The 112,231-nt window shown below is 71.0% G+C and carries 109 protein-coding genes (2 of these 109 running past the window's edge); 58 read left to right on the plus strand and 51 right to left on the minus strand.

Annotation, left to right across the window (positions count from 1 at the left end; translation table 11 throughout):
* The 7 genes from ACSHV8_RS20075 to ACSHV8_RS20105 all read left to right on the plus strand — a co-directional run.
* Nucleotides 1-230 carry the end of an ABC transporter ATP-binding protein gene (locus ACSHV8_RS20075; RefSeq protein WP_436535258.1) on the plus strand. It extends 517 nt beyond the left edge of the window, so only the last 230 of its 747 coding nucleotides appear in the window; its start codon lies beyond the left edge, outside the window; its stop codon occupies nt 228-230.
* A complete protein-coding gene (locus ACSHV8_RS20080; protein ID WP_436535259.1) occupies nt 227-925 on the plus strand; it encodes an ABC transporter ATP-binding protein in 699 nt (232 codons plus the stop codon). The genes ACSHV8_RS20075 and ACSHV8_RS20080 overlap by 4 nt, the downstream gene beginning before the upstream one ends.
* Before the next feature lies 1 nt (nt 926).
* Nucleotides 927-1,793, plus strand: coding sequence for a branched-chain amino acid ABC transporter permease (locus tag ACSHV8_RS20085; protein WP_436535260.1), 867 nt, complete (start codon nt 927-929; stop codon nt 1,791-1,793).
* Nucleotides 1,790-2,812, plus strand: coding sequence for a branched-chain amino acid ABC transporter permease (locus ACSHV8_RS20090; protein ID WP_436535261.1), 1,023 nt, complete (start codon nt 1,790-1,792; stop codon nt 2,810-2,812). Before ACSHV8_RS20085 ends, ACSHV8_RS20090 begins: the two co-directional genes overlap by 4 nt.
* Nucleotides 2,813-3,051: 239 nt before the next feature.
* Nucleotides 3,052-3,765 (plus strand): alpha/beta fold hydrolase, encoded by a 714-nt coding sequence (locus tag ACSHV8_RS20095; protein ID WP_436535262.1) that lies wholly within the window; start codon nt 3,052-3,054, stop codon nt 3,763-3,765.
* 93 nt (nt 3,766-3,858) lie between these two features.
* A complete protein-coding gene (locus ACSHV8_RS20100; RefSeq protein ID WP_436535263.1) occupies nt 3,859-4,665 on the plus strand; it encodes an alpha/beta hydrolase in 807 nt (268 codons plus the stop codon).
* Between the two features lie 136 nt (nt 4,666-4,801).
* The gene (locus tag ACSHV8_RS20105) at nt 4,802-7,234 is read left to right on the plus strand and encodes an IPT/TIG domain-containing protein (RefSeq protein ID WP_436535264.1); all 2,433 of its coding nucleotides are present in this window, start codon (nt 4,802-4,804) and stop codon (nt 7,232-7,234) included.
* A 5-nt stretch (nt 7,235-7,239) separates the two neighbouring features.
* Here the strand turns inward: ACSHV8_RS20105 and ACSHV8_RS20110 are convergent, their stop codons facing one another.
* Nucleotides 7,240-7,596: a MerR family transcriptional regulator gene (locus ACSHV8_RS20110; protein ID WP_436535265.1), complete on the minus strand. Its 357-nt coding sequence runs from the start codon at nt 7,594-7,596 to the stop codon at nt 7,240-7,242.
* A 124-nt stretch (nt 7,597-7,720) separates the two neighbouring features.
* On the opposite strand from ACSHV8_RS20110, the gene ACSHV8_RS20115 reads away from it, so the two are divergent.
* Together ACSHV8_RS20115 and ACSHV8_RS20120 are read left to right on the plus strand one after the other, a co-directional pair.
* Entirely contained in the window at nt 7,721-8,332 is a 612-nt protein-coding gene (locus ACSHV8_RS20115) for a hypothetical protein (protein ID WP_436535266.1), read from the plus strand.
* Nucleotides 8,322-9,356, plus strand: a complete 1,035-nt coding sequence (locus ACSHV8_RS20120) for a hypothetical protein (RefSeq protein ID WP_436535267.1) — start codon at nt 8,322-8,324, stop codon at nt 9,354-9,356. The genes ACSHV8_RS20115 and ACSHV8_RS20120 overlap by 11 nt, the downstream gene beginning before the upstream one ends.
* Nucleotides 9,357-9,378: 22 nt before the next feature.
* Here the strand turns inward: ACSHV8_RS20120 and ACSHV8_RS20125 are convergent, their stop codons facing one another.
* A complete protein-coding gene (locus ACSHV8_RS20125; RefSeq protein WP_436535268.1) occupies nt 9,379-10,839 on the minus strand; it encodes a GMC family oxidoreductase in 1,461 nt (486 codons plus the stop codon).
* Nucleotides 10,840-11,107: 268 nt separating this feature from the next.
* On the opposite strand from ACSHV8_RS20125, the gene ACSHV8_RS20130 reads away from it, so the two are divergent.
* From ACSHV8_RS20130 to ACSHV8_RS20155, 6 genes are all read left to right on the plus strand, one after another.
* On the plus strand, nt 11,108-11,635 hold the full coding sequence (locus ACSHV8_RS20130; RefSeq protein ID WP_436535269.1) for a sigma-70 family RNA polymerase sigma factor: 528 nt from the start codon (nt 11,108-11,110) through the stop codon (nt 11,633-11,635).
* Between the two features lie 36 nt (nt 11,636-11,671).
* Entirely contained in the window at nt 11,672-12,136 is a 465-nt protein-coding gene (locus tag ACSHV8_RS20135) for a MarR family winged helix-turn-helix transcriptional regulator (protein ID WP_436535270.1), read from the plus strand.
* A 98-nt stretch (nt 12,137-12,234) separates the two neighbouring features.
* Nucleotides 12,235-12,417, plus strand: a complete 183-nt coding sequence (locus ACSHV8_RS20140) for a hypothetical protein (protein ID WP_436535271.1) — start codon at nt 12,235-12,237, stop codon at nt 12,415-12,417.
* A gap of 16 nt (nt 12,418-12,433) precedes the next feature.
* Entirely contained in the window at nt 12,434-13,543 is a 1,110-nt protein-coding gene (locus tag ACSHV8_RS20145; protein WP_436535272.1) for an FAD-dependent monooxygenase, read from the plus strand.
* 27 nt (nt 13,544-13,570) lie between these two features.
* Nucleotides 13,571-13,801, plus strand: a complete 231-nt coding sequence (locus ACSHV8_RS20150) for a DUF7489 domain-containing protein (protein ID WP_436535273.1) — start codon at nt 13,571-13,573, stop codon at nt 13,799-13,801.
* Between the two features lie 38 nt (nt 13,802-13,839).
* Nucleotides 13,840-14,400 (plus strand): dihydrofolate reductase family protein, encoded by a 561-nt coding sequence (locus ACSHV8_RS20155; protein WP_436535274.1) that lies wholly within the window; start codon nt 13,840-13,842, stop codon nt 14,398-14,400.
* A gap of 372 nt (nt 14,401-14,772) precedes the next feature.
* On the opposite strand, the gene ACSHV8_RS20160 is transcribed toward ACSHV8_RS20155, so the two are convergent.
* From ACSHV8_RS20160 to ACSHV8_RS20175, 4 genes are all read right to left on the minus strand, one after another.
* Nucleotides 14,773-15,702 (minus strand): TIGR03619 family F420-dependent LLM class oxidoreductase, encoded by a 930-nt coding sequence (locus ACSHV8_RS20160; RefSeq protein WP_436535275.1) that lies wholly within the window; start codon nt 15,700-15,702, stop codon nt 14,773-14,775.
* Nucleotides 15,703-15,936: 234 nt separating this feature from the next.
* Complete coding sequence (locus tag ACSHV8_RS20165) at nt 15,937-16,554, minus strand: 3-oxoacid CoA-transferase subunit B (protein ID WP_436535276.1); 618 nt, start codon at nt 16,552-16,554, stop codon at nt 15,937-15,939.
* A gap of 17 nt (nt 16,555-16,571) precedes the next feature.
* Nucleotides 16,572-17,234: a 3-oxoacid CoA-transferase subunit A gene (locus ACSHV8_RS20170; protein ID WP_436535277.1), complete on the minus strand. Its 663-nt coding sequence runs from the start codon at nt 17,232-17,234 to the stop codon at nt 16,572-16,574.
* Nucleotides 17,231-18,406: a thiolase family protein gene (locus ACSHV8_RS20175; protein ID WP_436535278.1), complete on the minus strand. Its 1,176-nt coding sequence runs from the start codon at nt 18,404-18,406 to the stop codon at nt 17,231-17,233. Before ACSHV8_RS20175 ends, ACSHV8_RS20170 begins: the two co-directional genes overlap by 4 nt.
* 70 nt (nt 18,407-18,476) lie before the next feature.
* Between ACSHV8_RS20175 and ACSHV8_RS20180 the strand changes: the two genes are divergently transcribed.
* The 5 genes from ACSHV8_RS20180 to ACSHV8_RS20200 all read left to right on the plus strand — a co-directional run bounded on the left by ACSHV8_RS20180 (nt 18,477) and on the right by ACSHV8_RS20200 (nt 24,033).
* The gene (locus ACSHV8_RS20180) at nt 18,477-19,361 is read left to right on the plus strand and encodes a LysR substrate-binding domain-containing protein (protein WP_436535279.1); all 885 of its coding nucleotides are present in this window, start codon (nt 18,477-18,479) and stop codon (nt 19,359-19,361) included.
* On the plus strand, nt 19,358-20,275 hold the full coding sequence (locus ACSHV8_RS20185) for a helix-turn-helix domain-containing protein (RefSeq protein ID WP_436535280.1): 918 nt from the start codon (nt 19,358-19,360) through the stop codon (nt 20,273-20,275). The genes ACSHV8_RS20180 and ACSHV8_RS20185 overlap by 4 nt, the downstream gene beginning before the upstream one ends.
* 116 nt (nt 20,276-20,391) lie before the next feature.
* Nucleotides 20,392-22,140 (plus strand): FAD-dependent oxidoreductase, encoded by a 1,749-nt coding sequence (locus ACSHV8_RS20190; RefSeq protein WP_436535281.1) that lies wholly within the window; start codon nt 20,392-20,394, stop codon nt 22,138-22,140.
* On the plus strand, nt 22,137-23,117 hold the full coding sequence (locus ACSHV8_RS20195) for a maleylacetate reductase (protein ID WP_436535282.1): 981 nt from the start codon (nt 22,137-22,139) through the stop codon (nt 23,115-23,117). The genes ACSHV8_RS20190 and ACSHV8_RS20195 overlap by 4 nt, the downstream gene beginning before the upstream one ends.
* 40 nt (nt 23,118-23,157) lie before the next feature.
* Complete coding sequence (locus tag ACSHV8_RS20200; RefSeq protein ID WP_436535283.1) at nt 23,158-24,033, plus strand: intradiol ring-cleavage dioxygenase; 876 nt, start codon at nt 23,158-23,160, stop codon at nt 24,031-24,033.
* A 1,655-nt stretch (nt 24,034-25,688) separates the two neighbouring features.
* Here ACSHV8_RS20200 and ACSHV8_RS20205 read toward each other — a convergent pair.
* Entirely contained in the window at nt 25,689-26,933 is a 1,245-nt protein-coding gene (locus ACSHV8_RS20205) for a cytochrome c biogenesis protein/redoxin (RefSeq protein ID WP_436535284.1), read from the minus strand.
* 75 nt (nt 26,934-27,008) lie between these two features.
* On the opposite strand from ACSHV8_RS20205, the gene ACSHV8_RS20210 reads away from it, so the two are divergent.
* The 4 genes from ACSHV8_RS20210 (at nt 27,009) to ACSHV8_RS20225 (ending at nt 31,778) form a co-directional block, all read left to right on the plus strand.
* On the plus strand, nt 27,009-27,713 hold the full coding sequence (locus tag ACSHV8_RS20210) for a TetR/AcrR family transcriptional regulator (RefSeq protein ID WP_436535285.1): 705 nt from the start codon (nt 27,009-27,011) through the stop codon (nt 27,711-27,713).
* An 87-nt stretch (nt 27,714-27,800) separates the two neighbouring features.
* A complete protein-coding gene (locus tag ACSHV8_RS20215) occupies nt 27,801-28,553 on the plus strand; it encodes an AfsR/SARP family transcriptional regulator (protein ID WP_436536834.1) in 753 nt (250 codons plus the stop codon).
* Between the two features lie 59 nt (nt 28,554-28,612).
* Nucleotides 28,613-29,986 carry an FAD-binding oxidoreductase gene (locus ACSHV8_RS20220; protein WP_436535286.1) on the plus strand — a complete coding sequence of 458 codons (1,374 nt, stop codon included), beginning with the start codon at nt 28,613-28,615 and terminating at the stop codon, nt 29,984-29,986.
* 175 nt (nt 29,987-30,161) lie between these two features.
* Nucleotides 30,162-31,778 (plus strand): ABC-F family ATP-binding cassette domain-containing protein, encoded by a 1,617-nt coding sequence (locus tag ACSHV8_RS20225; protein WP_436535287.1) that lies wholly within the window; start codon nt 30,162-30,164, stop codon nt 31,776-31,778.
* On the opposite strand, the gene ACSHV8_RS20230 is transcribed toward ACSHV8_RS20225, so the two are convergent.
* A complete protein-coding gene (locus ACSHV8_RS20230) occupies nt 31,775-32,428 on the minus strand; it encodes an SMI1/KNR4 family protein (RefSeq protein WP_436535288.1) in 654 nt (217 codons plus the stop codon). The two genes, ACSHV8_RS20225 and ACSHV8_RS20230, sit on opposite strands and share 4 nt — an antisense overlap.
* A 111-nt stretch (nt 32,429-32,539) precedes the next feature.
* On the opposite strand from ACSHV8_RS20230, the gene ACSHV8_RS20235 reads away from it, so the two are divergent.
* On the plus strand, nt 32,540-33,586 hold the full coding sequence (locus tag ACSHV8_RS20235; RefSeq protein WP_436535289.1) for an alanine racemase: 1,047 nt from the start codon (nt 32,540-32,542) through the stop codon (nt 33,584-33,586).
* 240 nt (nt 33,587-33,826) lie between these two features.
* On the opposite strand, the gene ACSHV8_RS20240 is transcribed toward ACSHV8_RS20235, so the two are convergent.
* The 4 genes from ACSHV8_RS20240 to ACSHV8_RS20255 all read right to left on the minus strand — a co-directional run bounded on the left by ACSHV8_RS20240 (nt 33,827) and on the right by ACSHV8_RS20255 (nt 36,759).
* Nucleotides 33,827-34,453 (minus strand): TetR/AcrR family transcriptional regulator, encoded by a 627-nt coding sequence (locus tag ACSHV8_RS20240; protein ID WP_436535290.1) that lies wholly within the window; start codon nt 34,451-34,453, stop codon nt 33,827-33,829.
* A 179-nt stretch (nt 34,454-34,632) separates the two neighbouring features.
* On the minus strand, nt 34,633-35,607 hold the full coding sequence (locus ACSHV8_RS20245; RefSeq protein ID WP_436535291.1) for a hypothetical protein: 975 nt from the start codon (nt 35,605-35,607) through the stop codon (nt 34,633-34,635).
* Between the two features lie 447 nt (nt 35,608-36,054).
* Nucleotides 36,055-36,243 (minus strand): hypothetical protein, encoded by a 189-nt coding sequence (locus ACSHV8_RS20250; protein ID WP_436535292.1) that lies wholly within the window; start codon nt 36,241-36,243, stop codon nt 36,055-36,057.
* Between the two features lie 30 nt (nt 36,244-36,273).
* Nucleotides 36,274-36,759 (minus strand): sigma-70 family RNA polymerase sigma factor, encoded by a 486-nt coding sequence (locus ACSHV8_RS20255; RefSeq protein WP_436535293.1) that lies wholly within the window; start codon nt 36,757-36,759, stop codon nt 36,274-36,276.
* Between the two features lie 158 nt (nt 36,760-36,917).
* Here ACSHV8_RS20255 and ACSHV8_RS20260 point away from each other — a divergent pair, with 158 nt between their 5' ends.
* The gene (locus ACSHV8_RS20260; RefSeq protein WP_436535294.1) at nt 36,918-37,511 is read left to right on the plus strand and encodes an SDR family NAD(P)-dependent oxidoreductase; all 594 of its coding nucleotides are present in this window, start codon (nt 36,918-36,920) and stop codon (nt 37,509-37,511) included.
* Nucleotides 37,512-37,611: 100 nt separating this feature from the next.
* On the opposite strand, the gene ACSHV8_RS20265 is transcribed toward ACSHV8_RS20260, so the two are convergent.
* The 11 genes from ACSHV8_RS20265 to ACSHV8_RS20315 all read right to left on the minus strand — a co-directional run bounded on the left by ACSHV8_RS20265 (nt 37,612) and on the right by ACSHV8_RS20315 (nt 47,346).
* Nucleotides 37,612-38,223: a VOC family protein gene (locus ACSHV8_RS20265; protein ID WP_436535295.1), complete on the minus strand. Its 612-nt coding sequence runs from the start codon at nt 38,221-38,223 to the stop codon at nt 37,612-37,614.
* A gap of 46 nt (nt 38,224-38,269) precedes the next feature.
* Nucleotides 38,270-39,052 carry an alpha/beta hydrolase gene (locus tag ACSHV8_RS20270; RefSeq protein WP_436535296.1) on the minus strand — a complete coding sequence of 261 codons (783 nt, stop codon included), beginning with the start codon at nt 39,050-39,052 and terminating at the stop codon, nt 38,270-38,272.
* 33 nt (nt 39,053-39,085) lie between these two features.
* Nucleotides 39,086-39,862: a metallophosphoesterase family protein gene (locus ACSHV8_RS20275; protein WP_436535297.1), complete on the minus strand. Its 777-nt coding sequence runs from the start codon at nt 39,860-39,862 to the stop codon at nt 39,086-39,088.
* A 67-nt stretch (nt 39,863-39,929) separates the two neighbouring features.
* Nucleotides 39,930-41,006, minus strand: a complete 1,077-nt coding sequence (locus tag ACSHV8_RS20280) for a methyl-accepting chemotaxis protein (protein ID WP_436535298.1) — start codon at nt 41,004-41,006, stop codon at nt 39,930-39,932.
* A 136-nt stretch (nt 41,007-41,142) separates the two neighbouring features.
* On the minus strand, nt 41,143-42,729 hold the full coding sequence (locus ACSHV8_RS20285) for a cellulase family glycosylhydrolase (RefSeq protein ID WP_436535299.1): 1,587 nt from the start codon (nt 42,727-42,729) through the stop codon (nt 41,143-41,145).
* Nucleotides 42,730-43,281: 552 nt separating this feature from the next.
* A complete protein-coding gene (locus ACSHV8_RS20290; protein ID WP_436535300.1) occupies nt 43,282-43,716 on the minus strand; it encodes an acyl-CoA thioesterase in 435 nt (144 codons plus the stop codon).
* Entirely contained in the window at nt 43,713-44,327 is a 615-nt protein-coding gene (locus ACSHV8_RS20295) for a TetR/AcrR family transcriptional regulator (RefSeq protein WP_436535301.1), read from the minus strand. The genes ACSHV8_RS20290 and ACSHV8_RS20295 overlap by 4 nt, the downstream gene beginning before the upstream one ends.
* 10 nt (nt 44,328-44,337) lie before the next feature.
* The gene (locus tag ACSHV8_RS20300) at nt 44,338-45,063 is read right to left on the minus strand and encodes a glycosyltransferase (RefSeq protein WP_436535302.1); all 726 of its coding nucleotides are present in this window, start codon (nt 45,061-45,063) and stop codon (nt 44,338-44,340) included.
* Nucleotides 45,060-45,659: an SAM-dependent methyltransferase gene (locus ACSHV8_RS20305; protein ID WP_436535303.1), complete on the minus strand. Its 600-nt coding sequence runs from the start codon at nt 45,657-45,659 to the stop codon at nt 45,060-45,062. Before ACSHV8_RS20305 ends, ACSHV8_RS20300 begins: the two co-directional genes overlap by 4 nt.
* On the minus strand, nt 45,656-46,378 hold the full coding sequence (locus ACSHV8_RS20310) for a PIG-L deacetylase family protein (protein WP_436535304.1): 723 nt from the start codon (nt 46,376-46,378) through the stop codon (nt 45,656-45,658). The genes ACSHV8_RS20305 and ACSHV8_RS20310 overlap by 4 nt, the downstream gene beginning before the upstream one ends.
* A complete protein-coding gene (locus ACSHV8_RS20315) occupies nt 46,372-47,346 on the minus strand; it encodes an acyl-CoA dehydrogenase (RefSeq protein ID WP_436535305.1) in 975 nt (324 codons plus the stop codon). The genes ACSHV8_RS20310 and ACSHV8_RS20315 overlap by 7 nt, the downstream gene beginning before the upstream one ends.
* Before the next feature lie 229 nt (nt 47,347-47,575).
* Here ACSHV8_RS20315 and ACSHV8_RS20320 point away from each other — a divergent pair, with 229 nt between their 5' ends.
* On the plus strand, nt 47,576-49,084 hold the full coding sequence (locus ACSHV8_RS20320; protein ID WP_436535306.1) for a DUF1996 domain-containing protein: 1,509 nt from the start codon (nt 47,576-47,578) through the stop codon (nt 49,082-49,084).
* A 134-nt stretch (nt 49,085-49,218) separates the two neighbouring features.
* A complete protein-coding gene (locus ACSHV8_RS20325; RefSeq protein ID WP_436536836.1) occupies nt 49,219-49,776 on the plus strand; it encodes a DUF305 domain-containing protein in 558 nt (185 codons plus the stop codon).
* Between the two features lie 18 nt (nt 49,777-49,794).
* Here ACSHV8_RS20325 and ACSHV8_RS20330 read toward each other — a convergent pair whose 3' ends face one another.
* The 3 genes from ACSHV8_RS20330 to ACSHV8_RS20340 all read right to left on the minus strand — a co-directional run bounded on the left by ACSHV8_RS20330 (nt 49,795) and on the right by ACSHV8_RS20340 (nt 52,717).
* Nucleotides 49,795-51,009, minus strand: coding sequence for an MFS transporter (locus tag ACSHV8_RS20330; protein ID WP_436535307.1), 1,215 nt, complete (start codon nt 51,007-51,009; stop codon nt 49,795-49,797).
* Between the two features lie 225 nt (nt 51,010-51,234).
* A complete protein-coding gene (locus ACSHV8_RS20335; protein WP_436535308.1) occupies nt 51,235-52,245 on the minus strand; it encodes a hypothetical protein in 1,011 nt (336 codons plus the stop codon).
* A 58-nt stretch (nt 52,246-52,303) separates the two neighbouring features.
* Nucleotides 52,304-52,717: a DUF1761 domain-containing protein gene (locus ACSHV8_RS20340; RefSeq protein ID WP_436535309.1), complete on the minus strand. Its 414-nt coding sequence runs from the start codon at nt 52,715-52,717 to the stop codon at nt 52,304-52,306.
* 95 nt (nt 52,718-52,812) lie between these two features.
* On the opposite strand from ACSHV8_RS20340, the gene ACSHV8_RS20345 reads away from it, so the two are divergent.
* Nucleotides 52,813-53,733, plus strand: a complete 921-nt coding sequence (locus ACSHV8_RS20345) for a helix-turn-helix transcriptional regulator (RefSeq protein WP_436535310.1) — start codon at nt 52,813-52,815, stop codon at nt 53,731-53,733.
* A gap of 10 nt (nt 53,734-53,743) precedes the next feature.
* On the plus strand, nt 53,744-54,475 hold the full coding sequence (locus tag ACSHV8_RS20350; RefSeq protein ID WP_436535311.1) for a VOC family protein: 732 nt from the start codon (nt 53,744-53,746) through the stop codon (nt 54,473-54,475).
* Nucleotides 54,476-54,868: 393 nt separating this feature from the next.
* On the opposite strand, the gene ACSHV8_RS20355 is transcribed toward ACSHV8_RS20350, so the two are convergent.
* The 3 genes from ACSHV8_RS20355 to ACSHV8_RS20365 all read right to left on the minus strand — a co-directional run bounded on the left by ACSHV8_RS20355 (nt 54,869) and on the right by ACSHV8_RS20365 (nt 57,705).
* A complete protein-coding gene (locus ACSHV8_RS20355; protein WP_436536838.1) occupies nt 54,869-55,861 on the minus strand; it encodes an IS481 family transposase in 993 nt (330 codons plus the stop codon).
* Nucleotides 55,862-55,999: 138 nt separating this feature from the next.
* Nucleotides 56,000-56,671, minus strand: a complete 672-nt coding sequence (locus tag ACSHV8_RS20360; protein WP_436535312.1) for an NADPH-dependent F420 reductase — start codon at nt 56,669-56,671, stop codon at nt 56,000-56,002.
* Nucleotides 56,668-57,705, minus strand: coding sequence for an LLM class flavin-dependent oxidoreductase (locus tag ACSHV8_RS20365; RefSeq protein WP_436535313.1), 1,038 nt, complete (start codon nt 57,703-57,705; stop codon nt 56,668-56,670). The genes ACSHV8_RS20360 and ACSHV8_RS20365 overlap by 4 nt, the downstream gene beginning before the upstream one ends.
* A gap of 131 nt (nt 57,706-57,836) precedes the next feature.
* Here ACSHV8_RS20365 and ACSHV8_RS20370 point away from each other — a divergent pair, with 131 nt between their 5' ends.
* The 3 genes from ACSHV8_RS20370 (at nt 57,837) to ACSHV8_RS20380 (ending at nt 63,334) form a co-directional block, all read left to right on the plus strand.
* A complete protein-coding gene (locus ACSHV8_RS20370; protein ID WP_436535314.1) occupies nt 57,837-60,287 on the plus strand; it encodes a GH36-type glycosyl hydrolase domain-containing protein in 2,451 nt (816 codons plus the stop codon).
* Between the two features lie 276 nt (nt 60,288-60,563).
* Nucleotides 60,564-61,424: a hypothetical protein gene (locus ACSHV8_RS20375; protein ID WP_436535315.1), complete on the plus strand. Its 861-nt coding sequence runs from the start codon at nt 60,564-60,566 to the stop codon at nt 61,422-61,424.
* Nucleotides 61,425-62,176: 752 nt separating this feature from the next.
* A complete protein-coding gene (locus tag ACSHV8_RS20380; RefSeq protein ID WP_436535316.1) occupies nt 62,177-63,334 on the plus strand; it encodes a cation:proton antiporter in 1,158 nt (385 codons plus the stop codon).
* Between the two features lie 18 nt (nt 63,335-63,352).
* Here the strand turns inward: ACSHV8_RS20380 and ACSHV8_RS20385 are convergent, their stop codons facing one another.
* The 4 genes from ACSHV8_RS20385 to ACSHV8_RS20400 form a co-directional block, all read right to left on the minus strand.
* On the minus strand, nt 63,353-64,084 hold the full coding sequence (locus tag ACSHV8_RS20385) for a phosphotransferase enzyme family protein (RefSeq protein ID WP_436535317.1): 732 nt from the start codon (nt 64,082-64,084) through the stop codon (nt 63,353-63,355).
* A gap of 169 nt (nt 64,085-64,253) precedes the next feature.
* Nucleotides 64,254-64,478, minus strand: coding sequence for a translation initiation factor IF-1 (infA, locus tag ACSHV8_RS20390; protein ID WP_436535318.1), 225 nt, complete (start codon nt 64,476-64,478; stop codon nt 64,254-64,256).
* The gene (locus tag ACSHV8_RS20395; protein WP_436535319.1) at nt 64,478-65,284 is read right to left on the minus strand and encodes a GNAT family N-acetyltransferase; all 807 of its coding nucleotides are present in this window, start codon (nt 65,282-65,284) and stop codon (nt 64,478-64,480) included. The genes infA and ACSHV8_RS20395 overlap by 1 nt, the downstream gene beginning before the upstream one ends.
* Nucleotides 65,285-65,458: 174 nt before the next feature.
* Nucleotides 65,459-66,436, minus strand: a complete 978-nt coding sequence (locus tag ACSHV8_RS20400; protein ID WP_436535320.1) for a Gfo/Idh/MocA family protein — start codon at nt 66,434-66,436, stop codon at nt 65,459-65,461.
* 107 nt (nt 66,437-66,543) lie between these two features.
* Here ACSHV8_RS20400 and ACSHV8_RS20405 point away from each other — a divergent pair, with 107 nt between their 5' ends.
* Both ACSHV8_RS20405 and ACSHV8_RS20410 read left to right on the plus strand, forming a co-directional pair.
* Entirely contained in the window at nt 66,544-66,786 is a 243-nt protein-coding gene (locus ACSHV8_RS20405) for a hypothetical protein (protein WP_436535321.1), read from the plus strand.
* A gap of 61 nt (nt 66,787-66,847) precedes the next feature.
* Nucleotides 66,848-67,594, plus strand: a complete 747-nt coding sequence (locus tag ACSHV8_RS20410; RefSeq protein WP_436535322.1) for a hypothetical protein — start codon at nt 66,848-66,850, stop codon at nt 67,592-67,594.
* Here the strand turns inward: ACSHV8_RS20410 and ACSHV8_RS20415 are convergent.
* Nucleotides 67,584-68,396, minus strand: coding sequence for a helix-turn-helix domain-containing protein (locus ACSHV8_RS20415; RefSeq protein WP_436535323.1), 813 nt, complete (start codon nt 68,394-68,396; stop codon nt 67,584-67,586). The genes ACSHV8_RS20410 and ACSHV8_RS20415 overlap by 11 nt on opposite strands.
* A 17-nt stretch (nt 68,397-68,413) precedes the next feature.
* On the opposite strand from ACSHV8_RS20415, the gene ACSHV8_RS20420 reads away from it, so the two are divergent.
* Complete coding sequence (locus ACSHV8_RS20420; protein WP_436535324.1) at nt 68,414-68,920, plus strand: VOC family protein; 507 nt, start codon at nt 68,414-68,416, stop codon at nt 68,918-68,920.
* A 41-nt stretch (nt 68,921-68,961) separates the two neighbouring features.
* Here the strand turns inward: ACSHV8_RS20420 and ACSHV8_RS20425 are convergent, their stop codons facing one another.
* From ACSHV8_RS20425 to ACSHV8_RS20440, 4 genes are all read right to left on the minus strand, one after another.
* On the minus strand, nt 68,962-70,500 hold the full coding sequence (locus ACSHV8_RS20425; RefSeq protein ID WP_436535325.1) for a fatty acyl-CoA synthetase: 1,539 nt from the start codon (nt 70,498-70,500) through the stop codon (nt 68,962-68,964).
* Between the two features lie 42 nt (nt 70,501-70,542).
* Complete coding sequence (locus ACSHV8_RS20430; protein WP_436535326.1) at nt 70,543-71,037, minus strand: winged helix-turn-helix transcriptional regulator; 495 nt, start codon at nt 71,035-71,037, stop codon at nt 70,543-70,545.
* A gap of 57 nt (nt 71,038-71,094) precedes the next feature.
* Nucleotides 71,095-72,591, minus strand: a complete 1,497-nt coding sequence (locus tag ACSHV8_RS20435; RefSeq protein WP_436535327.1) for an MFS transporter — start codon at nt 72,589-72,591, stop codon at nt 71,095-71,097.
* Nucleotides 72,592-72,658: 67 nt separating this feature from the next.
* Complete coding sequence (locus ACSHV8_RS20440; RefSeq protein ID WP_436535328.1) at nt 72,659-73,282, minus strand: DivIVA domain-containing protein; 624 nt, start codon at nt 73,280-73,282, stop codon at nt 72,659-72,661.
* Nucleotides 73,283-73,416: 134 nt separating this feature from the next.
* Here ACSHV8_RS20440 and ACSHV8_RS20445 point away from each other — a divergent pair, with 134 nt between their 5' ends.
* Both ACSHV8_RS20445 and ACSHV8_RS20450 read left to right on the plus strand, forming a co-directional pair.
* Entirely contained in the window at nt 73,417-74,013 is a 597-nt protein-coding gene (locus ACSHV8_RS20445) for a DedA family protein (protein ID WP_436535329.1), read from the plus strand.
* Between the two features lie 306 nt (nt 74,014-74,319).
* The gene (locus tag ACSHV8_RS20450) at nt 74,320-76,308 is read left to right on the plus strand and encodes a M6 family metalloprotease domain-containing protein (RefSeq protein WP_436535330.1); all 1,989 of its coding nucleotides are present in this window, start codon (nt 74,320-74,322) and stop codon (nt 76,306-76,308) included.
* Nucleotides 76,309-76,886: 578 nt separating this feature from the next.
* Here ACSHV8_RS20450 and ACSHV8_RS20455 read toward each other — a convergent pair.
* On the minus strand, nt 76,887-78,038 hold the full coding sequence (locus ACSHV8_RS20455; RefSeq protein WP_436535331.1) for a branched-chain amino acid ABC transporter substrate-binding protein: 1,152 nt from the start codon (nt 78,036-78,038) through the stop codon (nt 76,887-76,889).
* 90 nt (nt 78,039-78,128) lie between these two features.
* Between ACSHV8_RS20455 and ACSHV8_RS20460 the strand changes: the two genes are divergently transcribed.
* The 4 genes from ACSHV8_RS20460 (at nt 78,129) to ACSHV8_RS20475 (ending at nt 83,874) form a co-directional block, all read left to right on the plus strand.
* The gene (locus ACSHV8_RS20460; protein ID WP_436535332.1) at nt 78,129-80,075 is read left to right on the plus strand and encodes a putative bifunctional diguanylate cyclase/phosphodiesterase; all 1,947 of its coding nucleotides are present in this window, start codon (nt 78,129-78,131) and stop codon (nt 80,073-80,075) included.
* A 54-nt stretch (nt 80,076-80,129) separates the two neighbouring features.
* Nucleotides 80,130-81,950: a glycoside hydrolase family 5 protein gene (locus ACSHV8_RS20465; protein WP_436535333.1), complete on the plus strand. Its 1,821-nt coding sequence runs from the start codon at nt 80,130-80,132 to the stop codon at nt 81,948-81,950.
* Between the two features lie 170 nt (nt 81,951-82,120).
* A complete protein-coding gene (locus ACSHV8_RS20470; protein WP_436535334.1) occupies nt 82,121-82,489 on the plus strand; it encodes a hypothetical protein in 369 nt (122 codons plus the stop codon).
* Between the two features lie 32 nt (nt 82,490-82,521).
* Nucleotides 82,522-83,874, plus strand: coding sequence for a sensor histidine kinase (locus ACSHV8_RS20475; RefSeq protein WP_436535335.1), 1,353 nt, complete (start codon nt 82,522-82,524; stop codon nt 83,872-83,874).
* A 102-nt stretch (nt 83,875-83,976) separates the two neighbouring features.
* Here the strand turns inward: ACSHV8_RS20475 and ACSHV8_RS20480 are convergent, their stop codons facing one another.
* On the minus strand, nt 83,977-86,748 hold the full coding sequence (locus tag ACSHV8_RS20480) for an ATP-binding protein (protein ID WP_436535336.1): 2,772 nt from the start codon (nt 86,746-86,748) through the stop codon (nt 83,977-83,979).
* 178 nt (nt 86,749-86,926) lie between these two features.
* Between ACSHV8_RS20480 and ACSHV8_RS20485 the strand changes: the two genes are divergently transcribed.
* Nucleotides 86,927-88,042 (plus strand): hypothetical protein, encoded by a 1,116-nt coding sequence (locus ACSHV8_RS20485; protein WP_436535337.1) that lies wholly within the window; start codon nt 86,927-86,929, stop codon nt 88,040-88,042.
* A gap of 28 nt (nt 88,043-88,070) precedes the next feature.
* Here ACSHV8_RS20485 and ACSHV8_RS20490 read toward each other — a convergent pair whose 3' ends face one another.
* Entirely contained in the window at nt 88,071-89,027 is a 957-nt protein-coding gene (locus tag ACSHV8_RS20490; protein WP_436535338.1) for a D-2-hydroxyacid dehydrogenase family protein, read from the minus strand.
* A 189-nt stretch (nt 89,028-89,216) separates the two neighbouring features.
* On the opposite strand from ACSHV8_RS20490, the gene ACSHV8_RS20495 reads away from it, so the two are divergent.
* From ACSHV8_RS20495 to ACSHV8_RS20535, 9 genes are all read left to right on the plus strand, one after another.
* Nucleotides 89,217-89,612 carry a hypothetical protein gene (locus ACSHV8_RS20495; protein WP_436535339.1) on the plus strand — a complete coding sequence of 132 codons (396 nt, stop codon included), beginning with the start codon at nt 89,217-89,219 and terminating at the stop codon, nt 89,610-89,612.
* 183 nt (nt 89,613-89,795) lie between these two features.
* Nucleotides 89,796-90,002 (plus strand): hypothetical protein, encoded by a 207-nt coding sequence (locus ACSHV8_RS20500; RefSeq protein ID WP_436535340.1) that lies wholly within the window; start codon nt 89,796-89,798, stop codon nt 90,000-90,002.
* Nucleotides 89,999-90,520: an RNA polymerase sigma factor gene (locus ACSHV8_RS20505; protein ID WP_436535341.1), complete on the plus strand. Its 522-nt coding sequence runs from the start codon at nt 89,999-90,001 to the stop codon at nt 90,518-90,520. The genes ACSHV8_RS20500 and ACSHV8_RS20505 overlap by 4 nt, the downstream gene beginning before the upstream one ends.
* Nucleotides 90,517-92,106, plus strand: a complete 1,590-nt coding sequence (locus ACSHV8_RS20510; RefSeq protein WP_436535342.1) for a hypothetical protein — start codon at nt 90,517-90,519, stop codon at nt 92,104-92,106. Before ACSHV8_RS20505 ends, ACSHV8_RS20510 begins: the two co-directional genes overlap by 4 nt.
* Before the next feature lie 67 nt (nt 92,107-92,173).
* Complete coding sequence (locus tag ACSHV8_RS20515; protein ID WP_436535343.1) at nt 92,174-93,706, plus strand: MFS transporter; 1,533 nt, start codon at nt 92,174-92,176, stop codon at nt 93,704-93,706.
* Entirely contained in the window at nt 93,703-94,134 is a 432-nt protein-coding gene (locus ACSHV8_RS20520; protein ID WP_436535344.1) for a MarR family winged helix-turn-helix transcriptional regulator, read from the plus strand. The genes ACSHV8_RS20515 and ACSHV8_RS20520 overlap by 4 nt, the downstream gene beginning before the upstream one ends.
* Nucleotides 94,135-94,203: 69 nt before the next feature.
* Nucleotides 94,204-94,569, plus strand: a complete 366-nt coding sequence (locus ACSHV8_RS20525; RefSeq protein ID WP_436535345.1) for a hypothetical protein — start codon at nt 94,204-94,206, stop codon at nt 94,567-94,569.
* Nucleotides 94,570-94,579: 10 nt separating this feature from the next.
* Nucleotides 94,580-95,356: a maleylpyruvate isomerase family mycothiol-dependent enzyme gene (locus ACSHV8_RS20530; RefSeq protein WP_436535346.1), complete on the plus strand. Its 777-nt coding sequence runs from the start codon at nt 94,580-94,582 to the stop codon at nt 95,354-95,356.
* A gap of 57 nt (nt 95,357-95,413) precedes the next feature.
* Nucleotides 95,414-95,626, plus strand: coding sequence for a hypothetical protein (locus tag ACSHV8_RS20535; protein ID WP_436535347.1), 213 nt, complete (start codon nt 95,414-95,416; stop codon nt 95,624-95,626).
* On the opposite strand, the gene ACSHV8_RS20540 is transcribed toward ACSHV8_RS20535, so the two are convergent.
* Nucleotides 95,627-96,691, minus strand: coding sequence for a DUF3616 domain-containing protein (locus ACSHV8_RS20540; protein ID WP_436535348.1), 1,065 nt, complete (start codon nt 96,689-96,691; stop codon nt 95,627-95,629). It abuts the gene before it with no gap.
* Nucleotides 96,692-96,749: 58 nt separating this feature from the next.
* On the minus strand, nt 96,750-98,198 hold the full coding sequence (locus ACSHV8_RS20545; protein WP_436535349.1) for an aldehyde dehydrogenase family protein: 1,449 nt from the start codon (nt 98,196-98,198) through the stop codon (nt 96,750-96,752).
* Nucleotides 98,199-98,320: 122 nt separating this feature from the next.
* Between ACSHV8_RS20545 and ACSHV8_RS20550 the strand changes: the two genes are divergently transcribed.
* Nucleotides 98,321-99,082 carry a PP2C family protein-serine/threonine phosphatase gene (locus tag ACSHV8_RS20550; RefSeq protein ID WP_436535350.1) on the plus strand — a complete coding sequence of 254 codons (762 nt, stop codon included), beginning with the start codon at nt 98,321-98,323 and terminating at the stop codon, nt 99,080-99,082.
* A gap of 139 nt (nt 99,083-99,221) precedes the next feature.
* Here the strand turns inward: ACSHV8_RS20550 and ACSHV8_RS20555 are convergent, their stop codons facing one another.
* The gene (locus ACSHV8_RS20555; RefSeq protein WP_436535351.1) at nt 99,222-100,475 is read right to left on the minus strand and encodes a hypothetical protein; all 1,254 of its coding nucleotides are present in this window, start codon (nt 100,473-100,475) and stop codon (nt 99,222-99,224) included.
* Between the two features lie 255 nt (nt 100,476-100,730).
* Between ACSHV8_RS20555 and ACSHV8_RS20560 the strand changes: the two genes are divergently transcribed.
* Nucleotides 100,731-101,222: a hypothetical protein gene (locus tag ACSHV8_RS20560; protein WP_436535352.1), complete on the plus strand. Its 492-nt coding sequence runs from the start codon at nt 100,731-100,733 to the stop codon at nt 101,220-101,222.
* Nucleotides 101,223-101,364: 142 nt separating this feature from the next.
* Here the strand turns inward: ACSHV8_RS20560 and ACSHV8_RS20565 are convergent, their stop codons facing one another.
* Nucleotides 101,365-102,135: an SDR family NAD(P)-dependent oxidoreductase gene (locus ACSHV8_RS20565; RefSeq protein ID WP_436535353.1), complete on the minus strand. Its 771-nt coding sequence runs from the start codon at nt 102,133-102,135 to the stop codon at nt 101,365-101,367.
* A gap of 211 nt (nt 102,136-102,346) precedes the next feature.
* Between ACSHV8_RS20565 and ACSHV8_RS20570 the strand changes: the two genes are divergently transcribed.
* A complete protein-coding gene (locus ACSHV8_RS20570) occupies nt 102,347-102,913 on the plus strand; it encodes a hypothetical protein (protein WP_436535354.1) in 567 nt (188 codons plus the stop codon).
* Here the strand turns inward: ACSHV8_RS20570 and ACSHV8_RS20575 are convergent.
* Entirely contained in the window at nt 102,897-103,598 is a 702-nt protein-coding gene (locus ACSHV8_RS20575; RefSeq protein ID WP_436535355.1) for a TetR/AcrR family transcriptional regulator, read from the minus strand. The two genes, ACSHV8_RS20570 and ACSHV8_RS20575, sit on opposite strands and share 17 nt — an antisense overlap.
* A 109-nt stretch (nt 103,599-103,707) precedes the next feature.
* Here ACSHV8_RS20575 and ACSHV8_RS20580 point away from each other — a divergent pair, with 109 nt between their 5' ends.
* On the plus strand, nt 103,708-104,433 hold the full coding sequence (locus ACSHV8_RS20580; protein ID WP_436535356.1) for an SDR family oxidoreductase: 726 nt from the start codon (nt 103,708-103,710) through the stop codon (nt 104,431-104,433).
* Between the two features lie 12 nt (nt 104,434-104,445).
* On the opposite strand, the gene ACSHV8_RS20585 is transcribed toward ACSHV8_RS20580, so the two are convergent.
* The 5 genes from ACSHV8_RS20585 to ACSHV8_RS20605 all read right to left on the minus strand — a co-directional run bounded on the left by ACSHV8_RS20585 (nt 104,446) and on the right by ACSHV8_RS20605 (nt 111,473).
* Nucleotides 104,446-105,882, minus strand: coding sequence for a glycoside hydrolase family 76 protein (locus ACSHV8_RS20585; RefSeq protein WP_436535357.1), 1,437 nt, complete (start codon nt 105,880-105,882; stop codon nt 104,446-104,448).
* 40 nt (nt 105,883-105,922) lie between these two features.
* Nucleotides 105,923-107,518: a GMC oxidoreductase gene (locus tag ACSHV8_RS20590; RefSeq protein WP_436535358.1), complete on the minus strand. Its 1,596-nt coding sequence runs from the start codon at nt 107,516-107,518 to the stop codon at nt 105,923-105,925.
* A 1-nt stretch (nt 107,519) separates the two neighbouring features.
* Complete coding sequence (gene kstD, locus ACSHV8_RS20595) at nt 107,520-109,271, minus strand: 3-oxosteroid 1-dehydrogenase (protein ID WP_436535359.1); 1,752 nt, start codon at nt 109,269-109,271, stop codon at nt 107,520-107,522.
* Between the two features lie 62 nt (nt 109,272-109,333).
* Nucleotides 109,334-110,389 (minus strand): LLM class F420-dependent oxidoreductase, encoded by a 1,056-nt coding sequence (locus ACSHV8_RS20600; RefSeq protein WP_436535360.1) that lies wholly within the window; start codon nt 110,387-110,389, stop codon nt 109,334-109,336.
* A 1-nt stretch (nt 110,390) separates the two neighbouring features.
* Nucleotides 110,391-111,473 (minus strand): Zn-dependent alcohol dehydrogenase, encoded by a 1,083-nt coding sequence (locus tag ACSHV8_RS20605; protein WP_436535361.1) that lies wholly within the window; start codon nt 111,471-111,473, stop codon nt 110,391-110,393.
* A 94-nt stretch (nt 111,474-111,567) separates the two neighbouring features.
* Here ACSHV8_RS20605 and ACSHV8_RS20610 point away from each other — a divergent pair, with 94 nt between their 5' ends.
* Entirely contained in the window at nt 111,568-112,173 is a 606-nt protein-coding gene (locus ACSHV8_RS20610) for a TetR/AcrR family transcriptional regulator (RefSeq protein WP_436535362.1), read from the plus strand.
* A 30-nt stretch (nt 112,174-112,203) separates the two neighbouring features.
* Nucleotides 112,204-112,231, plus strand: partial view of a glucose 1-dehydrogenase gene (locus ACSHV8_RS20615; RefSeq protein ID WP_436535363.1) — the start only. Its footprint extends 725 nt past the window's final position; only the first 28 of its 753 coding nucleotides appear in the window; the start codon lies at nt 112,204-112,206; its stop codon lies beyond the right edge, outside the window.

Here is a 112,231-nt window from a genome sequence, read left to right on the forward strand (position 1 = left end):
TGGCCGGCGTGAGCACGGAGGACGTGCCCGCGCTGGTCGAGGTGATCCGCGGGCTGACCGCGGGCACCGGGCGCAGCGTCCTCATGGTGGAACACCACATGGAAGTGGTGCTCGACCTGGCCGACCGGGTGGCCGTGCTGCACCACGGCGCGCTGCTGGCCTGCGACACCCCGGACGCGGTGATGGCCGACGCGTTCGTCCAGGAGGCGTACCTCGGGGAGGGCTTGTGAATCCGATTCTGCGGGTCGCCGATCTGTCGGTACGGCTCGGCGGCTCCCACATCCTGCAGGGCGTCACCTTCGACGTGGCTCCGACCGGGGTGACCGCGCTGCTCGGGCGCAACGGCGTCGGCAAGACGACCACGCTGCGGGCCATCCTCGGGGAGGTTCCGGCGCAGGGAACGGTCGAATACGACGGGCGGGCGGCGCTCGGGCGGGCGACCCATCGGCTCGTGCGGGACGGTCTCGCGTACGTACCGGAAGATCGTTGTGTTTTTGCGGGTTTGACCGTGGCCGAGAATCTGCGACTGGCCGAGCGGGTCCCCGACCCGGACTATGCCCTGGTCCACGAGCTGTTTCCGGAGCTGGAGCAGCGGGCCGCGCAGCGGGCCGGCACGCTGTCGGGCGGGCAGCAGCAGATGGTGGCGATCGCGCGTGTGCTCCTCAACCCGAACCGGCTGCTGCTGGTCGACGAGCCGACCAAGGGCCTGGCCCCGGCCGTGGTCACCGCGGTGGCGACCGTGCTCGGCCGGGTCGCCGAACGCGTGCCGGTGCTGCTGGTCGAGCAGAACCTGGCCGTGGTCCGCAAGCTGGCCACCGATGCCGTGGTCGTCGAGGCCGGCCGTGTCGCCTGGCGCGGATCCGCGGCCGACCTGCTCGGCGACGGCGAAGCGACCCGTTCTCTGCTCGGCGTCGGGAGGCACTGAGATGGCGACCGTGATTCTGCTGACGCTGACCGGGCTCGGCCTGGCCGCGCTCTACTTCCTGATCGCTTCCGGACTTTCGCTGGTCTTCGGACTGGCCGGGGTCCTCAACTTCGCGCACGGCCTGTTCCTGTCGGTCGGCGCCTACGCCACCTGGTGGGCCGCCCCGCACATCGGACTGCCCCTGGCCGTGGTCGTCGGCATCGCCGCCGCGGCGGCCACCGGCGCACTCGTCGAACTGGTGCTGATCCGGCCGCTGTACACCCGGCACACCGAGCAGGTGCTGGTCACTGTCGGACTCTCGCTGGCCGGGGTGGCGCTGCTGCAGTCGGTCTGGGGTGCCGACGCGCGGGTCTTCCCGCGGCCGGAACGGGCGTCGCACGTGACCGGAATCCTCGGCGCCAAGGTGCCCGACGACCGGTTCCTGCTGATCGGCGCGGCCGTGCTCGTACTCGGCGCACTGCTGGCGTTCCTGCGCTGGACCCGGTACGGCCTGATCATCCGGGCCGGCGTCGAGAACCGGGCCATGGTCCGGGCCCTCGGCATCGACGTGCGCAACGCGTTCACGCTGGTCTTCGCGATCGGCGGGGCCCTGGCCGGGCTGGCCGGGATCCTCGGCGGCATGTACTTCACGTCGGTCTCCCCCGGCCAGGGCGCCTCCCTGCTGATCTTCGCGTTCATCGTGGTGGTCATCGGCGGCCTCGGCTCGATCACCGGCTCGGCGATCGCCGCGGTCGGGGTCGGCCTGCTCCAGCAGTTCGTGAACTACTACGGCGCGGCCGGCGCCGGGGACGTCAGCGTGGTGGTGCTGCTCGCCGTCGTGCTGCTGCTGCGTCCGGCCGGCATCGCCGGGAGGGCGGTCACCGCGTGAAACGCTTCGTCCCCCTGGCCGTGCTGCTGCTCGCGGCCGTCCTGCCGTACTCCACGGTGAGCATCCCCGGGGTGTTCGAAGGGCCGCTCAACTCGCCCGGCACGCTGCAACTGCTCGCGATCTGCCTGGTCTTCGGCGCGCTCGCGCTCGGCTACGACCTGCTGTTCGGCCGGGCCGGGCTGCTGTCGTTCGGGCACGCCCTCTACATCGCGGCCGGCGCCTACGGCGTCGACATCCTGGTCAGCCACTACGAGTGGTCGCTGTGGGCGGCCGTACCGGTGACCGTCCTGGCCGCCGCGGCGCTGGCCGCCCTGCTCGGCTCGGTCGCGCTGCGCACGTCCGGGATCGCGTTCTCCATGGTCACCCTCGCGTTCGCGCAGGTCGGCTACATCCTGGTCAACCGCGACCCGGGCGGGCTGACCGGCGGCGAGGAGGGTCTGCCGATGCGCACCGGGTCCCTGCCGGACGCGCTGGTCGGCGTCACCAACACGGTCAACCTGTACTGGCTGGCCCTGGCCGCCCTGGTCATCGTCGTCCTGGTCGTGCACACCATCGACCGGGCGCCGCTCGGCCGCACCCTCATCGGCCTGCGCGACGACGAACGGCGGATCGCGGTGGTCGGCCTGTCCCCGTACCGCGTGAAACTCCTGGCCTTCGTCGTCGCCGGCGCCCTGGCCGCGGTCGGCGGCGTCGTCTACGCCCTGGTCGTCGGCGGTGCGTCCCCGCACGTCGCGTCGTCCGACTTCACCCTGGCGCTGATCGTGATGGCCGTCCTCGGCGGCGCCGGCACCCGCTGGGGCGCCCTGGCCGGCGGTGTCCTCTACGCCTACCTCGACCAGCGCCTGGCCCGCCTCGGCGGATCACTGCCCGGCCCGTTCGGCGAGCCCCTGTTCGTCCTGGGCACCCTGTTCATCCTGGCCGTCTACTTCGTGCCGGGCGGCCTCGCCGGCCTCCGCACCCGCTGGCAGCCCCTGCAGCGAGCCGTCCGCCGCCGCGATCCGGTCGGATCAACCCCGTAGAACCGCTTTTCCCGTACGCCGTCCCGGCCCCGAACTCGGCTTCCCCGCCCGAGATCGGGGCCGGGACGGCTCGCCGTCCTGTCCTCCCGGGACGGCGAGTCCGGCTGGTTCCGCGCGATCGGGCCGGGGGCCGGCCAGGGCACGGGCCCGGGGGCACCAGTGCTGCTCCCGGGGGCGGTAGGGGTCGTACTCCGGAGAAGCTCTTGGCAGAGGAAAGCCAACCGCTTCTGGAGGAAATCATGTCCGAGCCGATCGTTGTGCTGGTTCACGGGGCGTTCGCCGAGTCGGCCGGCTGGAACGGGGTCGTCGAGCGCCTCGCCGCCGAGGGGGTGACGGCGACCGCGGTGGCCAATCCGCTGCGCAGCCTGCACGGGGACGCGCAGTACCTGAGGGATGTCGTCGCGTCGCTTGGGGCGCCGGTGATCCTGGTCGGACACTCGTACGGCGGGCAGGTCATCACCGAGGCGGCGGCCGACAATCCGGCCGTGCGGGCGCTGGTCTACGTGTCGGCGTTCGCGCCGGAGGCCGGGGAGACCGCGCTCGGGCTGTCCGGGAAGTTCCCGGGGAGCACGCTCGGGGACGCCGTCGTGGCCCGGCCGTTGAGCGGTGGCGGGAACGAGTTGTCGATCGACGTGGCGAAGTTCCCGGCGCAGTTCGCGGCCGACGTCGACCCGGCGGTGGCCGCGCTGATGGCGGCCACGCAGCGGCCGGTGACCGAGCTGGCGCTGACCGCGAGCATCAGTGGCGTACCCGCCTGGCGGACGCTGCCGAGCTGGTTCGTGTGGGGTGACGCCGACAAGAACATTCCGGCCGAGGCTTTGCGATTCATGGGTGAACGGGCCGGCGGCGTCGAGCTGACCGAGGTGGCCGGGGCCGGGCATGCGCTGCCGGTCTCCGAGCCGGGCGCGGTGGCCGAGACGATCCTGCGCGCTGTCGGCGCTGTCCGGTCCTGACGCACGGGGGCACCCTCGCGGCGGGACGCGGCTGGTGCTGTTGGGTTCTGACCACGTACGTACAAAATGATGGTTTTTAAGGGGAAAAACGCAATGAACAAGATCGCTTTCACTTCGGCTGCTGTCGTGCTGGCTGTGGGTTCGATCGCGGGGCTGGGTCCGTCGATCGCCGAGGCGCACGGGGGCTCGAACCACAAGAAACCGACGGTGGTGCTGGTGCACGGCGCGTTCGCGGATTCGAGCGGCTGGAACGATGTGGTCCGCCGGCTGCAGGACGACGGCTACCCGGTCGTGGCCGTGGCGAATCCGCTGCGTGGCGTGGCTTCGGACGCCAAGTCGGTGCGTTCGGTGATCGACGATGTCGACGGTCCGGTCGTGCTGGTCGGGCACTCCTACGCCGGCAATGTGATCACCGAGGCGGCCAGTGGCGACAAGAACGTGAAGGCCCTCGTCTATGTGGCGGCGTTCCTGCCCGAGGTCGGCGAGTCGGCCGGTGAGCTGTCGGGCAAGTTCCCCGGCAGCACCCTGGCGCCGACGTTGCACCAGGTCGCGGTCCCCGGTGGCGGCACCGATCTCTACATCGACCAGGCGAAGTTTCCGCAGCAGTTCGCGGCCGACGTGCCGGTGCGCACCGCGAAGCTGCTCGCGGTGAGCCAGCGCCCGATCGACGCCGCGGCGCTGGCCGAGCCCGAGGTCGGCACCCCGGCGTGGAAGACCATCCCGAGCTACTCGATCATCCCGACCGGCGACAAGAACATTCCGGCCGCCGCACAGTACTGGATGGCCGGGCGCGCGCACGCGAAGGTGACCACCGTGAAGGGCGCGTCGCACCTGGTCCTGGCCTCGCAGCCGGCCAAGACGGCGGCCGTGATCGAGAAGGCGGCCCGCGAGAACGGCTGATCCCTTGATGTCGGACCACCGGCCCCGGCGCCAGTGGTCCGACATCGGACTAATAAAACATCTCCGATTAAGTACGACATGTCGGGGCTAGGCTCCGTGCGACGCTCACCCCTCGCCGGATCCCAGGAGGATCGACATGTCCCGTAACCAGCGAAAACGTCGTGCCGTGCTGACGATGAGCGCGGTCGGTGCCGCCGTGCTCATCGCGCCCGCCCCCGCGTTCGCCGCGACCACCGTCGGACCGATAGTGGTGCCACCCGGCGCGTCCGCCACGATCATGGATCCGCAGATCGCGTTCGCGACCAGCCCGACCGTCCAGTTCTCGACGACGGCGTGCCCGGCCAAGCTGGCCACCACGACCACCACCGCGGCCGGGCCGTGGAACGCCGGCAGCGCCACCCGCACCAACCCGAACGCGGTCACGTTCACCGTTCCGGGCTCCGGCGGTCCGACCGGCGGCCCCAACGGCGCGATCAGGCCGTTCTTCGCCTGCGCCTACGACGGCAACTCGGCCGGGGTCAGCAACCTGCAGGCCGGCGCCCCGATCTGGGTCGGCTCGGCCGCCCAGGCCGGCCCGTCCAGCGGTGTCTCGGGCGGCGGCAACCAGGTCAGCGTCGCCGCGAGCACACCCGTCCTGACCGGCATCACCGCACCGGCCGCGGTCTTCACCACCGGCACCTGCAACGCCACGCTGGGCGTGAACAACCCGCAGAACCTGGTCGCGACCGCCATCACCAAGCAGACGGCGGCCGGGTTCACCCTCACCGTGCCGTCCGGCGTCACCACGACCGGCCCGGGGGCCACGCAGTACAGCATCTGCCTGTACGACGGTTCGTCCGCCAACGGGTCGCTGCTGTCGATCGCGCCGTACACCGTCACGCTCCTGAGCGTCACGCCGTCCAGCGGCTCGTACCTGAGCAGCAACGGCGTCACGGTGACCTCGGGCAACGCGTTCCTGTCCGGGGTCACGGCGCCGTCGGTGCTGCTCGTCGGCAACGCCGGCTGCCCGGCCACCTGGTCGACCGCGCCGATCAACGGGACGGCGCCGGTGGCGATCATCGGCAACGGCGTACGCCGGCTGTCGAACACCCGGGCCGCGGTGACCCTGCCGCCGCTACCGCTGATCGGCAGTCAGCCGACCGGCTACCAGGTGTGTGTCTACGGGAACAACAACCTGCTGGGCTCGGGCACGTACACGGCCGGGATCGTCGCCATGCCGACCGCCGTGTTCCCGGCCGCGGGCCCGGCCGCCGGCGGCAACACGATCACCGTCGTCGGCACGGACTTCCCGGCCGACCCGGGCCGGATCACCGCGACGCTCGGCGGCGTGCCGCTGACCAACATCCAGTCGCTGAGCGACAAGGCGTTCACCGCGCAGGCCCCGGCGCATTCGGCCGAGGCCAACGTCGCGCTGGTGGTGAGCACGTCGGCCGGGACCAAAGCGCTGCCCGGGGCGTACTCGTACCTGAACCCGATCAAGGTCGGGCCGAACACCGCACCGAACAACGCGGCCTCGATCGACGTCTCCGTGCAGGGCACCGGATTCCTCGGCATCAGCTTCGGCAACGGGGGCAACACCGGCCGGGTCTTCCTGGTCGACGGCGTCTACAACGGCGCCGACGCGGGCGCCGGGGCCCGCGCCAACGGCCCGGTCGCCGAATGCGTCAACGTGCTGCCGCTCAGCGACGAGGAACTGGTCTGCACGCTGCAGCTCAACCGGCGGCTCAACGCGCAGGGCGCGGACTTCTTCAACCCGATGACCTACACCAACACGCTGACCACCGACGTCTCGGCGGTCGCGGGCAGCCGGGTCGTGGTCTCGGCCGGTGGGCGTTTCAACGCCAACGACGTCGGTCAGCCGATCCTGCAGAGCGGCAACGGCAACATCCCGGCCGGCAGCATCGTCACCTCGGTGCTCAGCCCGGCCAAGGCGGTCATCTCGGCGCCCGCGGTCGCCACGTCCGGTTCGGCGTTCACCGCGACGATCGGCAACAGCACGCCGGTGCGGGCCCTCACCGGCACCCTGACGACAGCCACCGGGAGCAGCACGGTCGGCCTGACCAGCGGCGCGTTCACCCGGGCGGACGTGGGCCGGCAGTTCTTCGGCACGACCGGCATCCCGAACGGCACCACGATCACGTCGGTGACCCCGGGCGGCGCCAGCGCCACCCTGTCGGCGCCGGCCACCGCCGGAACCGCCGGGACCATCGCCAACGTGTCGATCTCGGAAGGACAAACCAGCATTTCCGGTACGGCGTTGGCCGCCACCGACAGCGGCGCCGTCGTGCTGCCGAACGCGGTCGGTGTCCCGGCCGGGGCGACGCTCGGCGCGATCACGCCGGGCACCAGCGCGACCCTCTCGGTCGCGGCGACCGCCACCGCGGCCGGTGTGACCGTGCCCGTGCAGCGGCCGGTGACCGGGTCGCTCTACGCGGCGGCGCCGGTCGCCGAGGGCGCGTACAACCTGGTCGTGGTCAGCAACGGCGCACCCGATGCGGCCAACAACGACCCGGACTACTTCCAGACGGACGTGACCAGCAGCTCCACGTTCACGGTGGCCGCGTTCTGACTTTCCTACCGGCCCGTTCCGGCCTCGATCAACCGGTCGAGGACGGAACGGGCCGCCACCAGCTTCTCGATCGAACCGGTGATCCGGGCCCGTTCGCCGACCAGGCCGTCGATCAGTTCCGGGCAGGTCGGCGCGATCGTGGTCGCCTCGTCCGGCACGCACGGCAGGATCTCGGCGATGACCGTCGTACCGAGGCCGGCCGAGAGCAGCAACCGGATGTGCCCGACGGTGTGGACGGCCGTCTCCTCGTACTCCCGATAGCCGCCGCCGCTGCGCCCGGGCCGGAGCAGTTTCTGCTCCTCGTAGTACCGCAGCGCCCGCGGTGACACCCCGGTCCGGCGGGCGAGCTCACTGATCCGCACGGATCGGAGTCGACCACGGCTTGACCTTCACGTCAACGTCAACCCCTAGCGTCGGCGGCATGTCCGATGTCGTGGCCGAAGCTATGAGGTCGTCTCGACGCTCCTGCCCGCGCGGACCTCGACCGTGCTGGTGAACCTGACCAGCGGGCCCGCCGCCGAGGCCCGGGCGATGGCGGCCCGCGACCTGCCCTATCTGGACGGCGCGATCCTCTCCCCCGCCCCGGCCGTCGGCACCGCGACCGCGGCGATCCTCGTCGGTGGTGATCGGTCGCTGTTCGACCGGGTCGGCCCGGTTCTGCGGGTTCTCGCGCCGACCACGGTCTTCGTCGGCGACGATCCGGGGGCGGCCGCCGCCTACGAGACGGCCCTGCTCGGCCTGTTCGCGATGTCGGTCGGCGGCCTCGTCCACGCGTTCGCCCTGGCCGCGGCCGAGGGCATCGCGCCCGGGAGCTTCGCGCCGCTCGCCAAGCCGATCGCCGGCCTGCTCACCGAGCAGATCGACCGGTTCGCGGGCCAGCTGGCCGAAGGCCGTTTTCCCGCCTCGATCTCCAGCATCGCGTCGATGTCGTCGACGCTGGGCCACCTGGTCTCGTCCGCCGACTCGCACAAGCTGGACTCGGCGGCGCTGCGGGCGTTGAGGTCGATCGCGGACCGTGCCGTCGACGCCGGTGACGGCGACCGCGGCTATGCGGCGCTCACCCGTTCACTGGGGATACCGTCACCCGGTGCAGATTGACGGAGCCGCCGTTCCCGAGGCGATCGGCGAGCGGATCGACCAGGCCGTGGTGCTTCGCCACAACACCGGCAACGCCGCCACCGGTGGCGTCTGGAAAGCCACCGGGCCCGGCGGGTCCGCCGTCTACAAACTGGCCCGGCCGCCCTCGTCCGGCGAGCCGGGGAACGCCTGGAAACGCGAGTACCTGGCCTACGAGAGCGGTCTGGCCGGGCAGGCTTACGCCGGGACCGGCATCGTGGCGCCACGCCTGCTCGCGGTCGACGAACGCGACGACGGCCAGATCGGACTGTGGCTCGCATGGGCCGACGGCGAACCGGCCACCGGCTGGCCGGTCGAGCGCTATCTGGCGTTCGCCGCGCAACTCGGTGCCGGGCAGGCCCGCTGGGCCGGGCGGATCCCGGACCAGCGGTGGCTGTCGAGAGGATGGCTCCGGCACTATCTCGACAGCCGCCCGGTCCCGACCGTCATGGACTGGGAACATCCGACCGCGCGGCGGTGGCCGGAAACGGTCCGGCGACAGCTCGAAGAACTGTGGCGGCGCCGCGGCGAGGTGCTCGACGCCGCCGAACGCACCGAACGCACCCTGTGTCACCTCGACGTGTGGCCGGCCAACCTGATCGGCCGGGGCGCCGAGACGGTGCTGCTGGACTGGAGTTTCGTCGGCGCGGGTGGGATCGGCGAGGACGTGAGCAACCTCGTCTTCGACACGTTCGCCGACGGCCTGGTCGACGCGAACATGCTGCCCGACCTGGCCGAAGGGCTCGTCGAGGCGTACACGACGGGCCTGCGCGCCGGCGGCTGGACCGGCACCGCGGACGACGTACGGACCGCCGTGGCGGCGACCGGTGCCGCGAAATACTGCTGGTTCGCCCCGACCCTGATCTCCCGGGTCACCCGGAACCGCCCGGTCGGCAGCCCGGACTACGGCCAGGACACCGGCTCCGAGGCGATGTTCACCCGGTTGACCGGGCTGATGACCGTTCTCGGACAGTGGTCCGAGACCACGCTGGCTTCCTGCCCGTAGCCGGGAGGGCCGGAACTCCGGTTCAGAGGAGTTCGGCGGCGCGCTCCGCTATCGCGTACACCGTCGCGTTGGTGTTGCCGGCCGGGATGGCCGGCATGACCGAGCCGTCGGCGACCCACACCCCGTCGATGCCGCGCAGCCGCAGCGACGTGTCGACCACGTCGCCGATCGCCAGCGTGCCGACCGGGTGGCAGTAGGAGGCGACCGCCCGCCGGGCATAACCCCGAAGATCAAGATCAGGATTTCCCGGTACGGCCTCAGCCCCGCGCCACGGCCCGAGCGCGGCGGACTCACCGATACGCCGGGCCAGTTCGAGCCCGGCCACCATCGCGTCGAGGTCGCGCGGGTCCCCGTAGTAGTTCGGGTCGAGCAGCGGCGCCGCCCCGGGCGTGGCACTGGCCAGCCGCACGGTTCCCCGGCTGTGCGGGGCCATCACGGAGACCCCGATCGTGTACCCGAATCCCGGCTCGGGTCCGGTGAACCCGTTCACCGGCCGGGCCAGGTCCACGAAGATCAGCTGCAGGTCCGGCCCGGGCCGGTCGTCCCGGCTGCGGACGAGCCCGATGACCTCGCCGTGGTTGTTGCGCGGCGCCGGCACGGGTTGCGCCGACCGGTAGACGATGTTGGCGACCGGGTGATCCTGCAGGCCGGACCCGACGCCGGGCGCGTCGAGCACCACCTCGATGCCGTGTTCGCGCAGGTGGGCCTGGGGTCCGATCCCGGACAGCATGAGCAGTTGGGCCGAGCCGATCGCCCCGGCCGCGACCACCACCCGGTCGGCCCACACCTTGGCGAGCCGTTGACCGACGCTGTACTCGACCCCGACGACGCGACCGTTCTCGATCACCAGCCGGTGCGCCAGGGCATCGGTCACGACCGTCAGGCCGGTCCGCTGCCGGACCGGTCGCAGGTAGGCGTCGGCCGCGCTCTGCCGGTGCCCGTCGACGATGTTGAGGTCGACCGGCCCGAAGCCCTCGTCCAGCCCGCCGCTGATGTCGGCGGCCCGCTTCTGCCCGGTTTCGATCGCCGCGTCGAGCGCCGCCGCCAGCACCGGGTTCAGCGGATCGGCCGGGGCGACCGTCAGCGGCCCGCCGACGCCGCGTTCCCGGCCCAGGGCATTCTCACTGCGCTTGAAGTACGGCAGCAGGTCGTCGTACCGCCAGCCCACCGGCCACGCGTCGTAGCTGCTGCGGTGCCCGCGCGTGAACAGCATCGCGTTGATCGACGAGCCGCCGCCCAGCCCACGCCCACGCGGCAGCGGGGTCACCGCCCCGGCCGGCCCCTGCGGGACGGTCAGGTCACCCCAGTTCGCCGTGCTGCGGACCAGTCCGGGCCAGGCCGGCGGCACGGCCATCTCCGGCAGCGGATCGCCGCTGCCGGCTTCCAGCAGCAGGACCCGGACGTCCGCCCGTTCGGTCAGGCGGCCCGCGAGAACACTTCCCGCGGTGCCGCCACCCACGACGATCACGTCGTAGCCACTCATCTCGGCCTCCCAGTGTTATCACCGATAGCTTCATGACTGGTGACGGCGGCAACGCCCGACAGTTCGCCGAAAGCGATGTCGCCTGGGTCACCCATTGCCGACGCAAGCATTCTGTTGTGTAAGAAATCGGACGGCATCGGCAGGGAACACGGCATTTAGGAATACATTCCCCATCTTGCTGATCAGCCGATCTTCGGATTCCGTCACCGTTCCGGCACGCGGCGCACTCCATTCGAAATCCACAACCGGCTTTCTAGTGTTCCCCAGCGTGATTCTCGAATGTCCGACCACGCGGGCCGAGGCCGAGCGGCGCCTCTCGGCCCTGCACGCCGAATACTCCCGCCCCCTGTTGAGCTATCTGATCGGGCTCACCGGCGGCGAACGGCCGGCCGCCGAGGACCTGCTGCAGGAAACCATGATCCGCGCCTGGAAGAGCCTGGCCGCGGTACCCGACGAGCGCGAGCATGCGCGCCGCTGGCTGTTCACCGTGGCGCGCAACGTCGCCATCGACGCGATCCGGATGCGCCGGGTCCGCCCGGCCGAGACGCCGCTGCTCGACTTCACCCGGCGGCTGATCACGGCCGACAGCACCGAGATGGTCCTCGCCGTCGACACGCTGCTCACCGCGTTCGGCGGATTGAGCCCGGCCCACCGGACGATCCTGGCCGAGTTGTACTTCCAGGGCCGGACCACGGTGGAGACCGCGAACCGGCTCGGCGTGCCGGTCGGCACGGTGAAATCCCGGGCACACTATGCGTTACACATTCTGCGCAGGGCGTTACTGGGCACCGCCTGAATGAACTAAGGCCTTCGCCCACCGTTGTGAGAAGACATGTGGGAGAGCATTCCGGGAGACGACCTGTCCGCCGACGAGAGGGCGTTCTTCGAGGCCTTTCTGTACGCGGCGACGACCGTCCAGCGTGGCGTCGACGCCGACCTGACGTATGAGCAGCAGAAGACGTTGAGCGAGTACACGACCCTGCTCCGGCTCTCCACCGCGCCCGGCCACCGGCTGCGGATCAACGAGCTCGCGGCCGCGTGCAGTCTGTCGCTGAGCCGGATGAGCCGCATCGTCGAGAAGGTGGAAAGGCTGGGCCTGGTCCAGCGCGAGCCGGCGCTCAACGACCGGCGGGGCTGGAACGCGGTGCTCACCGAGGCGGGCGCGGAAGCGGTGCGGCGAGGCGCTCCGACGTACGCGAAAAGCGCCCGTCGTCACGTCCTGGACCGCCTCGACAGCACTCAGGTGACGGCGCTGACCCCGCTGCTGCGAAGGCTCGCCGGGCTGCCCCCGCGGTAGGCCCGGGGTGCCGCCAGTGGCTCTCCCTGGCGCCCCCGCGGCGGGTCGCGTGTGACCGTGATGCACAGAGCGGCCCACCATTTCGAGGAGACCTTCCGATGCGACTCCCGCACCTGATCCTGCAGGCTTTCACCGCGCTCGGCGAATCGCTGTACCCCGGTTACTTCGCCGGCGCCGGATTCCTGTCAGCATGCGCTTACGAGGAGGCGTACGTCCGCGTCGCCTTCGCCGAGATCGTTCGGCGCGAATGGGGCGCCGAAGCACTCCCGAGTACCTCCTGAAAGGCAACATCGCACCATGCTTCGCATTCTGATCGCCGGGGCCGGAATCGCCGGTCTCGCCCTCAAACATCTGCTCGCACAACGCGGGATCGAGGCCGATCTCGTCGAACGCGATCCGGCGCCCCGAGCCGGCGGGACCGGCCTCTACCTGCCCGCCAACGCGGTCCGGGCCCTGCGTGACGTGGGCGTCGAGGCGGCGCTCATTCGCCGCGCCCAACCCGTTCACCAACAAGAGATCCGCGACGTAGGCGGGGAATTGCTCACCGAATTTCCCCTCACCGACATCTGGGGTGAGGTCGGGGCGAGCTACGCGATCCGGCGCGCCGATCTGCACGCCATCCTGCTGGATGCGGTCGGGCCGGGCCAGGTGCGATTCGGGACGCCGTTCGGGTCGACCGACGGATACGACGTGGTCGTGGGTGCGGACGGGATCGACTCGGCCGTACGCCGAAGCGAATTTCCCCTGTCCCGGAAGCACTTTCTCGGTCAGGTGTGCTGGCGTTTCCTCACGCCGTCGGACTCCGTGCCCGCCGGCACCTGGACCGCGCGACTCGGCGACCACGGCCGCACCTTCCTGACCGTGCCCGTCGGGGACGGCGAGGTGTACTGCTTCGCCGCCGTGAACAGCCGGACCGAGCAGGCCCCGGACGGCGACTGGCGGGACCTGTTCCGCGAATTCGGCGGCCCGGTCCCGGAACTGCCGGCCGACCCGCGCGACGCCCATTTCGCCCCGTTGCACGAACTGCGCGGCGACGACTGGGTCCGCGGCAACGTGGTGTTGATCGGTGACGCGGCGCACGCGTGCTCGCCGAGCATGGCTCAAGGCGGGGCGATGGCCCTGGAGGACGCGGTCGTGCTGGCGTCACTGCTGGCCGAGGCGCCGGACCGGGCCGCGGTCCCGGCCGTGCTGGAGAACTACCGGGTTCGGCGGGCGGCCCGCATCCGATTCGTGCTGGAACAGAACCATCGGCGGGATCGCGCCCGCAACCTGCCCGGGCTCGTGCGCAAGGTCGCGTTCCGGCGCTTCGGTCCCGCCATCATCAAGGGCAACCACGCCGCACTCCTGTCCCACCCTCTCTCATCCGAAAGTCGCAGGCGCGGGACCCGCCCTGAGACGGACGTATAGGGCTACCAGGACTTCTACTGTCTAAGTATGACAACGAAAGAGGATGCCTGGACCGGTACGGTCACCAAGAAGTCCCGCGCGATGCTCGACGGCTCCAACCTCTACCGGCGCCTGCAGGTCCGGCTCGACGACGGAAGCCTGCGCGAGATCAAAGTCGATCGGGACCTGTGGAAGGAGCTCGAGGTCGGCGATCTGCTCACCAAAACACCGGGCGAAAACCCGCGCCGATGTGCAGAACCGCCGGCCGGCTCCGACTGACCGCCGAGAACGCCACCCATAAACCCTGAGGACCAGCCATGCGGAAGATCATCTACTGGGTTCACACGTCGGTCGACGGCTTCGTCAACGGCCCCCACGGCGAGTTCGACTGGCCGGTCATGGGCCCGGAGCTGTCCGCCTACTCGGAATCCCTGGACGAGCGCGTCGACACCCTGCTCTTCGGCCGCCCGGTGTGGGAGATGATGGTCGGCTTCTGGCCCGAGGCCGAATCCATCTCCCCGGACCCGCACACCCAGAAGTTCGCCCCGTTCTGGCGGGCCACCCCGAAAATCGTCTTCTCCCGCACATACGCCGGCGACGACTGGACCACCCGCGTCATCCGCGACAACCTGCAAGCCGAGGTCACGGCCCTGAAATCCCAGCCCGGAGCCGACCTGCTGCTGACCGGCGGCGCCACCCTGGCCGCTGCCCTGTCCGAGCTGGGCCTGATCGACGAATACCACGTGGCCGTCCACCCGGTCGTCCTGGGCGGCGGCCTGCGGCTCTTCGGCGAACCCAAGCAGCGCCTCAACCTGAAGACCACCGGCTCCCAGCTGCTCGACACCCAGATCACCGTGACCAGCTACGTCCCGCGCTGACCCACCCCGAGGCCGCGGCCAAACGCCCCACCGGCGCCACGCCGCGGCCCACCCTCCGTGACCCGCCGCAGGCCCACACACCGCCGGTCATCCCACCGGCCGCAACCGACCCGACCCACGGCAGGCACGCCCCGCCCGACGCGCCACAGCCCAATTCGGCGACCCGGCGCGGACTCACACCGCGCGACGCGCCATAGCCCACGCCCCGTGACCTACCGCAGGCCACGCCACAGTGCCGCGCCCAGGCGCTCGCGGTCTACACCCCCGCGTTGCCGCAATCAAAGGCCCGCAACCTGCACCCCGCGACGGCCCGCTCAAGAGCCGCCGGCCCGTGGCGGCCCGCTCAAGTGTCGGCAGCCCGGGGCTGCGTGCTCAGAGGCCCGCGGCGCGCACCTCGGTGTGCAGGCTCTGCGCGGCCTCGATCAGCTCCGAGAGGCCTCGCGCCGCCGAGGTCAGCGTCACGTAGACGTGGTCGACGCCGACCGCGGCCAGCGCCGCGATGTCCTCCACGAGCTGCTTGACGCTGCCCGTGTACGGCTGCCGCCCCTCCGAAGGCACCTCCTCCAGGCTGCGGATGCCCAGCTGGAAGACGCAGCTGACCTCGGACGGATCCCGCCCACCGGCCGCGGCCTGCGCCCGGATCCCGGCGAGGATCTCCCCGACCCGCTGCGGCGGAACACCGGTCGGCAGCCAGCCGTCGCCCCGGCGGGCGATCCGCCCCAGCGCCGTCTTGTTCGACCCGGCCAGGAAGATCGGAATCCGCCGGGCCGGCTTCGGGTTCACCCGGCTCGGCGCCAGCCGGTACCGATCGTTCTCGAACGACACCGGATCCGGCCCCCACACCGCCGCGGCGTAGTCCAGGAACTCGTCGAGCGCCTTCCCCCGCTCCCCGATCGGCCGCGGTGCGGTAGCCGCGAACTCGTCGATCGACCAGCCACTGCCCAGCCCGGCAATCACCCGCCCACCGCTGGCCGCGTCCAGCGCCGCCAGGCTCCGCGCGAGCCGGAACGGCAGATGCAGCCCGGGCACGAGCACACTGGTACCGAGCTCGACCCGGCTCGTCACCGCCGCCGCCAGACTCAGCGTGACCAGTGCGTCCGTGGTGTGCGCGTAGCTTTCCGGCCACGCCAGGTCCGGCACCCCGTAGAGCCCGTGCGCCCCGCTGGTGTCCTCCGGCGCGAGGATCCGCTCATACGCCCACAGGCTGTCGAACCCGATCTCCTCGGCCGCCCGCGCGAACTCCGTCACGTCCCGCGCGAGGTCGTACCTATTGGTCTGTGGAAGATTCACGCCCAGCCGCATGGCCTGCAGCCTAACCGTCTCCAGATCCATTGAGGAGCATGAGGTTAGCCCAGCTCACACCTACCAACCACCCGGATGATCACCCATCCTCTCTTCCGCCGATCCCTCCCCGACACACCGCCCGAGCACGCCTCCGCACCCACGCCACCCCGACCCAGCACGCCTCCGCACCCACACCACCCCGACAATCCACCGCCACCCGGCACACGCCAGGCCCAGTGGCTCTACCCGGCTCTACTCGGTGGACCGCAGCAACGGCACCTTCAGCCGCGACCCGAGCTCCTCGAACGAGATCCCGAACGTCTCCCGGACCGCGACTCCGCCCGCCGTGATCACAAACGTCGCCAGGTCCGTGTAGACCCGGTTCACGCACCCCAGCCCGGTCAACGGATACGTGCACTCGGGCACCAGCTTCGGCGTCCCGTCCTTGGTGAACAGCGTCATCATCACGTACACACTCTTCGCCCCGACCGCGAGATCCATCGCCCCGCCGACGGCCGGGATCGCATCCGGTTCGCCGGTGTGCCAGTTGGCCAGATCGCCACGCGCGGAGACCTGGAACGCGCCGAGCACACACACGTCCAGATGGCCGCCGCGCATCATCGCGAACGAGTCGGCATGGTGGAAATACGCCGACCCGGGCAGCTCGGTCACCGGCACCTTGCCCGCGTTGATCAGATCCGGGTCGATTTGCTCACCGGTCGCGGCCGGACCCATGTTGAGCATCCCGTTCTCGGTGTGCAGCACGATGCCCGCGTCGGCCGGAAGGTGATCGGCCACCAGGGTCGGCTGACCGATCCCGAGGTTCACGAACGAGCCGGCCTCGATGTCCCGGGCAACCAACGCTGCCATCTCATGCTTGTTCAGGCTCATACCGCCACCACCCGGTCGACGTAGATGCTCGGGGTCACGACCACTTCGGGGTCGAGCTCACCGGTCTCGACCACCTGGCTGACCTGCACGATCACCAGCTTGCCGGCGGTCGCCATGACCGGACCGAAGTTGCGGGCCGTCTTGCGGTAGATCAGGTTGCCCATCCGATCCGACCGGTACGCCCCGATCAGCGCGACGTCGCCCTTGATCGGGTACTCCAACACGTACGTCCGCCCGTCGATCTCGCGGGTCTCCTTGCCCTCGGCCAGGGGCGTGCCGACCGCGGTCGGGCAGTAGAACGCCCCGATCCCGGCGCCGGCCGCCCGCATCCGCTCGGCCAGGTTGCCCTGCGGGACGACCTCGAGCTCGATCTTGCCGGCCCGGTAGAGCCCGTCGAACACCCAGGAATCCGACTGCCGCGGGAACGAGCAGATCATCTTCCGCACCCGGCCCTTGGCCAGCAGCGCGGCCAGGCCGGTGTCCCCGTTGCCGGCGTTGTTGGACACCACCGTGAGGTCGGTGGCGCCCTGCTCGATCAGCGCGTCGATGAGCTGCACGGGCATCCCGGCCAGCCCGAACCCGCCGATCAGGACGGTCGAGCCGTCCTCGATCCCGGCGACGGCCTCGGCCGTACTGTCGCAGATCTTGACGGCGCTCATGCCACGTTCTCCAACACGACGGCGAGCGCCTGACCGACGCCGATGCAGATGGCGGCGACACCGTAGCGGCCGCCGGACTCGGTGAGCCGCGCGGCGAGCGTGCCCAGGATCCGGCCGCCGGACGCGCCGAGCGGGTGCCCGATGGCGATCGCGCCGCCCTTGGCGTTGACGATCTCCGGGTCGATGCCCCACGCATCCACGCAGGCCAGCGACTGGACCGCGAACGCCTCGTTCAGCTCGACGGCGGAGACGTCGGCCCAGGTGATGCCGGCCCGGGCCAGGGCCCGGTCGGCCGCCTCGACCGGCGCGTAGCCGAACATCACCGGGTCGACCGCGGCGACCCCTCGGCCGGCGACGCGGGCGATCGGCGCTGATCCGATCCGGTCGGCGGCGGCCTCGGAGCCGAGCAGGACCGCCGACGCGCCGTCGTTCAGCGGCGACGCGTTCCCGGCGGTGATCGTCCCGTCGGGGCGGAACGACGGCTTCAGCTTCGCCAGTTTCTCGGCGCTGCTGCCCGGCCGGATGCCCTCGTCACGAGCGAGGTCGCCCACGGCCACCGTCAGGTCGTCGTAGAAACCGGCGTCCCAGGCCGCCGCGGCCAGGTTGTGCGAGCGGGCGGCGAACTCGTCCTGCCGCTCGCGGGAGATGCCGAACTTGTCCCCGAGCAGCTCGTTGCACTCGCCCAGGGAGATGGTCCACTCCTTGGGCATGTTCTCGTTGACCAGCCGCCAGCCCAGCGTGGTCGACACCGCAGTCATGTTGCCGGCCGGGAACGCGCGCGACGGTTTCGGCAGCACCCAGGGCGCACGGGTCATCGACTCGACGCCACCGGCCACCACGACGTCGGCGTCGCCGGACTCGATGGTGCGGGAGGCGATGATCGCGGCGTCCAGCGAGGAGCCGCAGAGCCTGTTCACGGTGTTGGCCGGCACGGAGACGGGGAGGCCGGCGAGGAGCACGGCCATGCGGCCGACGTTACGGTTGTCCTCTCCGGCCTGGTTCGCACAACCCCACACGACGTCACCGATCGCGGCCGGGTCCAGGTCGGGGGCCTTTTTCAACACGCCCTGGAGGGCGGCCGCGGCCAGATCGTCCGGACGGCTCTCGGCAAGGGCGCCGCCGAACCGCCCGAACGGGGTCCGGGCCGCGGCGTAGAGGTACGCGGAAGTCATGCCACCAACCTAGGCCGAGCACACCGATCGTGGCCAATACTGAATAACGCACGATTGATAGCCTCAATGCATGGAACTCAGGCACCTGCGTTCGTTCGCGGCGCTCGCCGAGGAGCGGCACTTCGGCCGGGCCGCGGAGCGCCTGCACCTCGCCCAACCGGCATTGTCGCAGCAGATCAAGCAGCTTGAACGGGAGTTCGGCGTCGAGCTGTTCACCCGCACCACGCGGCGGGTCGAGCTGACCGAGGCCGGTGTGCGCTTCGCCGAGCACGCGCGCGGGGTGCTCGGTTCGGTCGAGCGCGCCGCCACCGACATGTCGATGGTCGCGTCGGGGCACGCCGGTCGCGTGTCGGTCGGCTTCATCGGCACCGCCACCTATGATCTGCTGCCCCAGGCCACCCGCGAGGTGCGCCGCCTGCTCCCGGAGGTTCGCCTGGAGCTGCACGGCGAGTCGCTCAGCCCGGCTCTGCTGGACGGCTTGCTCGACGGCACGTACGACCTGGTCGTCCTGCGTCCCGACGGCGTCGCCCGCCCGGAGCTGGACGTCCGCGTGCTGCGCACCGAGCGCCTGATCGCGGTCCTGCCGGACTGGCACGATCTGGCCGACCGCGAGAGCATCGACCTGGCCGAGCTGGCCGGCGACCCGTTCGTCATGCATTTCTCCGGCCATCGCTCGTCGATGCACGAGCACGTGCTGGCCGCGTGCGCCGCCGCCGGTTTCCAGCCGTCCTCGATCATGGAGGTCGGCGAGACGGCCACACTCGTCGTCTTCGTCGCCGCCGGCCTGGGCGTCGCCCTGGTCCCCGAGGCGGTCCGCAGCCTGGATCTGGAGGGTGTCGAGTACGTACTGATAAATGATGCCCCGACGATCGATCTGGCCATCGCCACCCGAGCCGGGGAGACATCGCCGGCGGTTCGTCAGGTGGCCGACATCGTCGTACGCTGCTCGTCGTGACCCCGCCCCGGCGGCTGGTCCGGTTCAGCACGACCGGCCTGCCCACCGCCCGGCGCATCGAGCTGTGGGAGGACCACAACCGGGATGCGCTGATCGGCCTGCGCTGCCGTGTGCTCGGCGAGCAGCCGTTCGACGGCACCGAGCTGAACCTGCGGCTGGACCGGATCCAGCTGGCCCGCGTGCACGGCAATTCGCACGTCGTCGAGCGGCCGGCCGAGGTGATCCGGAAGAACCCGGCCGACGCGATCGCGGTCTACCTGGCGATCCGGGGCGAGGCCTTCTTCTATCACGACGACGGCGTGTTCACCCTGCATCCGGGGCAGGCGCTGGTCTGCGACGCGGACCGGCCGTTCATGCGCGGCTTCTCCCGCGGGCTGGAGGAGCTCGCGATCAAGGTGCCGCGGGCGACGTTTCGCGAGGTGACCGGGCTCGACGCGCTGCATGCGCCGCTGGTCTCCGAGGGCGACGTCGCGGCGCGCACGCTGGCCCGGCTGACCGATCGTGCCCTGCGCCTGGACGAGGCCGACGAGGAGACCATGCTGCACCTGCTGACCAGCCTGACCGGTCGCAGTCCGGCCGATCCGGGGCGGGTGCACCTGGCCAACGCGCGCGCCTTCATTGAGGACCATCTGACCGATTCCGGTCTGAACGCGCTGCGGGTCGCGGCCGGCATCGGGATCAGTGAGCGGCATCTGTCCAGGGCGTTCGCTTCGACAGGCAAGAGCCTTCCGCAGTACGTGTTGGGCCGCCGCCTGGAACGGGCCCGCGCGTTGCTGCTGGCGGCGCCGGGCACCAGCGTCGCCGAGGCGGCCACCCGGTGCGGCTTCGGTTCGGCCACCTACTTCTCCCAGGCGTTCCGCGCGCACTTCGGGATCACCGCCGCGGACGTACGCCGTACGTCGCCATCTTTTTGATCTTGAAGTTTCCGCCACACTTTCGGATTTCCGCCGTGTTTCTTCTTCGGGGCTTGCTCTGCCCCTGGGGCCGACCTCCACACTTGCCGGGACCGCAGGCGTGGAGGAGGCAAGCCATGGTGGTGACCACCGATGTTCTCGTCGTGGGCTCGGGCCCGGCCGGTGCGGGCGCGGCTCTGCTGCTGTCCACGCTCGGCATCCCGAACATCATGATCACGAAGTATCGCTGGACGGCGAACACACCCCGGGCGCACATCACCAACCAGCGCGCGATGGAGGTCTTCCGCGACGCCGGCATCGAGCAGCAGGTCCTGGCCGACGCGACCCCGCATCATCTGATGGGCGACACCGTCTTCTGCACCGCGATCGCCGGTGAGGAGATCGGCCGCATCCTCACCTGGGGCACGCATCCGGGCCGGCACGGGGACTATGAGCTGGCCTCGCCCTGCCTGCCGGTCGACATCCCGCAGACCTATCTGGAGCCGATCCTGGTCCGCAACGCCACCGAGCGAGGCACCCGGACCCTGTTCTCCACCGAATATCTACGCCTTAAGCAGGACGATGACGGCGTCGACGTGCTGGTCCGCGACCGGGTGACCGGTCAGGAATACACGATCCGCGCGAAATATGTGATCGGCGCCGACGGTGCGCGCTCCCAGGTGGCCGAGGATCTGGGGCTGCCGATGGAGGGCGCGATGGACATCGCCGGGTCGATGAACATCAACTTCAAAGCAGACCTTTCGGCGTACGTGGGGAAGCGCCCCTCAGTGCTGTACTGGGTGATTCAGCCGGGGTCCAACGTCGGCGGCATCGGCGCCGGCCTGGTCCGCATGGTCCGGCCGTGGGACGAATGGCTGATCGTCTGGGGCTATGACATCGCCCAGCCACCACCGGTCGTCGACGAGGCCGCCGCGGTCGCGATCGTCCGTGGCCTGCTCGGCCTGCCCGACATCGACGTGGAGATCACCGGCACCTCGTTGTGGGGCAACAACGAGATGTATGCGACCCGGCTGCACCAGGGACGGGTGTTCTGCGCCGGCGACGCCGTGCACCGGCACCCGCCGTCCAACGGTCTCGGGTCCAACACCTCGATCCAGGACTCCTACAACCTGGCCTGGAAACTCGCCGCGGTGCTGCGCGGGCAGGCCGATCCCGCCCTGCTGGAGACGTATACGACCGAGCGCGCCCCGGTCGCCGAGCAGATCGTCACCCGGGCCAACAAGTCGAGCCGCGAGTTCGTCCAGTTCTTCGAGGTCCTGGGCCTGCTCGACGCGAAGGATGAGACCGAGATGGCCGCCCGCATCGAGGAGCGGAAGGCGAACACCCCGGCGGGCGCGGCGAAACGGGCCGCCCTGGTGTCCGCGATGGAGCTCAAACACTACGAGTTCAACGCGCACGGCGTCGAGCTCGGCCAGTTCTACGAGTCGGCCGCGATCGTCCCCGACGGCTCGTCGCGCCCCGCACCGGCGCGGGATCCGGAGTTGTTCTACGAGCCCTCCACGGTCCCCGGCGCGCGGCTGCCGCACGTGTGGGTCGGCGACGCCCACGACCGCGTCTCGACCCTCGACCTGGCCCCGATGACCCGGTTCACCCTGCTCACCGGCATCGCCGGCGAGGCCTGGACAGCCGCCGCGGAGAAGGTCGCCCAGGATCTCGGCGTCCCGGTGGAGACTGTGGTGATCGGCCCCGGCCGGGCGGTCACCGATCTGTACTACGACTGGGCCCGCGTCCGCGAGGTCGAGGAGGACGGGGCGATCCTCGTCCGGCCGGACAAACACATCGGCTGGCGCTCGATGCGGCTGCCGGCCGATCCGCACCAGGCCCTGCGCGACGCGCTGGCCACGATCCTGGGACGACGAGCATGAACTTCACCCACGAGACCCTGCCGCAGCGCGTGGTCTTCGCCACCGGCCAGGCGTTCGAACGCCTGCCCGACGAGGTCGCCCGCCTCGGCGAACGACCATTGGTGATCTCCACCCGGGCCGAGGAGGTGCTGCCCGGCGCGGCCCGGTTCCGCGAGGTGGCGATGCACGTTCCGGTCGAGGTCGCGGCCCGCGCCCGGGACGCCGCGGAGAAACACGACGTGCTGGTCAGCGTCGGTGGCGGGTCGGCCACCGGGCTGGCCAAGGCGGTCGCGCTGACCACCGGCCTGCCGATCGTCGCGGTGCCGACCACGTTCGCCGGGTCCGAGGCCACCAACGTCTGGGGCCTGACCGAGAACGGTCAGAAGACCACCGGCTCGGATCCGCGCGTCCTGCCGCGGACGATCGTCTACGACGCCGCGCTGACCCGATCCCTGCCCGACGACCTGACCGTCGCCTCCGGGTTGAACGCCCTCGCGCACTGCGTCGACTCGATGTGGGCGCCACGCGCCGACCCGATCAACCAGGCGCTCGCGCTGGAGGGCATCCGGGCACTGCGGGCCGGCCTGCCCCGACACGATCTGGAGGGCCGGGAGCAGACGCTCTTCGGGGCCTACCTGGCCGGGGTGGCGTTCGCGTCGGCCGGTTCGGGGCTGCATCACAAGATCTGCCACGTGCTCGGCGGGATGTTCAACCTGCCGCACGCCCAGACCCACGCGGTGGTCCTGCCGTATGTGACGGCGCTGAACATCTCCGGGGTTCCGCCGCACATCGCCGAGGTCCTGGCCGGGCTGAGCGACCTGCGGGACGAGGTCGGCGCGCCGCGGGCGCTGCGCGACTACGGCTTCCGCGAGACCGACATCCCGGCCGCGGTCACCGCGATCCTGCCGGTCGTGCCGCCCGGCAACCCGGTGCCGGTCACCGCCGAAACCCTGACCGAACTGCTGCACCACGCGTGGGCCGGAGAGGAACCGAAATGAGCGACTTCCTACGCCACGCCCAGGCGGGAGAGGACCCGAGATGAGCGCTGAACAGCAAGCCCGTGAGGAGCAGCTGACCGAGCGGGTGGTCGCGTCGTTCGACGGCACGCCCGATCCGCGGCTGAAGGAGGTGATGCAGGCGCTGACCCGGCACCTGCACGCGTTCGTCCGCGAGGTGCGGCTGACCGAGCCGGAGTGGCAGCAGGCGATCGCGTTCCTGACCGCGACCGGGCACATCACCGACGACCGGCGGCAGGAGTTCATCCTGCTCTCCGACGTGCTCGGGGCATCCATGCAGACCGTGACGGTCAACAACGAGGCGTACCGGGACGCGACCGAGGCGACCGTGTTCGGCCCGTTCTTCGTCGAGGGCTCCCCCGAGATCCCGCACGGCGGCGACATCGCCGGCGGTGCACCCGGGCAGGCATGCTGGGTGGAGGGCGTCGTCACGGACACCGACGGCAAGCCGGTGCCGGGTGCACGGATCGAGGTGTGGGAGGCCGACGACGACGGCTTCTACGACGTGCAGTACACGGACGACCGCACCGCCGCCCGCGGTCACCTGCACAGCGGGCCGGACGGGTCGTACCGGTTCTGGGCGATCGTGCCCACCCCGTATCCGATCCCCCACGACGGCCCGGTCGGCCAGCTGCTCGAAGCCACCGGCCGCTCCCCGATGCGCGCCTCCCACCTGCACTTCATGGTCCAGGCCGAGGGCCTGCGCACCCTGGTCACCCACATCTTCGTCCGCGGCGACGCCCTGCTCGACTCGGACAGCGTCTTCGGCGTCCGCGACTCCCTGGTCAAGGACTTCGAACCCCAGTCCCCCGGCACCCCCACCCCGGACGGCCGCGACCTGGGCAACCGCCCCTGGACCCGCGTCCGCTTCGACATCGTCCTGGCCCCGCCCACCTGATCGACGGATCAGCCCGAGGCCCGAAACCTGCGGCGCGGTCAAGACGACTTGTCCGAGGGCCTGATCAGCGGGGGCCGCTTGGGGATGCCTCGCGAGGACCCCGCGACCCCGCTGGCGCAGGGTGCTCTTGCCTCGCCAGCACCAGCGCACTGCCCACGTGACAGCCGGGACGTGGGAGCCACTGCCCACGCGTCCAGCCCGGGTGCGGGGCGCACAGCCCACACGTCCAGCCCGGGTGCGGGGCGCACAGCCCACACGTCCAGCCCGGGTGCGGGGCGCACAGCCCACACGTCCAGCCCGGGTGCGGGGCGCACAGCCCACACGTCCAGCCCGGGTGGTGGACGGCGGGGGCGGGCCTCGTCGTCGGAGGAAGTGTGGTTTGGCTGATGTGTGGGCGGGCGGCGGGGAGAATCGGTGCGCGTGCGCCCTTCGACCGTGGTGATCGCTGCTGTCTACGGTGTGGCCACGGTCGTCGCGGCCGGTGGCCTCGACGTGGGTCCGGGCGGGGGCATAGGCGCGGGTCCGGGCGGGTGGACAGGCGCTGGTGCGGGCGGGTGGACAGGCGCGGGTGCGGGTGCGGGTGGGGCCGGGGTGCAGCATGGCGCCGAGGTGACGGCGCTTCTGGCGTTGGGCGTTCTTGTCGGGCTGCCGGGTCGCTCGGGGTCACGGGCCGGGCGGTGGGCGCTGCTGGGCTTCTGCCTGCTGCTGGCGGCTTCCGCGGCGATCAACCTGGTCGCCGAGCTGACGCCTGCGCCCGGGCCGCCGGCTCGGAACTCGCAGGGCTGCCCGGTCGTGTCGGAGGCGATCGCGGATTATGCGCGTGGGCAGTTGCGCTACGGGCAGCTGGCCGAGATCCTGCGGGCGCTTGCCCTGGGCTGCGCGATATGGGCCGTGTTCCGGATGCCCCGCGCACCCTGGAGATGGCTCGGGGCGGCTCTGGCCGGGCTGGTGGCGATTCCGGCGATCCGACGCGGGCTGTACCCGCTGTACTCGGCGGCCGACACAGCGGATCTGTTCACCGTGGCCGCGCCGGGAGTGTTGACCTTGGTAGCAGCGGTGGCGCTGGCCGTTGTCGCCGCGACGAGAGCCGTCGATCGTCCCGAGGTTTTGCTCGAGGAGCCGGCCGGCAACCGTCGCTTCTTCGGGCTGAAGGACATCGTGCTCGTCAGCGGGGCCGCTCTGATGATGTTCGCCGTGGATGGCGCGGTGGATACCCTCGTCACCCTGCACTGGCAGGTCGGGGGAGCCTGTTCTGGAGTTCGACGGCATCCAATTCTGTCTGTACGCCAGCACCATCTCGTCATCGCTGCCGGTTTCCGCACTCGTCATATCCGTGCAGCTCCTGGCAGCTCCAGCCATGATCGTCTGGTCGGTTCTCCCGCCGCGACGCCCGGGCGTCTAGGCCGCCCGTTTCCAAAGCCAGGGCGCGACACCAGCCGGGCGGGCACACCCCAAACAGCCGGACACGGTCCAGGACGATCGAGTCGGCCCCGGACGTCGGAGCGACCAGGGTCGTCGGAGCGGCCACGGCCGTCGGAACGGCCAGGATCGCCGGAACGGCCACGGCCGTCGGAACGGCCAGGACCCACAGTGACCGGAGCCACAACGGCGGCGGGCGAGGAGCCACGGCCCCGGCGGGCGAAGAGCCACAGCCGCTACATGGGCTGCTGGAGGAGGGACTCGATGACCCGCTCGGTCTTGTCGTAGTTGCCCTCGCCCGTGGCGATGTAGCGAACCGCCCCGCTCTTGTCGATGACGAAGACCGTCGGCCACGCCTGGACACCCCAGGCCGACCACGTCGCATACGAGTTGTCGACCGCGATCGGGTAGGTCACGCCCAGTTTCGCGGCGGCCTTCTCGACGCCGGGGATGTCGTGTTCGAACGAGTATTCCGGGGTGTGCACGCTGATCAGCTGCAGATCCGGGTGACGACCGGCCCAGTCGTGCAGGTGCGGGATCACATGCTTGCAGTTGATGCAGTCGAACGTCCAGAAGTCGACGACCGTCACTTTCCCGTCCAGGGTCGCGGGCTGGCCGCCGGGCGTGTTCAGCCACCGTGTGACCTGCTGGAACGCGGGCGCCGGGCCGCAGTCGTGGACGCCGTCGGGGGCGGTGTAGAGGGCGTCGTCGATGCAGTCCTGCAGCGGCGCCGGCGCGGTCGAACCTTTGGCCGGGCCGAGGGTGCCGAGTTTCTCGACCTCGTGCGACAGCGCGGTGGTGTAGTCCGGGATGGCCCGCTGCACGAAGCCGGCCGCGTTGAACGTGAGGGCGAGCGCCAGCCCGACGACGGCGACGCCGGAGGCGATCCGGATGGCGCGTCGGCGGCGGCGGAACGCGGTGACCCGTTCGGCCACCGCGCGTCCGGCCAGGGCGAAGACCAGCAGGCTGGCGCCGGTGCCGAGCGCGAATCCGGCCGCGAGCACGACGGTGGAGGCGCCGATCTGCCCGGTTGCGCCGGCGACGGCGATCGCGGCCAGGACCGGTCCGGCGCACGGGACGTAGACGGCGCCGAGGACCAGGCCGAGCACGAATCCGCCGTGGATCCCGCCGACCGTGCGCTGCGGGATCCACGCGAACGGGGCTTCCAGCCAGCGTTCGACCCGCGGCACGATCAGGCCGGCGCCGAGCAGGAGCAGCGCGGCCAGGCCGGCCCAGCGGATCACGGTCGGCGGCACCGGCAGCGCGGCCAGCGCCAGGGTTCCGGTCAGGGTGAACACGGTGAAGCTGGTGACCAGGCCGGCCACCACCAGGTAGGGGCGGCGGCCGGGGCCGTCGCCGTCGGGCCGCGCGCCCTGGGCGCCTCCGGACAGCAGGATCACCGGGAGGACCGGGAGGACGCACGGCGACAGGCCGGTGATGACACCGCCGACGATGCCGAGCAGAGCGAGACTGAGGTTCATGTGAGGCCCGACGCACGGCCGGCCGAGAAGTTCGGCACCTGTGAACCCGATCGCCCGGCGAACGTTGTATCCGGGGTGGAGACAACCCGGGATCGCATCATCCGCGCGGCGAGCAGGCTGCTGATCGAATCCGGACGGGACGCGGTGACGATCCGTTCGGTGAGTGCGGCGGCCGGGGTGCAGACGCCGGTCATCTACCGGCTCTTCGATGACAAGACCGCGCTGCTGGAAGCGGTCGCCGGCTTCGGGATGCGGGAGTATCTGGCCGACAAGGACGCGCTCGGTGAGACCGCCGATCCGGTCGCCGACCTGGCCCGGGCCTGGGATCTGCACGTCCGCTTCGGTCTGGCCCGGCCCGACTTCTATCTGATCGCTTTCAGTCCGGCACCGGCAGATCACCAACCCGATTCGACGGTACGGCAGGAGGCAGTGACCGGGTTGCGCCGCATGGTCGAGCGGATCGCCGCCGCCGGCCGCCTGCGCACCAGTGTCGAGCGCGCGACCCACCTGGTGCACGCGGGCGGTGTCGGTGTCGTCGTCAGCCAGCTCGCCCTGCCCCCGCACGAGCGGGACGCCGGCGTGTCGGCAACCGCCTGGAATGCCGTACGCCGGGAAATTGTCCTCCATGACCACCCGCCCACCGCAACCGAAGCCTCGGACCTGGTGAAGAGCCACGCCGGCGCTCTGCGCCAGGCGTTGGCCGGGGCGGGCGCGCTGAGCCGGGCCGAGACCGAGCTGCTGACCGAGTGGCTGATCCGGATCAGCGATCACCACGCATGAGAACGGCCAAAGTTCGTTAGAGAGGCCTATATCTCGACCGCTCCGAAAGCCGGGTCGCATCGACTACGGTGGCGCGCTGTGACGGAGATGTTGCGTTTTCAGGTGCTCGGGCCGGTGCGCGCCTGGCGCGGCGACCGGGAGCTGTGTGCCGGGCCGCGGCAGCAGCGGCAGGTGCTGGCGCTGCTGGTCGTGCGGGCCGGGCGCGACGTCGCCGTTCACGAGTTCGTCACCATGCTCTGGGGGCATCATGCGCCGGCCAGCGCGGTCAACAGCCTGCACCGGTTCATCGGTTCGCTGCGGCGCCTGCTCGAACCGGGTCTGCCGGCCCGTTCCGGCGGGTCGCTGCTGACCGGCCGCGACGGCGTGTATCGGCTGGTCGTCCCCGCGGACAGCGTCGATCTGACCGGGTTCCGGCGGCTGGCCGGGGAAGCCCGGGTCTCGATCTTCACCTCGCTGAAGGTGGATCGGTACCGGGCGGCGCTGGCGATGTCCCACGGGCGCTGCGCCGACGACGGGACCAGCGAGTTCCGGCGGTATTCGGCGTTCGCGGCGATCGACGAGGAGTACGCGGTGGTGGCCCGGGAGGCGGCCCTGGCGGCGATCGCGGCCGGCCGGGTCGATGCGATCCTGCCGGCCGTGCGCCGGGCCGCCGAGCGGCACCCGTTCGACGAGGTGCTGCAGGCCCGGATGATGCTGATGCTGGCCGCGGACGGGCGGCAGGCCGAGGCGTTCGCCCTCTACCGGCGGGTCCGCGAGTTCCTGGCGGCCGAGCTGGGCGTCGATCCGGGCACCGAGCTGCAGACCGCCTACACCGAGATCCTGAACGCGGTGCAAGCCTGATCACAAAGGTGAACCGGGCGGGCGCTGAACGCGGACCCCGGACGGACGTCACCAGTGACATGACCGACTTCACCAAGCTCGCCGGCGAGCTGGACGGCCCCCTGTTCCTGCCCGGTGACCCCGGTTACGCCGCGGAGTCCTTCACCTTCCACCTGACGCACCCGCTGACGCCGATGGCCGTGGCCGGTGCCGCCTCGACCGCCGATGTGCAAGCAGCGGTCCGCTTCGCGGCCGCGAACAACCTGCCCGTCGCCGTACGGGGTGGAGGTCACCTGCAGACCCACCGCGCGTCGGACGCCCTGCTGATCACCCTCGACCGGATGAGCGGCGTGACCGTCGACGCCGACCGGCGGACCGCGCGGGTCACCGGCGCCGCCCGGTGGCAGGCCGTGATCGACGCGTCGGCCGCCGCCGGTCTGGCCCCGCTGTCCGGTTCGTCGGTGACGGTCGGGGCGATCGGGTACGTCCTCGGCGGTGGTCAGGGCCCGATCCTGGGCCGCCTGCACGGGTACGCGTCCGACCACGTCCGCTCGTTCGACATCGTCACCGCCGACGGCGAGTCGCGGACCGTGGACGCCGGGCACGAGCCGGACCTGTTCGCCGCGCTGCGCGGTGGCAAGGGCAACTTCGGTGTGGTCACCGCCATGGAGATCGACCTGTTCCCGGTCGCCACCGTCTACGGCGGCGGCCTCTACTTCTCCGGGCACGACATCCGCGAGGTGCTGCACGCCTGGCGGGACTGGGAGGCGACGCTGCCGGACGAGGCGACGACATCGTTCGCGGTGCAGTGGCTGCCGCCGTTCGAGCAGTTGCCGCCTCCGCTGCGCGGTGCCAACGTGGTGCACGTCCGGTTCGCGTACGTCGGGTCGGCCGAGGCCGGGGCGGCCCTGGTCGCGCCGATGCGGGCGGTCGCCCCGGCGATCATCGACACAGTGGCCGAGGTGCCGTTCCCGGTCGCCGCGGTCCTGCACAACGACCCGACCGAACCGGCCCCGGCGATCCACCGCTGTGTCGGGCTCGGCTCGTTGCCCGACGCGGCCCTGGACAAGCTGATCGAGCTGACCGGCCCGGAGAGCCCGTTGCGGCTGGTCAGCGTCGAGGTCCGGGCGCTCGGCGGCGCGCTCGACGTCGCGCCGGCCGGTCCGGACTCGGTGCCCAGCCGCGGGTTGCCGTTCCACCTGATCGGCCTGCAGATCGCGCCGCCGCCGGACGTGGCCGCGCAGTCGGCCAACCTGGAGTTCCTGATCGGCTCGATGAGGCCGTGGGCGGACGTCCGGCGCATGGTCAACTTCGTCGGGCCGGAGGAGGCGCTGAACGCGGCCGAGCTGCGGGAACTCTACGGTCCGGAGCTCTACGACCGATTGCTGACCGTGAAGGCGAAGTACGACCCGACCTCGATGTTCCGCAAGAACCACACGATCCGGGCGCTCTGACGGCGCGCTAGGATCGGGATCCGGGAACGGAGAACTGCTGTGTCCATGGACGACGACGTTTCGGGGTTACTGCCCTGATGCGGCCACCGACGAGCGCGCCTGATCGCGCCGTCCGCGTGGCCCATGTCGTCGTTCCCTGACCAGCGTCTTACCTCCGTACCCTCGAAGGCTCTTCATGTCTATTATTTGCACCAATCTGTCGTTTTCGTGGCCGGATGACACCCCGGTCTTCGACGATCTGTCGGTCTCCGTCCCGGACGGGCGCACCGGGCTCGTCGCCGCCAACGGGTCGGGCAAGAGCACGCTGCTCCGGCTGATCACCGGGGAGCTGACACCGAGCGGCGGCAGCGTCGTCGTCGAGGGCGTGCTCGGGTATCTGCCGCAGCACCTGCCGTTCCTGGCCGAGCAGAGCGTGGCCGAGGTGCTCGGCGTCGAACCGATCATCGCGGCCCTGCACGCGATCGAGGCCGGGGTCGCCACCGAGGAGCATTTCACCACGATCGGCAGCGACTGGGACATCGAGGAGCGCACCGGCGCCGAGCTGGACCGGCTCGGGCTCGGCGGGATCGAGCTCGACCGGCCGCTCGGCACGCTCAGCGGCGGCCAGGTGGTCTCCCTCGGGCTCGCCGCCGAACTGCTCAAACGGCCCGACGCGCTGCTGCTCGACGAGCCGACCAACAACCTCGACGGGCCCGCCCGGGAACGGCTGACCGAGGTGCTGCGCGGCTGGTCCGGCTGTCTGCTGGTGGTCAGCCACGACCGGGCGCTGCTCGACGGGATGGACCGGATCGCCGCCCTCGACCACGGCGACCTCCGGTGGTACGGCGGAAACTTCGAGGCGTATTCGGAGGCGGTCCGGGCCGAACGCGACGTCGCCGAACGCCAGGTCCGCAACGCCGAGCAGGACCTCAAGCGGCAGAAACGGGAGATGCAGCTGGCCCGGGAGCGGGCCCAGCGGCGCGCGTCCAACGCCTCGCGCAACCTCGCCGACGCCGGGCTGGCCCGGATCGTCGCCGGCGGCCTCAAGCGGGACGCGCAGGTCTCGGCCGCCCGGTCCAACGAGGTGCACGCCAACCGGGTCGGGGACGCGCAGGCCCGCCTCGACCAGGCGTCCCGCGCGGCCCGGCCGGAGGATCGGATCGCGATCGAGTTGCCGGGCACCACGGTTCCGGCCGGCCGCACCGTCTTCCACGGGGAGAAACTGCAGATCGCGTACGGGGAAAAGTCCGTTTTTGATCCTTCCGGCGTCGACCTGGACATCCGCGGACCGGAGCGCATCGCCCTGGTCGGTCCCAACGGCGCCGGCAAGTCCACGCTCATGCGCCTGATCACCGGTGCTCAGGCGCCGGACGCGGGGACCGTGACCCGGGCCGACGGCCGCGTGGCCTACCTGTCGCAGCGGCTCGACCTGCTCGACCCGGCCCGGACGGTGCTGGAGAACCTGACGGCATGGGCGCCTGCCCTGACCGACGCGGAACGGATGAACCTGCTGGCCCGGTTCCTGTTCCGGGGGACGCGGGCGCACCTGCCGGTCCGGGTGCTCAGCGGCGGCGAACGGCTGCGGGCGACCCTGGCCTGTGTGCTGTTCGGCGAACCGGCGCCGCAGCTGTTGCTGCTGGACGAGCCGACCAACAACCTGGACCTGGACAGTGTGGGCCAGCTGGAGGCGGCGCTGGCCGCCTATCGAGGGGCGTTCGTCGTGGTCAGCCACGACGAACGGTTCCTGGCCGAGATCGGGATCACCCGTCGGCTGCGGCTGGCCGACGGTCGTCTGAGCGAGGCCGCCGGCTAGGGCTCCTCATCGGTCCATTCCAGTTCGCCGTCGTCGGTCACCTCGGCCGAGAAGACCGGGGTGTCGACGTCCCGGCCGGCGAAGCGCTGCCCCCGGCGGGAGGCGTAGTCGGCCAGCGCCGGGCGGCCGTCGACCAGGGCGGCGCGGACGTCGGCCAGCATGGCGGCGACGTTCTCCCAGCGCAGAGCGTCGTCCCAGCCGGCCTCGTGGTTCCACTCGCCGACACACCCGTGCCGCCGGCCGTCCCGGAGGTCGGCGCACAGGGTGTTGCCGAGCGTGTCCGTGCCGATCGGCAGGAACAGCGGGTGGAAGTCGGCGGCCCGCTCGTCGCCGGCCTCGTCGATCGGCGGCCCGCCGGACGGGGAGGACGCCGTGATCTCCAGCGACATCGCGCGCTGGCTCAGGGCTTCCCGGCAGCTCAGCGGGGCGAAGCCGGGTGGCAGCAGGAACGCGAGCTCCGGCTCCTCGACGCCGTCGGACTGCTGCCACCACTCCCGCAGATCGGCCGGCAGCGGGCGGCCGATCTCGGCCTCGACCTGGGCGATCAGGGCGTCGGAGGCGGGCGGGCGAATCTCGGATGCGGACGCCGGGGCATTCTGTCGCAGCCACTCGGCGATGTCGTGCCAGAGCGTCGTCACCTGACCGGGCATACCGTCATCGTGCAGGCGGCGGCTCGGTCGGCGCAGGCGAACCCGAGGTTGCGACCGTCCGCGGGTGATCTTTACTGGAGCGGTCGTCCCGCCGTACCTCAGGAGGTTGTTGTGGTTCTTGATCTGCCGACACCGTGCGTGATCGTCGACGGGGACGTGCTGGAGCGGAACCTGCGGACCATGGCCGAGGCGGCGGCCGGGCGCGGGATCGCACTGCGGCCGCACGCCAAGACGCACAAGTGCGTGCAGATCGCTCGGCGGCAGATCGAGCTCGGGGCGGCCGGGCTGACCGTGGCGACCGTGAGCGAGGCCGAGATCTTCGCCGACGCCGGGTTCGACGACCTGTTCCTGGCCTATCCGATCTGGCCGTCGCCGCAGCGGGCGGCCCGGCTGCGGGCCCTCGCGTCCCGGGTGCGGCTGCTGGTCGGCATCGACTCCGCGGAGAGCGCGCAAGCCCTGGCCCGGGCCGTTCCGGGGCTGGAGGTGCTGGTCGAGGTGGACAGCGGACATCACCGCAGCGGAGTCGCGCCCGGGGCGGCCGGCGGGCTCGCCGACGCGGCGGACAAGGCCGGATTGACAGTACGGGGGGTGTTCACGTTCCCCGGTCACGCCTACGGACCCGATCGCCAGAAGCGGGCCGCCGACGAGGAAGCGGCCGCGCTGACCGAGGCCGCCGCGGGCCTGGCGCCGGGCCTCCGCAGCGGCGGTTCGACCCCGACCGCGGCCCTGACCAGCGCGGACGTGCTGACCGAGATGCGACCCGGGGTGTACGTGTTCGGAGACGCCCAGCAGCTGGAACTCGGCACCTGCAGCTGGGACGACATCGCGCTGACCGTGCTGTCCACGGTGGTGAGCCGCTCCGGGAACCGGTTCATCCTGGACGCCGGCAGCAAGATCCTCGGCGCCGACCGGCAGGCGTGGGCGACCGGGTTCGGCCGGCTCGTCGACCATCCGGACGCGCGGATCGTCGCGCTCTCGGAGCACCACGCCACCGTCGCCCTCCCCGACGGGGTGCCGGTGCCCCGGCTCGGCGACGTTCTCCGCGTCGTCCCCAATCATGTGTGTACGACCGTGAACCTCGCCGACGAACTGGTCGTGACCTCGGCCGGGACCGAGGTGGACCGGTGGCCGGTGGCCGCCCGCAACGCGAACACGTGACCCCTGGGGTTGAACGGCCAGGGGTTCTCACCGGCGTGCCGGGGCCGGCCCGGGCGGGACCGTGTCAGGTATGGAATGGATTCTGACGAGCGCGTTCTGGCCCTTCTTCCCGGCATCGGATTACGAACTTCGGGAGGTGCCCCGGCCCGAGCCGGAAAAACGGGAGCACCCGGCTCCTCCACCCCGCGCACCGCTGGCCTCGATCCGGCCCCCGGTGGAATCCGGGCGCGGAGGCATTCGTCAGCTCGCGGTGGGTGGGAGGAGCGCGGCTGAGGCGGCGGCGATCAGCCAGTCGCGGGTGCGTTCCAGGGACCAACCGCGGTCCCGGACCAGGGCGGGCCACGAACCGGCGCCGAAATAGAACCACAGGACGTCGTGGGCGTCGTCGCGGGTCAGGCCGGCGCGCAGGGCGCCGACGGCCGACAACCGGTCGGCGATCAGGCCGACCGCCTGCTGGTAGCCCTGCAGGATCCGGTCGTGGACGGCGGCGGCCGACGGCTCGGCGCGGGCCTGCGGGAACAGTTCGACGATGGTGTCCCAGTGGCGGACGTGGTTCTGCCAGGTGCCATATCCGAGCAGGCGGATGATCTCGGCGCCGTCGGACGTGGACAGGACGGCCGAACCGGTCTCCTCGGCCGCCGGGTCCTCCATGATCGGCAGGAGCAGCGCGGCCAGGATGTCGGCCTTGCCGCCGGCGCTGCTGTAGACGGTGGGCACGGCCACCCCGGCGCCGCGGGCGATCCTCGGGACCGTGGTCTCGGCATAGCCGTCCCGGGTGAACAAGTCCCGGGCGACGGCCAGGATCTCGGCCCGGGTCGCGGCGGCGGCGTCCGCCCGCCGCGGCGAGTGATACCGGTTGACTGCCACGACAACGGATCGTAGCTTCCGCATCGAACCGCCTCCGGACCCGGCTTCATTTGCCGAACCCACCCTATTCGGAAAGCGAATGTCGACGTCGACCGAATGAATGTTCCGCGTTTTGCCGGGCACCGGAGAAATTGCTGCGCGGCGGCCGGGACGGGCGCATGGCCGTCCTTGCGCGGGGCTCAGCGCGTCGTGGTGGACTTCAGGGCGGCCAGTTCGGTGAGGGTGCCGTCGCGGCGGGCCCTGCGGATGCCCTGCTTGGCCATGACGCCGTTGACGAACGTCTGGATCGTCTTGATCGGCGGGGCGACGAAACCGGCCGAGGTGTGCGGGGCGTAGTAGGCCTCGCCGCCGCTGACCTCCAGCCAGCCGGTGGCCCAGCGGGTGGCCAGGCCGATCGCCTGCGGGCCGAACGAGTGGGCCGCGAAACCGGCCCGCCGGCCGCCCTCGGGCAGCAGGCCCGGAGCGAACTCCAGGCGCAGCCCACGCGAGTCCGGGGCGGCGGCTCGGACCGGCAGGACCAGCGGGAAGCCGTCGGCGCCGCGGAACGCGATCACCTGGTGCGGGAGTTTGTGGATCTGCTTGTGGAGCTTGGCCGGGTCGACGCGCGGGGCGGTGCCCTTGGCCGGGGGCTCCTGCGGGGCCGCGGCCTCGGCCGGCCAGGGCTCGCCGGTGACGCGCAGGGCGCCGCGGCCGTCGAGGGCGGGCCAGGTCGCGACCCGCCGGACCGTGATGTCGATGACGACGCGCTGCTGGTGGTACTCGCGCAGCAGCCAGTCCCAGACCGGGCCGGTGGGTGCGGCGCCGAGGAAACGGTTCATGTCCGGCTGGATCGCGGCCAGGCGGGCCGGGGAGGGTTCCAGCGGCACGGTCGCGACGCCCTGGGCCAGGATGAAGTCGTCGCCGGAGGCGAAGCCGTGCTCACGGGTGTGGTAGGCCATCGCCACGCGCGGGTCGCGCAGCAGGTGCCGGAGCTTGCGGTTGAAGGCCAGTGACGTGGTCACCGAGATCTCGCCGGCGGCGCGGTCGACGCCGCCGGTGGGCGAGACCGGGATGGCCACGGCGCCGCCGGCCGGGGTGGTGTACGCGAAGATCGTGACGAGGTCTCCGGCGAAGGCGTCCTGCTCGGCGTCGTTCCAGTTCACAACGTTGGACATGCGTCAGTTATAGGGCACTATAATGAATAATTGCCAATCGGCGATACCTTCGTCACAGTGGTGAACCCGGCCGCGGCCGGCACGTCGAGACCGGGTGCCGAACCGGAGATCGGTGCGTGCCGGACCGGGACGACAGCGCTTATCGGTGCACGCCCGGACCGGAACGACAGCGCTTGTCGGCGCGCGCCCGGTAAACGCTGTCGCCGCCGAGAACGGGTTTTGTGGGGTAACCGCAACCACCCACGGAGATCGCCCTTCCGGGCTTCGCGTTCTGGCCGCGCCAGCGGCCTGCGAAGCCCGGAAGGGTCCCCGCGGGAGCGACGATCCGGACCACGGCGGACATAGGCAATGAAGAAATTGATCTTCGTTTTTCCCATGGCCGCCGAGACCGCCGGGCGAGGCCACAAAGAGCTGTCGGCCCCCGGCCGAAGACGTGATGGCGCGATGTCACGGGAACTCTTTCCGGTAGGACGATTCCACCCATTGGCGGACGTGGGTCGGCGGGTCGGAGTGGTCCGGTCCGGACGCCGCGGCGACCGAGGCGTCGGCCACCGACATCTCGTCGTCGCAGGCCGAGGCGAACGCGAGTCCGAACGCCGCGGCGACGGCGAACGGCGCGATCCGGGCAGCATTCACGATCAAATTCCCTTCCGGGGTACGGATTTCTCAGGTGACCGCGGCACGCAGCGAGCGCATCGCGTAATGGGCGCGGGACTTGACCGTCCCGATCGGCACACCGAGCCGTTCCGCGGTCTCCCCCGCGGTCCGGCCCTGCACGTAGAGTTCGCTCAGAATCCGCCGATGCATGCTGCTCAGTCCCCGGATCCCCCGGCGCAGCGCATCGACGGCCACCACCGTCTCGACGGTGCAGTCCACGAACGCGGTGTCCGTGTCCAGCAGGTCCACCTCCGGTGGGCGGGCCCGCTTGCGGCGCAGCGAGTCGATGGCCACGTTGCGGGCGACCGTGAACAGCCAGCGGCGCGCGTTCTCGTCCTCCTCGGGGACGGTGTCCAGGTGGCGCCAGGCGCGGAGCATCGTCTCCTGGACGAGGTCCTCGGCGCTCGGCCGGTTGCCGCCGGTGAAACCGGTCAGGTAGGTCAGCAGGGCCGCCGCGTGGCGGGTGTGCAGGTCGGTCATGCGGTCAGTGCTCATGAACTCACGGTGCTCCGCCCGGGGTGCCCGTCGCCCCAGGGCGGTGCACTGGTCGCGAACCCTGGTATCCCCCGGGCCAGGGCTGGTCCCTGGTCCCGCACCCGGGGGCCGGCGGCCAGAGTGGGGGCCGGAACAACCGCGCGTGAGGAGGAGAGAGCATGGGTGAGCCGAAGGTCTGGCTGGTCACCGGGAGTTCCCGCGGGCTGGGCCGGGCCGTCGTGGTGGCGGCGGCCGAGTCCGGGGCCCGGGTGATGGCCACCGCCCGCCGGCCGGACGACGTGGCCGACCTGGTGGCCGCCTACCCGGGGCGGGTCGAGGTGGTCGCGCTGGACGTGACCAACCCGGCCGCGGCGCGCCGGGCCGTGCGGGACACCGTCGAAGCCTTCGGGCGGCTCGACGTCGTGGTCAGCGGCACCTCGGCCGGGGACACGGACGGGCTGCGGGAGCGGATCGAGGCCGATCTGTTCGGGGTGGTGCACGTGACCGAGGCGGCCCGGACGGTCCTGCGGGACGGCACGTTCGTGCAGCTCTCCACGGGTGCAGCCCGGCCCGCCCGGCTCGCCGCGGAAGGCTTCTTCGAGATGCTGGCGGCCGAGGTGGCGCCGCTCGGCATCCGGGTGATCATCGTGGAGTGGGGCGACGGCGACCCGGCCCGGGCGGCCGAGGAGATCGTGCGGGCGGTCGCCGAGGATGCCCCGCCGCTGCGGCTGTCGCCGGGCCGGGCCGGGCCGAGCAGATCGGCCGACGGATGACGAGCGGATGGGGCCGGCCCGGGCCCGGCCCCATCCACCTGTGGAAACACCAACGGCGGCGACCCCGGTTCTCGGGGTCGCCGCCGTGTTCGCTGCCGGTTCAGCCTTCCAGGCCGGCGGCCTCCGCCATGTGCGCGGCGTACCAGCCCGGCCAGTTCTCGTCGTACTTGCCGTCCAGTTCCTCGGCCTCGTGCTTGCCGTGCGCGATCGCCGCGTCCCGCAGCGCCTGCTCCAGTTCGGCGGCCGAGCCGTAGACGACGTGGCTGATCCGGCCGGGGCGACGCTGGGTGACCTCCTGCAGCGTGAACAGGTTGCCGTCGGGGTCGCTGAAGGTCAGGAACGAGCCGTACGACTGGTGGTCCGGGTGCGGCCCGGGCACCCGGGCGACGGTGCCGGCGTGGTGGAAGACGCCGCCCGCGTCGTGGAAGATCTCGCTGGGCGCGGCGCCGTGGGCGACCAGGTCGGCCCGGGCCGCCTCGATGTCGTCGACGACCAGGTGGACGCCGTGGCTGGAGCCGGCTGCGGCCTCGGTGATCCCGCTGCCGATGATGATCGACGCGGCCGATCCGGGCGGGGTGAAGTGCACCACGCGGAAATCGTCCGGGCCCGTGTAGTCCACGTCCTCGCGCCAGCCGAGCCCGTTGTAGAAGGCCTTGGCCCGGTCCACGTCCGAGACCGGCAGGACCACGATCTCGACCTTGAAGTCCACCATTGTCAGCTCCTCCGCTGTGAGAATGCCCCTCGGCATCCCGTGGACCTCACTCTCCCGTGGTGGTGGGCCCGGTCGCCCCAGTGAGAGGCACTGGTGAACCCCCGGGGCCGCCCTCGTACAGGTCCGCGTAGAGCCCCTCGACCCCCGGGGCCTTGAGCACGTCGTGCCCCGCGGTGACCGTGTGCAGCGCCAGGGGAATCCCGTTCGACCGGGCCAGGTCCCCGGCGACGGCGATCGCCGCCCCGGCGTCGACCACGGTGTCGTCCGAGCCGAGGACCAGGGCCAGGCTCCGCAGGCCGGTGCAGGCGGGGCGCAGGGTACGGGCGACGGCCAGGTACTGGGCGACCGCGCGCAGCGAGTAGCCACGGGAGGTGATCCGGTCCGGGATCAGGCGCCGCCCGTACAGGAGTGTCATCGCCGCCACCAGGGCCGACGGTGCCTGTGCCGGATCCGGGCGGAAGAACGGGGCGAGAAGCAACATCCGGCGTACGTCGTTGCCGGCGTCCGCCGCGAGCCGGGCGGCGAGCACCGCGCCACCGGAGATGCCCACGACGCCCACCTCGACGCCGAGTTCTTTGGTGAATTCAAGACCCTTGTTCGCGTACGCGATCAATTGCCCTTTGGTGATCGACCGGTGACCCTGCGGGTCGGACAGGCCGTGCCCCGGCGCCCGCGGGATCCACACGTTGTGCCCGCGGGCGAACAGTTCCGCCCCGAGCCCGGCCATCTGCGACGGGTCGTGCGTGTACCCGTGCAGCAGAAGCACGGCCCGCTCGGTCTGCCCGCCGTGGCTGAGCAGGCGGGACGGCTGTGTCTCGTTGAGTTCCATCGACTTCCCACAACGCATCGGAGGGTGCGGAGTTCAGTTCCCGCCGTGATAGCGCGATGCCGTCCGCCCGCGGTAGATGCCGTGCCGCAGCTCCGAGACGTAGCCGTCGAGTTCGGGCATGCCCAGCCGCGCGGCCTCGGCCAGCTCGGCCTCCAGGTCGCAGGGGACGCGGACGAACTGGATGGCGAACGACGCCGGTTCCCGGGAACCGAGCACGCCCTCGGCGATCGCGTAGACCGGGGTCGGGTCGTCCATCGAGTTGCCGACGCTGCCGGTGTTGAACAGTGTCCGGCCGCCCGGCCCGACCTCGTAGAACGGGTCGTGGGTGTCGCCGTACCCGACGATGGTGGGCTCCGGGCCGTCGAACCCGGTGGCCGGGGTGTTGGCGAACATCCCCCGGAACTGCTCCTCGTCGTGGTCGAAGCGCACCCGGTGGTGGACGCTCGTCGCGGACGCGTGGAACAGCCGGACCAGGCGGCCGCTCAGCCAGAAGTCATGACAGAACGGCAGGTCCCGCAGCCATTTGCCCTGCCCCTCGCCCAGCTGGTCGCGCCACCACCGCATCGCCTCGCTGTCGTAGGCCCGCGCCGGGTCGGGCAGGAAGTCGTCCCAGTTCCCGAGGATGTTGACCTGGCACCGCTCCTGGCAGAGGTCGATCACCTCGCGCCCGCGCGGCCCCTTCCCGACGTAGTCGCCGAGGTTGTAGACGTGCTCGATCCCCCGCTCGTCGATGTCGTTCAGGACAGCCTCGAGCGCGGTCAGGTTCCCGTGAACGTCGGAGATGAGCGCGATGCGATCCAGCCGGGGCACGCCCCGATCCTAGGACCCTGGCCGGTCGGAGCCGCGCGGACGGCTGCGACGGGCCACCGCGTCGTGGTCAGGATCGGCCGGTGACCGAGCTCAGGAACGTCGTGAGGTCGTCGGTGACGGCGAGCACCTTGCCGGCCGCGTCGGTCAGGCTGCGGGTGATCTCGTGATTGGTGGCCGTCTGCTCCTCCACCGCGGCCGCGACCGAGCTCTGGTTGGCCCGGACGGCGTCCACGATTCCGGCGATCTTCGAGATCTCGGCACCGGCCAGGGAACTGAGCGTCTGCACGCTCGCGATGAGCTCGCCGATGCGTTCGGTCGCCGTCTGGGTGGCGGTGGACAGGTCCTTCACCTCGCCGGCGACGACGGCGAATCCCTTGCCGGTGTCGCCGGCCCGGGCGGCCTCGATCGTGGCGTTCAGCGCGAGCAGGTTCGTCTGCCGGGCGATCTGAGAGATCGTGCTGACCACCTCGTCGATCCGGCCCGAGGCCTCGGTGAGCCGGCCCATCGTCGCCGTCGCCGACTCGATCGCGGCCACCGCGTCGACCACCACCTCGGACGCCTGGCTCTCGCTGCGGGCGATCTCGGCGACCGTGGCGGACAGTTGCTCCATCGCACTGGCCACCGACTGCAGGGAGCCGCTGGCCTCGCCGGTCGTGGTCAGGGTGTCACCGAGCCGGTCGGTCACCACCCGGGAGTGCTGCTCGGCCGCGGTGCGGGCGCTCACGTCCTCCCACGCCACCACATATCCGATGATCGCGCCGTGAGCGTCCTTGACCTGGTTGATGTGGGTGTCGAGGGTGATCGAGCCGAACGTGAAGGCGGCGTCGCGAGGTTCGAAGGCGGGATCGGTCAGGATCCGGTCGATGCGCCCGGGATCCTTGTGGAAACGGTGGATGCTGCCGTTGAGGATGTCGGAGACCCGTACCCCGAAGATCCGTTCGATCTCCGGGCCGATGACCCGCAGGGTCCGCAACGCCCGCGGGTTCGCGTAGACGATGTTCAGCGCGAGGTCGGCCACGAAGATGTTCGCCTGCACGCAGTCGAGGATGTGACGGGCGCCCGCCTCCACCGGGTCGGCCCCCGCGGCGCCGCCGGCCTTGACAGTTCGCCGGCCGCTCGCGGCCCGGGACCGTGTGATGATCATTTGTGGAAGCCACCCTCGTTCTCTCGGCAACTGCGGTCGCACGCTGGTTCACCTGTCCGCCCGTATTGCGGCTTTCATAGTTTTCGCGGCGAAATGCGCAGAGACCAGGGCCGAAAGTCCCGACGGTGTCGAAGGATCAGGACAGGCTGACGTCGTCGAACCAGACCGAGCCCGCGTTGTCGCCGGACTTCAGGTGCAGCTGGACGCCGGCCGCGTCGTCCGGCGCGATCACGTCCACGGTCAGCTTCGTCCAGTCGGTCGTGCCGTGCGGCAGCCGCGCCGACCGGTCCTGCCGGATCCACCGTCCCTCGTCGTCGAACCAGCTCAGCGCGATCTCGTTGGTCCCGGTGGCGTCCTCGCCGCGCGCCCAGGCCGACGCCGACCACTCCTGACCGCCACGGACCGGCGTCACCGGGGAGATCCGCAGGGACGGCAGCCCGCGCATGTCCCGCCCGGTGTCGGAGAACCGGACCGAATGGGTGCCGGAGTGCGCGTACTCGGTGGTCTGCGTGGCCACCCCCACCTCGGGCAGGTTGTCCCGCCACGGCGAGTCGTCGTTGTCCTGCTCGAAGCTCAGGTCCAGCACGTCGTCGCTGCTCTCGGTGCCCCGCCAGGCGGCCCGGACGACCGCGGCGGCCGGCTTGGCCGTGCCGTCGGTGCGATACAGGCCGAACTGGTACTGCGCGGGCAGCGTCGCCACCATCGACCCGGCCGGGATCGCGCCCGCCGAGAAGTCGGTGAGCGTCCACGGCGACACCGAGCCGACACCGGCGACCGCGGCCGCCCGGAACACCCGGGCCAGGTAGGCGGCCTGCTCCCCCGGGCTGCCGACCCCCGTGCTCAACCCGGTCTCGCCGATCACCATGAGATCCGGCGCGACCGCGGCCCGGGCCCGGCGGATGTCGGCCAGGGCCTGCTCGGACTCGCCGTAGAAGTGGTAGTCGTAGTAGTCGAGCCGCACGTCCCCGAGCACGTCACGCAACTCGGCCAGGCCGTCCGGGCCGGCATGCCCGTCCACCGAGACGGTCAACGGCATCGTCGGCGCGAACTCGCGGATCGCCGGCAGGACGTGACGCACCCAGCGGACCGCCGGCTCGTCCTCCGGCGACATCTCGTTCTTGACCTCGACCGCGATGACCCGCGGATCGTCGGTGTAGGGGCCGATCACGGCCTCGGCCCACTCGACGCTGCCGCGCACACTCTTGTACCGCGACCACCAGTCGAACAGGGTCAGCTTCACGGTCAGGTTGTGCATCGCGGCGATGCTGATGAAGTCGCCGAGCCGGTCCAGGTACTCGGGATCCGGCGTCGGGAACCCGAACACCCTCGGGAAGACGACGATCCGCACGCTGTCCGCGCCGAGCGCGGCGATCCGGGCCAGGTCGCTGTCGACCTGCACGGCGTCGAAACGCGTCCACATCGCCGACCAACCGGCCCCGGACGGGTAGTAGTTCATCGTCTTCGCATCGGCCACGGCGGCCAGACGCCCGGCCAGGGTCGGCGAGTTCACCCCGGCGGCCGAAGTCGCCGAGTCGTCCACCCCGGCTGCGCCCGGGGCGCCCGGGTCCTTGACACCGGCGGCAGGGTCGTCCGGCCGGCTGACACCGGCGGTGGTGGCCGGGTCACCCGGCGCGTCGTCGGCCAGGGCCGGCACCGACGGCGCCAGAGCACCAGCGGTCAGCAGGCAGGACAGGGCAACGGCACGAAAGCGGTCACTGCTCATCGAGGTATGGCGTCCCTTCACGTCATCGTCGCGGCAGTGTCCGTTTCGGTCGCCACACGATCACGCGGAGTTCAGCCCGGTTGCCGTCCAGGCACCATCCGGTTCAACCCCAAACCCCCTTTCCGGTACGGGCGCAGCCCACCCCCGCCCAGCCCGCCACTCCCACGCCCGCCCAGCCCCACGCGACCCCGTCGCTGGCCGGCCTCGCGGCGCGGCTGCGGGTCCCGGCTGGCGCTGAGGGTTGTCTCGGGGCCCTTGAGGCAGCCCTCAGCGCCAGCCGGGAGCGCGCGGCGCGCGGCGGCCTTGAGCGCGGCGGAGGTCGCGGACAGGGTTGGGCGGGGCCGCTCCGACGCGGGGCACGCGAGCGGTGGGGCTGGGCGGCGCCGTCCCTGCGCGGGGCACGCGAGCAGAAGGGCTGGGCGGCGCCGTCCCTGCGCGGGGCACGCGAGCAGAAGGGCTGGGCGGGGCTGTCCTGGCGTGGGGCGTGTGGGTGGCGGGGCTGGGTGGGGCGGGGCTTATGACGTACGCGGGGAGGGGGTTGATCGGAATCGGTCAGGGACGCAGGAGCGTGGTGGCGATGGCGCGGCCGTGGTCGGTCCAGGGGGCCGGGCGCATCGTGGCCGGGTCGAGGCCGATGTTGACGCGGCGGCCCTCGGCGAAGGTTGTCGTGCCGTCGAGGGAGGTGACGCGGAAACCGTAGGTCGCGCTGGTCGAGCCCAGGTGGTCGAGCCAGAATGCGACGTTGATGTCGCCGGTGCCGGTGACCGGGCGGTGGTAGGTGATCGCGAACTCGCGGACGACGTTGAACACGTCCGGCGAGGTCGGGCGGCCGCCCGAGTAGGAGACGCCGCGCTCGTGCCACCACTGCAGCATGGCCCGCTCGACGAGCACCGCATACCGCGAGTTGTGCAGGACGCCCATGGCGTCGAGGTCGTCGAAATGTACCGGCATCGGGATGACGGCGCCGGCTTCGGTCAGGGTGGTCATGGCAGCTCCGGGAGGATGCGAGGGTCGACGGCGACGGTACGGAGATGGTCGAGCAGCGCCTGCCGCGCATGGCGATAGTTCGGCGCGGACGGCTGCATGACCGCGCACACGCCGAGCGACTCGATCAGGTAGGCCAGCCGCGCCGGATCGGTGCCGTCGCGCAGGTCGTCGGCGTCGGCCGCGACCCGGGTCAGGAACGCCATCCAGTCGCGCTGTTCGGTGGCGAGCCGGTCGCGGATCGCGCCCGGGCGTGCGTTGAACTCGAAGTGCGCGTTCGCGAAGAAGCACCCGCCGGGCAGTGTGCCGGACTCGTAGAAGGCCAGCCGGTGATCGTGCACCGACCAGAGCCGCCGCACCCCGCCCGGCTCGGCCAGGGCCGGGCGGATGACCCGCTCGGTCCACTGCTCGCGGGCCCGGTCGATGACGGACAGCTGCAGCGCTTCCTTGGAGCGCCAGTGCGCGAACAGCCCGGACTTGCTCACCCCGAGCGCGTCGGCGACCTGGCTGAGCGACAGCCCGTCGAGCCCGGACACGGTCGCCAGCAGCAGTGCCTGATCGAGGACCGCGGTGCGGGTGCGTTCGCCGCGGGCCAACCGGCCGTCCTGGGTCATGCCCAGCACTCTACAAAAAGACCGACCGGTCGTAAATATTTTTGAGGTGTCCGGAGAAGCCGCCCGGCGCGCGCCCGTCCGGGCGGGCACTGGTCCGCACCGGGCAGCGGCTGTCCGCGACCACCCGCCCGCCGGTCGCCCGGACGGCCGCGACCAGGGCGCGGTCCTCGTCGCAGGCGATCGGCGGGAAACCGCCCGCGGCGAGATAGGCCGTGGCCCGCACACCGAGGTTCGCGCCATGGACGTGGCCGTGCCGGTGGCCGGCGACCCGGGCGGCGTAGCGCCGTTCGTACTCGGTGGGCAGCGGATCCGGCCAGCCGGACCAGTCGTCGACCCGGACCGTGCCGGCGAGCAGGTCGGCGCCGTTGCAGGCGTGGGCCAGTTGCCAGCGCAGCCAGTCCCGGGGGACGCGGCTGTCCGCGTCGGTGTTCGCGATCCACAGGTCGCCGGCGGCCGGGACCAGGCCGGGCGCCCGGGATGGCCCGGACGGAAGGCCGGCTTCGGAGAGCGCATGCGCGACGCCGGCCGCCCGGGCCCGGCCGACGTTGCGTTCCGTGCAGGTCACGACCTCGGCCCCGCCGGCCACGGCCAGGGCAGCCGTGTCGTCGGAGCACGCGTCGGCCACCACGACGAGCCGCACCGGGACCGGCACGCGGGCGGCGGCCGCCCGCAGCGCGGCCAAGCAGGCCGGCAGGCGGGCCCGCTCGTCGTGGGCCGGGACGACCACGACGATCACAGCAGGCCGGAACGCTCGGCGACCGACCCGGCCCCGAGCGTGAAAACCTCGAGCAGGAAGTCCGCCTCCTCGTGCCGGGCCACCCGTCGCAGACCCGGGACCGCGGCCAGCGCGGCGTGCACGTCGTCCCCGCTACGGGCGTGTTCGGCGACCGGCCACCGCCAGTGCACGGCCACGAGGTCGCCACCGGGTTCCAGGGATCCGGCCACCCGGTCGAGCAGCGTGGCCAGGTCGGCATCGTCGAAGTAGTAGCCCAGTTCGGAGAGGACGATCAGATTGAAGGTCTCGGACGGCCACTCGTGCGGCACGCGGGCGGCCCGGACCGTCACGTGCGGCCGGTCGGCGAGCCGCCTCGCGGTCGTGTCGACGGCCGACCCGATCGCGTCCACGGCGAGGAGCCGGTCGCAGCGGGCGGCCAGCCGAGAGGTGAGCATCCCGGTCGAGCAGCCGGGTTCGAACGCGGATCGATAGCGGCGTTCCGGGAGGGCGTCGACCGTCAGGGCGTGCTTGCGAGCCTCGTACCAGCGGGTCTCGAAGCTCCAGGGGTCGGGATCATCGCCGTACATCTGCTCGAAGTAGGAAATCGGCGTGCTCACGCGAAGATCACCTCGAACGGGCGGGTGAATCGGGCCACGACGTGCGGGGGCAGGATCGCGGCATCGGCCGGATCCGGGCCGAGCGGCGCGGTCTGGCTCGGGAACGCGGCGATCGCGGCCGCCTTCGCCGCCTGCGCGGCCGGGGGCAGATCGACGCGGTGGGCGCGGTCCCAGGGCACGTCGGGACTTTCCGGGTACGACCAGTGCCAGGCCCAGATCGGATATTCGAGCACCCGCGCGCCGGTCTCAGCACACGCGCGGGCCGCGGCCCGGCCGGTCGCCTCGTGGTCGGGGTGCCCGTCGCCGCGCCAGGTGGTGAGGCACCAGCGACCCGGGGTCAGCAGTCCGGCCAGCTCCTTGGCCAGGGTGTCCTCGTCGATCCCGCCGTCCGGGTGCCCGAGCCGGTGCACCGCGGCCGAGCCGAGACCCAGCCGCCGCAACGCCTCGGTCGTCTCGGCGCGCCGGATCGCGGCCAGCGCGGACGGCGTGTGCACGGTCGAGCCGGGATGCGAGGCCTCACCGTCGGTGACCGCGGCCAGGTCGGCCGCGCCGAGCAGGAACATCAACCCGGCGACGCCGAGGATCTCGTCGTCCGGGTGCGGGGCGACGATCAGCGGCGGGCCCGCCGAGTCGAGGGGCAGTTCCGGCCACTGACGCATCGCGGTCCAGGTCCGCCACTGCTGTTCCGAGGTGCCGTCCCCGGCGATCGCCCTCACCACGACGGCCCCTCCCCCGCCCCGACGAGTGGGGCCGCGCCCGGCAGCCAGTGCGGATCCTCGCTCACGAGTCGCCGGGGATCCTCGACGAGCAGGCGGCCGAGCTGCTCAAGGTCGCTCTCGGCGTGACTCTGGCGCAGGTAGACCGTGAGATCGGCGATGCGCTGGGCGTGCACCACGTCCCGGCACAGCGGCCCGGCCCCGAGCGCCCGCCCGGCCCGGTCGATCACCTCGCCGGCCGCGGCCTCCACGATCGCCCGCACCCGCAGCGCGAGCCGTTGCGCGTCGGCCCGCGGGTCGTCGTCGATGCGGCGGGCCGCGTCCTCGAGGGCCGCCCGGGCTCCGCCGAGCGCGACGTCGATCGCGCCGAGGTGCGCGAGCGCGTGCGGGCCGAGCTCCTTGGCCCGGGCGGCGGCCAGCAGGGTGTCGGCAACTCCGACCGCGCCGCCGTACCAGCAGGCGGCCACGCCGACGCCGCCGTGCCAGAAGCCGGGCCGGTCGACGTACTGCCCGGGCCCGCCGACGGCCCGGGCCGGTGCCCCGGTGAACCGGACCGTCCGGCTGTCACTGCCGGACATGCCGATCGCCGGCCACGTGCCGTCGAGCGGCTGCGCGTACGGGCCCTCGTTGCGCACCGCGAACAGCCGGATCCCGTCGTCGGCGGCTGCGGTGACCAGCGCGTCGGTGCACCAGGCGGCGCCCGAGCACCACGGCCGGTCGCCGGTCAGACGCCATCCGTCGGCCGCCCGCTCGGCCCGTACCGAAGCGGGCGCCGCCGCCCAGACGCCCCAGCGGCCGTCGTCCGAGTCGTGGGCATCGCCCAGTTCGGCGCGGATCGCCACGGCGTCGGCGTGGCCCTCGGCCAGCCGGCAGGCGACCAGGTCGTCGCGGCCGAGCGCGGCCAGCCCGCGGAGACGCTCGATGGTGGCCCCGCCGCCGGGGCGGGGCAGATCAGGCAGTTCGATCAACACGGGCGAGCGGATACCCAGCCGCCCGCCGGTCAACCGCGGACCACTCGCAAGCCTTAAAGAAAACTTAAGGAAACGGTCGGCAAAAACTGTTATTCATTGACCGCATCACGGCCACCAGCAGCGCTCTGAGCTGGGCAAATGAATTTTCTCTTGACGTATTGAATCAGCTGTGAGAGGTGCGCATAATTCGTCCCGCAGCAGTTCTACGGCATTTAATTGAGGATTACGTATGGCTGAAGAATCGAGGCACGTCGCTCCGGGGGACCCCCGGCGGCGTCGCCGGACCACCCGGGTGATCCTGGGCGCGACAGTGGTCGCCGTGCTCGGGGCCAGTGGCGTCTACATCGCGACCGCGGACGCCGGCGAGGTGGCCGTGCCGGGCGCGTTGCAGGCCGAGGCGTTCTCGGCCCAGCAGGGCGCCAAGACCGAGAAGACCTCGGACACCGGCGGCGGCAAGAACGTCGGCTGGCTGGCCAACGGTGACTGGCTGAAGTACCAGGGCGTCACCATCGGCGGCTCCACGCTGAGCGCCCGGATCGCGTCGAACAACGCCGACGGCGGCTCGATCGAGGCCCACCTCGGGCAGCCGACCGGCACCCTGCTGGCCACGTTCCCGGTCGCCAAGACCGGCGGCTGGCAGAAGTGGAAGACGGTCACCGCCAAGGTCACCACGGTGCCGACCGGCAAGCAGGACCTGGTCCTGGTCATGAAGAGCAAGTCCCGCTCGGACTTCGTGAACATCAACTATCTGCTGCTCGGGTCGGGTTCCGCAGCCCCGACCACCGCGGCCACCACCAAGCCCACGACCGCGGCCCCGGCCAAGCCGTCGGCCACACCGTCGAGTGCCGCGCCGTCCGCGTCCGCTTCCAGCGCGCCGGCCGCCACCCCCGGCGGCTGGGTCGACGTCGACCAGGCCGCCTGGGACAAGGCGCTCGCGCAGTACAACGCGGTCGCCTCCAAGCCGGTCCCGGCCGGAATCACCATGGTCCCGGAGTTCCACACCGACTGCTCGGTCTCCGGCCAGGCACCCGACGACCCGATCGTCTTCCCGAACCTGCCGGGCGCGTCCCACATGCACACGTTCTTCGGCCCGAAGGTCACCGCCACCAGCACCGGCAAGGACCTGCTGGCCGAGTCGACGACGTGCACCGCGCCGGGCGACAACAGCGCGTACTGGGCGCCGACCCTCATGCACAACGGCACCCCGGTCAAGATGAAGAACTTCCGGGCCTACTACGGGGCCAAGATCAAGGACCCCAAGACGGTACGGCCGTTCCCGCCCGGCCTGGTCATGGTCCAGGGTGACGCCAAGAAGCAGGTGGCCACCCCGGCCGGCACGAGCTCGCAGTTCTGGTGCGCGGGCAGCGCCGAGACCGGCCGCAGCGCCGACGGCAACTGGCCCAAGTGCGCGGCCGGCGGCAACCTGATCTACCAGCTCACCTTCCAGGACTGCTGGGACGGCAAGCACGTCGACTCGCCCGACCACAAGTCGCACATGGGACCGTCGGTCAACGGCGTCTGCACCGGCAAGTTCCCGGTGGCCATCCCGAGCCTGTCGCTGATGCTCGGCTACGACTCGCTCGGCGGGGACGGGCTGACCCTCTCCTCGGGCATGGCGTCGTCGATCCACGGCGACTTCATGAACGCCTGGGAGCCGGCCAAGATCGGTGCACTGGTCAAGGTCTGCATCAACGCGGGCGCGAAGTGCGGCTCGACCCCGACCTTCACCGGCGGCTGAGCACGTTCACACGGCAGGACCGGTGCCCTCGCCCGCCAGCGGGGGCACCACCTCGTGTTGACCCGGGTCGACACGTCAACTCGATGCAGTCAACACGTCAACCTGACACTCATGAGGGAGCCACCGTGCGACGCATGGCGATCGTGGCCGCGATGCTGATGCTGGCCGGCTGCGGCGAGACGACCGCCGCCGTGGTCACGACGCCGGCGACGTCCGCGGCGTCGACGACGTCCGCGGCGTCGACGACGTCCGCGGCGTCGACGACGTTCGGGGGGACCGACCTGGCCTGGATCGAGGTCACCCTGGCCCTCGACGAGCAGATCGTCCCACTGCTCGACGCGATCCCGGCGCACACCGCGACACCGGCCGTCACCGAGCTCGCCGCCCGGGTGCGCACGCTCACCGAGGCCGAGCTGCCGCAGCTGCGCGCCCTGCACGACAAGGCCGGCCTCCCGGCCGACAACCCCCACGTCGGCATGCCGATGCCCGGCATGATCACCGCCGGGGAACTGAAAACCATGACCGAGCTTTCCGGTACGGCGTTCGACCGCGCCGCCCTGGACAAGCTGCGGGAGGGCATCGCCCAGTCGATCACCCTGGCCCGCGGCGAACAGGAGCACGGCGCCGACCGGGAAACCCGAGACCTGGCCGGCGCCGTGCTCACCACCCGCGAGCCGCTGGCGAAGCACTGACGAAGCGCCGGCCCGGGTTCACATCGTGCGGACCTGCCTGTTGAGCAGCGGGAACAGACACACCACGACGTAGGCGAAGCCGCCGACGGCACAGACCTCCTTCGCCCCGTAGGCCTGGGCCAGCGGCCCGGACAGCACCTGGGACACCGGGATGACCGCGTACGAGAAAAGGTCGTCATAGGCGGCGACGCGGGACAGACTCTCCTGGGGTACGGCCGCCTGCATCGTGCTGTCCCAGGTGATCGCCGACACCGAGAAGCCCAGACCGCCGATGAACCCGGCCACCGCGACCACCCACGCCGAGCCGGACAGGCCCAGGGCGATCAGCGGCAGGGCGCAGAGGACACCCCAGATCCGGCCGCTGCGCAGGGGCCGGCGGAACACCAGCTTGACCGCCACGACGCTGGTCACCAGCAGGCCGACCGCCCGCACGGACAGGACTGTTCCCCAGCCCAGCGCACCGTCGTGGCCGGTGACGATCTGCGGGCCGAGCACGTTCCACGGGCCGACGTTGAAGCCGTTCAGGAACGCGCACGACAGCGACACCAGCACGACCCAGCGCAGTGACCGGAACGTGGACCAGCCGTCGGCCAGGTCCCGCCACAGCGGCTGCCCGGCTCCGGGCGGCCGGGTCGCGCCCGGAATCCGGGTGAAGCAGAGTGCGGCGAGGAAGAAGGTGGCGGCGTCGATCGCCAGGGACCATCCGCCGCCGGCCGTGGCGACCAGGAGGCTCGCGGCGACCGGGGCCAGGATCCGTACCGTGTTGCGGGTGCTCGACAGCAGGGCATTGGCCCGCTGCAGATCGTGGCGTTCGACGAGTTCCGGCACGATTCCGCGCAGGGCCGGGGTGATGAACGCGCTGACGATCCCGTTGAGGAAGGACAGCGCGGCGAACAACGCCAAGTGGTATCGACCGGTGATCAGCAGTGCGGCCATCGCGGCCATCAGAATTCCCGACGCGAGATTGGCATTGATGAGCAGCCCGCGCCGGCTCATGCGGTCGGCGACGGCACCGCCCACGAGCAGCAGCGCGATCGTCGGGACGAACCCCACGGCCAGGACGATGCCCAGGTCAGTGGCGTTGCCGGAGGCCTTCAGCACGGCCAGGGCCAGGGCCACGGTGGTCATGGACGTGCCGGCCACGTCGACGGTCCGGCCGAGGAAGAACCAGCCGAAACGGCCCCTCAACAGCAGTCGGACCGGGGTTTGAGCCACATCAACGGTGTCAGGCATCTGCCGATTGTCACGTGCCGGCTCCAGCAATTCCAGAACAATTGCGAGCCGTTATGAATACGTGCCATTTAATTGCATTTCCGGGGTCTTTCCAATGTCGCCCGACCGGCTGAATCCCGGTAATTCGATTACCATTCGCAAAATGGTGATCGAGGCGCACCCGGAAGGTGTCCGGACATCATACGCCCGGGGCGGTCCGGCCGGCGACCGGACCGCCCCGGCAACTCATGGCGCGGTGAGTGGCGCGGTCAGGCCGTCCGGGGACGTACGCGGGGTCAGCCGGCTGCCGGCCGGGACACTCGCCGGGAACCCGAGGACGGCGAGCCGCCCGTTGACGCCGTTACCGGCCTCGCAGTCCTCGGTGCAGGTGGTCGGCGGGTTGGCCACCTCGGTCGCGTCCTCGCCGGTCACCATGCCCAGGCGCCCACCGCTGGCGACGTCCCAGACGCTGGTGGCGCCGCAGTGGTCCTTGGTCTCCGACAGCCCGAGCGTGTTGGTGAAGTCGGGGCCGCACGACGCCTGCGGAATCCGGGTGGCGACCTGCGCGCTGTCGCGCAGCACCAGCTTCGGGGCGGTGTCGCTGCCGATGTTCACGCGCGGGCTCACCCGTACGCAAAATTGCCCGGAGGGCCCGGAAACCTCGTCGGCGCAGGCGGAGCCCAGCCACGCACCCAGCCGGGCGCGGAAGTTGGGGTTGTCGTAGTAGAAGGTGCCGTCGGCCAGGGTGTGCACGATCCGGGTTCGGGTGCCGTCGCCGCGCTCGGGTTCCATCTGGAAGATGCCACCCTGCGCGCAGTCCTTGGCCTGGATCTTCATGCTCAGCCCGCCGGTGCCGGCGCGTGCGATGGTCATGTCGCCGTCGCGCAGTTCCAGGCTGATGCCGCTGGTCAGGGTCAGTCCGCGGTGGTCCGGCACCTTGCTCGCGTAGATCGCGGTGGGCTGTCCCCCGGTCATGTCGCCGACGTTGGCGGCGCCGGTGAACGTGTAGTCGTAGATCGCGAACGTGGCCGGGTCGATGCTGAATCGGGTGTACCTGCCCTGCACGGTGAAGCGGCCGGCCGGTGCGGCGACGGTGCCGCGGAACCGGTCCTTCACGCCGGTCCGGCCCAGGACGGTGAAGCTGCCGCCGTCGCAGAACTTCGAGCCGGCCGCCCGGGCGGCGGTCGGCGCGGTGATCGCCGCCAGGGGTACGGCGGCGGCCAGGGCGGTCAGGGTCGCGAGAGTCTTGGATCGCATGCCGACGACTATCGCGATCCCCGCCCTAACCGCCCGCTAGCCGAACGTTAAGACAGTCCTAAAGCGACTGGAGGAGCACGGCGACGATGACGCTGCCGAGAAGGTTGTAACTGCCGGAGATCGCCGCGTAGAGCAGCGGGCGCGGGAAGTTCGGGTTGATCGCGATGTTGACCGTGTTCGCGGCCAGGTAGCCGACGCCCACGATCAGGCCGAACGTGACCGCCTCACCGAGCGAATCGATTTTCAGGGCCGCGCTCAGGACCGCGCTCGTGACGGTGATGACCAGACTGGTCAGGGCCGGGCCGGCGAAGAACAGCGGCGACGGGTCCGGCTTGGCCCCCGGGTCCCGGCCCAGGGAGCGGTTGTACGCCTTGGGGAACAGCGCCGCGAACCAGAGGCCGCCGAGCAGGGTGAAGGCGACGAATCCGGCCGCGATCCCGATCCAGTTGAGGTCGCCCAGGACATCGAACATGTTTGCTGACTCCGTACTCGTCGAGGTGGGAACGACAAAAGAATTGCAGGGGTACGTGCCAGGTTGTGTCACCTACTCGGGGCAGAATCGGGCGCATGCCGAAGACGTCCGCCCGCCTGCTCGCCCTGCTGTCGCTGCTGCAGTCCCGGCGCGACTGGCCCGGCTCGCTGCTCGCCGAGCGACTGGACATCAGCCTGCGCACGATCCGGCGCGACGTCGACCGGCTGCGCGAGCTCGGCTACCCGATCGCGGCGGTGAAAGGTCCCGACGGCGGGTACCGGTTGAGCGCCGGCAAGGATCTGCCGCCGCTGCTCTTCGACGACGAGCAGGCCGTGGCGCTGGTGCTGGCCCTGCAGGTGGCCGGCGGGGAGGCGGCCGAACGCGCGCTGACCACGATCCGGCAGGTCCTCCCGTCCCGGTTGCGGCATCGCGTCGAGGCGCTGCGGGTGACCGCGGTGAAACGCCCGGCCGCCGAGGTCGACGGGGGCCTGCTGCTGGCACTGAGCACGGCGGTGCACGCGCGGGAGGTCCTGCGGTTCGACTACCACGACGACCGCCGCCGGGTCGAGCCGCACCACGTGATCACGCGGGACGGCCGGTGGTACCTGATCGCGTGGGACCTCGACCGGGAGGACTGGCGGACGTTCCGGGCCGACCGCATGACGCTGCGCACCCCCAACGGCCCGCGCTTCACCCCGCGCGAACTTCCCGGCCGGGACGTGGCCGCCTACGTGATGAGCGTCTTCCGCGGCTCCACCGACACGTCCGGCAACTGGCCGTGCCAGGGCACGGTGACGATCGGCCGGCCGGCCGCGACCATCGCCGAGTTCACGCGCGAGGGCATCGTCGAGGAGATCGACGCCGAACACTGCCGGGTCACGCTCGGCTCCTGGTCGTGGGTGAGCCTGGCCGCCGCCTTCGCCCGCTACGACGCCGAGATCTCGTCCGTCTCCCCCGAACCGCTGCGGGCCGCGTTCACCGCACTCGCCACCCGCTTCTCCCGGATCGGCCGTTAGCATCGGCGGCATGGGGACACGATTGGTGCAGATCACTATGAAAGCCCGGGACGAGGCCGCGGTCGGTGCTTTCTGGGCGCAGGCGCTCGGCTGGGACTTGTCGAGCGAGGGACCGGGTGTGATCAACCTCGAACCGAAGGGTTTCGTCTATCCGGATCCGGTCGCCGTGGTCATCGACCTCGTCTCCTCCCCCGAGCCCAAGACGGTGAAGAACCGGGTGCACGTCGACCTCGCCACCAGGTCCAAGGACCACCAGGCGGAGGTGGTCGCGCGGCTGACCGAGCTCGGTGCCCGGCCGGCCGACATCGGTCAGGGCGACGTCGACTGGGAGGTCATGATCGACCCGGAGGGCAACGAGTTCTGCGTCCTGGACTGGCACGACCCGGAGCGCGACACCGGGCCGATCGCGTCGGTCGTGGTCGACTGCGCGGACCCGCGGGCGATGGCGCGCTTCTGGGGCGAGGCCACCGACTGGGCGCTGCACCGGGTGGACGATCAGAGCGCGGTCCTGCGGTCGTCGCTCGGGGTCGGCCCCTACCTGCAGTTCCTCCGCACCCCCGACCCGAAGATCGGGTGGAACCGGGTGCACCTCGACCTGCGCCCCTACCCGGGGGACGAGCTGGAGGTCGAGGCGGCTCGACTGCAGTCGCTGGGCGCAACGGCGATCGACGTCGGCGCCATCCCGTGGAAGGTCCTGGCCGACCCCGAAGGCAACGAGTTCTGCCTGCTGACCCCCAGCTAGCCCCCACTTTTCTGGCGGCACGGCCTCGCGCTCACCACCAGCCGAGCCAGCCAGCTGGCACTGACGGTCGCAAAACCGCCCGGGAACAGCACTCAGCACCAGCCGAAGGTCGCCAGCTGGCACTGAGGGTCGTAAAACAGGCTGGGAACAGCACTCAGCACCAGCTGAAGGTCGCCAGCTGGCACTGACGGTCGCAAAACAGGCTGGGAACAGCACTCAGCGCCAGCTGAAGGTCGCCGGCTGGTGCTGAGGGTCGTAAAACGGGCTGGGAACAGCACTGAGCGCCAGCTGCGGGTGCTCGGCTGGTGCTGAGGGCTGGTGGGCCGGTGTGATTCGGAGACAGCTGCCCGGCGCGGGCCGTCGGGATAGAACCGGCGTCGCTGTGGAACTGGCCTAGCTGTGATGTCCAGCCAGGTTGTTCAACCGGGTGATGGGTGCGCGTTTGCCGATGGCGGTGTGGGGTCGGTGGTGGTTGTAGTCGTGAAGGAAGGCTGGTAGCGCGGCGCGGCGGGCCTTCTCTGAGGTGTAGAGCTTGGCGAAGGCCCAGCCGTCGGCCAGGGTGCGGTGGAAGCGTTCGATCTTGCCGTTGGTCTGTGGCCGGTAAGGGCGGGTCTTTTTCACGGTGATGCCCAGGTCGTGGCAGGTGGTGTGCCAGAGCCGGGATTTGTATGCGGAGCCGTTGTCGGACAGCACCCGGCGGGTGGTGACGCCGCGTTCGGCGTACCAGGCCACGGCGCGTTGCAGGACGCCGGTGGCGGTGATCGCGGTTTCGTCGTCGTGGATTTCGGCGTAGGCGACGCGGGAGTGGTCGTCGATGACGGTGTGCACGTATGCGGTGCCGATGAGCGGGTTGTGGTGCCGGTTGCGGGGTTTGCCGGGCGTGGCGGCCTTGTTTTTCCTGCCCTGGACACGGCCGAGGAAGCGGTGCCCGCCGCCGTCGGGTACGTTGCCGAGTTTCTTGACATCGACGTGCAGCAGGTCACCGGGCTGATCGTGTTCGTAGCGGCGGATCGGTTCGCCAGTGCCGCGGTCGAGGTGGGAGAGCCGGTTGAGGCGGCGCCGGCGCAGGACGGCGTGGACGGTGGAGGCGGCCAGGCCGAGTTGATCGGCGATCGGGACCGGGCCGAGGCGTTGTTTGCGGCGCAGGTGCACGATCTTGCGGACGGTCGGCGCCGGGGTCAGGTTCGGTTGCCGGTGCGGGCGTGACGAGCGGTCGGTCATGCCGGCTTCGCCCTCGGCGCGGTAACGAGCGGCCCATTTCGCGGCCGTTCTCCAGGACACGTCGTAGCGTTCGGCCGCTCGTGCGGGTGACCAGCCGTCATCCACGATCAGACGCGCCAGCCGCAATCGCGCCCGCGGGGTCAACGCGGCGTTAGCGTGGGACATGAAGGCCTCCAGCCTGCTCAGTGGTTGTCTAGACAGCTCCACTGCACAGCCGGAGGCCTTCATCTGTTCACAAGATCCAGCCCCGATCCTCAGATCGAGTGGTTACATTTCCTCGACCAACGTCCCCGGACATCACACCTAGCGACGGGCCTCGGTAACCACCAGGCCCCGGGGTGAGCTGGGAAAACGGGCGAGCATGGCCCGGATCTCGTCAGCGTCCACGTTGGCCCCGAACAGTTCCGTGCCCGGCTCCATGCGCACGCCCTCGGCCAGCGGACCGGCCGGAACCGGGTCGAAGCCCAGCTCGTCGATCAGCCCCGACACCGTGGCGACGTCAGCCGGCGAGTCCCCGGCCAGGGCGATCGCCCGGCGCCCGGGCGTGCCCGCGGGACGGGCGCCCTCCTCCAGGTCGTGGTAGCCCATGTGGTTGAACGCCTTCACGACACGCGCCCCGGGCAGGAACGCCTGGACCGTCTCGCTGGACGACGTGCGCGGGTCGGTCAGGTCGTCGCGCAGGCCGTCGACCTCCCACCAGTAGTTCATGGCGTCGATGACCAGCTTGCCGTCCAGCGCGGCGACCGGAAGGTTCCGGTATTTGCCGAGCGGCAGCGCAAGAACGACGATGTCGGCCCGCGAGGCCGCTTCCTCGGCCGAGACCGCTGCGGCTCCGGGCGTGAGGACCTCGACGATGAGCTTGATCTTCGCCGGGTCGCCCGACGCGGCCACCAGGACGTCGTAGCCGGCGGCGACGGCGAGTCGGGCCAGGACGGTACCGACCTTGCCGGCGCCGAGCATGCCGATCGTGGTCATCGGTCGCTCGCCAGGATGTCGCGGACCATGGGCATCACCTTTGCACCGAACAGCTCGACCGACCGCAGCCGGGCGCTGACCGGCTGGGCCCCGGCAGTGTAGATCAGGTCGAAGCGGCCGACGTCCAGGGCCCGGACCGCCTTGGCGATCTTGCGGGCGACGGTTTCGGGCGAGCCCACGTACTGCGAGCCGTGCTCGACCTCGGCCTCGAACTCGGCGCGGCTCAGCGGCGGCCAGCCGCGCAGGGCGCCGATCCGGTCGCGGATCACCTTGTACGGCCCGAAGAAGATCTCCCGTGCCTGCTCGTCGGTGTCGGCGATGAAGCCCGGCGAGTGCATGCCGACCGGGTGGGCGACCGTGCCGAGCTGTTCGGCGGCCTGCCGGTAGAGCTTGACGTAGGGGGCGAACCGCTCGGGTGAGCCGCCGATGATGGCCAGCATCAGCGGCAGGCCGTGCCGCGCGGTGCGGATCACCGACTGCGGGGAGCCGCCGACGCCGACCCACGTGTCGAGCCGGCCGGTCTCGGTCTTCGGGAACACGTCGGCGTCCCGCAGCGCCGCCCGGGTGGTGCCGTCCCAGGTGACCGGTTTCTCGTCGAGCAGTTTCACGAACAGGTCGAGCTTCTCCTCGAACAGCACGTCGTAGTCGCTCAGGTCGTAGCCGAACAGCGGGAACGACTCGGTGAACGAGCCGCGGCCGAGGATGGCCTGGGCGCGTCCGCCGGAGAGGGCGTCCACGGTGGCGAACCGTTGGAAGACCCGCACCGGGTCGTCCGAGCTGAGCACGGTGACGCCGGAGGCCAGTCTGATCCGGGAGGTGCGCCCGGCGATGCCGGCCAGGACGGTCTCCGGGGTGGAGATCGCGTATTCCGGCCGGTGGTGTTCGCCGAGGGCGATGACGTCGACGCCGAGCTCGTCGGCGATCACCGCCTCGTCGACGACCTGGCGGATCGCGGCCGCGTAGGACACCGGTTTCCCGGCGTCGTCGACCGGCACGTCCCCGAAGGTGTCGAGACCGAAAACCAGCTCACTCATGACTGCGCCTCCCGTGATTGACGTGTCAACTATGCCGCGGAGTAGTTGACACGTCAATCAGACGTGAGCGCGGGCACAGGCGCCGTTTACAATCCCGTAATGGGAGCGCTCCCAGACGGAGGAGATGCATAGTGCGTTACGGCCACTTCGACGATCAGACCCGTGAGTACGTCATCGATCGCCCCGACACCCCACTGCCATGGATCAACTACCTGGGCAGCGAGGCGTACTTCGGGCTGATCTCCAACACCGCGGGCGGCTACTCGTTCTACCGCGACGCCCGGCTGCGCCGGCTGACCCGATACCGCTACAACAACGCGCCGCTCGACGTCGGCGGCCGCTACCTGTACCTGCGCGACGACGACAGCGGCGACTACTGGTCGCCGTCCTGGCAGCCGACCCGCACCGACCTGGACGACTACGAGTGCCGGCACGGGTTGTCGTACACGCGGATCGCCTCGGCCCGCGGCGGGATCCGCGCCGAGACGCTGTACTTCGTCCCGCTCGGCGAGACCCTGGAGGTCTGGCGCACCACCGTCACCAACGAGCGCGACACCGCCGCCGAGATCTCGCTCTTCTCGTCGGTGGAGTTCTGCCTCTGGGACGCCCAGGACGACGCCACCAACTTCCAGCGCAACTTCTCGACCGGGCAGGTCGAGGTGGACGACGGCGTGATCTACCACAAGACCGAGTACCGCGAGCGGCGCGACCACTTCGCGTACTTCGCCTGCTCGGAACCCCTGGCCGGGTTCGACACCCAGCGCGAGGCGTTCCTCGGCGCCTACCGCGGCTGGGACCGCCCGGTCGCCGTCGAACGCGGCAGCGCCGGCGGCTCGGTCGCCCACGGCTGGTCACCCATCGGCAGCCACCACGTCCGCCTCGCACTCGCGCCCGGCGAGACCCGCGAAGTGATCTTCGTGCTCGGCTATGCGGAGAACCCGCGCGACGACAAGTTCGATCCGCCGCATTCCCAGACCATCAACAAATTGCGCGTACGGCCGGTGATCGCCAACTGGCTGCGGTCGCAAACCGTCACCGAGGGTTTCGCGGCCCTGTCCACACATTGGGACCGTCTGCTCGGCGGCCTGCGCGTCAGCACCCCGGACCCGGACACCGACCGCATGGTCAACGTCTGGAACGCGTACCAGTGCATGGTCACGTTCAACCTGAGCCGGTCGGCCTCGCAGTTCGAGTCCGGCATCGGGCGCGGCATGGGCTTCCGCGACTCCAACCAGGACCTGCTGGGCTTCGTCCACATCATCCCGGAACGGGCCCGCGAACGGATCCTCGACATCGCGGCCACCCAGATGGCCACCGGCGGGGCGTACCACCAGTACCAGCCGCTGACCAAGCGCGGGAACAACGACATCGGCGACGGCTTCAACGACGACCCGCTGTGGTTGATCCTCGGCGTCTCGGCGTACCTGAAAGAGACCGGCGACACGACGATCCTGGACGAGCCGGTGCCGTTCGACAACGAGGCCGGCAGCGAGGTCACCCTCTACGAACATCTGACCCGGTCGCTCGGCTACACCCTGGACCGGCTCGGCCCGCACGGCCTGCCGCTGATCGGCCGGGCCGACTGGAACGACTGCCTCAACCTCAACTGCTTCTCCGACACCCCGGGCGAACCGTTCCAGACCACCGAGAACGCGGTCGGCGGGCAGGCCGAATCGGTCTTCATCGCCGGGCAGTTCGTCCTGGCCGCCAAGGAACTGGCCGGCCTGGCCGACCTGCGCGGCCTCGACGAGAAAGCGGCCGAGTACCGGGCCGCGGCCGAGAAGATGACCGGCACGATCACCGAACACGGCTGGGACGGCGACTGGTTCCGGCGGGCCTATGACTTCTACGGCAACCCGATCGGATCCGGCGAGAACGATGAGGGCCAGATCTACGTCGAACCGCAGGGCATGTGCGTGCTGGCCGGGATCGGCCTGGACGACGGGCTGGCCGCCCGCGCACTCGACAGCGTCGCGCAACGCCTGGCCACCCCGCACGGCGTGGTGCTGCAGCAGCCGGCCTACTCGTCGTACCGGATCGAACTGGGCGAGATCTCGTCGTATCCGCCCGGCTACAAGGAGAACGCCGGGATCTTCTGCCACACCAACCCGTGGATCATGATCGCCGAGGCGATGCTCGGGCACGGCGACCGTGCGTTCGACTACTACCGGCGCATCAACCCGTCGGCGCGGGAGGCGATCAGCGAGGTGCACCGCTGCGAGCCGTACGTCTATGCCCAGATGATCGCCGGCAAGGACGCGCCCACCCACGGGGAGGCCAAGAACTCCTGGCTGACCGGCACCGCGGCGTGGAACTTCGTGGCCGTCACCCAGTGGATCCTGGGCCTGCGGCCCGAACTGGGCGGCCTGCGCATCGACCCCGTCCTGCCCACGGACTGGACCGGCTTCTCGGCCACCCGCGCCTACCGCGGCGCGACCTACGAGATCACCGTGACCAAGCCCGCCGGCACCGCCGGCCGCGTCACCCGCCTGCTCGTCGACGGCGAACGGGTCGACGGCACGCTGATCCCGCTCGCCCCGCCCGGCACCACGGTCCACGTGCAGGCGTTCGTCGAGCCCTGACCCGGACACGCGGGGTACACCTCGTCGCGGTCCGGCGAGGTGTGCCCCGGTCAGGCGTGACCCGCCCTGCTACGACGCGCGGCTCGCGGCATGAGAGCAATTTTCGGCGCGTGACGCTCGGCGATAACTGCTGCCATCGACGGATCTGTCACGAGCATTGACGGACGGCGATAACGGGTATGCCTGGCCATACCTCAAGAGTCGGGCCAGACACCTGGTTCCCGTCGGCCGGTCCCGCATAGCGTGACCGCGTCCGTTCGAAATGAGGAGCAGGTCATGACCGCTGTGGCGCCCCCGCCGCGAACTCCGGCCCGGCCCGCCGCACTGGCCGCACTCATCATGATGGTGCCGACGCTCGTGATCGCGTTCGTTCTCGGCCCACCGCGGCTGTCCGGGGACCGCGCACTGGGCGAACCGGGTGGGATGGAGGCGGCGTTTCGCCCCGCGCTGGTCGACTACTGGCAATCGCGGGACCCGAGCCGGCCGCCGGCGGTGCAGCGACTGGTCGACTATTGGTTCCGATGGCACCTGATCAAGATCGGGATCTCCGCGCTGATGCTGACCGTGCTCGTCGCGCTGACCGTCATCCTGTGGCGTGCGTTCCTGCGCACCGACCGGCGCGGCGCGGGACGCACGGCCGTCCTGGTGTCGGCCGGTGTCGCCCTTGCGATGGCGATGTTGTTCACGCTGTTCGTGTTGGACGTCAACATCAACACCACAGCGGTGCCGTTCCCCGCGTTGTTCCCGTTCCTGGTCGACGGCGCGGCACCCGATCCGGCCCTGGCCGGTGTCCTGGAACAGGCCAAGGCCCAGCTCGCCGGATCACACCCAGCGGGTGGTTACACGCCACCCGCGCTGAACGACATGGTGGCCGAGTTCGCCCGATATCACACCGTGCTGGCCGTGATCGACGCCGGCACGATGGCCGCCTTCGCCGGCCTGGCGGTCGTCCTGTGGAGGCGCTTCACCCGGGCCGCGAGGGCGGACCGCCGGACGCGAAGGGTCCTGGGCTGGTTCGGCGCCGTCGCGGTGGTGGCTGCGCTGCTCACGATGGTGTTCGTCGTCGCCGATGTGTCCGCCGCGCTGAACCCGGCACGAGACCTCCTGGCCCTACTTGACGGCAGCGACGCCTTCTGACGGTTGAAGCCGGATGAGAGGCCTCGTCGTTCGGAAAGTCGGTTCCTGCTCACCGGCTTGGAAACCCATTGGACCGTCTACCGTGAGCCGGCCACCCTTCGCCGGCACCTACACGTCCACGTCCACCAGGTAACCCGACCGATGACGTGGGGTGGGTCGGTAGATGTCTTCCACACGCAACCGGACTTCGTCCTCAGGACGCAGTAGGCGAGCGTAGAACCGCTTGGGCGGGGCGTCCACCATCCGCTGGAAGTGGGCACGGGACAAAGCCGCTGAGGGGTCGCGTGGGTCCAATTAGAACACCCCGTTGAACTGTGAGTAGTTGTCCGGTGCCGACAGGCTTTTCGCGGGCATTAATTCCGCCGACGACCCGGGCCGGAACAGCACGGTAACTAATATGAGCCAACTTCTCAAGCGCGGGAATGGATCCACAAAGGAATCGCTTACGCCGCCATATAAGCATCAATATCGGCGGAACGCCCAAGCTGTCTCTTACTGTGCACCCGAACCATGGACACTCATTGCGGAAAAGCCGGGCGGCGAGAGTAGCGTCATCGACACGAAGCTCCTCGAACATCTGAGCGCATCCGATCTCACTGCTGGACCCAGCGGTTCGCAGCGAACCTAATGTCCATTCCAGGGTGGGCTGCAGTGCGCTCTCATCGGTATTGTCCGGACTTCAGGCCGGTCTACGTCCGCAGCGGCGGACTACTCGGCTTCGCGGGCTTCCGCGGTGGAAGACTGCTCGGGAGATGACCTTCGCTCAACTTGCGGTTGCCGGGGCGGCCGCTGTGCTCGGACCGCTGCTCGCGCTGCCGCGGGGCTGGCGGCTGCCGGTCACCATCGGTGAGCTGCTGGCCGGGCTCGCGCTCGGGCACACCGGCCTGCGTGTCCTGGACGCCACCGATCCGACCTTCGCGTTCCTGGCCGACATCGGGTTCGCGCTGGTCATGTTCGTCGCCGGCACGCACGTGCCGATCCGCGACCCACGGCTGCGGCCGGCGTTGCGGACCGGCGCCGTGCGGGCCGCGGTGGTCGGCGTCCTCGCCGTGCCCCTGGCCATGCTCATCGCCACGCTTTTCAAAACCGGACATTTTCCCCTGTACGCGGTTCTGCTCGCCTCGTCGTCGGCCGCGCTCGTCCTGCCGGCCGTCGATGCGCGCGATCCCGCCGTGCTCACGCTGCTGCCGCAGGTGGCGATCGCCGACACCGCGTGCATCGTCGCGCTGCCGCTGGCGATCGATCCGGCCCACGCGGCCCGGGCCGGGTCGGGTGCCGTCGCCGTACTGGGGTCGGCGGCCCTGCTGTTCCTCGGACTGCGAGAAGCCGAGCGGCGGGGGTGGCGCCGGACGCTGCACAAAGTGTCGCAGCGGCGGAAGTTCGCGCTGGAGATGCGCCTGGGATTGATCCTGCTGTTCGCGCTCGCGGCCCTCGCGGTGGCCACCCACGTCTCGGTGATGCTGGCCGGGTTCGCGTTCGGCCTGGCCGTGGCCGCCGTCGGGGAACCCCGGCGACTGGCTCGTCAACTGTTCGCGCTGACCGAAGGGTTCTTCGGGCCGCTGTTCTTCGTGTGGCTGGGGGCTTCCCTGGACGTACGCAGCCTCGGGGACCATCCGCGGTTCGCGCTGCTCGGGGTTGTTCTTGGGCTGGGCGCGCTGGTGGTGCACTGGGCGATGCGGGTGGGCGGGCAGCCGTTGCGGTCGGCCACCCTGGCTGCCGCGCAGCTCGGGGTGCCGGTGGCCGCGGCCACCGTGGGGACGCGGGCGCATCTGCTTGCGGACGGGGAGCCGGCGGCTTTGGTGCTCGGGGCGCTGGTGACGATCGGCGCGGTGACCGTGGCCGTGCGCGGCGCCTCCCCCCGCACGGTCTCCGCCGATGCGACTCCCCCGGACGCCGCTTCGGCGGGCTGATCAGCATCTCGGGGGCTCTCAGATCGCGCGGACCTCGGCGAGCCGCTTGGCCGAGTACTCGTCGTCCCAGCAGACCGCGGCCTCCCACGCGGCCGAAGCCTGAGCAGCGATGTCATACGCGCCGTCCTCGAGGCCGGCGGCGTTCCCCGGCAGCACGAGGTCGAGATCGGGCATGTCGACACGCGACTCGTCCCAGTCGATCAGCCCGATCCGATCCGCGGTCATGCGGATGTTGCCCGGGTTGGTGTCGCCGTGAACGACACAGGTCCGCCCGCCCGAGAGCCGAGCCCAGGCCGCCCGGCACCGGGCAACACCCTCCGACGGCATCGCGCCCAGGTCGATCCTCGTCCCGGTCTCGGCGTGCAGAAGATCAGTCGACGACCGCCACCCCGGGCGCTGCGGCCAGTCCCGCGTCAGCCGATGCAGCTCACGAAGCGTTTCCGCCACCCGGCGCCAGTCCTTTGCAGTCGCGGGCGGCCCACCCTCCAGGTGGGTCATCACCACCAGCCCGTCCGCGAAGAGCCGGCCGTCCGCGGTCGGGATCGGCACCGGCACGGTCAGCCCTTCCCGATCGAGGTGGACCATCAGCTCGGTCTCCCACGCGAGATCGGCATCGCTGCGGGTCCCGAGTCGCCCGACGCCAAGCCGCCCGTCGACCCGCACGCTCCACACGTCGTTGGCGACCCCGCCGCTGAGCCGTTCGACGCGGGCAGCGTCGCCACCCCACTGCCCGAACACCTCCCACCCCATTGGCCCCACATTACGGGCCCAAGACATGTTCTCGGCGGCACTCTGCTGGTCGGTGCCGCCGGGTGCCGCGGCACGACGACACCGGCCGGGCGGTGATGCAGCCGCTCTTGAGGCCGCGGAGCCGGCGGTCCGGGTGAGGCGTGATCACCCGGACCGCCGGGTGTTGTCGCTAGTTGCGGTAGCGGAAGATGATCCGGCCGCGGTCCAGGTCGTACGGGGTCAGCTCGACCAGCACCCGGTCGAACGGCAGGATCTTGATGTAGTTCTTGCGGATCCGGCCGCTGATGTGGGCCAGCACCGTGTGCCCGTTGCCCAGTTCCACCTTGAAGGTGGCGTTACGCAGGCATTCGAGGACGGTGCCCTCGACCTGGATTCCGTTCGCGGAGCCGGGCATCAGCGCAGCTCCAGTTCCAGGTTGCTGCTGACGCGGCGGGCGCGGGCGCCCTCGATCAGCGCGCGGGCGGCCGGGTTGTGCTCGTGCACGTCGGCGGCCGCGGTTTCGATGCCGCGCCGGTGCAGGCCGGTGAGGACGTCGGCCAGCAGGGCCCGGCCGATGCCGATGCCGCGCAGGTCGGAGCGGACGGCGATCAGCCCGATCCGGGGGCGGCGGGGCAGCGGGGCCAGGCGCAGCAGGCCCACGTACCGTCCGTGTTGTTCGGCCGCCGCGTAGCGGGACGGGTCGAAGGCGGGGCGGTTCAGCACCTCGGCCGGCATCGCCGGGAGGTTCTCGGCGCGGATCGCCCGGTCGACGTCGAGCAGCAGGTCCTCCCGCACGTGCCCGAGCGGCACGATGGTGACGCCCACCGGCGGGGCCGCCGTGAGCGGGACGCCAACCGGCGGGGTTGCCGCAACAGGGACGTCACCGGGCGGAGCGGCCACGGCGAGGCCGGTGATGATCGGGTCGGTGGGGATGACGTACTCCCACTCGCGCCGCCCGATCGCCAGGCCGGCGTCACGCCATCGCGCGGTCAGGTCCACGTCGGCCTCGTCGACGACGGTGAACAGCGGCCGCGGCAGGGCGGCCAGCATGGCCTCGGCGAGCTGGTGGAACACGGTGTCGTGCCACGCGTCGACGCTGAGGAAGAGCCGGCCGTCGGGGCGGCGCGTGGCCTCACCGCGCCCGACGACGAGATCGTCGGACAGGGCGTGCCACTGCCACTCCGCCGGGCGGGTGAGCACGGCGGTGCGTACAGAATTCACAGGTTTTGCCTCTCGGGAGTGGCGCTCCCGGCGGCCCCTGGGTCAGCCGCCCACCGTGACGACGAGGGGAGCGCCCAACATCGTTACATCGGTCATCGGGGCTCACCTCCTCCGGTGGTGTCACGGTCGCCGCGCACGCTATCGGAGCGCCCGGGCCCACGTCCACCGATTTATTCACTCGCGGATCGGCAGTCCCGCCGCGCGATAGATGTCGTCGATGAGGGTCATCGTGACGACCGAGTCGGCCGGCGGCGTCAGGTTGGTCGCCTCGCCGCCGACGGCGGCCAGAAAAGACCTTAATTGCCTGGTGTACGTCGCCTCGCCGCCGATCTTCTCGCGTCGGCTCCGTCCGTCCACCGTGACCCGGAACCGGTTGAAGCCCTGCGGCGCCACATAGTTGTCGACCCGCATGGACCCGCGCTCGCCGATCACCGTCGCCCGCAGGCTGAACAGCGTGGACGACCACATCGACACCCGGATCCGGCCTTTCGCGGCGTCACCCAGGTCGAACTCGGCGGTCATGGCCCGGTCGACGCGCGGGTCCCGTTTCATGGTCAGCGCGCGGGCGGTGACGACGCGGGGCTCGTTCGGCGACAGCAGCCGCAATGCGTGCAGGGCGTAGCAGCCGGCGTCCATCAACGATCCGCCGGCCAGGTCGTACTGAAATCGGATGTTGGAGAAAAGCGGAAGGGGGAAACACATCGTGGTCTCGACGCGCCGGATCCGGCCCAGCTCGCCGCCGTGCGCGATCTCGGCCATCCGCGCGGCCACCGGGTGATAGCGGTAGTGGAACGCCTCCATCACGACCAGCCCGGTGCGGTCGGCGGCCTCCTGCACCGCGCGGGCCTGGGCGGCGTTGGCGGTCAGCGGCTTCTCGGCCAGCACATGCTTGCCGGCGTCGAGCGCGGCCAGGATCCACTGGGCGTGCCGGCCGTTCGGCAGCGGGATGTAGACGGCGTCGAGCGACGGGTCGGCCAGCAACTGCGCGTAGCCGTCGTGGACGACCGGGATGCCGTGCTTGGCGGCGAAGGTGGTCGCGCGATCACGGTCGCGGGCGGCCACCGCGGCGACCTCGACGCCGTCGACGATCCGGGCGGGACGGACGAGCGCGGCCGGGGCGATCCGGGCGGCGCCGAGCACACCGATTCTCACGTACGCAGTCTATTGGCGTTCCGCGCCGTCGCCCCCGCCCTTTTTATCCACTTTCGAGGTAGCGAGTCGAATGGATGCGAGGGCTGTCGCTGGGTAATGTCGTGGCCATGATCGAGGAGGCGAGTCGCATGGTGATGCGCTGCTTCCTCGCATTGTTACTGGTTGCGCTGCTGGCCCTCGCCGGCGCCGGGCAGGGTGAGCACTCCCCTTCCGGACAGGTTGCCGATGACTCCGATGTGGTCGCCGAGGCTGACGCCGTCGCGCCGGTGACCGATCGTGAACAGGCTCTGACGACGCAGTTCGTCGCGTCGGCCGGGGTTTCCCGGGCTCCGCCCGCTCGTCGCGCCTGAGCACGTCCTCGCACGCTCTTCAATGAGTTAGGAATTCACTGCTGTGAATGTCATGTCACAGGTGCTGCCCACGATTGTCATCTGGGCGGTTCTCATGATGCTGTCGGTGCCCGCCCTGCTGCTGCTCGGCAGTCCGCAGGCGATGCGCAGTCCGCGGGTCGCGCTCGACACGCTCGGGCTGCTCCCCCGGTGGCGGGCCGAGCAGGAACGGAATCGGCGCGAGGCCCTGGAGAAGGCGCGGTTCGCCGACGAGGTGCGGGTGGCCGCGATCCGGGCGCAGGACGCGGCGCAGCGCTGGGAGTTGCACTGGCAGCAGGCCGAGGAGGAGTCCGGCAAGGCGTGGCAGTCGTGGCAGATGGCCGAGCAACGGGTGCGGCGGGTGCGGGCGGGTGCTGCTTGGTCCGTACCGGAAAATGGTCGGAAACCGCAAGAATATGCCGACCGTGAGCGATTCCTGCACCGTGCGGTGAAGGCCGCTGCGGAGCGCGGCGATCTTCCGGCGGCGACCCTGGCCGACGTGTACACCGGGCGCGGCGGCTGGGATCCGCGGCTGCACCCGGCGCAGCAGGAACTGGTCGTGCTGCGGGCGATCGCACGGCACCGCGAGTGGGTGTTTCAGCAGGCCGCGGCGGCCGAGCGGTCCGCCTGGCACGACGCGCAGCTGGCCGGTTCGGCCCGGGCGAGCCTGCGCCGGGAGGCGGCTGACGCCGCGGAAAAAGCCGCCGCCGTACGGCGTCATCTACCGTCCCGCCGCGAGCCCCGCCCGTCCCCGATGGCCGCCCGTCGCCTCCGCCCGGTCATGGCGTGACGTCGCGCCGATAGCCGCTCAGGGTGATGCCGAGGACCGAGCGGAACTCGTTGGCCAGATGTGCGTGATCGCTGTAGCCGAGGTCGGCGGCGACATCGGCCAGTGACGTGCCCGGTTCGGTGCGCAGCCGTTCGGCCGCCTCCTGCAGCCGCCGCCGGCGGATCATGGCCAGGGGCGGCAGCCCGACATACCGCCCGGCGAGCCGCTGCAACGACCGGGCCGAGATGTTCAGCCGGGCGGTCGCGTCCTTGACGGTGCGAATGCTCGGATCCGAGTCGATGACATCGGCCATCTCGTTGGCCAGCAGCGCCTCGTGGTCCGGCGGCGGGACCTCACCGGCGAGCCACTTGCTGAACACCTCGACCGCCTCACGGTGCCGGGACCCGCGGTCGCCCGGCCCGGTCATCGCCCGGTGCACGAGCTGATGCAGCTCAGGAAGGTCCATCGACAGGTACGTGTCCCGCACCGCCGCCGGGTCACCCGCGAAGTGCGGCACCGCGGCCGGCCGCAGCAGCGCGCCGACACCCCACCCGGTGCCGGTGAGGTCCCGGTGCGAGCTGCGCGTGGTCGGCCCGGCGAGCCCGACCGTGTCCTTCTCGACGACCAGGTTGCACGCGGGGAACGCGATCAGGTGCTGCCGCGACGACCGCCCCGGCTGCAGCTGCCACTCGGGAATCCAGAACCACCGCACCAGCGACGCCACCCCCTCGGGCGGCGCGATCCGGTCGAAGGTCGGCAGCCGGGCCGGATAGAGCACACCCCTCGGTTGTCGCGAATCTTCAAGCCGCTCACCGCTGGGCATACCTAGGCTCCTGACCTATGACCGAGACGAACCGAGCCGCCGACGGCAAGCACACCACGAACGGCACCCCGCACGGCGCCACCGCGCTGACCCCTTTCCTGGTCATCCCCGATGCCCGCGGGGCCATCGATTTCTATGTGAAGGTTTTCGACGTACGGGTGGTCGACGTGACCGAGTTCGGCGACGTCGTCGCCCACGCCGTCCTCGACTTCGGTGACGGGCTGCTGCAGCTCGGCGAGCCGCAGCCGGACTACGGCCTGATCGCGCCGCCCGAGGGCGACCAGGACTGTTACTCCATCGGCCGCTACTGCCCGGACGTCGACGCTGTGGTCACCCGCGCCGAGGCCGCCGGCGCCGTCATCCGCGAGGCCCCGACCACCTTCGTCTCCGGCGACCGCTTCGCCAGCATCCGCGACCCGTTCGGCGTCCGCTGGTCCATCATGACCCGCGTCGAGGACCTGTCCGAGGAGGAGAGCGCCCGCCGGGTCGCCGAGTGGGCCGCCCAGCAGTCGCAGGCCGGCTGACCCGGTCACACCGATCGTTGCGGTTCGCCGGCGTCGACCCGTCATCCGCGGCCGACGGCCGAGGAGGCACCGCCGAACTGTTCGCGCAGGTCGCGTTTGAGCAGCTTGCCGGACGGGTTCTTGGGCAGGGCGTCGACCAGGTGGATCGCCTTGGGCACCTTGTGGGCGGAGAGCCGCTCCCGGGCGTAGGCGATCAGTTCGTCCGACGTCACCGGGCCGCGGGTGACGACGACGGCGGTGATCGCTTCGATCCAGCGGGGGTCGGGGAGGCCGACGACGGCGACCTCGGCGACGGCCGGGTGGGTGTAGAGGGCGTCCTCGACCTCGCGGGAGGCGACCAGGACGCCGCCGGTGTTGACCACGTCCTTGATCCGGTCGACGACGTACAGGTAGCCCTCGTCGTCGACCCGGACGAGGTCGCCGGAGTGGAACCAGCCGCCGGTGAACGCCTCGGCGGTCTCCTCCGGTTTGCCCCAGTAGCCCCGGCACAGCTGGGGTGACCGGTAGACGACCTCGCCCAGCGGGGCGTCGTTCATCTCCGGGTCGACGACCCGGGCTTCGACGAACAGGACCGGGCGGCCGATCGAATCCGGTCGGGCCTCGTGTTCCTCCGGGCGCAGCACGGCGGCCAGGGGGCCGATCTCGGACTGGCCGAAGCAGTTGTAGAAACCGACCCCGGGCAGCAGTTTCTGCCACTTCTGCAGGACCGGGACGGGCATGATGGACGCGCCGTAGTACGCCTTGCGCAGGCCGCTCAGATCGGCCTCGGCGACGCCGGGATGGTTGCCCAGCCCGACCCAGACGGTGGGTGGGAAGAACAGTGACGTGATGCCGTCGCGCGGCACCCGGGTCAGGATCTCGTCGGCGACCGGGGCTTCCATCAGGTGGTTGGTCATGCCGACGGCCAGGCCGGGCATCAGGAACACGTGCATCTGCGCCGAGTGGTAGAGCGGCAGCGCGTGCAGCGGCACGTCGGCCGGGCTCAGGTCGAGGGCGGCGATGCACGACGCGTACTCGTGGACCAGGGCGCGGTGGGTCAGCATGGCGCCCTTGGGCAGGGACGTCGTCCCGCTGGTGTAGAGCAGCTGCACCAGGTCGTCGTCGCTCACGCCGTGTTCGTGGTGCACCGTGCCGGCCGGGTCGGTGGCCCAGGCCAGGACGTCGGTGCCGGGTGGGCCGTCGTGCAGGGTGCCGCGGCGGGTCCCGGCCAGGTCCGCCTCGATCGCGTCGAGCCGGTCGGCCAGCGCCGGATCGGTGAAGACCACGGCCGGCTCGGACTGGGTCAGCAGGTAGGCCAGCTCACCGCCGACGGTGTTGAAGTTGACCGGCACGTGGACCAGCCCGGCCCGCGCACAGCCGAGGAAGAGAAACAGAAAAGCATCAGAGTTCTTCCCGTACGCGGCGACGCGCTCACCCGGCGCAAGCCCGAGCGCGAGCAGCCCGGCGGCGACCCGGCCGACCGCGGTGTCGAGCTCCGCGTAGGTCCACGACCGGCCGGCGAAGGTGAGCGCGACCCGCCGCGGTGTGCGCCGCGCGCTGCGTTCCAGGATGCGTCCTACGGTGCTCGGGAAGTGCTCCATGGGACCCATCCTTCGCCGCCGCGCGCGGCACCGGCAAGGGGTTCAGGGCCGGACGATCGACGCCACCGTCTCGTTCAACGGGACCTCGTGACCGGCCGCGCACCGGACCTCGGGGACGATCGGTTCGCCGCAGCCGGCGTGGGACAGGCCGATCGTGGCCTCCTTCTCCCGGGGCAGTTCGTCGCCGAGGCGCATCAGGGCGACCAGGACCGGGAACACGTCCCGGCCGCGGTCGGTCAGCGTGTACTCGTAGCGGGTGCGCTGACCGGGCTCCCGGTACGGCCGGCGCTCCAGCAGACCGGCCTCGACCAGGCGTTTCAGCCGGTCGGAGGCGACCGCCGGGGTGACGCCGGCCCGGCGGGCGAGGTCGTCGAAGCGGGTGCCGCCGTAGTACACCTCGCGCAGCAGCGTCATCGCCGACCGGGTGCCGATCAGGTCGAGGGCCCGTTCCATCGGGCACCAGCCCTCGGCCGTGAAGCGGTCACGCTCGGCGAACGGCGGCAACAGGGTGATGACACCGTCGTCCGGTGCGGTCATGGCTACCTCCCGGGGCGCTGACTTTCGTGAACGGTAACCAGCTGGATGGCCGTACGCCTAATGGTGTTGCCCACGCCGGACGAAGCCGGCGGCGAGCAGCGAAACCGCGCCCAGGGTGATGGCCGCGACGACGGCGCCGACATGGTAGGCGCCGGTGAAGGCGTGCTGGACGGCCGTGATGATCTGCGGGCCGGGCGTGGCCGATCCGCCGTGTGAGGCGCTGTCGACGATCTTGGCGACGGTCGCCGGGGGCAGGCCCTGACCGCTCAGATCGTCGGCCAAGCGGGTGGCGAACTGGCTGGTCAGGATCGTGCCGAAGATGCTGGCGCCGAGCACGTTGCCGACCTGGCGGAACATGTTGACCAGCGAGCTGCCCATGCCGGCCTGGTGCGGGGGCACGCTGCTGACCGCGGCCGCGGTCGACGGCGCGATCAGCATGCCCGAGCCGATGCCGGCCACGACCAGGGCCGGCCAGAGCTTGCCGTACCCCGGTCCGGCCGGGGTGAACAGCAGCAACAGGTCGCCGGCGGCCATCAGCAGCAGGCCGGTGGCGAGGGTGGCCCGCACGCCGAGCCGGCGCACGATGCGGGCGGCGATCGCGCTGGTCACCATGAACGGCAGGAACACCGCGAGCAGCCGCACCCCGGCGCCGAGCGGGGTGACGCCCTGGACGCGCTGCATGTAGAGGACGGTGATCAGGGCCGTTCCGGTGAACCCGAACATGACCGCGGCCGCGACCACCTGCACGGCGGCGAACGACGGGCTGCGGAACAACCGCACGTCGACCATCGGGTCCGGGTGACGCAGCTCGTAGGCGACGAAGGCGGCCAGGGCCAGCACGAACACCGCGTAGACGACGAACAGCCGCGGCGAGGCATAACCCCAGGAGCGGCCTTCGATGACCGCGTACGTCAGGGAGGTCACCGCCAGCGTGCCCAGCACCACCCCGACCGGGTCCAGCCGGCGCGTCGGGTGCCGGCTCTCCCCGACCGTGACCAGGGCGAGGGTCGCCGCGACGACGCCGAGCACCACGTTGATCAGGAAGATCGGGTGCCAGGAGAACTGCTTGAGCAGCAGGCCGGCGCCGAGCGGGCCGATGGCCAGGCCGAGCCCGGAGCTGCCGGCCCAGGCGCTGATCGCCTCGGCGCGCTCGCGCGGATCGGTGAAGATGTGGCTGATCAGGGCCAGGCTGGTGGGCAGGACCATGGCGCCGCCGACGCCCATCACGGCCTGCCCGGCGATCAGGACCGGCGCGCTGCCGGCGGCGAAGGCGAGCAGACTGCCGGCGACGAAGACCAGCGCCCCGGTGACGAAGATCCGGCGGCGGCCGGCCAGGTCGCCGAGCGTGCCGAAGAAGAGCACCAGGGCGGCCACGACCAGGCTGTACATGCTGGTGATCCAGACGACCTCGGTGGGCGAGGCGTGCAGGTCGGCCTGGATGCGGGCCAGCGCACCGATCGTGGACGAGACGTTGACCAGGGCCAGCATCGTGCCCAGGCAGAGCGCGAGCAGGGCCACGCCGCGACCGCGCGCCTTCTCGGGCGCAGCCGCCATCACCTGACTTTGGGTTTCCATAGTCAGGGAGGTTAGAGGGCTAACTTTGGTTAACTCAAGTCAGGTGTCACAGTTCACCCTGGTGCCGGATGTGGCCCTCCAGCGCGGCCCGATAGCTCTCGGCGAACTCGCCCAGCTCGGCGATCTCGTGCACCAGGGCGGCGTGCCGCTCGGTCAGGCGCGCACGGTCCTCCTCGTCCTGACGCAGGGCGGCCTGCTCGATGTCGTACGCCGCCTGCCGGGCCTCGCGGACCAGCCGGTCGGAACGCTCCCGCGCCTCGGCCAGCACCTGGTCCGACTCGTGGTCGGCGTCGCGCACGTGCTCGTCCGCGGTCCGGCGGGCCATCTGCAGGACCTGCTCGTTCTGCTCCACCGGAGCGGCGTTCACCGGAGCGGCGTTGCGGGCCTCGTTCAGCTGTCGCTCCAGACCGTCCGCGACCCGGGCCGAACGGTCGCGGGCGCGCAGCTCACGGTCCAGCGCCTCACTGACCGCGGCCAGCTCGACCTCGGCCGTGTCGGTGCCGGCATTCTGCAGCCGGGCCCGCAGGGCGTCACGCTCCGCCCGGAGCCGGGCCATCTCCTGGCCGGCCTCCTCACGGAGAGCGTCGACCTCGTCGGCGTCGTAGCCGCGCTTACCGAGGGCGGCCCGGTGGAAGGTGGTGTTGTAGACATCGGCCGGCGTCAGCGGCATAGGGGCACCCCGATCGAATCGGCTTCACACTGTACGCGCGCAAGCTCAAGGTTCACGACCGTGACGAGCGTCCCGAAGGCGTGCTGCGTCACAGGCCCGGGCCTACGGTGGGTGCGGGCGACAGGGGGACGCTGATGACCGATCTCATCGGGCAGTTCGGATATCTCGGCATAGGTGGCATCGTCCTGATCGAGAGCTTCGGCATCCCGGCGCCGGGCGAGACGGTCATCATCGCCGGGGCCGCCCTGGCCGGCCGCGGGCACCTGAACATCGTGGCCGTCGCCCTGACCGCGTTCCTGGCCGCGGTCGTCGGCGACAGCATCGGCTACTGGATCGGCCGTCGCGGTGGCCGGCCGCTGGTGCGGCGCTTCGGGAGCTACGTCCGGCTCACCCCGGAACGCCTGGCGAAGGTCGAGGGGTTCATGACCCGCCAGGGCCCGAAGGTCGTCGTCGTGGCCCGGTTCGTCGAGGGCCTGCGCCAGTTCAACGGCATCGTCGCCGGCTTCAGCGGCATGCGGTTCCCCCGGTTCCTGGTGTGGAACGTGCTCGGTGCCGCGCTGTGGGTCGGCGTCTGGTCGACCGCCGCCTACCTGGCCGGCGACCACATCGAGGCGATCGCCTCGACCCTCAGCCGCTATCTGGTCGTGGCGCTCGCCGTCGTCGCACTCGGGCTGGTCGCCTACCTGCTGCACCGCCGCCGTCGTCGCCGCCGCGGCGCCACGACGGTCTAGCCGGCGTCGTCTCGCCGTCCAACCGGGTGCGAAACACGGCCAGACGGTGCCGCAGGCGCGCTGCACCCTGAGCCGACGGCAGCCCGCAGGCCCGGTGGCACTCGCGGTTGAACTGCGACGGGCTGGCGCATCCCGGCTGCCGCCTTGAACTGGCCGTGCAGGCTGGCGACGTTGATGTTGGCCGCCGCGGCGATCTCCTCGATCCGTGGTGGCCGGCCGAAGAGGCGCGGGGGCATCCGGCCGACCTGGCGGTAGCGCCCGCACTCATTTATTGAGATGCGTCGATAGAACTGCCAGGATGACGGGATGACTTCGGCGCGGCGTCTGCTCTCGGTCCTGTCCGTCCTGGTGCTGGCGTCGGGTGGCGCCCTGACCGTGACCCCGGCGACGGCCGCGCCGCCCGGCGACGTCGATCCGGCGACGCCGTGGCGGATGCGGCACTGGCCACAGACCCAGCCGTGGCAGCGCGACGAACCGGCCGCACTCGCCGCACCGCGGGCGATCGACCCGCAGCACTACGAGCTGCCCGACACCATGACCTGGTCGGACTATCGGAAGGTGCCCGGCACCGACTGGGCCGACCCGGCCGTGGCGGGCTCGGAACGCAACTTCAACGGCGCGCTCGTGCTGGTCGATTTCCCGAACCAGCCGTTCGTGGTGACCCAGCCGGCGAACTCCACCATCTACGGCAACCCGTCGGGCGTGCAGAATCTGGACCGTTCCGAGGTGCCCGCGTTCTATCGGGACTTCCTCAACAAGCCGGGCGGGCTGAACCGCGGCCACACCATTCACGAATACTGGATGGAGGACTCCGGCGGGCGCTACGGCATCTCGCTGAGCTCGTTCGGGGTCTATCAGATGCCGGCCAAGAGCCACGAGTACGGCATCGAGAACTCGATGCAGCGCGGACTGGGCTGCCCGGCCGGGGACACGTGCGGGCGCGACATCCGCAAGGACGCTCAGGCGGCCTGGATCGCCGCGGTCGGCGCGGACGAGGCGGCCAAGTACGACTTCGTGTTCTTCCTGGCCGCGGGACAGGACGAATCGTCGACCTGGCAGGAATTCGGCCAGATGAAGTTCAATTCCAAGGACGAGGTGAGCGACGAGTTCGGCCCGCCGGACGACGCGCTGCCGAACTCCAACGCCACCCGCTACGTCGACTGGACCTCGTGGGCGGCGTCGTCGAACGTCTGGCCCAACGCCACCCAGGGCAGTTCCCTGCAGGCCGAGAGTTCGGGAATGTCGACCTACGCACACGAGTTCAGCCACATTCTCGGGATCGGCGACAACTACAACAATCCGTACAGCGTCCCGGCCCGCCGCGACTACAGCGGACCGTGGGAAATGCTGAGCCGGGGCACGTTCAACGGGCCCGGCGGACCGCACAGCCGCTGGCTGATCCCGGGCACCGGCGGGTCGTCGATGGGCGCCCACCACATGCTGCGCAACAAGATGAAACTCGGCATCGTCGACGACAGCGCGGTGCTGAAATTGTCCCGCCAGGCGCTGGCCGACTCCGGGGTCGTGCTGGCCCGGGTCACCGCACGTGAGATCGACCCCAGCGGCCGCCAATTGGCCGGAATCAATGTGACGCTCGACGGCGGCGACCACGAGACGGCCTGCGACACGGCGGCCGATCCGTACTGCGACGGCGGCGGCTACAACAACTACACGCTCGAAGTGGTCGACCGGATGGGCTTCGACTCGTTCACCCCGGACTCCGGTGTGCTGCTGGCCAAGACCAAGAACGCCGACAACGCGCCGTTCATCTGGACCGTCGACGCCAATCCGCAGGACATCGACAAGGTCGACTTCGTGCTGCCGGACGGCACCCCGCAGAAGATGACGATCGGCGACTACCGCCAGTTGTCGGACGCCCTTTTCCACGCCGGAACCGGGTCGGGCAGCCGTTTCGAATACACCGACACCGCCAACCGGCTGCAGTTCTACGTCCTGGACCGGCAGCGGGACCGGAACGGCGTGCTCTCCTACGACGTCGCGGTGCGCTCACTCGACGGCGCCGGCCCGCTCCCCCGCGGCGTGAAAGCATTCCCGGCGAGCGCCCGCCCGAATTCCGCCTGCACGATCCAACTGCGCAATGTGAGCCGCGCCGACGACGTCTTCCGCATCTCGGCCCCGGACGCGACCCTCCCCCGCACCGTTGTCGGCGTGGGCGCCGGCCGCACGGCATCGGTCGACGTCTACGTCAATCACCCGGGCAAAACCCCGATCACCATCACCTCGGAAAGCAACCCGGCCGCCCGGACCACCACCACCTGCACGACCCGCCGCTGATTTCAGCGACGACCATTACGCAGGAGCGGCGCCAGCTCGACGCGGAAGGAAAACGGCTCTTCCGCGTCGAGCCGGCGGCAATCAAAATCAACTTCCTCATTTCCTACGTCCGCCGGGGTACAGACCGTCGCTCCCGCGGGGACCCTTCCGGGCTTCGCAGGGCGCCGGCGCGCCCAGAACGCGAAACCCTCCAGGGCGACGTGGTCGGGTGGGCACGCTCAGAGCAACAAACCCGCCCACTCGGCCCGCGCGGGCCGGGTCGGCCCGACGCGCGCCGTGGACCTGGCCGACGCGGGCCTCGCGGTCGCGGCTGGTCCTCACGGTTGCCTCCGACCGGCTGAGGCACACCTGAAAGCCAGCCGCGCGCGCTCGGCTGGCGCTCCGGGTGGAGGCCGGCTTGCGGGCTCCGGGAACCGTGGGGTTGCGCCTGTGGGTGGGGGTGTTGCTCTGAGCGTGCCCAACAGCGGACGTCGCCCTGGAGGGCTGAGCGTTCTGGGCGCGCCAGCGCCCTGCTCAGCCCGGAAGGGTCCCCGCGGGAGCGACGATCCGGACCACGGCGGACCTAGGAAATGATGAAGTTAATTCGCCGCCAGGCGGAATTCCTTGCCGTCGGCTTTCAGCAGCAGGAACTTGGGGATCTTGCGGGTGCCGTCCGAGTTGAAGGTGACCGTGCCGGAGAGACCGGCGTAATCGGTGGCGGCCAGGGCGGTGCGCAGTGAGGTCTCGTCGGTGGCGCCGGCCCGTTTGATCGCGCCCACGGCGACCATCACCGCGTCGTAGGATTCCGCGGTCGACGGGCCGGGAGCGACGCCGTAGGCCTTCTGGTAGCGCTGGGACCACTCGGCCAGTTCGGGCATGAACTCGGGGACCAGCAGGGCGGTGCCGTAGACGTCGGCGCTCTGGGTGGGGCTCAGGTCGGTGAGCAGCGGGCCGTCGGTGGCGCCGTCGCCGACGATGATGCGGCCGCCGAAGGTTCTCGACCGGAGGTCCTTGATCAGCTGGTTGGCCTCGCCGTAGTAGCCGGTGTAGTAGACCGTGTCGGCCTTGCTGGCGATGACCGCCTGGGCGATCCGCTGGTAGTCGGAGGCGCCCTGGCTGAGTTTGAGCTCGCCGGCGACGGTGACCGCCCGGGTGGCGCGGGCCCGGGCGGCGGTGGAGTCGGCCAGGGTGACCGGGAAGCTGGTGCCGTCGTGGACGATCGAGACGCGGCGGGTGCCCAGGCGTTTCATCCAGTCGACGGCGAAGACGGCCTCGGCGGTGACCGTGCCGCAGATCAGGAACACGCTGTCGTAGTGGGCGGCGACGAGGTCGGTGGAGTTGGCCTGGGCGATGACCATCGGGACGCCGGCGTCGCGGAAGATCTTCAGGGTGGGTACGACGGCGCTGCTGCAGTAACCGCCGACCGACACCGCCACGTCCTGCTTGATCACGGTCTGGGCGGCGGTGACCGCGGTGCCGGGGTCACAGGCGTCGTCCTGCACGACCAGTTCGACCTGGCGGCCGAGCACTCCCCCGGCCGCGTTGACCTCGGCGACCGCGAGTTTGGCGCCGTTGAGCATGGATTCGCCGGTGTGGCTGCTGCGGCCGCTGAGCGGGAGCAGCGCGGCCAGGCGGATCACGCCCGCCGACGACGACGCGGCGGCCTGCGGGCGGCCCGTTCCTGTGCAGGCGGACGCCGCGACCAGGGCCAGGATGGCGACGGCGACGGCGAACGCTCGGCGGGCACGCACACCGGTCCGATCGACGCCGTCGGCCCGAAGCTGAACGATTTCCCTTGAACCGGTGCGCAAGCTGCCGAAACAGTGAATGTGTTGGGGCGCATGCGGGGCCGCAGCTTTCTGACGACGGTGTCGCTGGCCGTCGTCCTGCTCGCCCTGGCCGCGTACGTGCTGCAGGGGGCACTGAGCACGACCCGGGCGACCCGGCAGCAGAGCGCCGCCCTGGTCGTGGACCAGAAGTTCACCGAGGCCCGGATCGCGGTGGCGATGCAGGAGGTGAACCTGCGGCACTACCAGGTCGAGCCGTCGGTCGCCGTGCTCGGCCGGTTCACGCAGGTGGCCGGGGAGGCCGAGGCGAACCTGGCCGAACTCGGGGAATCGTCCGACGAGCGGATCCGCAAGGACGCCGAAGGGCTGCTGACCGGGCAGATCGCCTATCGCCGGCTGGCCGAGGAGCTGATCGCCAAGGTGGCCGACAGCGACCCGGACTACATGCAGTTCGACCGGCTGCAGGTGACGCCGGCCTTCTACTCGCTGCAGAACGACGTGGACGCGATCGCGCACTCGTACCACGAGTACGCCCAGCAACAGGTGACCCGGCTACGCCGGACGCAGGGACGGCTGCTGGTGGGCACCGCGATCGGGTTCGGCGCCGGCCTGACCCTGGTCGCGGTGATCATGCGGATGATGCTGGGCTACCAGCGGCGCCTGGTCGAACGGGCCGCCGACAGCCGGTACCAGGCGCTGCACGACCCGCTCACCGGGCTGTCCAACCGCACGCTGTTCCAGCAGGAGCTGCAGCAGGCGCTGGACCGCGGCGGCCCGGTCGCGCTGATGGTCATCGACCTGGACGGGTTCAAGGCGGTCAACGACACGATCGGTCACCACGCCGGGGACCAAGTGCTCATCGAGGCCGGGCGGCGGCTGTCGGCCCAGGTCGGTTCGCCCGGCGTGGTCGCACGGCTCGGCGGCGACGAGTTCGCGGTGCTGATCCCCAGCGTGTCCGGGCTGTCCGAGGCGGTCGGGCTGGCCGACCGCCTGGTCGCCGAGCTCAACCGGGACTTCAGCATCGAGGGGCAGCTGGCCGCGATCGGGGGCAGCCTGGGGGTGGCCCTGAGCCCGGCCGACAGCGCCGACCAGCTGTTCCGGCACGCCGACACCGCGATGTACCGGGCCAAACGCCGGGGTGGCGGGGTCGCCGTCTACGACCCGGGGACCGACGTCGAGGCCCAGGACGACCGGATGCGGCTCTTCGCCGACCTGCGCGTGCTGCTGGAGACCGGGGACCCGGACGGGCAGCTGCAGCTGTGGTACCAGCCGCAGGTGCGGCTCAGCGACGGGCAGGTCACCGCCGTCGAGGCCCTGGTTCGCTGGCGGCACCCGACGCACGGCCTGGTCATGCCCGCGACGCTGCTGCCGGTCGTCGAGCGCGGCGGCCTGGAGACCGGTCTGACCTATCACCTGCTGACCGTGGCCGCGCGGCAGGCCGCGGCGTGGCTGGCGGCCGGCTGGTCCTGCCGGGTGTCGGTGAACGTGTCGCCGGGGGCGCTCGACGACGACCGGTTCGCCGAGACGGTACTGGCCACCATCGACGTGGCCGGCATCCCGGCCGGGCTGCTGTGCCTGGAGCTGACCGAGACCGGGATCATGGCCGACTCCGGTTCGGCGCTGCAGACCCTGCGCCGGGTCAGCCGCAGCGGCGTGGCGGTGTCGGTCGACGACTTCGGGACCGGGTTCTCGTCCCTGCTCCAGCTGCGTGACGTGCCGGCCGACGAATTGAAGATCGACCGCACTTTTGTACGGAATCTGGCCGAGGGCACCCCCGACGCGATCATGGTCCGCAGCTCCACCGATCTCGGCCACAACCTGGGACTGCGGGTGGTGGCCGAGGGGGTGGAGGACGTCGCGACCCTCACCCGGCTCCGGGAGATGGGCTGCGACTACGCCCAGGGGTACGTGCTGAGCCATCCGGTTCCGCCCGAGGAACTGCGGGACGCCTGCCGCCGGGCCGAGGAGGTGGCCGGCGCGGCGATCCCGGTCGCCGACTGAACCGCACGACATTTCCTGCCATTCAAGTACGTCATTGTCTGAGAGCATGTCCGTATGCGAATGCTCCTCGCGTTGCTGTTGATCGCCCCCACCGTCCCGGTCGCACCGGCCCAGGCCGACGATCCCGGCTGGACCGGCCCGCTCTCGACCCGCGGCCGCTACATCGTCGACGCCACCGGACAACGCTTCAAACTGCGCTCGGCCAACTGGCACGGCGCCAGCGGCACCTCGAACGGCGACGGCACGCACCACGCCGGGGAGGACTCGGGCCGCATGCCGCTCGGCCTCGACCGCGCGCCGATCTCCGCGATCGTCGACGGCTTCCGCCAACTCGGCCTCAACAGTGTCCGGCTCCCGTTCTCGAACGAGATGATCCACGACACCACCCCGGTCGCCGACTCGGCCGCGAACCCGCAACTGCACGGCCTGACCCCGCTTCAGGTGTACGACCAGGTGGTCACCGGACTCACCGGTGCCGGCCTGGCCGTCGTCCTGAACAACCACACCACCACGACGAAGTGGTGCTGCGGGGTCGACGGCAACGAGCGCTGGAACACCGCCCAGTCCGACCAGCAGTGGGAGGACGACTGGCTGTTCATGGCCCGCCGCTACCGCGACAACCCGCGGGTGGTCGGCGCCGACCTGTACAACGAGGTCCGCCGCACTGTGCTGGACGACCCGAACTGGGGTCTCGGCGACGGCCACGACTGGTTCGCCGCCTCGCAGCACGCCGGCGACCGGATCCTGGCCGAGGCCAACCCGAACCTGCTGATCATCGTCGAGGGCATCAACTGGACCGGCATCCCGGTGGACGGGTTCGCGCACGAGCGGCCCACCCTCAAACCGGTCCGCGCGCTGTCGCACACCCTGGTCAGGTCCGGGAAGCTGGTCTACTCGGCGCACTTCTACGACTACACCGGCCCGAACCACAGCGGCGCGACCGGCATCGGCGAGACCAGCGACCCGCGCTACCGCGACCTGAGCCCGGCCGACCTGGCCACGGTCGTCAACCGGGACGCCCTCTACGTCGCCGGCGAAGCCGGTCAGCACTTCACCGCCCCGGTGTGGATCAGCGAGTTCGGGGTCGACGGCCACGCGGCACCGGGCAGCCCGCAGCGCGCCTGGTTCGAGAACTTCGTCGACCTGCTGGTCCGGGCCGACGCCGACTTCGCCTACTGGCCCGCGGTCGGCTGGGCCGAGACACGCGCCGGCAACGGCTGGGGCCTGCTCTTCTTCGACTCCTCGGGACACCGATCGGGCCTGCTGGACGACCCGGACTGGCGTTCCGCGGCCTGGCAACGACTTCGGGGCACGACCGGACGCCAGGGGTACGTCGATCCGGTGCCCGTCCGATCGATGCTCGGCCCCGACCACGGCGACTTCATCGCGTCGCTGCGCCTGCGCGCCGAGCCCGACTGGGACCGCGGCGCCCGCAAGGCCGCCTGCCCCGACGGACAGCGCTTGATCGGCCTCAGTCACAAGGCCAACCGAGGATTGTGTACGGACACGGCCGGCGCGACCGCGTGGACCGCGTACCAGGTGGTCACCGACGAGCGGTTCGTGACCCGCGACTGGGCGTCCGGTTACACGAAGTTCCAGTGCCCGGACGGCGGGCGGATGATCGGGTACGCGGTCCGGGGCGCCGCCATGTCCAGTGGGCTGTGCGCGAACGGCCAGCCGGTCTCCGCCGACCCCGGCCGGACCGTCTGGTTCGACCGGGGCGACAACCGTCCGGCCGGCAATCCGGGCGGCGACTTCGCCTCGGGCAACTACAAGGGCCAGTGCTCCGACGACGAGTACGTGGCCGGCATCGCCTGGACCGGCCGGATCGGTTCGTCCCGCACCCCGGATGCGTTGCTCTGCCGCCGGTCGTGAGTGCGCCGGAGCTCCGGGCACCCGCAGCTGCGCGGGCCGGGCCGACGCTGAGAGTTCTTGTCGCCCGATCACAAGCGTGGAATGCTGCCATCGACCAACCGGATCCCGGCGGCAGTGTCGGCGCCCATGAACTCGCCGCGCCCTGCACCGCTCACCGCTGTGAGGGCCGCATGAGCACAGATTCCGGTGGTGAGCTCAGCTTCCCCGACCTTCCACGCCTGGAACTCGATCAACTCCTGGGTCAGCTCATCCAACGCGCCCAGGAGGTGATGGCCACCCAGGGCCGGCTGCGCGGATTGCTCCGGGCCAATCAGGCGCTACTGGCCGACCTGGAGCTGAACGCCCTCCTGCAACGGCTCACGGTGTCGGCCCGCGAACTGGTCGGCGCCCGCTACGCCGCGCTCGGGGTTCTGGACGGGCACGGCGGTCTCGCCGAGTTCATCCACTCCGGCATGCCCGACGAGGTCGTCGCGGCGATCGGGCCGCTGCCTCGCGGCAAGGGGATGCTCGGAGCACTCATCGATGAGCCCGGCCGATAAGGCTCGCCGAGGTCGGCGAGCACCTGCGGTCGGTGGGCTTCCCACCGGGGCACCCGCCGATGGGCAGCTTCCTGGGAGTGCCGATCCGGATCCGCGACGAGGTGTTCGGCAACCTGTACTTCACCGACAGCCTCAACGGCGAGTTCAGCGACGACGACGAGGAGCTCGCGGTCGCTCTGGCCGCCACCGCCGCCGTCGTGATCAACAACGCCCGGCAGTACGAGACCAGCCAGCGCCGCAGCGACTGGCTGGCCGCCACCGCCACGGTCACCCGCAACATGCTGCGGCCCGGTGGCGAGACCCCGCCGCTGCGGGCGATCGCCGAACACGCCTACCACCTCGCCAAGGCCGATCTGGTCGCGGTTCTGCTGCCCACCGGCGGAAGCGATACGGAGCTCTCGATCGAGACGGTGGTCGGCGGCCCGGCGGCGGCCGCCGACAGCCTGACCGGCACGCACACCGAGGTCGACGAGAGCCTGTGCGCGCACGTGTTCACCACGGGTGTGCCGTTGCGGCTCGACGACGCGAACGACCGGCTCGGACTCCCGCCGACCGTCCTGGCCGGCAGCGTCGACGTCGGTCCGGTCCTGGTCGCGCCGCTGATCGGATCCGACCGGACCCGCGGTGTGCTGACCGTGGCGCGCCTGGCCGGGCGGCCGCCCTTCCACCCCGAGGACCTGGAGATGGCCGCCGCGTTCGCGAACCAGGCCTCGGTCGCTCTCGAACTGGCCGAGGCCCGGCTGGAACGTGAGCGCGCCGCGATCATCGACGAACGCGATCGGATAGCGGCCGACCTGCACGACCACATCATCCAGCGGCTGTTCGCGGCCGGGCTCACCTTGCAGGGGGCAACCATCCGGCTCGGCGACCACCCGGTGGCGCCCCGGATCTCCGGCGTCATCGGTGAACTCGACGACACCATCGCGCAGATCCGCACGACCATCTTCGCCATCCAGCAGACCGCCGCGACCACGCCCCAGGGACTTCGTGGTCGCGTCCTCGAGCTGGTCACCGAAGCCGGCCAGGCTCTCGGCTTCACGCCGGCGTTGCGCTTCAGCGGGCCGGTCGACACCCTCGTGGCCGGTTCCGCCGATCCGGACGGCCTCGGTGCGGATCTGACCGCGGTGTTGCGCGAGAGTCTCAGCAATGCTGCCCGGCACGCCCACGCCAGCGGTGTCGAGGTCGATGTGGCGGTCGGCGGGGGCGTCCTCACGGTCCGGGTCCTCGACAACGGGGTCGGTCCGGGCGACAGCCCGCGCAGCAGCGGCACCGCCAACCTGCGGCAACGGGCCGAGCGCCGGGGCGGCACGTTCACCCTCGGGCCCGGCCCGGAATCCGGAACCTGTGTCGAGTGGTGCGTCCCGATCGCCTCGATCGGCGGCTGAGCGCCACCGCTCCCCTCTTCCCGGCGCCGCCGGTGGGAGCGAGCCCCATACGGACACTTCGACGACCGGACGTCGAGGAGTAGCGATCGCGGAGCGGGCCTGTCACAGCCGGCGGGCGGCCTCGGCGGCGACCTGCACCCGGGAGGAGAGGCCCAGCTTCGCGAAGACATGCGAGAAATGCGATTCGACGGTACGGGGTGAGATGAACAGCCGCAGCCCGATCTGCGCGTTCGTCAGCCCCTCCACCGCGAACCCGACGATCGCCAGTTCGGTGTTGGTCAGGGCGTCCCACCCGCTCGCCGCTCGCCGGTGCGGACGCCGTGACCCGCGCCGGACCTTCAGCCCGCGCAGCACCGCCTCGCCCGCCGCCATGTCCCGGGCTGCCCCGCACCGCTCGGCCGCGGCGATCGCGTCCACGAGCAGGTCGACGGCTTCCGCCCGCCGCCCGGCGGCCGCCAGCGCCGTTCCCGCGGCCAGCCCGGCCGTGATCCGATCGCCGACCCGGGGCGATTCCCGGCACGCCCGGACCGCTTCGCCGAGGATCCCCGGATCGGCTTCGACCAGGCCGCGGACGAGCAGCGCGAGCCCGCGGCGCGACGCGACCGGGTTGAGGCCGGCCAGGCGCTCGGCCTCGGCGGCAACGAGCGCGGCCAGGTCGGCCCGGCCGCCGGCCAGCGCGAGGCGCACCAGGTCGGGGCCGAGCCGTACGTTCTGACCGGCCGTCCCGGCGGTCTGGTTAACCCGCCAGGCCTGCTCCAGCAGGATCAGCGCGGTGTCCGGATCGCCCTTGGCCTCGTGCAGCAGGGATTCGGCCCACAGGGCGGCGTCGACGCCCATGACGTGACCGTGGGCGATGGCCCGCCGCGCCCGCTCGACGTGCTCGGCGGCCGGGCCCAGCGCTCCGCGCCGGACCTCGATGACCGCGGCGATCGCCTCGGCGAAGGTGGACGGCATCCCGGCGAAATCCCCGGCCACCGCCGAGGCGGCCTCCAGCTCGGCGATCGCGTCGTCCCAGCGCCCGACGTCGAAGTGGTGCAGCCCGATCTGCCCGTGGTAGTGCATGGCCTGCCACGGCATCCCGGCCCGGTCGGCGATCCGGCGGCCGTGCCGCAGCACCCGGTGGCCGTCGTCGAGCCGGTCGGCCTCCATCAGGGCGGTGCCGAGGAAGAGGTGCGCGCCCCACCGGTGCGCCACCCCGGCCGTCGCGCCGCACAGGTCGAGGGCGGTCGCGCCCGCCGCCACGGCCCGCCCGGTCTCCCCGAGCAACAGCGACGCGATGCACAGGATCGTGTACCCGCTCTGCCGGGCCTCGTCGTCGCCGAGACGCTCGGCGTCGCGCAGCAGCTCACCGAGCATGTCCCGGGCGCCGGCCGCGTCGCCGCTGAACGTGCGGGTCATCGCGTCCGGGCCGACCCGGATCCGGAGCCGCTCGCGGTCACTGCCGCGGAAGTCGCGCAGGCCGGCCTCGACCTCGGCCCGCGCCTCGGCACACTTGCCGATCATCAGCAGGGCCCGGGTCACCGACAGCCGGACGCCGTTGCGCCGCCGGTCGTCCGGATCCTGGTCGGCGATCTCGTGGGCCAGCGCGATCACGTCCGGGTAGCGGCGGGCCCAGATCAGCACGTCGACCAGCTCGGCCGTGATCGCGTACCGTCGCGGGTCGTCCTTCCCGATCAGCCGCAGCGCCTGTTCGAACAGGTCCACCGCGGCCGCCGGCGCGGTCGGGGCGACCTGGGCCGCCGCCCGGCACAGCCCGTCCATGGCCGACTCGTCACCGGGCGCGGCCCCGCGCACCAGGTGCGGCGCCACGGTCACCGGATCCGCGCCGGCCGCGGCCAGGGCCCGGGCCGCCTGCCGGTGCAGACCGCGCCGGACCGCCTCGGGCAGGTCGAGGTAGACGGCGTCGCGGACCACCTGGTGCCGGAAGACGAGACAGTCCCCGGCGTCGCCGACGATCCGCGCGTCCAGGGCCTCGGCGAGGTCGCGCAGCAACTCGCTGGGGGCCCGGTCCAGGACCGTGCCCAGATCGGTCACGCTGAACGAGGCACCCAGCACCGCGGCCACCCGCAGCACCGGAACGGTGGTGGCCGAGAGCGCGGCCAGCTGACGCAGGACCAGTCGCCGCAGCGAGTGCGGGGCGGCCCGGTCGTCGGTGTCGGCAACACCACCGGCCAGATCCAGGCGGCCCTCGGCGCGCAGGGTCCGGACCAGCTCGATCAGGTAGAGCGGGTTGCCCCCGGCCGCGCGGGCGGCGGTCAGCAGCCGGGCCGACGGCGGTGCCTGCGCCACGGACCGCACCAGCGCGGCCACCGCGTCGTCACCCAGCGGCCCGAGTACGAGATGGACGCCCCCGTCGACGACGCGCCGCAGCAGCACGGGCCGGGGCATCGGGCGGAAACCGGCCAGCACCACCACCGGCAGGTGGGCCAGACGGGTCCGCAGGTGGTGCACGGCGAGCAGGGTCGTCTCGTCGGCCCAGTGCAGGTCGTCCAGGACCAGAACCGTCGGCGCGGCCAGGCTCAGGCGTTCGACGAGCGACACCACGGCGTCGACGAGCCGGTACCGCAGCTGCGCCGGCCCGGTCTCGTCGAGCAGCCGGGCGATCGCGGCGCCCTGCCGGTCGGCGTGCGCCCGGTGGATGCCCAGGGCCTCGGCCAGCGGCCCGAGCGGACGGTCGGCGTCGAGCTCGCCGGCCGCGCCCCGCAGCACGCGGTGGCCGCGGGCGGCGGCCTCGGCGGCCACGGCGTCCAGCAGCGCGGACTTGCCCAGACCGGGTTCGGCCTCGACGAACCCGGCGCCGCCGGTGCCCCCGGCCAGCCGGTCGATCAGAGTGAGAAGGGTGGTCAGCTCGGCGTCACGGTCGAGCAGCGGCACGCCCGGCTCCTTCCTGGTCGGTGGTCACTCCCCTCTCGTACCGCCGGGCGTCGCGCCCGGTGAATGGGCCGTCCGGGCGTCCCCGAACGTGTCGGTGGTCCGGGAGCACCCGGATGTCTCGGCGAGCGGCGATTTCTACCTTGAGTGCACTTTCAGCTACTCGAAGCGAGGTGACGACATGCGACTGCATCGCATCGCCGTACTGGTTCCCGTCGCACTGCTGGCCCTGCCGGCGCCCGCGTCCGCCGCCGGCGTCGCCGACGATCACGGGTTGGGCCTGGCCAAACAGAGCACGAACCGGCTGACCACGGCCTTCATCGACGAGACGGGCACCCTCAACGTCGCCTGGGCCGACAACGCCGGGGCGTGGAGCCGGCCGGTCCGGATCAGCGGCACCGTGGCCACCCCGCGCTCCCCGGTCGCGCTGGCCAAACCGGCCGGCAACCGGCTGCAGGCGGTGTTCACCGGCAAGAACCGCATGATGTACGAGGCCCACGTGGACGGTGGCGGCAAGTGGACCGCCCCGCAACCGGTCGGCCCCGACATCGGTGAACCGGGCGGATCGGTGACCCTGGTCAAGGGCGGCCCGGACCACCTCGCCGCCGCGTTCGTCGACCGGTCCGGCCGGCTGCGGGTCGCCGAGTCGCAGGGGCTGGCCGGCTGGGCCGAACCGCGGGCGGTCGGCGGCGGCGGTGGCGTCCCGGGCTCGGCCGTCGGCGCCGTCAAGCAGACCAACGGCCTGCTGATCAACCGGCTGGTGTTCGCCTTCTTCAACAACCGGTCGGCCCTGGAGGTCGCCACCAAGAACCTCAACACCGGCGACTGGAACCCGCCGACCGTGCAGAGCGGCCCGGTTGACAACCGGCCCGGCACCGCGGTCAGCCTCGTCCAGCAGGATCCGGACCTGGTGACGGCCGCCTTCGTCGACGGCGACGGCCGGATCAACGTGGCCTGGACGATCGGCACCGGCAAGTGGGACGGCCCGGTGCCGATCAGCGACGGGTCGTTCCCCCGAGGCGCCGACGTCGCCCTGGCCAAACAGACCCCGGGTCTGCTCACCGCGACCGCGATCGACGAGAGCGGCCGGCTCAACGTGGCCTGGGTCCAGGGCCGCAAGCGGTGGAACGCGCCGATCCTGGTCGGCGGTCCGGTGGGCCGGCCGGGCGGGGCGATCGCGATGACCAAGGAGAACGACAACACGCTGACCGCGGTCTTCCGCGGCCGGGGCGACGGCCTGCAGTCGGCCCGGGTCCACTACACCGAGCAGTGGGAGCCACCGGTCTCGGTCGGCTGACCGGGGACGCCGCGTGCGGGGGCCGGCCTCAGGTCAGCACCCGCACCGGCGTGCCGTCGCGCCAGGCGAGGACGTCCTCGACGATCTGCTGGTACATCACCTGATACGTACGGTCGGTGACATACCCCAGATGCGGCAGCAGCACCGTGTTCGGGGCGCCGCGCAGCGGATCCCCGGCCGGCAGCGGCTCGACGTCGAACACGTCCAGGCCGGCCCCGGCGATCGCCCCGGTGGTCAGGGCCCGGACCAGGGCGTCCCGGTCGACGATCGGCCCGCGGGACGTGTTGATCAGGACCGCGGACGGTTTCATCAACCCCAGCTCGGAGGCGCCGACCGAACCGGCCGTACGCTCGCTGAGCTTCAAGTGAATGGTCAGGACGTCACTCTCGGCGAACAGCTCATCCTTGCTCACATAGGTGGCGCCGGCCTCGGCGGCGCGTTCCGGCGTCAGGTTCTGCGACCAGGCGACGACCCGCATGTCGAAGGCCTGACCGATCCGCGCGACCTGCGTGCCGAGCCGGCCCAGGCCGAGCACGCCGAGCGTGGTGCCGTTCAGGTCGGTGCCGACCGTGGTCTGCCAGCGCCCGTCCCGCAGTGCCCGATCCTCGGCGGCGACGTGCCGCTGCACGGCCAGGATCAGCGCCCAGGTCAGCTCGGTGGTGTTCGAACTGCTGGCCGACCCGCTCAGGCTGGTGCCGCACACGGTGACGCCGTGCGCCCGGGCCGCGTCCAGGTCGATCGACGCGTTGGCCATGCCGGTGGTGATCAGCAGCCGCAGGTCGGGCAGCCGCCTGAACAGCTCGGCCGGGAACGGGGTCCGCTCCCGCATGGCCGCCACGACGTCGGCCCCGCGCAGCGCCGCCACCAGGTCATCGGGCTCGGCCAGGTGCTCGTGCAGCACCTCGACGTCGGCGCCGGGCAGGGAGTCGAACGGGGCGTAGTCGCGCGCCACCCGCTGATAGTCGTCCAGAACAACGATCCGCATGATCGTCACCTTGCCAGATCGCCGTCGGCGGAAGCCACGCCGGACGAAGATCACATTCCGCAAACCCGGCGAACGGTCCCATTTCCCGGCCGTGCTCGAATCGCCTTCGAATGACCACGGCCGCGGGTAGCCTGAGGTCCTGGCAGCCGATAATTCTGCCATTATGCATTTTGAGGAGATGTCATGAGAATGCGTAACAAGGTTATGGCGCCGATCGCCGGACTGATGCTCTCGATGGTTCCCGCGATGCCCGCCCAGGCGAACCCCGGGGACGGCCTCCGGCCAGCCCCTTTCGACTATTCCGGGGTCTCTTCGGTGCCATGCGTCAGCAATCAGAGATCCACTAACTTCGGCGCAAAAGTCAACCTCTACATAACGAATGACTCGTCCCGCGACATCACCGTCTATTACTACGGAACTCGCGGGACGCGCTCGCTGTCGAGCCTGGGGACCGTCGACTCGGGCACCAGCGAACGGGTCACGGCGCACATCGGCGTGGTCTACGAGATCAAATACGGTTCGACCTGTCTCGGGTCGTTCGTGGTCGAAACCTCGTCCGATCACGCGACCATCACTTACAGCTGAAATTCCGGATCACAGGGTGATCCGGACCCATTGCGCAACAGGACCACGGCCGGCCCGGAGAGTGCCGGCCGACCCGAACGGATGAACCGGGCTCGGCGGCTGGATGCAGCGCCGAGTCCATTCTTTATCTTCCTGCGCCGCCCCACCGATGGCGATTCCGTCCCCGGCCCAGGAAGAACAATCATGAGTGATCTTCTGCCTTTTCTCCCGCCCGCCCTGCTGGCACTGTTCGGTTCCGCGCGGGCGGTCATGTACGCCTGGTACCTGCGGAAGCTGTGGCGTGAACTGTCCGCCGAGCCGGCCGGCCGCACGGTGGAGATCACCCTGGTCTGGGGCAGTCCTCCGACGCTGACGATGCGGCGGCTGCCGTCTCCGGAAAGCCGCCCTTGAGGACCAGATCGGCCTCCACCACCCCTGTCGGAGGCGAGCCCTTCCCGGATTTCGACACGTTCTACCGCGACGTCGCGCCGTGGGCGATCCGCCGGCTGGTGCTGGGCGGTTCGACCGAGCAGGAAGCCGAGGACGTCGTGCAGGAGGCGATGACAGAGATGCTGCGAACCTGGCCGGACCACCTGGCCTACACCCCCGAGCAGCGGGCGGCCCATCTGCTGCGGGGAGCGACCTGGAAGGCCCGCGACCTGGCCCGTCGTGGGCGCCGGCTGCGGAACCTGTTCCCCCGGCTGTGGCAGCGGGACGACGCGCCGGCGCCCGAGGATCGGGGGCCGGGCACGGCACTCGGGTTCGTGCGGCGGCTGCCGGAGCGGCAGCGCGCGGTCCTGATGTTGACCAGTGACGGGTATGCGATCGCGGAGATCGCCGACCTGATGCGGGTGTCGCCGTCCACGGTCAGCAGCCATCTCGCCGCCGCCCGGAAGGCGTTGCGCGGCCACCTGGGGGTGCCGCGATGAGCGACGAGCTGACCGTGGCCGAGCTGGCCCTGCTGCGGCAGGCCGACCGGGAGGCGGCCGCCGGACTGGACTTCGATGTGGAGGCGGGGCTGCGGGCGGTCCACGCGAGACGACGGCCGCGGCGTCGGTCCCGGTGGGCCGGCGTGCTCGTACCCTCAATTGCTTTTGCCCTGGTCTTTTGTGTTCTCATGCTGTGGGGTGTGGCCGGTCTCGGGCAGCGGGGCGTCGCTGGTTGCCGTGGGTCCGGCCAGACCGGGGTGAGGTTCACGGCGGGGCAATGCATCGGGCTCAGTGCCACCGATGAGGCGTTCTTCGGTAACGACCCGGTGCTGCGGGCCGTCGAGGCGGACATTTTCGCCGCGAACAAGAGAGTGGACGACATCGTTCACCGCCCGGTCGTGACCGTGGTCCTCCTGGGCGATTTCGGGCACGTGGACGACCTGCCCGAGCGGGAGGCCCTGCGCGGTATCCGGGCCGCTCAGCGCGGCGCGAACCGGGCCGCCGACGACGGCGGGTCAGGCCCGTACCTGCAGGTGGTGATCGCGAACGCGGGCCAGGCCGCCGCCTACGCGGAGATCGCGGTCACCGGCATCCTCGACGGGCTCGCCGGCGACCGTCCGATCGTCGGCGTGATCACCACCCTCGACGGCACGATCGCGGCGACGGCGGCGCTGCGGCGACTGGCCGAGGCGAGAGTGCCGGTACTCAGCCCGGTCACGCCGCCGACCGGCCTCGACACCGGAACCAGCCCGGTCCTGCGGCTCACGCCGTCGGCGAGCGTCGAGGCGCGACTCGTGCACGCCTACGCCACACAGGTCCTCAAACAGAAAAAACTAACCAACTTCTTCGCGTACGAGGGCAGCAGCGTCACCGAGGATCGGGACGCCTACACCGACTCCCTCCGAGAGGCCCTGGCCAGGGTGTACGGCAGCGGGTACAGCGAGCGCATCTCGCCCACCGGGACCTGCCCGGCCGACGGGGTGATCTTCTACAGCGGACGGGTCGCGCAGCTCGGCGCGTTCCTGGCGCGGATCCGGCGGGATTGCACCGGCCGGCGGCCGACGCTCGTCGCCGGTGCTTCGGCCGCCCGCTACCTGGCCGACCCGGGGAACCGGGCGAGCGCGCCGGTCGGGCAGGCGTTCGCATTCATGTCCAGCAGCTACCTCGGCACGTGCGCTTCAAGCATGGAATCCCAGTTTCCGCCGCAGGAGGGGTATCTGCGGAATCTCGGCGACGAGTGTGCCAGTGATCCGGCGGCACAGGCGACGGGGTGGAGCGCGCTCACCTACGACGCCGTCGGTGTGCTGCTCCGGACCGGGACGGAACATGCGACCGACCCGGCCGCGATTGATGACCACCTCCGCACGTGGAGCACCGTCGATGTGTACTACGGCGCCACCGGGCCGGTGTACATCGACGACAGCAACAGCCATACGCCGGGCGACCGGTTCGCCGCCATGCTCTGCGTGAGCGACGTCCGACAGGCCTACAGCACGCTCACACGCGCGCCCCGGATGGTCGGCAGCACCGGCACGGCGTACGCCATGAATCCGCCCCTGAACGCGGGACCGTGCGGCCCGGCCTGAACCCGGGTTTGCCCGGCGACGAGCGCGAGCCATATGGTTGCCCCAGGCAACTGATTGGGGTTCGGGAATGACGACGACACAGGCCGTGACGCCGCTGTCGCACAAGCAGATCCTGCAGGTGATGTCCGGCCTCTACACCGGCATGTTCGTGGCGATCCTGTCGTCGACGATCGTCACCAACGCGCTGCCGACGATCGTGGCCGACCTGCACGCGGGCCAGAGCGTCTACACCTGGGTGATCATCGCCACGCTGCTGACCACCACGGTGTCCAGCCCGATCTGGGGCAAGCTGGCCGACCTGGTCAGCAAGAAACTGCTCATCCAGATCAGCCTGGCCGTCTTCACCCTCGGCTCGGTGCTGTCCGGGCTGGCCGCCGACCCGGCGCTGCTCATCGCCGCCCGCGCGGTGCAGGGCGTGGGCGCCGGCGGGATGCTGGCGCTCACCCAGGTGGTGATGGCGACGATCATCTCGCCGCGCGAGCGCGGGAAGTACTCCGGGTACATCGGGGCGGTGCTGGCCGTCGCCACCTCGGCCGGGCCGCTCATCGGCGGGGTCATCGTGGACACCAGCTGGCTGGGCTGGCGCGGATGCTTCTTCGTGGGCGTGCCCTTCGCCGTACTGGCAATGATCATGTTGCAGAAGACGCTGCACCTCCCGACCGCGGGGCGTCAGGTCCGGATCGACTGGGCGGGCGCCGCGCTGATCACCGCGGCCGCGTCGCTGCTGCTGGTCTGGGTGACCTTCGCCGGCGACAAGTACGAGTGGATGTCCTGGGAATCGGCCGCCATGGTCATCGGCGGGATCATCCTGACCGTGGCCTTCGTGCTGGTCGAACGCCGGGCGGCCGAGCCGATCGTGCCGCTGTGGCTGTTCCGCAACCGCACGGTCGTCCTGGCCATCGCGGCCAGCCTGGTGATCGGCGTCGCGCTCTACGCCGGGACGACGTTCCTGAGCCAGTACTTCCAGCTGTCCCGGGACAAGTCGCCGACCCTGGCCGGGATCCTGGCCCTGCCGCTGATCCTCGGGCTGGCCCTGGCCTCGGCGATCGTCGGGCGCATCATCACCGCGACCGGACGCTGGAAGCCCTACCTGGTGGCCGGGGCGCTGTTCATCGCGGCCGGGCTCGCGCTGCTCGGGGTGACCCGGCACGACACCCCGTACTGGGAACTGGGGGTCGGTATGGGCCTGCTCGGCATCGGACTCGGCACGACGTTGCAGAACCTGGTCCTGGCCGTGCAGAACCAGATCCGCCTGCAGGATCTGGGCGCGGCCAGCACGTCGGTGTCGTTCTTCCGGTCGCTGGGCGGCACCATCGGCGTGTCCGCGCTCGGTGCCGTACTGGCCGGTCAGATCACCCGCTACACCACCGACGGCCTGGCCAAACTGGGCATCCACACCACCGGCGAGGGCTCGGGGGTGCCGCGGCTGGCCGACCTTCCGGCGCCGGTCCGGGCCGTCGTCGAGGACGCGTACGGGCACGCCACCGGTAACCTCTTCCTGTACACGGCGCCGTTCGCGCTCGTCGCCCTGCTCTGCATCCTGTTCATCCGGGAGGTTCCGCTGCGCACCACGAGCGCCCTGCAGGCCCCGTCGAAGTGACCGACGACTACGCCGCCCTGGAACGCGAGTTCGCCATGTTCGTCCGGCGGGCTCGCGCGGCTTCCCAGCGGTTGAGTTTCGCTGTTCATCCCGGTTTGGATTCTTCGGCGTACGGCCTTCTCGCCCGCCTCCGCGATCACGGCCCGCGCCGCCCCAGCGACGTGGCCGACGACCTCGGCGTCGGCAAGGCCACCATCACCCGGCAGCTGAAACCCCTGGAAGCGCTCGGCCTGATCGAACGCCTGCCCGACCCCGACGACGGGCGGGCGCACCTGGTCGCGCTGACCGCCGAGGGCAGCCGGCGGATGGCCGAGGCGCGCGAGGCCCGCAGCCGGCGCCTGCGCGCCCGCTTGGATTCGTGGCCCGACGAGGACGTACGCACGCTGGCCGCGCTGCTCGCCCGCTTCAACGCGACCACCCTGGAGTGATCAACTTCAACTCACAGTGGGCTCTCAGCCGATTGCCAGATTGGAGCGGTGGATCTAGGTTCCTCATCGTTGACCAGCGACAATCCGGGGGAACACGTGTCTGGGTCGGTAACGAAGTCGGCGGGGCGCCTGACACTGCTCGTCCTGCACGCCGTGCTGGTCATTCCGCCGGCCGTCATCTTCCTGAGCGCCGACGAGGGACCCGATGCCGACATCGGGCGCGGCATCATCGGCCTGTTCCTTCTGCTGCTGGGGCTGCCGTGGTCGCTCCTCGTCGTTCTGCTGAATGTGTACTCGCCGCCGCTGCCCGACTCGATCTCGGCGCTCACCGTCGTTCCCGCTCTGGTCAACCTGGCGCTTCACGTGTGGCTGGGTTTCGTGAGGGCGAGAGCGGGCCACGCCGGACAGCGGCTCGAAACGGGCGATGCGGGCTAGGGTGTACGGAATGACGACCCTCGCCGGCCGCACGATCGCGGCCCTGCGCAGTGAGCACGAATCGATTCCCGCCCTCACCGATGCACAGCTCACCGGCCCGTCCGGGGCCTCCGACTGGAAGGTCGCCGACGTGCTCTCGCACCTCGGCAGCGGCGCCGAGATCACCCTGGCCGGGCTGCGGGCGGCGCTCGGGGAGGCGGAGAAGCCCGGCCCCGGCTTCAACCAGAGCGTGTGGGACCGGTGGAACGCCATGGCCCCGCGCGAGCAGGCCGACGGCTGGCAGCGCTCGGACGAGACGCTGGTCGCGGCCCTGGAGGCGATCCCGGAGGAGCGTCACGAGGAGCTGCGGGTGGACATGGGCTTCCTGCCCGAGCCGCTGCCGCTCTCCTCGTTCGCGGCGATGCGCCTGAGCGAGGTCGCCATGCACACCTGGGACGTGCGGGCCGGCGTCGACCCGTCCGCGACCGTCCTCGAGGGGTCGGCGCTGCTGCTGGCCGAGCACCTGAACGCCGGGATCAGTTTCATGCTCGGGTTCATCGGCAAGCCGGCCGCGGACCGGGGGAACTCGGTGATCGAGATCGCCAAGACGCCGTACCGGATCGTTCTTGAGGACAAGGCCCGGTTCACCACCGACGACGTGCCGGCGACGGCCACGTTCGACGGGCCGCTGGAGGCGGCGATCCGGCTCGTCTACGGGCGGCTCAGCCCCGAGCACACCCCGGCCGGTGTCGGCGTGAGCGGCGACATCACGCTCGACGAGCTGCGGGCGGTGTTCCCCGGGTTCTGACTCCGGCGCCGCCCGGGGCCGCCTACGCTCGGCTGGTCGAGATAGTGGGAGGCGACCATGCGTCAGGCCGTGTGGCTGGTCGTCGGCCTGATGCTGGTCGCCCTGGGCGCGCAGGGTGCCATCGTGCTTCTGATCAATCACAATCCGAGCGTGCTGCGCTGGGTTCCGGGCGGCTATTTCGTGCAGCTCGCGGCGTACGCCGTGATGATCGTTCTCGGTCTGCGGCTGGCCCGGCACAACCGGGTGCGGCCGGACGTGGACCGGGATTGATCAGCCGGGCAGCCGCAGCACGTCGGCGATGACCGCGCCGTCGGCGGTGAGCCGGGCGGCCGCCGGGCTGTCATAGACGACCAGGACGCGGCCGTCACCGAACAGGCTCATCCCCTCGGCGTGGTCGTCGCCCTCGCCGTAGGTCAGCTCCAGTTCCCGGCTGATCAGCTTGCCACGCACCACGGACGGCATCTCGACACGGCTCGCGCCGTGCCAGCGGTAGATCCACACCGGGCCGTCCAGTGACATCGTCGGCCCGGCCAGGACCAGCAGGTCGTCACCGTCCGGGCACAGGTCGCGGATGCCGAGACCGTTCAGATCAAGAACATGCTTACGGTACGGACGTCCGTCCTCGAACAGCCGCAGCCGAAGGCGCGAGGGATCATCCTCGGTCACGTACGGCCGCAGCTCCAGCACGAACGCCCACCCGCGCAGCACCGGGCCGCGCAACCCCAGGTAGACGCGGTCGTCGCGGACCGCGATCCCCTCGATGTCCAGCCCGTTGTCCTTGCCGGGGATCGGCAGGAACGGGGCCAGGTGCTCGTCGTCGCGCAGCAGGCGTCGCAGATCATCACGTCCGCTCAGCGCGGCGGCACGATGAACAACACCATCAACTTCGATTTCCCGTACGGGCGTGGGCACCCCGTCGACGTCGGCGACCGGAAGCCGTACGAGGATCTGGCGGTTGTCCTGCCCTTCGATCCGGGCCAGCCGTTTGAGCGCCTTCGGCCCGTCGTGCCGGTCCCGGATCTGCTTGCGCCGCAGGCTGTGCGACCCGACCGCCCACAGGAAGTGACCGGTCCGGGCCAGGCCCTCGACGTCGGCCTCCTCGTCGGCGTCGGCGCCCGGCAGGTCGACCAGGTCGGCGAGGCGGAAGCGGGCCTCGTCCCCGAACTCGGTGGGCCGGTCCGGGGAGTCGGCGAGCAGCCGCTCGACGGTGGCGGTCTCGTCACCCGCGATCCACAGGACTGGTCCGTCACGCCGTACGGCGGAAAGGTTGGTGTGGGTCGATGCGGCCTGCGAGTCCTCGGAGAACCGCAGGCGCACGGTGTGGTCAACCGTCATGGTCGCCATCGTCGCACCACGGGACCACCATCGGCCCGGGTTGCGAATCTTGGCCGGTTCAGAAGGGCAGCGGGCGACGGACGTGCTGGACGCTGACCCAGTGCTGGGTGGTGAGGTCCTCCAGGACCCAGTCGCCGCCGAAACGTCCGAGGCCGGACTGCTTCTCCCCGCCGAACGCCACGTGCACGTCGTCGTGGACCGTGGTGTCGTTGACGTGGGTCATGCCGGCCTCGACGCGCAGCGCGAACGCGATCCCGCGCTCGACGTCCTCGGTGAAGACGGCGCTGGACAGGCCGTACGTGGTGTCGTTGGCGATCCGCAGCGCGTCGCGCTCGTCGTCGGCCCGGATGATCGTGGCGACCGGCCCGAAGACCTCCTCGGCGGCGGTGGCCACGTCGTTGGTGCCGAGCAGCACGTGCGGCGGGAGGACCCGGCCGGTCGGCCCGTGCGGTTCACCGGCCAGCAGCAGCCGGGCGCCGGCGTCGACCGATCGCGCGACCTTGTTCCGTACCCCCAACAGTTGTTTGTGATTGATGATGGGGCCGATCTGGGTGCCGGCCTCGCGGGGATCGCCGGTCACCAGGGCGCTCGCCGCGGCGACGAAGCGGTCGACGAACTCGTCATGGACGCGGGCGTCGACGATGACCCGGTTGGTGGCCATGCAGATCTGGCCCTGGTGCCAGTAGTTGGAGAAGATCGCGGCGTCGACCGCCCGGTCCAGGTCGGCGTCGTCGAGCACCACGAACGGGCCGTTGCCGCCGAGTTCGAGCGCGAGCCGTTTCACGCCGGCCTTGGCCGGGATCCGCTGCCCGACCCGGGTGGAACCGGTGAACGAGATGACCCGCGGGATCGGGTGCTCGACGATCGCATCACCGATCACCGAACCGGGGCCGACCAGCACGCTGAGCACGCCCGCGGGCAGACCGGCCTCCTCCAGGATCTTGGCGATCAGCAGGCCGCCGGTGACCGGGGTGTCCTCGGCCGGCTTGAGCACCACGGTGTTGCCGACGGCCAGGGCCGGCGCGACCGAGCGGTAGGACAGGTGCATCGGGAAGTTCCACGGGCTGATCACCGCGACGACGCCGACCGGCCGGCGGTAGACCCGGTTCTCCTTGCCCGGCACGTCGCTGGGCACGGTCTCGTGCCCGAGCGTGGTGTGGGTGACCGCGGCCATCGTGGTGGCCCGCACGATCCCGATCTCGACCAGGGCGCGGATCCGGGTCGTGCCGGCCTCCCGGGTCAGCCAGTCCACCAGTTCCTCCTGGCGGCGGTCGATGATCTCGGCGGCGCGCAGGAAGATCGCCGACCGTTCGGCCGCCGACGTGGCGGCCCAGCCCGGCTGGGCGTCCCGGGCGCCGATGAAGGCCGCGTCGACGTCCTCGACGGTCGCCTGTGGTATTTCCAGGAGAACATCGCCACGGTACGGGTCGATGTCGGTCAGCACGGCGGTCGCGGAGCCGTGCCGCCACTTGCCGGCCAGGGGCATCAGATCAAAGTCGGTGTACATGGTTTCGCAGTCTGGACGGGTCGTGGCCGGACCTCTTCTGTCGGACGACTGTGGATCAAGGCAGCCGTCGGCAGCGTCGGATGACTGATGCCCGCCCGATCGCGGTTTCCTAGCCTCGGTGTATGAACACCGACACGGCACCGGCGGCGCGGCGGCGCAGGCAGCTCAGCTACCGGAACCTCGTGGTCGAGCAGCGCCAGACGATACGGGCGCTGCAGCAGACCATGCAGCCGGCGCGCGGCTCGGCCGACATCGCCGGTCTGCGCGTGGCCGTGCGGTGCACCAGCGCCGAACCCGACCTGCAGATCGGCGGCGACTGGTACCTGGCCATGCCGCTGCCGGACGGTGACCTGATCCTGGCCGTCGGCGACACCACCGGGCACGGCCTGGCCGCGGCCGGCGTGATGCTGCGCCTGAGGTACGCGATGGCCGCCCTGGCCGCCGAGGGCGACACCCCGGCCGGGATCCTGAGCCGGCTCAACACCATCGCCTGCCGGATCGGCACGACCGCCGTGGCCAGCGCCGTGGTGGCCCGGTACCGGCCGGCCACGGCGGAGCTGACCTGGGCCCGGGCCGGCCACCCACCCGTCCTGATCATCGGCCGGGGCGGCGCCGAGGCGCTCGTGGACGGCGGGGGCACGCTGCTGGGCGTCACCGCGCGGGCCGTGTACCGGGACAGCACCTGCCGGATCGGGCCGGGCGAGCAGGTGCTGCTGCACACCGACGGCCTCTACCGGCGGGGGCAGACCGTCGAGGACTGGATCGACGGCCTGGCCGAACGCCTGCGCGAGTGCGGGGGCGACCAGCTGGCGCTGCTGGACGGCCTGGAGTACGGCGCGGCCGGCGACGACGCCTGTGCCCTGCTCGCGCGGCGCCACCCGTAATCTGGGCAGCGCGCCGGCCGCTGGGCCGAGGCCGCGCTCGACCCGGCGCCGCACCCGGCGGTGTCCACCGCAGGCGGTGACGGCACGCCCACGGCGTTCACTATCGTGCGACTTTCAGTACGTGCTTGAGTCAACTGATTCATTCCTCGGAAGAACCCGGCCGATCATTCCCCCGGACGACTCGCCAGAGCGCGCCGAGCAACGCGAATATCCGGTACAGCGCGTAGAACGCCCACAACACGGTGAGGATCAGCCCGAGAACGAGCACCGGAGTGCCCAGGAATCGGGTGCTGTCCAGCAGCCAGGCGCCGGTCAGCAAGATCGAACCCACGACGACGGCCCAGGCCACGGCCCGGCCGGTCCGGGTCAGCGCGATCCACAAGCGGGCGTCCCCGCCGCCACCCGGCTCGACCGGGTCAGCCACCTGGGACTGCACGGCCAGGTCGTCGATCTTCCGCGCGGCGTACCGGTCGGACTCGTACGGCGACTCGTGCAGCACGGCCGACAGGAGGTAAAGGTCGGCCTGGTCGCGCAGCCGCCCGGTCCGCGGATCACCGAGCAGCATCCCGGCCTGCGGGAAGCCGAGCAGCCAAGCCTTGCCGTAACCCCGTCGCGTCCTCGGCGGCAGCACCACGGCCCGGCCCCCGTGCAGGTCGTGACGGTGGGAGCGGTTGAGCACCCGTACCACCTCGGTGCCGGAGACGGCCACCCGGTTCTCGACCAGATCGGTGGCCCCGCTGAACATCATGACGAACCGGGCGTACGCCTTGACGACCGCCCACAGACCCAGGGCCGCCACCACGGCGCCGAGCAGTTCGCTCAGCCGCGCCGCCAAACCGGTGAGCAGCAGAACCGGGACGAGGGCGAACAGGTACCAGCCGACGAACAGCTGGAAGCGCTGCCGGTTCAACCAGCGCCGCGTCCGCACACCCTCCGCGCCGGCCGGAAAGTCGAAAAGCTCCTTTCCCTGCTTGAGCACTATTCGCGCGGCATCCTCGTGCAGCCGCGCCCGGTTGAGGCGGTAGGACCGGTTGTCCAGACGGTCACCGGCCAGGTCGGCGATCTCCTGGAGGAACTGCTCCTCCTCGACCTCCAGATCCTCCAGGTCGAACAGCCGCACCGCCGACCGGCGGCCCACGGCGGCCAGTAGGTCGCTCGGAGCACCCAGATCGACGCCCGCCTCCGGCACCAGATAAACCGACAGAACCACCCGGGTGCTCCGGCCCCCGAGCGTGCGGTCCTCCAGCACCACCGCCGAGATCTCCGGCCACCGCACGTCACGCCGGTACCGGCCGATCCGCACCTTCCAGCCGTCCCGGTCGACGTCGACCTCGAACCGCTGCACCGCCTGCCGAAAACCGGTAACCGCCCCGACCAGGACCAACAGCGTCATGGAACCGGTACAGAACCGCCCGGACGCGTCAAGTCCGGTTTGGAACTGCAGACTCCCCAGATAAGCGGCGAATCCCGCCAGCGCTGTCGCCAAAACCCCCGCGACCACCCGCATGCTGACCCGACGGCGCAGATTCACCCATCCATCATGATCGAACCAGGCAACCCCGCCGCGACCCGACTCCCCACCGCGCCGGCCGCAAGAATTCGATCAACTTCTCTAGGCTGTGGGCAACCGACACCAGGGAGTCGACGAATGTCGTTACGTCTTGCCTCGCCGCGGCGCGTGTTGCAGTCCGCGCTGGCCCTGCTGACCGGCGTGGTCGCGGCCGTCGCGGTGGCCCCGCAGCCGGCGTCCGCCGAGCTCAGCGGGTGGTACTACCCGACCTGCAAGATCCCGGTCAGCAATCGGACGGTCAAGTTCGAGTTCGTGCTCGACTGGAACGATGACAACCTCGACCAGTTCCACGTCTGGTGGTTCGGCTGGGACACGAGCCCGTTGTTCACGCCGTCGCGCATGGTCGTCTCCACGTTGCAGCAGGACGGCAGCCGGCCGATCATCCGGGCCTGGGGCGGCTCGGCCGACACCCTGCACGACGTCGACTCCATCGCGAACACCGGCGGCAACTGGGAGCAGGGCGCCTGGCACAACGCGGGATCCGCCATCGGCGTCTACGCCCGCGTCTACCTGAACGGCAACTCCGACGGCTGGTGCGACTCCCCGCTGATCCGCACTCCCCGCAACTGAACAGCCCACGGGCGCCCGGAGCTCGCGCGAGGCACAGCGGGGCGGGCGGCGGCCCCGCCAGCCCGGCAAGATCATTCTTCGCGTACGGCCGTGAAGGTCGAGGCCCGGGGACGGCGTTCACCGTCCCCGGGCCTCGACGGCGTCAGAGCGTCGTGACCATGCCGCCGTCGATGGTGAACTCGGCGCCGGTCACGTTGCCGGCCCGGTTGCCGGCCAGCAGCAGGACCAGGTCGGCGACCTCCTCGGGCCGGGTGAAACGGCCGGTGACCATGGCCGCCGCCGCGCCCGCCTCGACCTCGCGCGGGTCCTGGCCGGTGGCCGCGCCGACCGTCGCGGCGACGCCGCCGTCGCCCAGCCACAGGTCGGTGGCGACCGGCCCCGGGGCGACCGTGTTCACCCGGATCCCGCGCGGGCCGAACTCCTTCGACAGCGACTTGGCCAGGTTGGTCAGGGCGGCCTTGGCCGCCGAGTAGTCGACGACGAGCGGGTCGGGCAGGCGGGCGTTGACCGAACCGGTGTTCACGATCGCGCCACCGCCGTTCGCGAGCATCACGGGCAGCGCGGCCCGGGTCGCCCGCACCGCGGCCATCACGTCGAGGTTCCAGGTGGTCAGCCACATCTCGTCGGTGACCTCGAGGAACCCGCCGGTGCGGGGCGGGGCGATCCCGATGTTGTTGACCAGGACGTCGATCCGGTCGCCGGCCGCCTCGATCAGCTGGGACGGGCCGTCCGGGGCGCCCAGGTCGACCTCGATCGCGGTGACGCCGGGCAGTTCCTTCAGCTCGGCGGTGGCCCGCCGGGAACCGGCGACGATCGTCGCGCCCTCGGCCGCGAACGCGCGGACGATCGCCAGGCCGATGCCGCGGCCGGCGCCGGTGACGACCACGTGTTTGCCGTTCAGTCCCAGATCCATCGATGACCCCTTCAGCCGGTGATGTACACCTGTCACCGTAGGGGCGGACGAGCGGCGGAGGCTTGAGTCGGCCGACTGCGGCGGGTCGCGGCTCCACGCCGTACGGCGAAATGTTTGTCGTGGTCTTGATCTTCGGACCGTGGCAGGGTGGAGACAGCGAGGCCCCTTCCGGTTGCGGACGCGCCCGACCGTTCGAGGGAAGGGAAACGCCATGATCGCCATGGGACCGCCGCCGCACACCGAGGACCCGTACACCCGGATGACCAGCCCGGGCGGAGTCCCGGTCGATCAACTCGTCTCGGTGCTGCAGAAGGAGATCCGCCGCGGGAACGTGGACAACGCGGTGCTCGCGGCCTACGAGATGCACCGCACCTCGGCCGAGGTCGCCGCGCACCTGTGGCGGCGGCTGCGGCTGATCGCCGTGGAGGACGTCGGGATGGGCGCGCCGCTCGCGCCGGTGCTGCTGCGCGAGTTGCAGACCGACTACGAGAACAGCGGCGGCACCGACGTGATGCAGGTCGTGCACGCCGTGCGCTACCTGGCCACCGCGCCCAAGGACCGGACCAGCTCGGAGCACGCCGACTACGTGCGCGTGATGGTCGAGGCGGGCCGGCTGGCCGTCACCGTCCCGGACTACGCGCTGTGCGTGCATACCCGGGCCGGGCAGGAGAGGGGGCGCGGGCTGGCGCAGTGGTGGGAGACCGGTGCCCGGGTGCACGACGAGTGGCCGGGCGCCGACCATTCCTACCGGGAGGCGCTGATCAGGCTTCTGGGGTGACGTCCATGCGCTCCAGCCAGCGGTCCAGCAGGGCGACCTCGACCGGTTCCAGCCGGTCCGTGCCGGCCAGGGTCAGCTGGGAGCGCAGCTGACGCGCGGCGCCCCGGACCGGGTCGGAAACGGCGCCGGCGGGCGCGGCCGGCTCGGTGAGCACGGCGGCGAAGACGGCATCACGCATCCGGTGTGACTGGTCGGCGTCGTCGTAGAGGGCCGGGTGGGCGATCCGCGCCAGCGCCACCCCGATGTTGGCCGGCAGGATCAGCCGGGCCGCCTGCCGGGGGGTCATCCGCAGGGCGCCGGCTGCCGCGACCCGGACCAGCGCAGCCTCCAGGAGGTCGAGGATGCGCTGGTGGGCGGCCGACGTGGTGAACATCAGGCGATAGAGGGCAGGGTTGGCCGCCGCGAACGCCATGTGGTCGTCCCAGCCCGCGTACAGGTCGGCGACCGGGTCGCCGGTCTGTTCCAGGTCGAGCTTGTGCCGTGCGTACCGTTGCGAGCCGGCCTCGGCGACGGCCGCGAGCAGCCCGCGCTTGTCCCGGAAGAGCCGGTAGAGCACCGGCTGGGTGACTCCGACCTCGTCGCACACCGCGCGGGTCGCGATGTCCCCGTCGGCCGATGCGGCCAGCTGCCGCTCGGCCGCCTCGATCAACGCCACTCGCAGTGCCGCATCCGCCTCTTCCTGCATAAATCAATGATACGGCATTCCGCTAGCAGCGATCGCGACGGCGTGCTACGGTTTTCCCTATCGGCGCTACGGATACTCCGTATCACCACTAGCGAAGAGGTGGGAAGCCATGAAGGTCGCCATCGTCACCGGCGGTTCGCGGGGCATCGGGCGGGCCAGCGCGATCAAGCTGGCCGCGGACGGCTACGCGGTCGTCGTCGGCTATGCGGGCAACGAGAAAGCGGCGGCCGAGGTCGTCGAGCACATCACCGGGGCCGGCGGGCAGGCCCTGGCCGTGCAGGCCGACGTGGCCGACGAGCACCAGGTCGCGGCCATGTTCGACGCCGCCACGGAGGCGTTCGGCGGGGTCGACACGGTCGTCAACTCGGCCGGGCGGATGCCGCTGTCCCCCATCGCCGAACTGGACCTCGACGACTTGGACGCGCTCTACCGGACGAACATGCGCGGCGCCTTCGCCGTCGCCCGTGAGGCGGCCCGCCGGCTACGCCCGGGAGGCTCGATCGTGCTGATCTCCACCTCGGTCGTGGGGCTGCAGTTCCCGACCTATGGGGCGTACACCGCCACCAAGGGCGCGGTCGAGGCGATGACCCTGATCCTGGCCCGCGAGTTGCGCGGGCGCGACATCACGGTGAACGCGGTCGCCCCCGGCCCCACCGCCACCGACCTGTTCCTGGACGGCAAGGACGAGGCGACGATCGAGCGCCTGGCCAAGCAGCCGCCGCTGGAGCGCCTGGGCACCCCGGAGGACATCGCCAACGTCGTCGCCTTCCTCGGTGGCGCGGCCGGTCACTGGGTCAACGGTCAGATCGTCCGCGCCAACGGCGGCATCATCTGACGGTCGTCCCGGTCAGGGTGCGGCGTTGAGCAGGTCGAGGGCGCTGTGCTGACAACTGTGATTGGTGCCGGCGAAGGGGCCGGCCCAGTGCGATCCGTACATGTCGAGGCTGTCCCGGTCCCGAGTGAAGGCGCTGTCCGCGTTGCGGGTCAGGTAGGTGTTGTAGGCGCCGCCCACCGCCATGTTCAGGACGCCCAGGCCGCGGATGGCCGCGCCCTTGAAGGAGGCGCCGTCACCCGAGCAGGCATCCGGTTCGTTCGGTTCCCGCAGGATCCCGTTCGGGGACAGGTATCCGCTGGTGGTCATGGCGTCACCGATCCGGCGGGCGGTGGCCAGCGCGTTCGCGTCCCCGGTCACCTCGTTCAGTCGCACAAGGGCATTGATCAAAACCCCTTGGTTGTACGTCCAGGTCACGTCCCCGTTGTTCCTGCAGGTGCTCAGGTTGATCCCGTCGTTGACGAGGCTCGACCCGTTGAGCATGCCCGTGCCCTGGAACCAGGTCCACGCCTGCTGGGCGCGGGAACGATAGACCGTGTCCCCGGCGATCCGCCGGCTCAGGGCCGCGTTGAGCTGGATGTACAGGCTGTTCTCGATGGCGTTCTTGTTCTTGCGGTCGGTCTTCCACCAGACCCCGCCGCCACAGGTCCCGTCCCAATAACTGAACATGTGGTCGGCGTCGGCGCGGGCGGTGTTCAGGTACCGGCTGTCGCCGGTCACGTCGTACGCGTCCACCCAGGCCAGTCCCCACCAGCCGGTGTCGTCGAGGTATTCGTTGCGGAACTGCCCCAGCCGCGCGTTGACGTTCTTGTCGTAGGTGCTCGCGATCGCGTACTGGTAGCTGTGCATGCCGCTGCGCCGGATGTTGTCGGCGACCGCGGTGAGCGCGTTCGCCCCGGTCCACCAGCCGCCGGTGTCGAACAGGCCGGTGCCGCGGTCGAAGCGCATCATCAGCGCGGTCGCGGCGGCGGTCCGCCGGTCCCACGCGTTCCAGGTGGCGCGGGCCCACGACGTACAGCTGATCTCGGTTCTGTCCCCGGCTTTTCCGCAGGCTCGCAGAGCGCCGACGCCGTCGGTGTTCCAGTCGTCGACGTTGTACTGGGCGGTGCGCCAGCCGGTGGCACCCGCCGGGATGGTGGTGCCACCGAGCCGGCTGTCGCCGGCCCAGGTGCGGCCGCCGTCGAACGAGCGGTCGAGCCACACCTCGTCGCCGGCCTGACCGCCGTCGATCGTGGCCCAGGCCATCGCGTCGGTGTCGTTGACGTGCAGCCGGAACGTGCGTCCGTAGAGGCCGCTGGTCACCGCGACCCGGTCGGCCGGCGCGGACGCCGGGTCGCGCCCGTCGCAGTATCGGTTGCAGACGGTCGCGGCCGGGGCCGGTGCCGCGGGCAGGATCACGCCGGCGGCGAGGACGGCGGCGACCACCACGATCCGGGAGATCATGCCCGCCATTCGACATCCATCGACGCAAATCTGTCAAGACTGTTAACTTTCAGGACAGGTCGGTGGCGATGATCTTCTCGATGTTGCGTTCGGCCAGGGCGGTGATCGTGACGAACGGGTTGACGCCGATGCTGCCGGGGATCAGCGAGCCGTCCATCACGTACAACCCGGGGTATCCGGGCAGCCGCCCGTAGTTGTCGGTGGCCTGGCCGAGCACGCAACCGCCCAGCGGGTGGTAGGTGAAGTCGTCGCCCCACACCTTGTTCACCCCGAACAGGTCGCTGCGATACACCGTCACCTGGGCTTTGTTGATGGTGTCGAAGACCCGCTCGGCCGCGGCGATCGCCGGCTGGTTCTGCGCGGTCTGCCAGCTCAGGTCCACCGTCCCGGTCGACGTGTTCCAGGTGAATCGGGCCCGGTTCGGGTTCTTGGTGATGGCCAGGTACAGGCTGATCCACAGTTCGGTGCCGGCCGGGAACGGCGCGATCTCGGCGAAGACCGGCCCGGCCGGGTCGGCCCAGTTGTCGATGCCCATGGCCGGCATGCCGGATTCCAGGGCGCCGGTCGTGGTCCACACGTGCTGGGCGCGGGCGACCATGACATTGCCGTTGTTGCCCCAGCCCTGCCCGACCGCGTCCGGAAGGCTCGGCAGTGTGCCCTGCGCCTTCATGGCGACCAGCAGCTTGCTGGTGCCGACACTGCCCGCGGCAAAGAAAACCCGATCTGCGCGTACGGTCTTGACGGCCACCGTGACCCCGGCGGTGTCGATCTGGTCGACGGTCACCGCGTATCCGCCCGCGCTGTGCGGCGCGACGGCGGTGACCACGTGCCCGGTGGTGATCGACAGTCGCCCGGTGGCCGCCGCCGCGGCCAGATACGTCTTGTCCAGCGACCGTTTCCCGTAGTTGTTGCCGTAGATGACCTCACTGGCCAGGGCCGACCGGGTCACCGTCCCGGCCTGCTCCTGTTTCATGTAGCCGAAGTCGTACACGTTGTTCAGGAACGTCGTCGCGTACCCGGACGCATTGGCCTGGTCGCGGCTGACCCGCGCGAACCGGTAGCAGTCGGCCGTCTCGAACCAGGCGGGGTCGATGGCGTTGACGCCAAGCGCGGCGTTGGCCCGCGGGAAGTACGTGTCGTACATCGAGGCGACGTCGACGGTCGGCAGGATCTCGGCGAAGTAGTCACGCCTGGGCACCACGGCCATGCCGCCGTTGACCAGCGATCCCCCGCCGACACCGCGGCCCTGGTAGACCCGGATGCCGGCGAACTTCTCGGAGTCCAGGACCCCGGTGTACCTCGGGATCGTCTTGTTGACGCCGATCCCGAGGAAGTAGCCGAGCGGCTGGTCGGTGGTGGTCCGCAGCCAGTAGGAGCGCCGGTCCGGGTTGAGCATGTCGCAGAAGACCTTGCCGTCCGAGCCGGGCGTGTTCCAGGCCAGGCCCATCTCGACGACGGCGGTGGCGATCCCGGCTCGGGTCAGGCGCAGCGCGGTCACCGCGCCCCCGTAGCCGCTGCCGATGACCAGTGCGGGCACGTGATCGCCGGTGGTCAGGGCGGCTCCGGCGGCCGAGGCTTTCGCGAGGAGTACGGCGGCCGGGGCCCCGAGGGCGGCGGCCCGCAGCAGGGTCCGTCGACTGGTCATCTCAGGCCCCCGCCATCTCGTCGGCCGCGATGTATCCGAAGGTCATGGCCGGCCCGATGGTGGATCCGGCCCCGGCGTAGCTGTGGCCCATGACGGCCGCGCTGGAGTTGCCGGCCGCGTACAGCCCGGCGATGACCGTCCCGTCGGCCCGCAGCACCCGGGAGCGCGGGTCGGTCCGCAGTCCGCCCTTGGTGCCCAGGTCCCCCGGCACGATCTTGCAGGCGTAGTACGGCGGCAGCCACAGCGGCGCCAGGCACGAGTTCGGCATGACCGCGGGATCGGTGTAGTAGTGGTCGTAGGCGCTGTCCCCGCGGTGGAAGTCGGTGTCCTGGCCGGTCAGGGCGAACCCGTTGAACCGGCTCACCGTGGCCACCAACCCCGACGCCGGCACCCCGATCTTGGCGGCCAGTCCGCCGAGCGTGAAGTCCTTGACCACGGCCCCGGACGAGTACCAGGAGTCGGGGAACGGCAGGCCGGGCGAGACGTCCCGGAACAGGTACCGGTTGCGGTAGTTCTGGTCGAAGATCAGCCAGGACGGGATGTCCGGGGACGCGCTGTTCTTGTCGTACATGACGTGCACGACGTCGCTGTAGGGCGCGGCCTCGTTGACGAAGCGCTTCCCGGCGCGGTTGACCAGGATGCTGCCGGGCAGGGTGCGTTCGGCCAGGCAGAAGTACGGTTCCTCGGGCAGCGGGATGGCCGGCCCCCACCACGCGTCGTCGAGGAAGTCGGTGGCCGCCCCGGCCAGCAGCCCGGCCCGGATGCCGTCGCCGGTGTTCTCCCGGGCACCCACGGTCCAGTCGACGCCGATCGGCTGCCGCTGGTAGGTCAGGCGCATCGCCAGGTTGTGCTCGAACCCGCCGGCCGCGACCAGCACGCCGCGGGTGGCGCTGATCCCGGTGGCCACGCCGTCCCGGTCGACGACGACGCCGGTGACCCGGCCGGTCGTGTCGATCTGCAGGTCGGTCAGTGGCGTGTTCAGCCAGACCGGCACGCCGGCCGAGGCCAGACCGGCCCGCAGCGCCCCGGCCAGGGCCTGCCCCATGGTCAGCGGCGTCTTCCCAGCCAGGACGGCGGCGGTGTAGCGGGCCACGCACTCGGCCGCGACGGCCGTGCCCTTGAGGTTGACCAGGGCCAGGTTGAGCCACTTGTAGTCGGCGCTGAACACGGTCAGCCCGGCCGGGGTGGCCAGGTAGGCCGGGTTCAGGTGGGCCAGCTCGGCGCCGAGCAGTTTGCCGTCGAACAGGTCCGGTTCGATCGAGCGCCCGCGGGCGATGCCGCCGGGCAGCTCCGGGTAGTAGTCGGAGTAGCCGTCCATGTACCGGAACCGCAGTGGGCTGTTGGCCATGACGAACGAGATCATCGACGGGCCGTTGGCCAGGAACGCCTGCTGCTTGGCGGTCGGCACGTCACCGTCGACCACCGCGGCCAGGTAGGCGGCGGCTTTGGCCGGGGTGTCGGGCACCCCGGCGGCGAGGATGACCTGGTTGTTGGGGATCCAGATGCCGGCGCCGGAACGGGCGGCCGAGCCGCCGAACGTCGGCGCCTTCTCCACGACCAGGACGCTGAGACCGCGCTTGGCGGCGCGCAGCGCGGCGGTCATCCCGGCGGCGCCGCAGCCGACGACCACCACGTCGTACGAGGCCTGGGCGGCTCGGGCCGGACCGGCGAGCGCGGACGAACCGGCGACCAGGCCGGTTCCGAGAGCGGCGGCGCCGGCCAGAACCTGGCGCCGATTGAGGTGACCGGACATGCGAGCTCCTCGGACGTTGGAGCTGTAACGCGTTCTACTATCAGTCCACGCAGCCCGTGATGTCAAAGGGGTGCATCTATAAGAACGTGTTTCAGTTCTGCGACGTCCTTGACCCGTTCCGGCCGGGTCGCGGCCAGCGGGGAGACCACGAGGGTCGTCACGCCCGCGGCGGCCAGCGCGGCCACCCGTTCGCGCAGTTCGTCCGGCCGCCCGACGAGCGCGGTCGCGTTCACCAGGCGCTCGGGCACGGCCGCGGCCGCCTCGGCCCGCCGCCCGCTCAGGAACAGGTCCTGGATGGTGGCCGCCGCTTCGGCGTAGCCGTACCGCCGGACGAGGTCGTTGGAGAAGTTGCGGCCACGGGCGCCCATCCCGCCGATGTAGAGGGCGAGTTGCGCCCGGTGCCGGGCCAGCAGCGTCTGCGACGGTTCGGCGACCGCGAACGGCAGCGGCACCATGATGTCGAGCGGCCCGAGCGCCGGGTCACGGCGGGCCCGCCCCTGGGCCAGGGCCGGGCCGAACACCTCGGGCAGCGCATCGGGGTCGAGGAAGAGCGCCTGCCAGCCGTCGGCGATCTCGGCCGCCAGGGCGACGTTGCGCGGGCCCATGGCCGCGAGGAGGATCGGGATGCGGTCGCGGACCGGCCGGTTGATCAGCTTCAGCGGTTTGCCCAGGCCGGTGCCCTGGCCGGGCGGCAGCGGGATCCGGTACCGCTCCCCCGCGTGCACGAGGGTCTCGCGCCGCCACACCGAGCGGCAGATGTCGACGATCTCCCGGGTCCGGGCCAGCGGTGCGTCGTAGGCGACCCCGTGGAAACCCTCGATGACCTGCGGGCCGGACGCGCCCAGGCCGAGCGAGAAGCGGCCGCCGGAGACGTAGTCGAGCCCGGCCGCGGTCATCGCGGTCAGCGTCGGCGTGCGCGTGTAGAGCTGCATGACCCCGGAGGCCAGCTCCATCCGGGTGGTCCGGGCGGCGAGGTAGCCGAGCTGGCTGACGGCGTCGAAGCTGTACGCCTCGGGGACCACGACCAGGTCGGCGCCGGCCGCCTCGAACTCGGCGACCTCCTCGACGGCCGCCGCGAAGCCCTCCCCGCTGTAGCCGAGCTGGATGCCCAGCCGCACGTCAGGCGTCCTGGACGATGACCTGGCGGATCACGTCGCCGCGGCCCAGGGCGGCGAGCGCGTCGTCCACCTCGTCGAGGCGCAGCCGGTGCGTGATCATGCCTTCCAGGTCGAGGCGCCCGGCCCGCCACAGCGCGATCAGCTTCGGGAAGTCGCGGGGCGGGTAGGCCGATCCGTACAGCGAAGGAATGATCCTCTTGCCCTCGAAGAGCAGCTCGAACGGGTTGAACTCGACCTGATGCTCGGCCCGCCCGGCGCCGACCACGACGACCGTGCCGCCGCGACGGGCGGCCGACCAGGCGGTCCGCAGCGTCTGCGGGAGGGCGACCACGTCGAACGCGTAGTCGAAGCCCTCGGCCCCGGTGACCTCGACGATCAGGTCGCTGAGCTGGTCGGGGGTGACCGCGTGGGTGGCGCCGAAGCGGCGCGCGACGTCGAGCTTGGCCGGCACGGTGTCGACGGCCACGATGAGCGCGGCGCCGGAGACGCGAGCGCCCTGGATCGCCGAGATGCCGACCCCGCCGCAGCCGATCACGACGACGGTCTCACCCGGCCGGACCCGAGCGGTGTTGACGACCGCACCGACCCCGGTCATCACGCCGCAGCCGACCAGCGCGGCCACTTCGTAGGGCACGTCGGCGTCGATCGGGACGGCGCCGATCCGCGGCACGACCATCTCCTCAGCGAACGCACCGCAGCCGGCCATCCCGAAGATCGGCCGGTCACCGGCCATGAAGCGGGGCATCGCGTAGCCGTTCATGACGTGGGTCATGCACAGGTACGGCTCGCCGCGCAGACATTCGGCGCAGGTTCCACAGGAGGGCAACCAGTTGACGATGACCCGGTCGCCCGGGGCGAGGTCGTCCACGCCGTTGCCGACCTCGATCACGTCGCCGGCGGCCTCGTGGCCGAGCACCGCGGGCATCGGCTGGGGCAGGCCGCCGTCGCGGGCCGACTGGTCGGAGTGGCAGACCCCGGCCGCGCGCACGCGGATCCGGATCTCGCCCGGGCCCGGCCCGAGCACGGTCACATCGTCGCGGATGTCGAGTTTCTCGCCCAGATCGTGGAGTACCGCTGCCCGCACCTCGCCCACCTCCGTCATAAATTAGAACGCGTTCTACGCTAGAGGGCGCCCCGCACCCGAGCAAGCGATTGGCCGGTTGGGCATAATCGACCAGGTGACGACCACGAAGAAGGCCGCCCCGCCGTCGGAGCGCCGGGCCCACCTGATCCGGCTGGCGGCCGACCTGTTCGCGGAGAAGGGCTTCCGGGCCACCACGGTCCGCGAGATCGCCGACGCCGCCGGCATCCTGTCCGGCAGTCTCTACCACCACTTCGACTCCAAGGAGTCGATCGGCGACGAGATCCTGCGAGGTTTCCTCGACGACGTGCTCGGCGGCTATCGCGAGGCGGTGGCCGGGGTCGACGACCCGCGCGCGGCGATCGAGCGGATGGTGCGCTTCAGCACCGCGGCGCTCAGCCGGCACCGGGCCGCGTTGACCATGCTGCAGAACGACTGGGCCTATTTCAGCGCCCAAAAACGCTTCGCCTATCTGCGTACGGCCATGAAGGAGATCGAGCAGACCTGGATCGACCAGTTGGAGCGGGGCAAACAGGCCGGGCAGTTCCGGGCCGACCTGAACGCCCGCCTGGTCTACCGCCTGCTGCGCGACATCCTGTGGATCCCCACCTCGTGGAAGCAGGCGCGGGGCAAGTCGTGGAGCACCGACGCGATCGTCGACGGACTGCTCGGCCTACTGTTCGACGGCATCGTCAAGCGCTAGTCTCCCAAGCAAGCGCTTGGGAGGTACGCCATGGGCCGGCTGGACGGCAAGGTCGCTC

It is taken from the genome of Actinoplanes sp. HUAS TT8, from assembly GCF_051380535.1.
Lineage (GTDB): Bacteria > Actinomycetota > Actinomycetes > Mycobacteriales > Micromonosporaceae > Actinoplanes.

Excerpts from the sequence above, each read along its gene's own strand:
- ACSHV8_RS20435 (WP_436535327.1), bottom strand. The coding sequence starts at position 72,591 with ATGGCGGCTGCGCCCGAGAAGGCGCGCGGTCGCGGCGTGGCCCTGCTC.
- ACSHV8_RS20150 (WP_436535273.1), top strand. The coding sequence starts at position 13,571 with ATGACAACGAAAGAGGATGCCTGGACCGGTACGGTCACCAAGAAGTCC.
- ACSHV8_RS20215 (WP_436536834.1), top strand. The coding sequence starts at position 27,801 with ATGTTGCGTTTTCAGGTGCTCGGGCCGGTGCGCGCCTGGCGCGGCGAC.
- ACSHV8_RS20365 (WP_436535313.1), bottom strand. The coding sequence starts at position 57,705 with ATGAGTGAGCTGGTTTTCGGTCTCGACACCTTCGGGGACGTGCCGGTC.
- ACSHV8_RS20545 (WP_436535349.1), bottom strand. The coding sequence starts at position 98,198 with ATGTACACCGACTTTGATCTGATGCCCCTGGCCGGCAAGTGGCGGCAC.
- ACSHV8_RS20355 (WP_436536838.1), bottom strand. The coding sequence starts at position 55,861 with ATGTCCCACGCTAACGCCGCGTTGACCCCGCGGGCGCGATTGCGGCTG.
- ACSHV8_RS20430 (WP_436535326.1), bottom strand. The coding sequence starts at position 71,037 with ATGACCGCACCGGACGACGGTGTCATCACCCTGTTGCCGCCGTTCGCC.
- ACSHV8_RS20165 (WP_436535276.1), bottom strand. The coding sequence starts at position 16,554 with ATGGCAGCGTTGGTTGCCCGGGACATCGAGGCCGGCTCGTTCGTGAAC.
- ACSHV8_RS20085 (WP_436535260.1), top strand. The coding sequence starts at position 927 with ATGGCGACCGTGATTCTGCTGACGCTGACCGGGCTCGGCCTGGCCGCG.
- ACSHV8_RS20175 (WP_436535278.1), bottom strand. The coding sequence starts at position 18,406 with ATGACTTCCGCGTACCTCTACGCCGCGGCCCGGACCCCGTTCGGGCGG.
- ACSHV8_RS20295 (WP_436535301.1), bottom strand. The coding sequence starts at position 44,327 with ATGACCCAGGACGGCCGGTTGGCCCGCGGCGAACGCACCCGCACCGCG.
- ACSHV8_RS20260 (WP_436535294.1), top strand. The coding sequence starts at position 36,918 with ATGGGTGAGCCGAAGGTCTGGCTGGTCACCGGGAGTTCCCGCGGGCTG.
- ACSHV8_RS20585 (WP_436535357.1), bottom strand. The coding sequence starts at position 105,882 with ATGGCGGGCATGATCTCCCGGATCGTGGTGGTCGCCGCCGTCCTCGCC.
- ACSHV8_RS20375 (WP_436535315.1), top strand. The coding sequence starts at position 60,564 with ATGACCGCTGTGGCGCCCCCGCCGCGAACTCCGGCCCGGCCCGCCGCA.
- ACSHV8_RS20550 (WP_436535350.1), top strand. The coding sequence starts at position 98,321 with ATGAACACCGACACGGCACCGGCGGCGCGGCGGCGCAGGCAGCTCAGC.
- ACSHV8_RS20485 (WP_436535337.1), top strand. The coding sequence starts at position 86,927 with ATGCGACTGCATCGCATCGCCGTACTGGTTCCCGTCGCACTGCTGGCC.
- ACSHV8_RS20200 (WP_436535283.1), top strand. The coding sequence starts at position 23,158 with ATGAGCGCTGAACAGCAAGCCCGTGAGGAGCAGCTGACCGAGCGGGTG.
- ACSHV8_RS20285 (WP_436535299.1), bottom strand. The coding sequence starts at position 42,729 with ATGAGCAGTGACCGCTTTCGTGCCGTTGCCCTGTCCTGCCTGCTGACC.
- ACSHV8_RS20255 (WP_436535293.1), bottom strand. The coding sequence starts at position 36,759 with ATGAGCACTGACCGCATGACCGACCTGCACACCCGCCACGCGGCGGCC.
- ACSHV8_RS20450 (WP_436535330.1), top strand. The coding sequence starts at position 74,320 with ATGACTTCGGCGCGGCGTCTGCTCTCGGTCCTGTCCGTCCTGGTGCTG.
- infA (WP_436535318.1), bottom strand. The coding sequence starts at position 64,478 with ATGCCCGGCTCCGCGAACGGAATCCAGGTCGAGGGCACCGTCCTCGAA.
- ACSHV8_RS20555 (WP_436535351.1), bottom strand. The coding sequence starts at position 100,475 with ATGACGCTGTTGGTCCTGGTCGGGGCGGTTACCGGTTTTCGGCAGGCG.
- ACSHV8_RS20445 (WP_436535329.1), top strand. The coding sequence starts at position 73,417 with ATGACCGATCTCATCGGGCAGTTCGGATATCTCGGCATAGGTGGCATC.
- ACSHV8_RS20225 (WP_436535287.1), top strand. The coding sequence starts at position 30,162 with ATGTCTATTATTTGCACCAATCTGTCGTTTTCGTGGCCGGATGACACC.
- ACSHV8_RS20135 (WP_436535270.1), top strand. The coding sequence starts at position 11,672 with ATGTGGGAGAGCATTCCGGGAGACGACCTGTCCGCCGACGAGAGGGCG.
- ACSHV8_RS20180 (WP_436535279.1), top strand. The coding sequence starts at position 18,477 with ATGGAACTCAGGCACCTGCGTTCGTTCGCGGCGCTCGCCGAGGAGCGG.
- ACSHV8_RS20440 (WP_436535328.1), bottom strand. The coding sequence starts at position 73,282 with ATGCCGCTGACGCCGGCCGATGTCTACAACACCACCTTCCACCGGGCC.
- ACSHV8_RS20470 (WP_436535334.1), top strand. The coding sequence starts at position 82,121 with ATGAGCACAGATTCCGGTGGTGAGCTCAGCTTCCCCGACCTTCCACGC.
- ACSHV8_RS20325 (WP_436536836.1), top strand. The coding sequence starts at position 49,219 with ATGGCGATCGTGGCCGCGATGCTGATGCTGGCCGGCTGCGGCGAGACG.
- ACSHV8_RS20360 (WP_436535312.1), bottom strand. The coding sequence starts at position 56,671 with ATGACCACGATCGGCATGCTCGGCGCCGGCAAGGTCGGTACCGTCCTG.
- ACSHV8_RS20265 (WP_436535295.1), bottom strand. The coding sequence starts at position 38,223 with ATGGTGGACTTCAAGGTCGAGATCGTGGTCCTGCCGGTCTCGGACGTG.
- ACSHV8_RS20490 (WP_436535338.1), bottom strand. The coding sequence starts at position 89,027 with ATGCGGATCGTTGTTCTGGACGACTATCAGCGGGTGGCGCGCGACTAC.
- ACSHV8_RS20500 (WP_436535340.1), top strand. The coding sequence starts at position 89,796 with ATGAGTGATCTTCTGCCTTTTCTCCCGCCCGCCCTGCTGGCACTGTTC.
- ACSHV8_RS20290 (WP_436535300.1), bottom strand. The coding sequence starts at position 43,716 with ATGACCACCCTGACCGAAGCCGGCGCCGTCATCCCGATGCCGGTACAT.
- ACSHV8_RS20380 (WP_436535316.1), top strand. The coding sequence starts at position 62,177 with ATGACCTTCGCTCAACTTGCGGTTGCCGGGGCGGCCGCTGTGCTCGGA.
- ACSHV8_RS20560 (WP_436535352.1), top strand. The coding sequence starts at position 100,731 with ATGTCGTTACGTCTTGCCTCGCCGCGGCGCGTGTTGCAGTCCGCGCTG.
- ACSHV8_RS20575 (WP_436535355.1), bottom strand. The coding sequence starts at position 103,598 with ATGCAGGAAGAGGCGGATGCGGCACTGCGAGTGGCGTTGATCGAGGCG.
- ACSHV8_RS20125 (WP_436535268.1), bottom strand. The coding sequence starts at position 10,839 with ATGAGTGGCTACGACGTGATCGTCGTGGGTGGCGGCACCGCGGGAAGT.
- ACSHV8_RS20515 (WP_436535343.1), top strand. The coding sequence starts at position 92,174 with ATGACGACGACACAGGCCGTGACGCCGCTGTCGCACAAGCAGATCCTG.
- ACSHV8_RS20145 (WP_436535272.1), top strand. The coding sequence starts at position 12,434 with ATGCTTCGCATTCTGATCGCCGGGGCCGGAATCGCCGGTCTCGCCCTC.
- ACSHV8_RS20320 (WP_436535306.1), top strand. The coding sequence starts at position 47,576 with ATGGCTGAAGAATCGAGGCACGTCGCTCCGGGGGACCCCCGGCGGCGT.
- ACSHV8_RS20100 (WP_436535263.1), top strand. The coding sequence starts at position 3,859 with ATGAACAAGATCGCTTTCACTTCGGCTGCTGTCGTGCTGGCTGTGGGT.
- ACSHV8_RS20465 (WP_436535333.1), top strand. The coding sequence starts at position 80,130 with ATGCGAATGCTCCTCGCGTTGCTGTTGATCGCCCCCACCGTCCCGGTC.
- ACSHV8_RS20535 (WP_436535347.1), top strand. The coding sequence starts at position 95,414 with ATGCGTCAGGCCGTGTGGCTGGTCGTCGGCCTGATGCTGGTCGCCCTG.
- ACSHV8_RS20190 (WP_436535281.1), top strand. The coding sequence starts at position 20,392 with ATGGTGGTGACCACCGATGTTCTCGTCGTGGGCTCGGGCCCGGCCGGT.
- ACSHV8_RS20495 (WP_436535339.1), top strand. The coding sequence starts at position 89,217 with ATGCGTAACAAGGTTATGGCGCCGATCGCCGGACTGATGCTCTCGATG.
- ACSHV8_RS20385 (WP_436535317.1), bottom strand. The coding sequence starts at position 64,084 with ATGGGGTGGGAGGTGTTCGGGCAGTGGGGTGGCGACGCTGCCCGCGTC.
- ACSHV8_RS20330 (WP_436535307.1), bottom strand. The coding sequence starts at position 51,009 with ATGCCTGACACCGTTGATGTGGCTCAAACCCCGGTCCGACTGCTGTTG.
- ACSHV8_RS20580 (WP_436535356.1), top strand. The coding sequence starts at position 103,708 with ATGAAGGTCGCCATCGTCACCGGCGGTTCGCGGGGCATCGGGCGGGCC.
- ACSHV8_RS20105 (WP_436535264.1), top strand. The coding sequence starts at position 4,802 with ATGTCCCGTAACCAGCGAAAACGTCGTGCCGTGCTGACGATGAGCGCG.
- ACSHV8_RS20205 (WP_436535284.1), bottom strand. The coding sequence starts at position 26,933 with ATGAACCTCAGTCTCGCTCTGCTCGGCATCGTCGGCGGTGTCATCACC.
- ACSHV8_RS20155 (WP_436535274.1), top strand. The coding sequence starts at position 13,840 with ATGCGGAAGATCATCTACTGGGTTCACACGTCGGTCGACGGCTTCGTC.
- ACSHV8_RS20160 (WP_436535275.1), bottom strand. The coding sequence starts at position 15,702 with ATGCGGCTGGGCGTGAATCTTCCACAGACCAATAGGTACGACCTCGCG.
- ACSHV8_RS20245 (WP_436535291.1), bottom strand. The coding sequence starts at position 35,607 with ATGTCCAACGTTGTGAACTGGAACGACGCCGAGCAGGACGCCTTCGCC.
- ACSHV8_RS20510 (WP_436535342.1), top strand. The coding sequence starts at position 90,517 with ATGAGCGACGAGCTGACCGTGGCCGAGCTGGCCCTGCTGCGGCAGGCC.
- ACSHV8_RS20425 (WP_436535325.1), bottom strand. The coding sequence starts at position 70,500 with ATGGAGCACTTCCCGAGCACCGTAGGACGCATCCTGGAACGCAGCGCG.
- ACSHV8_RS20415 (WP_436535323.1), bottom strand. The coding sequence starts at position 68,396 with ATGCCCAGCGGTGAGCGGCTTGAAGATTCGCGACAACCGAGGGGTGTG.
- ACSHV8_RS20570 (WP_436535354.1), top strand. The coding sequence starts at position 102,347 with ATGATCGCCATGGGACCGCCGCCGCACACCGAGGACCCGTACACCCGG.
- kstD (WP_436535359.1), bottom strand. The coding sequence starts at position 109,271 with ATGTCCGGTCACCTCAATCGGCGCCAGGTTCTGGCCGGCGCCGCCGCT.
- ACSHV8_RS20460 (WP_436535332.1), top strand. The coding sequence starts at position 78,129 with ATGCGGGGCCGCAGCTTTCTGACGACGGTGTCGCTGGCCGTCGTCCTG.
- ACSHV8_RS20230 (WP_436535288.1), bottom strand. The coding sequence starts at position 32,428 with ATGCCCGGTCAGGTGACGACGCTCTGGCACGACATCGCCGAGTGGCTG.
- ACSHV8_RS20340 (WP_436535309.1), bottom strand. The coding sequence starts at position 52,717 with ATGTTCGATGTCCTGGGCGACCTCAACTGGATCGGGATCGCGGCCGGA.
- ACSHV8_RS20530 (WP_436535346.1), top strand. The coding sequence starts at position 94,580 with ATGACGACCCTCGCCGGCCGCACGATCGCGGCCCTGCGCAGTGAGCAC.
- ACSHV8_RS20195 (WP_436535282.1), top strand. The coding sequence starts at position 22,137 with ATGAACTTCACCCACGAGACCCTGCCGCAGCGCGTGGTCTTCGCCACC.
- ACSHV8_RS20335 (WP_436535308.1), bottom strand. The coding sequence starts at position 52,245 with ATGCGATCCAAGACTCTCGCGACCCTGACCGCCCTGGCCGCCGCCGTA.
- ACSHV8_RS20095 (WP_436535262.1), top strand. The coding sequence starts at position 3,052 with ATGTCCGAGCCGATCGTTGTGCTGGTTCACGGGGCGTTCGCCGAGTCG.
- ACSHV8_RS20140 (WP_436535271.1), top strand. The coding sequence starts at position 12,235 with ATGCGACTCCCGCACCTGATCCTGCAGGCTTTCACCGCGCTCGGCGAA.
- ACSHV8_RS20350 (WP_436535311.1), top strand. The coding sequence starts at position 53,744 with ATGGGGACACGATTGGTGCAGATCACTATGAAAGCCCGGGACGAGGCC.
- ACSHV8_RS20420 (WP_436535324.1), top strand. The coding sequence starts at position 68,414 with ATGACCGAGACGAACCGAGCCGCCGACGGCAAGCACACCACGAACGGC.
- ACSHV8_RS20590 (WP_436535358.1), bottom strand. The coding sequence starts at position 107,518 with ATGACCAGTCGACGGACCCTGCTGCGGGCCGCCGCCCTCGGGGCCCCG.
- ACSHV8_RS20170 (WP_436535277.1), bottom strand. The coding sequence starts at position 17,234 with ATGAGCGCCGTCAAGATCTGCGACAGTACGGCCGAGGCCGTCGCCGGG.
- ACSHV8_RS20345 (WP_436535310.1), top strand. The coding sequence starts at position 52,813 with ATGCCGAAGACGTCCGCCCGCCTGCTCGCCCTGCTGTCGCTGCTGCAG.
- ACSHV8_RS20565 (WP_436535353.1), bottom strand. The coding sequence starts at position 102,135 with ATGGATCTGGGACTGAACGGCAAACACGTGGTCGTCACCGGCGCCGGC.
- ACSHV8_RS20540 (WP_436535348.1), bottom strand. The coding sequence starts at position 96,691 with ATGACGGTTGACCACACCGTGCGCCTGCGGTTCTCCGAGGACTCGCAG.
- ACSHV8_RS20280 (WP_436535298.1), bottom strand. The coding sequence starts at position 41,006 with ATGATCATCACACGGTCCCGGGCCGCGAGCGGCCGGCGAACTGTCAAG.
- ACSHV8_RS20220 (WP_436535286.1), top strand. The coding sequence starts at position 28,613 with ATGACCGACTTCACCAAGCTCGCCGGCGAGCTGGACGGCCCCCTGTTC.
- ACSHV8_RS20270 (WP_436535296.1), bottom strand. The coding sequence starts at position 39,052 with ATGGAACTCAACGAGACACAGCCGTCCCGCCTGCTCAGCCACGGCGGG.
- ACSHV8_RS20405 (WP_436535321.1), top strand. The coding sequence starts at position 66,544 with ATGATCGAGGAGGCGAGTCGCATGGTGATGCGCTGCTTCCTCGCATTG.